This window comes from Duganella aquatilis, assembly GCF_009674565.1.
Classification (GTDB): Bacteria; Pseudomonadota; Gammaproteobacteria; order Burkholderiales; family Burkholderiaceae_D; genus Rugamonas; species Rugamonas aquatilis.
This window is the reverse complement of sequence record NZ_WKJL01000003.1, coordinates 1-115,343: the sequence shown is the minus strand read 5'-3', so window position 1 is coordinate 115,343 and position 115,343 is coordinate 1. Positions and strand designations below refer to the sequence as shown.

Annotated in this window: 94 protein-coding genes and 2 pseudogenes (1 of these 96 running past the window's edge); 42 read left to right on the top strand and 54 right to left on the bottom strand. The window is 58.3% G+C overall.

The features are described 5' to 3' along the window. The 5 genes from GJ698_RS06650 to GJ698_RS06630 form a co-directional block, all read left to right on the top strand. A protein-coding gene (locus tag GJ698_RS06650; RefSeq protein ID WP_166454817.1) for an SdrD B-like domain-containing protein crosses the window boundary here: on the top strand, positions 1–6,847 show its 3' portion. Its footprint begins 1,007 nt before the window's first position; only the last 6,847 of its 7,854 coding nucleotides appear in the window; its start codon lies beyond the left edge, outside the window; its stop codon occupies positions 6,845–6,847. 35 nt (positions 6,848–6,882) lie between these two features. Further along, positions 6,883–7,599, top strand: a complete 717-nt coding sequence (locus GJ698_RS06645; protein WP_154356831.1) for a PEP-CTERM sorting domain-containing protein — start codon at positions 6,883–6,885, stop codon at positions 7,597–7,599. Positions 7,600–7,743: 144 nt separating this feature from the next. Further along, entirely contained in the window at positions 7,744–9,009 is a 1,266-nt protein-coding gene (locus GJ698_RS06640; protein WP_154356830.1) for a lipoprotein-releasing ABC transporter permease subunit, read from the top strand. Beyond that, entirely contained in the window at positions 9,002–9,697 is a 696-nt protein-coding gene (gene lolD, locus GJ698_RS06635) for a lipoprotein-releasing ABC transporter ATP-binding protein LolD (protein WP_154356829.1), read from the top strand. The genes GJ698_RS06640 and lolD overlap by 8 nt, the downstream gene beginning before the upstream one ends. 4 nt (positions 9,698–9,701) lie before the next feature. Then, positions 9,702–10,487 carry a TatD family hydrolase gene (locus GJ698_RS06630; protein WP_154356828.1) on the top strand — a complete coding sequence of 262 codons (786 nt, stop codon included), beginning with the start codon at positions 9,702–9,704 and terminating at the stop codon, positions 10,485–10,487. 26 nt (positions 10,488–10,513) lie between these two features. Here GJ698_RS06630 and GJ698_RS06625 read toward each other — a convergent pair whose 3' ends face one another. Next, entirely contained in the window at positions 10,514–11,740 is a 1,227-nt protein-coding gene (locus GJ698_RS06625) for an MFS transporter (RefSeq protein WP_154356827.1), read from the bottom strand. A 121-nt stretch (positions 11,741–11,861) separates the two neighbouring features. On the opposite strand from GJ698_RS06625, the gene GJ698_RS06620 reads away from it, so the two are divergent. Both GJ698_RS06620 and GJ698_RS06615 read left to right on the top strand, forming a co-directional pair. Further along, positions 11,862–12,758, top strand: coding sequence for a LysR family transcriptional regulator (locus tag GJ698_RS06620; RefSeq protein ID WP_154356826.1), 897 nt, complete (start codon positions 11,862–11,864; stop codon positions 12,756–12,758). 122 nt (positions 12,759–12,880) lie between these two features. Then, entirely contained in the window at positions 12,881–13,702 is an 822-nt protein-coding gene (locus GJ698_RS06615; RefSeq protein WP_154356825.1) for a ComEC/Rec2 family competence protein, read from the top strand. Positions 13,703–14,434: 732 nt separating this feature from the next. On the opposite strand, the gene GJ698_RS06610 is transcribed toward GJ698_RS06615, so the two are convergent. Beyond that, complete coding sequence (locus GJ698_RS06610) at positions 14,435–15,979, bottom strand: recombinase family protein (protein WP_166454816.1); 1,545 nt, start codon at positions 15,977–15,979, stop codon at positions 14,435–14,437. A gap of 253 nt (positions 15,980–16,232) precedes the next feature. Between GJ698_RS06610 and GJ698_RS06605 the strand changes: the two genes are divergently transcribed. The 6 genes from GJ698_RS06605 (at position 16,233) to GJ698_RS06580 (ending at position 23,080) form a co-directional block, all read left to right on the top strand. Further along, the gene (locus GJ698_RS06605) at positions 16,233–17,789 is read left to right on the top strand and encodes a recombinase family protein (RefSeq protein ID WP_154356823.1); all 1,557 of its coding nucleotides are present in this window, start codon (positions 16,233–16,235) and stop codon (positions 17,787–17,789) included. Positions 17,790–17,925: 136 nt separating this feature from the next. Next, positions 17,926–18,918, top strand: coding sequence for a hypothetical protein (locus tag GJ698_RS06600; RefSeq protein WP_154356822.1), 993 nt, complete (start codon positions 17,926–17,928; stop codon positions 18,916–18,918). A 152-nt stretch (positions 18,919–19,070) separates the two neighbouring features. Then, the gene (locus tag GJ698_RS06595) at positions 19,071–19,508 is read left to right on the top strand and encodes a TIGR02594 family protein (RefSeq protein WP_154356821.1); all 438 of its coding nucleotides are present in this window, start codon (positions 19,071–19,073) and stop codon (positions 19,506–19,508) included. 99 nt (positions 19,509–19,607) lie between these two features. Further along, positions 19,608–20,453, top strand: coding sequence for a hypothetical protein (locus GJ698_RS06590; protein ID WP_154356820.1), 846 nt, complete (start codon positions 19,608–19,610; stop codon positions 20,451–20,453). Between the two features lie 14 nt (positions 20,454–20,467). Continuing rightward, positions 20,468–20,866 carry an RlpA-like double-psi beta-barrel domain-containing protein gene (locus GJ698_RS06585; RefSeq protein ID WP_154356819.1) on the top strand — a complete coding sequence of 133 codons (399 nt, stop codon included), beginning with the start codon at positions 20,468–20,470 and terminating at the stop codon, positions 20,864–20,866. Positions 20,867–20,905: 39 nt separating this feature from the next. Further along, a complete protein-coding gene (locus GJ698_RS06580) occupies positions 20,906–23,080 on the top strand; it encodes a nuclease-related domain-containing protein (protein WP_154356818.1) in 2,175 nt (724 codons plus the stop codon). 124 nt (positions 23,081–23,204) lie between these two features. Here the strand turns inward: GJ698_RS06580 and qatD are convergent, their stop codons facing one another. The 4 genes from qatD to GJ698_RS06560 are packed head-to-tail and all read right to left on the bottom strand — an operon-like array spanning position 23,205 to position 27,929. Next, positions 23,205–23,945 (bottom strand): Qat anti-phage system TatD family nuclease QatD, encoded by a 741-nt coding sequence (gene qatD, locus GJ698_RS06575; protein WP_229259862.1) that lies wholly within the window; start codon positions 23,943–23,945, stop codon positions 23,205–23,207. Then, positions 23,942–25,204 carry a Qat anti-phage system QueC-like protein QatC gene (gene qatC, locus GJ698_RS06570; protein ID WP_154356817.1) on the bottom strand — a complete coding sequence of 421 codons (1,263 nt, stop codon included), beginning with the start codon at positions 25,202–25,204 and terminating at the stop codon, positions 23,942–23,944. Before qatC ends, qatD begins: the two co-directional genes overlap by 4 nt. After that, entirely contained in the window at positions 25,201–26,058 is an 858-nt protein-coding gene (gene qatB / locus GJ698_RS06565; RefSeq protein WP_154356816.1) for a Qat anti-phage system associated protein QatB, read from the bottom strand. Before qatB ends, qatC begins: the two co-directional genes overlap by 4 nt. Continuing rightward, complete coding sequence (locus GJ698_RS06560; protein ID WP_208023782.1) at positions 26,058–27,929, bottom strand: KAP family P-loop NTPase fold protein; 1,872 nt, start codon at positions 27,927–27,929, stop codon at positions 26,058–26,060. The genes qatB and GJ698_RS06560 overlap by 1 nt, the downstream gene beginning before the upstream one ends. Before the next feature lie 422 nt (positions 27,930–28,351). On the opposite strand from GJ698_RS06560, the gene GJ698_RS06555 reads away from it, so the two are divergent. Together GJ698_RS06555 and GJ698_RS06550 are read left to right on the top strand one after the other, a co-directional pair. Further along, positions 28,352–30,046 carry a hypothetical protein gene (locus tag GJ698_RS06555; RefSeq protein WP_154356815.1) on the top strand — a complete coding sequence of 565 codons (1,695 nt, stop codon included), beginning with the start codon at positions 28,352–28,354 and terminating at the stop codon, positions 30,044–30,046. After that, the gene (locus GJ698_RS06550) at positions 30,043–30,984 is read left to right on the top strand and encodes a DUF2726 domain-containing protein (protein WP_154356814.1); all 942 of its coding nucleotides are present in this window, start codon (positions 30,043–30,045) and stop codon (positions 30,982–30,984) included. The genes GJ698_RS06555 and GJ698_RS06550 overlap by 4 nt, the downstream gene beginning before the upstream one ends. A gap of 96 nt (positions 30,985–31,080) precedes the next feature. Here GJ698_RS06550 and GJ698_RS06545 read toward each other — a convergent pair whose 3' ends face one another. The 4 genes from GJ698_RS06545 to GJ698_RS06530 form a co-directional block, all read right to left on the bottom strand. Then, positions 31,081–32,193: a DUF4238 domain-containing protein gene (locus tag GJ698_RS06545; RefSeq protein WP_154356813.1), complete on the bottom strand. Its 1,113-nt coding sequence runs from the start codon at positions 32,191–32,193 to the stop codon at positions 31,081–31,083. A 120-nt stretch (positions 32,194–32,313) separates the two neighbouring features. Then, positions 32,314–34,035 carry a nuclease-related domain-containing DEAD/DEAH box helicase gene (locus GJ698_RS06540; RefSeq protein ID WP_154356812.1) on the bottom strand — a complete coding sequence of 574 codons (1,722 nt, stop codon included), beginning with the start codon at positions 34,033–34,035 and terminating at the stop codon, positions 32,314–32,316. Next, on the bottom strand, positions 34,023–38,843 hold the full coding sequence (locus tag GJ698_RS06535; RefSeq protein ID WP_154356811.1) for a sacsin N-terminal ATP-binding-like domain-containing protein: 4,821 nt from the start codon (positions 38,841–38,843) through the stop codon (positions 34,023–34,025). Before GJ698_RS06535 ends, GJ698_RS06540 begins: the two co-directional genes overlap by 13 nt. Positions 38,844–39,281: 438 nt before the next feature. Then, complete coding sequence (locus tag GJ698_RS06530) at positions 39,282–39,665, bottom strand: YozE family protein (RefSeq protein ID WP_154356810.1); 384 nt, start codon at positions 39,663–39,665, stop codon at positions 39,282–39,284. A 282-nt stretch (positions 39,666–39,947) separates the two neighbouring features. On the opposite strand from GJ698_RS06530, the gene GJ698_RS06525 reads away from it, so the two are divergent. Together GJ698_RS06525 and GJ698_RS06520 are read left to right on the top strand one after the other, a co-directional pair. Next, entirely contained in the window at positions 39,948–40,166 is a 219-nt protein-coding gene (locus GJ698_RS06525; RefSeq protein WP_154356809.1) for an AbrB/MazE/SpoVT family DNA-binding domain-containing protein, read from the top strand. Continuing rightward, positions 40,163–40,990: a hypothetical protein gene (locus tag GJ698_RS06520; protein WP_154356808.1), complete on the top strand. Its 828-nt coding sequence runs from the start codon at positions 40,163–40,165 to the stop codon at positions 40,988–40,990. Before GJ698_RS06525 ends, GJ698_RS06520 begins: the two co-directional genes overlap by 4 nt. Here the strand turns inward: GJ698_RS06520 and GJ698_RS06515 are convergent. Then, complete coding sequence (locus GJ698_RS06515) at positions 40,972–41,601, bottom strand: zinc chelation protein SecC (protein WP_154356807.1); 630 nt, start codon at positions 41,599–41,601, stop codon at positions 40,972–40,974. The two genes, GJ698_RS06520 and GJ698_RS06515, sit on opposite strands and share 19 nt — an antisense overlap. A 464-nt stretch (positions 41,602–42,065) precedes the next feature. Further along, positions 42,066–42,857 carry a hypothetical protein gene (locus GJ698_RS06510; RefSeq protein ID WP_154356806.1) on the bottom strand — a complete coding sequence of 264 codons (792 nt, stop codon included), beginning with the start codon at positions 42,855–42,857 and terminating at the stop codon, positions 42,066–42,068. A gap of 153 nt (positions 42,858–43,010) precedes the next feature. Here GJ698_RS06510 and GJ698_RS06505 point away from each other — a divergent pair, with 153 nt between their 5' ends. After that, entirely contained in the window at positions 43,011–43,496 is a 486-nt protein-coding gene (locus GJ698_RS06505) for a hypothetical protein (RefSeq protein WP_154356805.1), read from the top strand. Here the strand turns inward: GJ698_RS06505 and GJ698_RS30445 are convergent. The 3 genes from GJ698_RS30445 to GJ698_RS06495 form a co-directional block, all read right to left on the bottom strand. Beyond that, positions 43,464–44,198, bottom strand: a complete 735-nt coding sequence (locus tag GJ698_RS30445; RefSeq protein ID WP_166454814.1) for a hypothetical protein — start codon at positions 44,196–44,198, stop codon at positions 43,464–43,466. The two genes, GJ698_RS06505 and GJ698_RS30445, sit on opposite strands and share 33 nt — an antisense overlap. 173 nt (positions 44,199–44,371) lie before the next feature. Beyond that, positions 44,372–44,758, bottom strand: coding sequence for a zinc-ribbon domain-containing protein (locus GJ698_RS06500; protein ID WP_154356804.1), 387 nt, complete (start codon positions 44,756–44,758; stop codon positions 44,372–44,374). A 166-nt stretch (positions 44,759–44,924) separates the two neighbouring features. Then, positions 44,925–45,185, bottom strand: a complete 261-nt coding sequence (locus GJ698_RS06495; RefSeq protein ID WP_154356803.1) for a helix-turn-helix domain-containing protein — start codon at positions 45,183–45,185, stop codon at positions 44,925–44,927. A 161-nt stretch (positions 45,186–45,346) separates the two neighbouring features. Here GJ698_RS06495 and GJ698_RS31365 point away from each other — a divergent pair, with 161 nt between their 5' ends. Both GJ698_RS31365 and GJ698_RS06485 read left to right on the top strand, forming a co-directional pair. Then, positions 45,347–45,949 carry a DUF4189 domain-containing protein gene (locus GJ698_RS31365; protein ID WP_154356802.1) on the top strand — a complete coding sequence of 201 codons (603 nt, stop codon included), beginning with the start codon at positions 45,347–45,349 and terminating at the stop codon, positions 45,947–45,949. A 168-nt stretch (positions 45,950–46,117) separates the two neighbouring features. Further along, entirely contained in the window at positions 46,118–47,446 is a 1,329-nt protein-coding gene (locus tag GJ698_RS06485; protein ID WP_443090113.1) for a type II toxin-antitoxin system HipA family toxin, read from the top strand. A 308-nt stretch (positions 47,447–47,754) separates the two neighbouring features. Here the strand turns inward: GJ698_RS06485 and GJ698_RS06480 are convergent, their stop codons facing one another. The 7 genes from GJ698_RS06480 to GJ698_RS06455 form a co-directional block, all read right to left on the bottom strand. Further along, positions 47,755–48,510, bottom strand: coding sequence for a hypothetical protein (locus GJ698_RS06480; RefSeq protein ID WP_154356801.1), 756 nt, complete (start codon positions 48,508–48,510; stop codon positions 47,755–47,757). Between the two features lie 36 nt (positions 48,511–48,546). Next, positions 48,547–48,969 carry an STY0301 family protein gene (locus GJ698_RS31360; RefSeq protein WP_371865161.1) on the bottom strand — a complete coding sequence of 141 codons (423 nt, stop codon included), beginning with the start codon at positions 48,967–48,969 and terminating at the stop codon, positions 48,547–48,549. A 3-nt stretch (positions 48,970–48,972) separates the two neighbouring features. Further along, entirely contained in the window at positions 48,973–49,365 is a 393-nt protein-coding gene (locus GJ698_RS06475) for a BPSL0067 family protein (RefSeq protein ID WP_154356800.1), read from the bottom strand. A gap of 176 nt (positions 49,366–49,541) precedes the next feature. After that, entirely contained in the window at positions 49,542–50,699 is a 1,158-nt protein-coding gene (locus GJ698_RS31355) for a TniQ family protein (protein ID WP_154356799.1), read from the bottom strand. Next, the gene (locus GJ698_RS06465) at positions 50,699–52,333 is read right to left on the bottom strand and encodes an ATP-binding protein (RefSeq protein WP_154356798.1); all 1,635 of its coding nucleotides are present in this window, start codon (positions 52,331–52,333) and stop codon (positions 50,699–50,701) included. Before GJ698_RS06465 ends, GJ698_RS31355 begins: the two co-directional genes overlap by 1 nt. After that, the gene (locus GJ698_RS06460) at positions 52,333–54,453 is read right to left on the bottom strand and encodes a TnsB C-terminal domain-containing protein (RefSeq protein WP_154356797.1); all 2,121 of its coding nucleotides are present in this window, start codon (positions 54,451–54,453) and stop codon (positions 52,333–52,335) included. Before GJ698_RS06460 ends, GJ698_RS06465 begins: the two co-directional genes overlap by 1 nt. Next, positions 54,453–55,292, bottom strand: coding sequence for a TnsA endonuclease N-terminal domain-containing protein (locus tag GJ698_RS06455; RefSeq protein ID WP_154356796.1), 840 nt, complete (start codon positions 55,290–55,292; stop codon positions 54,453–54,455). The genes GJ698_RS06460 and GJ698_RS06455 overlap by 1 nt, the downstream gene beginning before the upstream one ends. A 176-nt stretch (positions 55,293–55,468) precedes the next feature. On the opposite strand from GJ698_RS06455, the gene GJ698_RS30805 reads away from it, so the two are divergent. Continuing rightward, positions 55,469–55,723, top strand: coding sequence for a DUF6471 domain-containing protein (locus GJ698_RS30805; RefSeq protein ID WP_267874779.1), 255 nt, complete (start codon positions 55,469–55,471; stop codon positions 55,721–55,723). Between the two features lie 434 nt (positions 55,724–56,157). Here the strand turns inward: GJ698_RS30805 and GJ698_RS06450 are convergent, their stop codons facing one another. After that, entirely contained in the window at positions 56,158–57,315 is a 1,158-nt protein-coding gene (locus GJ698_RS06450) for a TIR domain-containing protein (RefSeq protein ID WP_154356795.1), read from the bottom strand. 229 nt (positions 57,316–57,544) lie between these two features. On the opposite strand from GJ698_RS06450, the gene GJ698_RS06445 reads away from it, so the two are divergent. Next, positions 57,545–59,350 carry a recombinase family protein gene (locus tag GJ698_RS06445; protein ID WP_154356794.1) on the top strand — a complete coding sequence of 602 codons (1,806 nt, stop codon included), beginning with the start codon at positions 57,545–57,547 and terminating at the stop codon, positions 59,348–59,350. A gap of 65 nt (positions 59,351–59,415) precedes the next feature. Here GJ698_RS06445 and GJ698_RS31350 read toward each other — a convergent pair whose 3' ends face one another. Then, the gene (locus GJ698_RS31350) at positions 59,416–59,640 is read right to left on the bottom strand and encodes a helix-turn-helix domain-containing protein (protein WP_154356793.1); all 225 of its coding nucleotides are present in this window, start codon (positions 59,638–59,640) and stop codon (positions 59,416–59,418) included. Positions 59,641–59,751: 111 nt separating this feature from the next. On the opposite strand from GJ698_RS31350, the gene GJ698_RS06435 reads away from it, so the two are divergent. Genes GJ698_RS06435 through GJ698_RS06425 form a run of 3 tightly spaced genes read left to right on the top strand, consistent with a single transcriptional unit; the run spans position 59,752 to position 62,379 of the window. Continuing rightward, positions 59,752–60,510, top strand: coding sequence for a hypothetical protein (locus tag GJ698_RS06435; RefSeq protein ID WP_154356792.1), 759 nt, complete (start codon positions 59,752–59,754; stop codon positions 60,508–60,510). A gap of 4 nt (positions 60,511–60,514) precedes the next feature. Continuing rightward, positions 60,515–60,913, top strand: coding sequence for a hypothetical protein (locus GJ698_RS06430; protein ID WP_154356791.1), 399 nt, complete (start codon positions 60,515–60,517; stop codon positions 60,911–60,913). An 8-nt stretch (positions 60,914–60,921) separates the two neighbouring features. After that, positions 60,922–62,379 carry a DUF4214 domain-containing protein gene (locus GJ698_RS06425; RefSeq protein WP_166454813.1) on the top strand — a complete coding sequence of 486 codons (1,458 nt, stop codon included), beginning with the start codon at positions 60,922–60,924 and terminating at the stop codon, positions 62,377–62,379. A 181-nt stretch (positions 62,380–62,560) separates the two neighbouring features. On the opposite strand, the gene GJ698_RS06420 is transcribed toward GJ698_RS06425, so the two are convergent. Further along, a complete protein-coding gene (locus GJ698_RS06420) occupies positions 62,561–62,893 on the bottom strand; it encodes a hypothetical protein (RefSeq protein ID WP_154356789.1) in 333 nt (110 codons plus the stop codon). 96 nt (positions 62,894–62,989) lie between these two features. Beyond that, positions 62,990–63,541, bottom strand: coding sequence for a DNA translocase FtsK (locus GJ698_RS06415; protein ID WP_154356788.1), 552 nt, complete (start codon positions 63,539–63,541; stop codon positions 62,990–62,992). Between the two features lie 357 nt (positions 63,542–63,898). On the opposite strand from GJ698_RS06415, the gene GJ698_RS06410 reads away from it, so the two are divergent. Together GJ698_RS06410 and GJ698_RS06405 are read left to right on the top strand one after the other, a co-directional pair. Further along, positions 63,899–64,990: a hypothetical protein gene (locus GJ698_RS06410; protein WP_154356787.1), complete on the top strand. Its 1,092-nt coding sequence runs from the start codon at positions 63,899–63,901 to the stop codon at positions 64,988–64,990. Between the two features lie 124 nt (positions 64,991–65,114). Then, complete coding sequence (locus GJ698_RS06405) at positions 65,115–67,691, top strand: toll/interleukin-1 receptor domain-containing protein (RefSeq protein WP_154356786.1); 2,577 nt, start codon at positions 65,115–65,117, stop codon at positions 67,689–67,691. 28 nt (positions 67,692–67,719) lie between these two features. On the opposite strand, the gene GJ698_RS06400 is transcribed toward GJ698_RS06405, so the two are convergent. The 3 genes from GJ698_RS06400 to GJ698_RS06390 form a co-directional block, all read right to left on the bottom strand. Then, complete coding sequence (locus GJ698_RS06400) at positions 67,720–69,741, bottom strand: hypothetical protein (RefSeq protein WP_154356785.1); 2,022 nt, start codon at positions 69,739–69,741, stop codon at positions 67,720–67,722. Between the two features lie 136 nt (positions 69,742–69,877). Next, positions 69,878–70,501 carry a hypothetical protein gene (locus GJ698_RS06395; protein ID WP_154356784.1) on the bottom strand — a complete coding sequence of 208 codons (624 nt, stop codon included), beginning with the start codon at positions 70,499–70,501 and terminating at the stop codon, positions 69,878–69,880. A gap of 217 nt (positions 70,502–70,718) precedes the next feature. Continuing rightward, positions 70,719–71,324 (bottom strand): tyrosine-type recombinase/integrase, encoded by a 606-nt coding sequence (locus GJ698_RS06390; RefSeq protein ID WP_208023781.1) that lies wholly within the window; start codon positions 71,322–71,324, stop codon positions 70,719–70,721. Positions 71,325–71,546: 222 nt separating this feature from the next. On the opposite strand from GJ698_RS06390, the gene GJ698_RS06385 reads away from it, so the two are divergent. The 4 genes and pseudogenes from GJ698_RS06385 to dcd all read left to right on the top strand — a co-directional run bounded on the left by GJ698_RS06385 (position 71,547) and on the right by dcd (position 77,523). Further along, complete coding sequence (locus GJ698_RS06385) at positions 71,547–74,264, top strand: DEAD/DEAH box helicase (RefSeq protein WP_154356783.1); 2,718 nt, start codon at positions 71,547–71,549, stop codon at positions 74,262–74,264. Between the two features lie 34 nt (positions 74,265–74,298). Next, positions 74,299–75,969, top strand: a pseudogene (locus GJ698_RS06380) (DNA internalization-related competence protein ComEC/Rec2); the annotation flags it as partial. A gap of 96 nt (positions 75,970–76,065) precedes the next feature. Further along, positions 76,066–76,902 (top strand): alpha/beta hydrolase, encoded by an 837-nt coding sequence (locus tag GJ698_RS06375; RefSeq protein WP_371865158.1) that lies wholly within the window; start codon positions 76,066–76,068, stop codon positions 76,900–76,902. A 54-nt stretch (positions 76,903–76,956) separates the two neighbouring features. Beyond that, the gene (gene dcd, locus GJ698_RS06370) at positions 76,957–77,523 is read left to right on the top strand and encodes a dCTP deaminase (protein WP_154356781.1); all 567 of its coding nucleotides are present in this window, start codon (positions 76,957–76,959) and stop codon (positions 77,521–77,523) included. Positions 77,524–77,553: 30 nt separating this feature from the next. Here the strand turns inward: dcd and GJ698_RS06365 are convergent, their stop codons facing one another. Further along, positions 77,554–79,197 carry a sensor histidine kinase gene (locus tag GJ698_RS06365; RefSeq protein WP_154356780.1) on the bottom strand — a complete coding sequence of 548 codons (1,644 nt, stop codon included), beginning with the start codon at positions 79,195–79,197 and terminating at the stop codon, positions 77,554–77,556. 3 nt (positions 79,198–79,200) lie between these two features. After that, complete coding sequence (locus tag GJ698_RS06360) at positions 79,201–79,893, bottom strand: response regulator transcription factor (protein WP_154356779.1); 693 nt, start codon at positions 79,891–79,893, stop codon at positions 79,201–79,203. Positions 79,894–80,098: 205 nt separating this feature from the next. Between GJ698_RS06360 and GJ698_RS06355 the strand changes: the two genes are divergently transcribed. The 3 genes from GJ698_RS06355 (at position 80,099) to GJ698_RS06345 (ending at position 82,481) form a co-directional block, all read left to right on the top strand. Continuing rightward, positions 80,099–80,737 carry a Spy/CpxP family protein refolding chaperone gene (locus GJ698_RS06355; protein ID WP_208023780.1) on the top strand — a complete coding sequence of 213 codons (639 nt, stop codon included), beginning with the start codon at positions 80,099–80,101 and terminating at the stop codon, positions 80,735–80,737. A gap of 57 nt (positions 80,738–80,794) precedes the next feature. Further along, on the top strand, positions 80,795–81,511 hold the full coding sequence (locus GJ698_RS06350) for a hypothetical protein (protein WP_154356778.1): 717 nt from the start codon (positions 80,795–80,797) through the stop codon (positions 81,509–81,511). A 61-nt stretch (positions 81,512–81,572) separates the two neighbouring features. Further along, positions 81,573–82,481, top strand: a complete 909-nt coding sequence (locus GJ698_RS06345) for a dioxygenase family protein (protein ID WP_154356777.1) — start codon at positions 81,573–81,575, stop codon at positions 82,479–82,481. Between the two features lie 66 nt (positions 82,482–82,547). Here GJ698_RS06345 and GJ698_RS06340 read toward each other — a convergent pair whose 3' ends face one another. The 5 genes from GJ698_RS06340 to GJ698_RS06320 all read right to left on the bottom strand — a co-directional run bounded on the left by GJ698_RS06340 (position 82,548) and on the right by GJ698_RS06320 (position 87,467). Continuing rightward, positions 82,548–84,800, bottom strand: coding sequence for an arginine/lysine/ornithine decarboxylase (locus tag GJ698_RS06340; RefSeq protein ID WP_154356776.1), 2,253 nt, complete (start codon positions 84,798–84,800; stop codon positions 82,548–82,550). Between the two features lie 204 nt (positions 84,801–85,004). Continuing rightward, positions 85,005–85,574, bottom strand: a complete 570-nt coding sequence (locus GJ698_RS06335; RefSeq protein ID WP_154356775.1) for a DUF4337 domain-containing protein — start codon at positions 85,572–85,574, stop codon at positions 85,005–85,007. Positions 85,575–85,602: 28 nt separating this feature from the next. Further along, positions 85,603–86,088, bottom strand: coding sequence for a dihydrofolate reductase (locus tag GJ698_RS06330; RefSeq protein ID WP_154356774.1), 486 nt, complete (start codon positions 86,086–86,088; stop codon positions 85,603–85,605). Between the two features lie 67 nt (positions 86,089–86,155). Further along, the gene (locus GJ698_RS06325; RefSeq protein WP_154356773.1) at positions 86,156–86,935 is read right to left on the bottom strand and encodes an anti-sigma factor family protein; all 780 of its coding nucleotides are present in this window, start codon (positions 86,933–86,935) and stop codon (positions 86,156–86,158) included. Then, positions 86,925–87,467 (bottom strand): sigma-70 family RNA polymerase sigma factor, encoded by a 543-nt coding sequence (locus GJ698_RS06320; RefSeq protein ID WP_154356772.1) that lies wholly within the window; start codon positions 87,465–87,467, stop codon positions 86,925–86,927. The genes GJ698_RS06325 and GJ698_RS06320 overlap by 11 nt, the downstream gene beginning before the upstream one ends. 185 nt (positions 87,468–87,652) lie before the next feature. On the opposite strand from GJ698_RS06320, the gene GJ698_RS06315 reads away from it, so the two are divergent. Next, positions 87,653–88,528: a metallophosphoesterase family protein gene (locus GJ698_RS06315; RefSeq protein ID WP_154357037.1), complete on the top strand. Its 876-nt coding sequence runs from the start codon at positions 87,653–87,655 to the stop codon at positions 88,526–88,528. Positions 88,529–88,531: 3 nt separating this feature from the next. Then, positions 88,532–88,885, top strand: a complete 354-nt coding sequence (locus GJ698_RS06310) for a cupredoxin domain-containing protein (protein WP_154356771.1) — start codon at positions 88,532–88,534, stop codon at positions 88,883–88,885. Here GJ698_RS06310 and GJ698_RS06305 read toward each other — a convergent pair. The 12 genes from GJ698_RS06305 to wrbA all read right to left on the bottom strand — a co-directional run bounded on the left by GJ698_RS06305 (position 88,882) and on the right by wrbA (position 102,109). Beyond that, on the bottom strand, positions 88,882–89,577 hold the full coding sequence (locus tag GJ698_RS06305; protein WP_154356770.1) for an alpha/beta fold hydrolase: 696 nt from the start codon (positions 89,575–89,577) through the stop codon (positions 88,882–88,884). The two genes, GJ698_RS06310 and GJ698_RS06305, sit on opposite strands and share 4 nt — an antisense overlap. Next, positions 89,574–90,545 (bottom strand): thymidylate synthase, encoded by a 972-nt coding sequence (locus GJ698_RS06300; protein ID WP_154356769.1) that lies wholly within the window; start codon positions 90,543–90,545, stop codon positions 89,574–89,576. The genes GJ698_RS06305 and GJ698_RS06300 overlap by 4 nt, the downstream gene beginning before the upstream one ends. Before the next feature lie 64 nt (positions 90,546–90,609). Continuing rightward, complete coding sequence (locus GJ698_RS06295) at positions 90,610–92,130, bottom strand: DEAD/DEAH box helicase (protein ID WP_154356768.1); 1,521 nt, start codon at positions 92,128–92,130, stop codon at positions 90,610–90,612. A gap of 58 nt (positions 92,131–92,188) precedes the next feature. Then, positions 92,189–93,274 (bottom strand): threonine aldolase family protein, encoded by a 1,086-nt coding sequence (locus tag GJ698_RS06290; protein ID WP_154356767.1) that lies wholly within the window; start codon positions 93,272–93,274, stop codon positions 92,189–92,191. 100 nt (positions 93,275–93,374) lie between these two features. Then, on the bottom strand, positions 93,375–93,560 hold the full coding sequence (locus tag GJ698_RS06285) for a hypothetical protein (RefSeq protein WP_154356766.1): 186 nt from the start codon (positions 93,558–93,560) through the stop codon (positions 93,375–93,377). Between the two features lie 65 nt (positions 93,561–93,625). After that, the gene (locus GJ698_RS06280) at positions 93,626–95,461 is read right to left on the bottom strand and encodes an ABC transporter transmembrane domain-containing protein (RefSeq protein ID WP_154356765.1); all 1,836 of its coding nucleotides are present in this window, start codon (positions 95,459–95,461) and stop codon (positions 93,626–93,628) included. 62 nt (positions 95,462–95,523) lie between these two features. Beyond that, on the bottom strand, positions 95,524–96,600 hold the full coding sequence (locus GJ698_RS06275; RefSeq protein ID WP_154356764.1) for a lipocalin-like domain-containing protein: 1,077 nt from the start codon (positions 96,598–96,600) through the stop codon (positions 95,524–95,526). Further along, complete coding sequence (locus GJ698_RS06270; RefSeq protein ID WP_154357036.1) at positions 96,600–99,152, bottom strand: FtsX-like permease family protein; 2,553 nt, start codon at positions 99,150–99,152, stop codon at positions 96,600–96,602. Before GJ698_RS06270 ends, GJ698_RS06275 begins: the two co-directional genes overlap by 1 nt. 92 nt (positions 99,153–99,244) lie before the next feature. Then, positions 99,245–99,676, bottom strand: coding sequence for a DUF4124 domain-containing protein (locus tag GJ698_RS06265; RefSeq protein ID WP_154356763.1), 432 nt, complete (start codon positions 99,674–99,676; stop codon positions 99,245–99,247). 11 nt (positions 99,677–99,687) lie between these two features. Next, a complete protein-coding gene (locus tag GJ698_RS06260) occupies positions 99,688–101,094 on the bottom strand; it encodes an FAD-binding oxidoreductase (RefSeq protein WP_154356762.1) in 1,407 nt (468 codons plus the stop codon). Further along, a complete protein-coding gene (locus tag GJ698_RS06255; protein WP_154356761.1) occupies positions 101,091–101,498 on the bottom strand; it encodes a DUF2069 domain-containing protein in 408 nt (135 codons plus the stop codon). The genes GJ698_RS06260 and GJ698_RS06255 overlap by 4 nt, the downstream gene beginning before the upstream one ends. A gap of 5 nt (positions 101,499–101,503) precedes the next feature. Next, positions 101,504–102,109: an NAD(P)H:quinone oxidoreductase gene (wrbA, locus tag GJ698_RS06250; RefSeq protein ID WP_154356760.1), complete on the bottom strand. Its 606-nt coding sequence runs from the start codon at positions 102,107–102,109 to the stop codon at positions 101,504–101,506. Positions 102,110–102,173: 64 nt separating this feature from the next. On the opposite strand from wrbA, the gene GJ698_RS06245 reads away from it, so the two are divergent. Further along, the gene (locus tag GJ698_RS06245; RefSeq protein WP_154356759.1) at positions 102,174–103,550 is read left to right on the top strand and encodes a YihY family inner membrane protein; all 1,377 of its coding nucleotides are present in this window, start codon (positions 102,174–102,176) and stop codon (positions 103,548–103,550) included. Here GJ698_RS06245 and GJ698_RS06240 read toward each other — a convergent pair. Further along, positions 103,534–104,241, bottom strand: coding sequence for an alpha/beta fold hydrolase (locus GJ698_RS06240; RefSeq protein WP_154356758.1), 708 nt, complete (start codon positions 104,239–104,241; stop codon positions 103,534–103,536). The two genes, GJ698_RS06245 and GJ698_RS06240, sit on opposite strands and share 17 nt — an antisense overlap. A 166-nt stretch (positions 104,242–104,407) precedes the next feature. Here GJ698_RS06240 and GJ698_RS06235 point away from each other — a divergent pair, with 166 nt between their 5' ends. Next, positions 104,408–104,860: a CBS domain-containing protein gene (locus GJ698_RS06235; protein WP_154356757.1), complete on the top strand. Its 453-nt coding sequence runs from the start codon at positions 104,408–104,410 to the stop codon at positions 104,858–104,860. Positions 104,861–104,953: 93 nt separating this feature from the next. Here GJ698_RS06235 and GJ698_RS06230 read toward each other — a convergent pair whose 3' ends face one another. Then, the gene (locus GJ698_RS06230) at positions 104,954–107,215 is read right to left on the bottom strand and encodes a putative bifunctional diguanylate cyclase/phosphodiesterase (protein ID WP_154356756.1); all 2,262 of its coding nucleotides are present in this window, start codon (positions 107,213–107,215) and stop codon (positions 104,954–104,956) included. 251 nt (positions 107,216–107,466) lie between these two features. Here GJ698_RS06230 and aroC point away from each other — a divergent pair, with 251 nt between their 5' ends. From aroC to GJ698_RS06210, 4 genes are all read left to right on the top strand, one after another. Then, positions 107,467–108,564, top strand: a complete 1,098-nt coding sequence (gene aroC / locus GJ698_RS06225; protein ID WP_154356755.1) for a chorismate synthase — start codon at positions 107,467–107,469, stop codon at positions 108,562–108,564. Further along, positions 108,565–109,716 carry an MFS transporter gene (locus tag GJ698_RS06220; protein ID WP_371865156.1) on the top strand — a complete coding sequence of 384 codons (1,152 nt, stop codon included), beginning with the start codon at positions 108,565–108,567 and terminating at the stop codon, positions 109,714–109,716. Between the two features lie 131 nt (positions 109,717–109,847). Then, a complete protein-coding gene (locus GJ698_RS06215; protein ID WP_154356754.1) occupies positions 109,848–110,282 on the top strand; it encodes a hypothetical protein in 435 nt (144 codons plus the stop codon). Further along, positions 110,258–110,731: a DUF4351 domain-containing protein gene (locus GJ698_RS06210; protein WP_154356753.1), complete on the top strand. Its 474-nt coding sequence runs from the start codon at positions 110,258–110,260 to the stop codon at positions 110,729–110,731. The genes GJ698_RS06215 and GJ698_RS06210 overlap by 25 nt, the downstream gene beginning before the upstream one ends. Here the strand turns inward: GJ698_RS06210 and GJ698_RS06205 are convergent. The 4 genes and pseudogenes from GJ698_RS06205 to GJ698_RS06190 all read right to left on the bottom strand — a co-directional run. Continuing rightward, entirely contained in the window at positions 110,728–112,224 is a 1,497-nt protein-coding gene (locus tag GJ698_RS06205; RefSeq protein ID WP_154356752.1) for an HDOD domain-containing protein, read from the bottom strand. The genes GJ698_RS06210 and GJ698_RS06205 overlap by 4 nt on opposite strands. Beyond that, complete coding sequence (locus tag GJ698_RS06200) at positions 112,221–113,891, bottom strand: putative bifunctional diguanylate cyclase/phosphodiesterase (RefSeq protein WP_154356751.1); 1,671 nt, start codon at positions 113,889–113,891, stop codon at positions 112,221–112,223. Before GJ698_RS06200 ends, GJ698_RS06205 begins: the two co-directional genes overlap by 4 nt. 212 nt (positions 113,892–114,103) lie before the next feature. Next, positions 114,104–114,961, bottom strand: a complete 858-nt coding sequence (locus GJ698_RS06195; RefSeq protein ID WP_154356750.1) for an enoyl-CoA hydratase/isomerase family protein — start codon at positions 114,959–114,961, stop codon at positions 114,104–114,106. 2 nt (positions 114,962–114,963) lie between these two features. After that, positions 114,964–115,343 (bottom strand): annotated as a pseudogene (locus tag GJ698_RS06190) (acetyl-CoA C-acyltransferase); the annotation flags it as partial.

Genomic DNA, 115,343 nt, shown 5'->3' with positions numbered 1-115,343 from the left:
GCTGCTGGACGCCAGCGGCAATCCGGTGGCCGGCGCCACCGCCACCACCGACGCCAACGGTCATTACCAGTTCACCAACCTGAAGCCGGGCGCCTACAGCGTCCAGTTCGACCAGACCACGCTGCCGACCAACTACCTGTTCACCGCGCAGGGCCAGGGCGGCGACGCCACCAAGGATTCCGACGCCGACGTCGGCACCGGCAAGACCGCGCAGGTGACGCTGAACTCGGGCGACAGCAACCAGCACCTGGACGCCGGCATCGTCATCAAGCAGGCCACCATTGGCGACCGCGTGTGGGAAGACAGCAACGGCAACGGCGTGCAGGACGCGGGCGAGCAGGGCATCGACGGCGTGCAGGTCGCGCTGAAGGACGGCAGCGGCAAAGTAGTCAGCACCGTCACCACCCATGACGGCGGCCAGTACAGCTTCACCGTCGATCCGGGCACCTACTCGGTGTCGGTGAGCGCGCCGAACGGCTACGTCGCCACTGCCGCCGGAAAGGGCGGCGACGCCACTGCCGACAGCGACATCGACGCCAGCGGCAACACCACCGCCATCACGCTGACGCCGGGCCAGATCAAGACCGACGTTGACGCCGGCTTCTACCGTCCGGCGTCGCTGGGCGACAAGGTCTGGCTGGACGCCAACCGCAACGGCGTGCAGGATGCCGGCGAAGCCGGCGTGGCCGGCGTCAAGGTCATGCTGCTGGATGCCGCCGGCAATCCGACCGGCATCACCGCCACCACCGACGCCAACGGCAACTACAGCTTCAACGGCCTCAAGCCGGGCACTTACAGCGTGCAGTTCGACAAGGCCTCGCTGCCGGCCAACTACGTGTTCACCAACCCGGGCCAGGGCAGCGCCGACAGCGATTCCGACGCCAACGTCAGCACCGGCAAGACCGCTCAGGTCACGCTGAATTCGGGCGACAACAACCATGACCTGGACGCCGGCATCGTCGTCGTGCAGGCCACCGTGGGCAACCGCGTGTGGGAAGACAGCAACGGCAACGGCGTGCAGGATGCGGGCGAGCAGGGCGTCGATGGCGCCACCGTGTCGCTGAAGGACGCCGGCGGCAACGTGGTCAGCACGGTCGTCACCCATGACGGCGGCCAGTACAGCTTTACCGTCGATCCGGGCACCTACACCGTGTCCGTGGCGCCGCCATCGGGCTATGTGTTCACCGGCGCCGGCCAGGGCGGCAACGGCGCGCTGGACAGCGACGTCAATGCCAGCGGCGACGCCAAAGTCACCGTGGCCTCGGGCGATGTCAACAACGATGTCGACGCCGGCGTGTACCGCCCGGCCTCGCTGAGCCAGGTAGTCTGGTTCGATGCCGACCGCGACGGCCGTCTGGACAACGGTGAAGTGGGCGCCGCCGGCGTCAAGGTCATCCTGCTGGACGCCAATGGCGTTGCGGTGCCCGGTGCCGTCGCCACCACCGATGCGGACGGCCACTACCAGTTCACCAACCTCAAGCCAGGCACGTATAGCGTGCAGTTCGACAAGAGCAGCCTGCCTGCCGGCTACGACTTCACCTCGGCCGCTCAGGGCGGTCCAGGCGGCGTCGGTTCGGACGCCGACACCGGCACCGGCAAGACCGCGCAGGTAACGCTGGCCTCGGGCCAGGACCTGACGCTGCGCGCCGGCCTGGTGGTGCAGCAAGCCACGCTGGGCGACCGCGTGTGGGAAGACACCAACGGCAACGGCGTGCAGGACAGCGGCGAAGCCGGCATCGTCGGCGTCAAGGTCGACCTGAAGGACGAGAACGGCAACATCGTCAAGACCACCACCACCGGCGCTGACGGCAAGTACAGCTTCACCGTCGATCCGGGCAAGTACACGGTGTCCGTCACGGCCCCGACCGGCATGAGCGCCACCGACCAGCACAAGGCTGCGGACGGCGTCGACAGCGACATCAACGCCAGCGGCCAGAGCGACGTCATCACGCTGACCGCCGGTCAGACCAACAACAACGTCGACGCCGGCTTCTACAAGGGCGCGACGCTGGGCGACAAAGTCTGGCTGGATGCCAACCAGAACGGCGTGCAGGATGCCGGCGAAGCCGGCGTGGCCGGCGTCAATGTGATCCTGCTGGATGCCGCCGGCAACCCGACCGGCGTCACCGCCACCACCGACGCCAACGGCAACTACAGCTTCACCAACCTGAAGCCAGGCACCTACAGCGTGCAGTTCGACAAGGCCAGCCTGCCGGCCAACTACGTGTTCACCGGCGCCGACCTGGGCGGCAACGACGCCAAGGATTCGGACGCCAATGTCAGCACCGGCAAGACTGCGCAGGTGACGCTGACCTCGGGCCAGGTGTATAACGACCTGGACGCCGGCATTGCCGCCGCGCCAGCCTCGCTGGGCGACAAGGTCTGGCTGGACGCCAACCGCAATGGCGTGCAGGACGCTGGCGAAACCGGCGTGGCCGGCATCAAGGTCATCCTGCTGGACGCCTCGGGCAACCCGACCGGCGCCACCGCCACCACGGACGCCAACGGCAACTACAACTTCAGCAACCTGAAGCCTGGCACTTACAGCGTGCAGTTCGACAAGGGCAGCCTGCCGGCCGGCTACGTCTTCACCACCGCCGGCCAGGGCGCCGCCGATACCGGTTCGGACGCCGATGTCAGCACCGGCAAGACCGGCCAGGTAACGCTGGGCGCTGGCGAAAACAACCATGACGTCGACGCCGGCATCGTCATCAAGCAAGCCACCGTGGGCAACCGCGTGTGGGAAGACACCAATGGCAACGGCGTGCAGGATGCGGGCGAACTGGGCGTCGATGGCGCCACCGTGTCGCTGAAGGACGCCGGCGGCAACGTGGTCGGCACCGTGGTCACCCATGACGGCGGCCAGTACAGCTTCACCGTCGATCCGGGTACCTACACCGTGTCGGTGGCGCCGCCATCGGGCTATGTGTTCACCGGCGCCGGCAAGGGCGGCAACGGCGCGCTGGACAGCGACGTCAACACCACCGGCGACGCCAAGGTGACACTGGCTCCAGGCGACGTCAACAACGATATCGACGCCGGCGTCTACCGTCCGGCCTCGCTGAGCCAGGTGGTCTGGTTCGATGCCGACCGCGACGGCCGTCTGGACAACGGTGAAGTGGGCGCCGCCGGCGTCAAGGTCATCCTGCTGGACGCCAACGGCGTTGCGGTGCCGGGCGCCGTCGCCACCACCGATGCCAGCGGCCACTACCAGTTCACCAACCTGGCTCCGGGCAAGTACAGCGTGCAGTTCGACAAGAGCAGCCTGCCGGCCGGCTACGACTTCACCTCGGCCGCCCAGGGCGGTCCGGGCGGCGCCGGTTCGGACGCCGACACCGGCACCGGCAAGACCGCGCAGGTAACGCTGGCTTCCGGCCAGGACCTGACGCTGCGCGCCGGCCTGGTGATCCAGCAAGCCACGCTGGGCGACCGCGTCTGGCTCGACGCCAACGGCAACGGCATCCAGGACAGCGGCGAAGCCGGCATTGTCGGCGTCAAGGTCGACCTCAAGGACGAAAGCGGCAACATCGTCAAGACCACCACCACCGGCGCCGACGGCAAGTACAGCTTCACCGTCGATCCGGGCAAGTACACGGTGTCCGTGACCGCGCCGACCGGCATGACCGCCACCGACCAGCACAAGGGGGCGGACGGCGTCGACAGCGACATCAATGCCAGCGGCCAGAGCGACCTCATCACCCTGACCGCCGGTCAGACCAACAACAACGTCGACGCCGGTTTCTACAAGGGTGCGACGCTGGGCGACCGCGTCTGGCTGGACGCCAACAAGAACGGCGTGCAGGATGCCGGCGAAACCGGCGTGGCCGGCGTCAAGGTGATCCTGCTGGATGCCGCCGGTAATCCGACCGGCGTCACCGCCACCACCGACGCCACCGGCAACTACAGCTTCACCAATCTGAAGCCGGGCACTTATAGCGTGCAGTTCGACAAGGCCAGCCTGCCGGCCAACTACGTGTTCACCGGCGCCGACCTGGGCGGCAACGACGCCAAGGATTCGGACGCCAATGTCAGCACCGGCAAGACCGCGCAGGTGACGCTGACCTCGGGCCAGGTGTATAGCGACCTGGACGCCGGCATCGTCGCCGTCCCGGCCAAGCTGGGCGACCTGGTGTTCGAAGACAAGAACGGCAACGGCGTGCAGGACGCGGGCGAAGCCGGCATCGGCGGCGTCAGCGTGCAGCTGAAGGACAGCACCGGCAAAGTGGTGCAGACCACCACCACCGGCGCTGACGGCAAGTACAGCTTCACCGCCGATCCGGGCACCTACACCGTCTCCGTGACCGCGCCCAAGGATTACTACTTCAACGGCAAGGACGTGGGGACTGACGACACCGTCGACAGCGACTTCAGCAGCACCGGCCAGAGCGGCAGCATCGTGCTCAAGGCGGGCGACGTCAACACCACCGTGGATGCCGGCCTGTACAAGCTGGGCAGCATCGGCGACCGCGTCTGGCTGGACAGCAACAAGAACGGCCTGCAGGACAAGGATGAATGCGGCGTCTGCGGCGTCAAGGTCACGCTGTTCGATGCGGACGGCAAGCAGGTTGGCGCCAGCGTCACCACCGACGCCGACGGCAACTACAGCTTCGGCAACCTGAAGCCGGGCAACTACACCGTCGTCTTCGACAAGGCGTCGCTGCCGGAAGGCATGAGCTTCACCACCGCCAATGTCGGCAACAACGACGCCATCGATTCCGACGTCAGCGCCGCCGGCGTGTCGCACGTGGTCAAGCTGACCTCGGGCCAGGTCGACAAGACCGTCGACGCCGGCGTGCTGGCTGCCGCCACCATCGGCGACCGCGTGTGGATCGACAAGAACGCCAACGGCATCCAGGATGACGGCGAAGCCGGCAAGTCCGGCGTCACCGTCGAGCTGCGCGACACCAGCGGCAAGGTGATCAAGACCACCACCACCGACAGCAACGGCAACTACAAGTTCTCGGTGGAAGCGGGCACCTATTCGGTCGGCATCAAGGCGCCGTCCGGCTTCCTGATCACCGCCCAGGACCAGGGCAGCAACGGCAATCTCGACAGCGACGCCGACGCCAGCGGCAACCTCGGTTCGGTCACCGTGAGCGCCGGCCAGAACGTCACCAACCTGGACGCCGGCCTGTATCAGAAAGGCGCCATCGGCGACAAGGTCTGGTACGACACCAACGGCGACGGCCTGCAGCAGAGCGGCGAAAGCGGCGCCAAGGGCGTCAAGGTTACGCTGCTGAATGACAAGGGCGCGGCCATCGCCACCGCCACCACCGACGCCAACGGCCTGTATTCGTTCACCGATCTGACGCCGGGCAAGTATTCGGTCAAGTTCACCGCGCCGGACGGCTATGTGTTCACCAAGCAGGGCCAGGGCAGCAACGACGCCGTCGATTCCGACGCCGACAGCAGCGGCCTGATCTCGCAGATCACGGTCAGCTCCGGCCAGACCGACAAGAGCTTCGATGCCGGCCTGGTCAAGTCCGCCAGCATCGGCGACCGCGTGTGGGAAGACAGCAATTACAACGGCGTGCAGGACAGCGGCGAGAAGGGCGTCGACGGCGTCACCGTCAAGCTGTACGACGCCACCACCGGCGCACTGAAGGCCACCACCGTCACCCACGACGGCGGCCAGTACCTGTTCGACGATCTGCAGGCTGGCGGCTACAAGGTGGAAGTGGTCAACGGCAGCGGCTGGTACTTCACCAAGTCCGGCGTCGGCGGCGACACCAAGGATTCCGACATCACCACGGTATCGGGCAGCAGCGGCAAGACCGACACCATCACGCTGGCGACCGGCCAGAACCTCACCACCGAGGACGCCGGCATCTATCGCAAGGCCAGCATCGGCGACAAGGTGTGGCGCGACGCCAACCACAACGGCATCCAGGACACCGGTGAAGAGGGTATCGGCGGCATCAGCGTTTCGCTGTTCGACGCCGTGACCGGCAAGCAGATCGGCAGCACCATCAAGACCGATGCCAGCGGCAACTACAAGTTCAGCGACCTGAATCCGGGCGACTACTACCTGGCCTTCGACAAGACCAATGTGAAGGTGTACTTCTCCTCGGACAAGGCCACCTACAACATGAGCGACTGGAAGTGGGGCGTGAAGAACGTCGGCAGCAACGACGGCCTCGATTCGGACGTGGCGGGCGACGGCAAGAGCCTGGTCAACACCACCAAGACCGACACCATCACGCTGACCTCGGGCAAGAACGACATGAGCTGGGATGCCAGCATCACGCCGATCGCGATCGACCTGAACGGTGACGGCATCCACACCATCTCGCGTGAAGCCAACACCGGCAGCTTCGACCTGCTGGGCAGCGGCAAGGCGATCACCACCGGCTGGCTGTCCAAGGACGACGGCTTCCTGGCGATCGACAAGAACGGCAACGGTCAGATCGACGACATCAGCGAACTGTTCGGCGGCGCCAGCAAGGGTTCGGGCTTCGCCAAGCTGGCGACCTACGACAGCAACGGTGACGGCGTGGTCGATGCCAAGGATGCGCAGTTCTCCAGCCTGATGATCTGGCAGGACGCCAACAGCAACGGCAAGACCGACGCGGGCGAACTGATCACCCTGGCGCAGGCCGGCGTGGTCAGCCTGAAGGTCGGCTACACCGAGCTGCCATTCCTGGACGCCAACAACAACCTGCACCTGGAGCGCAGCAGCGTCACGCTGAGCAACGGCAAGACCGCCGACATGACCGACGTCTATTTCAACGTCGCGGCCGCCGATGCGGCAGCGGCCGGCGTCAAGGCACCGAGCATCGCCGACCTGCTGCAAAGCACGGCGCCGGTGGCCGAACTGGTGGGCCAGGCTCCGGTAGTTCACGCATAACTTTTAAACCAATTATTGACAGAGAGAAGAAGACCATGAAAATCAAGCATGCACTGAACACCGCAGGACTGGCAATCACCCTGGCGTTCGCCGGCGCCGCCCACGCCGGGACCGAACCTGTCCTCTACAGCAGCGACTCCAACTTCGTCGGTTTTCTGACGGACGCGGGCGGCAAGTCGATCAACGACAAGCCGTCGGCATCCGCCAATATCCAGGTGAACGTCTATGACATGGTCAATGAGACGGACCTGCACCAGAGCTTTCTGGCCTTCTGCTTCCAGCCGAGCGTGGCCAAGGATGCCTATGACTACACGGCACACTACAACGTGACCAATACGGTGGTCAGCGACAAGGTGCGCGCGCTGTATGAAAGCTCGTACAAGGACACCATCGGCAACGCCAACCAGCAGTTCTCGTTCCAGCTGGCGTTGTGGGAACTGGTGGCCGACGACGGCAATCTGGCACAAACCACCACCGGCAAACAATACTTCAGCGTGACGCCGGACGGTTTGTTTGTCGACGCCCGCGTCCGCGATGCCGACCACATGCTGAGCGAAGCGGCCAAAATCAGCGCGCCGAGCGGCATGTACCAGTACACGGTGTTCACCGCCGATAATTCGCAGACGCTGATCGCCGCCACCCTCGCCGCCGTACCGGAAGCCGATACCTGGGCGATGCTGGGCGCCGGCCTGGGCCTGGTTGGCTTCATGACCCGCCGCAAATCGAAAAAGAACGAACAATTCGCCGCTTAAGACGTTCTTAAGATCCTCCGCCGCGCCCGCAGCCATGCTGCCCGGCGCGGTTTTTTTATGGCTGGAAAGTTCGGTGTTTCACCCATGAAAGTGCGTTTGTATGGCAAACTTCGGGCTAATTCAGTTTGATCCCTCCCGGAGCCCATGAGTATTATGAAGAATCTGCCGTTCGAGTGGCTGGTCGGTCTGCGCTACACGCGGGCGGGCAAGCGCAGCGGACGCAATAGTTTTATCTCGTTTATCTCGCTCATCTCCATGGCCGGCATCGGCCTCGGCGTCGCCGCGCTGATCGTGGTGCTGTCGGTGATGAACGGTTTCCAGAAAGAGGTGACGGACCGCATGCTGTCGGTGCTGGCGCACGTGGAAATCTTCGACGGCCGCGGATCGATGCCGAACTGGCAGGAAGAAGCCGCCGCCGCGCGCAAGAATCCGGAAGTGGTCGGCACCGCGCCGTTCGCCGAAACCCAGGGCATGCTGGTGCGCGACGACGTGCTGCGTCCGGCCATCATCCGCGGCGTGCTGCCGGAAGAAGAACCGAAAGTCTCGGACGTCGCCAAACAGACCAAACGCGGCAGCTTCAATGCGCTGCAACCGGGCGCCTACAACATCGTGCTGGGCATCGAGCTGGCGCGCGCGCTGCGCGTCAACCTGGGCGAGAAGGTGACGCTGGCGCTGGCCCAGGGCCAGCCGACGCCGGCCGGCGTGCTGCCGCGTCTGCGCTCGTTCACCGTGGTCGGCATCTTCGAGGCGGGCCACAACGAATTCGATTCGGCGCTGGCCTTCGTCCACCTGACCGACGCTGAAAAACTGCTGCGCATCGACGCGCCGGCCGGCCTGCGCCTGCGCCTGCAGGACATGCACCGCGCGCCGCAGGTGGCGCAGGACCTGAAGGCCTCGATGCCGGGCGACCTGTTCGTGCGCGACTGGTCCAAGCTGAACGCCAACTGGTTCGCCGCCGTGCAGACCGAGAAGCGCATGATGTTCATCATTCTGACCCTGATCATCGCGGTGGCCGCCTTCAACCTGGTGTCGACGCTGGTGATGACGGTGACCGACAAGCAGGCCGATATTGCCATCCTGCGCACGCTGGGCGCCTCGCCGCCGTCGATCATGAAGATCTTCATGATCCAGGGCGCGCTGGTCGGCATCCTCGGCACCGCCATCGGCGTCGGCCTGGGCGTGCTGGTGGCGCTGAACATCGACGTGATCGTACCGTTTATCGAACATTTATTGGGAGTGCAGTTCTTGTCCAAGGATATTTACTACATCAGCACCGTGCCGTCGGACCTGCGCTGGCCGGATGTATTCAAGATTGGCGGCGTCGCCGTGGTGCTGGCGTTTGTCGCGACGCTGTACCCGAGCTGGTGGGCCGCCCGCGTCAAACCTGCGGAGGCACTGCGCTATGAGTAACCAAGAACCTGTCGTCCTGTCCTGCCGCAACCTGGGCAAGACCTTCACCCAGGGTTCGTATTCGGTGCAGGTGCTGGCCGGGATCGACATCGACATCCGCCGCGGCGAGCGCGTGGCCATCGTCGGCGCCTCCGGCTCCGGCAAGTCCACCTTGCTGCACCTGCTGGGCGGCCTCGATACGCCGACCAAGGGCAGCGTGACCTTGCAGGGCAAGGACTTCGCCAGCCTGAGCGAAACCGCGCGCGGCGATCTGCGCAACAAATCGCTGGGCTTCGTCTACCAGTTCCACCACCTGCTGCCGGAATTCAGCGCGCTGGACAACGTCGCCATGCCGCTGATGATACGCCGCGTCAAGCGCGACGAAGCGACTTCGGCCGCACAGCAGATCCTGCAGCGCGTCAACCTGGGCAAGCGCGTGTCGCACGTGCCGGGCGAGCTGTCGGGCGGCGAACGCCAGCGCGTGGCGCTGGCGCGCGCCCTGGTCACGCAGCCGGCCTGCGTGCTGGCCGACGAACCGACCGGCAACCTGGATCACGCCACCGCGCAGCAGATCTTCGATTTGATGCTGGAACTGTCGCGCACCCTGGGCACCGCCTTTGTCATCGTCACCCACGATATCGAACTGGCGCGCCGCTGCGACCGCGTGCTGCGCATGACCGAACAGGGATTGCAGGCGGACGAAGGCTGACATCATGTGGATCGACACCCACTGCCACCTGGACGCCCACGAATTCGGCAACGAATCCGTGGCGCAGGCCGCGCTGGCCGGGGCGCAGGGTGTCGGCATGATTGTGATTCCGGCGGTGGAGAGGGCCAACTTCTCCATCGTCAGCCAGCTGGCGGCCAGCATCGACAACGGCTGCTACGCGCTGGGCATCCATCCGATCTACGTGCCGAACGCCAGCGAAGACGACCTGCGCGTGCTGCGCGAGCAGGTTGCCGCCGCCATGGCCGACCCGCGCTTCGTGGCGCTGGGCGAGATCGGCCTGGATTTTTTCATTCCCATGCTGACCGAGCCGGCCATGCGCGAGAAGCAGGTGTTCTTTTTCCGCGAACAGCTGAAGATCGCCCGCGAATTCGGCCTGCCGGTGCTGATGCACGTGCGCCGCTCGCAGGACGTGATCCTCAAGCACGTGCGGCAGATTCCGCCGGCCGGCGGCATCGCCCACGCCTTCAACGGCAGCGACCAGCAGGCCAAAACCTATATCGACCTCGGCTTCAAGCTGGGCTTCGGCGGCGCCATGACCTTCACGCGGGCGCTGCAAATACGCCGCATGGCGGCCGAGCTGCCGCTCGATGCCATCGTGCTGGAAACCGACGCGCCGGACATTTCGCCGGCCTGGATCCATCCCGGCCGCAACAGCCCGGACCAGATTCCCCGCATCGGCGCCGTGTTGGCCGAACTGCGCGGCATCACGCTGGAGCAGGTGGCGGCCGCCACCACGGCCAACGCCAGGGCAGCCTTGCCCCGGCTGTAGCGCCGGCCTTGCCGGGCCGGACGCTGTCAGGCCTTGCGGCGCGTGCCGAGCACGGTCAGACCGAAAATCACCAGGCCGGTCAGGGTCAGCGCGAAGCCGGCCCAGGCCGGCGACAGCAGGCCGAAGCCGGCGTCGATGGTGACGCCGCCGGCCCAGGCGCCGATGGCGTTACCCAGGTTACACGCGGCCAGGGTCATCGCGCCCATCAGCGACGGTGCTTCCGGCGCCAGCGTGGTGAGCCGCACTTGCATGGTCGGGATCGAGGCCATCAGGCCGCCGCCCAGGATAAACAGGGCAGGGAACAGTACCCACGGCTGTTGCCCGGCCACGCCCAGCGCCGCCAGCACGGCCAGCGACACGCCAAAACCCAGCACGATGCCGCGCATCGGGTACAGGTCGGCCAGGCGACCACCCACCATATTGCCCACCGTCATACCGGCGCCGAAGATCGCCAGCGCCACCGGAATGACGGCCGGCGCCAACTGTGCGGCGTCGGTCACGATCGGGCCGACGAAGGTGTAGATCGCGAACAGGCTGGCGATGCCGGTGGTGGCGACCGCCATCACCGCCCACAGTTGCCCCTTGCGCAGCGCCGATAATTCCTGGGCGATGGGCGCGCCGTTCAGCGCTTCGGTGCGCGGCAGCCATTGGCGGATCGCCAGCAGCGCCAGTCCGGACAGCGCGGCCACAGCCAGGTAGGTTTCACGCCATCCCAGGTGCTGGCCGAGGAAGGTCGCCAGCGGCGAGCCGACGATGGTCGCGATCGTCAGGCCGGCCAGCACGATGGCGAACGCCCGGCCCGACTGTCCCGGCCCCATGATGTAGGAGGCGACCATCGCGCCGGCGCCGAAGTAGGCGCCTTGCGGCAGGCCGCTGATGAAGCGGGCGGCCATCAGCAGCGGCAGGCTGGTCGCAACCGCCGACAGCAGGTTGCCGGCGACGAACAGCGCCATCAGCGCCAGCAGCAGCGTGCGACGGTTCAGCCGCGCGGCGGCCAGCGTGACGGCCGGCGCGCCGATCACCACGCCCAGGGCATAGGCGGTCACGGCATTGGTCGCCTGGGGAATCTCGATGCCGAAGCTGGCGGAAAACAGCTGGATAATCCCCATGCTGGCGAATTCGGAGGTGCCGATGCAGAAACTGCCGAGCGCCAGCGCGAACAGTGCCAGCGAGCCGGCGCGGCTGGATGTGACAGGGACGGGCTTGGGTATATTGACGGCGGCGTCGCCGCTCAGCAGGGTTTGGGTAGTCATGGCGTGCTTTCGAAATAGTGGGGAACGCGGGTGCGAACGGATGAGATCACTATGCGCCAGCGCCACATATTCGAGAAATTTATTTGTTTGATGCTAGATATTCATATGGCATTATGACTGCATGCGATACGACCTCAATCTCCTGCCGATTTTCATTGCGCTGATGGAAGAGCGCAGCGTGACGCGCGCCGCGACCCGGCTCGGCATCACCCAGCCGGCGCTGTCGAACGCGCTGAACCGGCTGCGCGACACCCTGCGCGATCCGCTCTTCATACGCGAACGCTACGGCATCAAACCGACCCAGTTCGCCGAGGAGATCGCGCCGCTGATCGCCGAGACGCTGTCCCGGCTGGACGAGGTGCTGCTGGGGCGGCAGCACTTCGATCCGGCCACCACCACCCGCCAGTTCAACGTGGCGCCGAACAGCTATGTCGAGATCGTTCTGATGCCGCGCGTGTTCGCCAAGCTGCGCGCGCGGGCGCCTGGGGTCAAGGTGTCGCTGATGCCGTTTGGCACCGACCTGGCGGAAACCGGCGTGATCTCGGGCACCACCGACATGGTGATCGGGCGCATGGTCGATCCGCCGGACAACCTGATCGTCCAGCATCTGATGGACGACGGCCTGGCCTGCGTGGTGCGGGCCGACCATCCCGATATCGCTGACAGCATCTCCAAAGAGCAGTACGAGCGGATGCGGCATGTGAATGTGCTGCCGCCGGGCCGCATGCGCGTCGGGCTGTTCCAGACGCTGAAGCAGCGCGGATTGGAGCGCGAGCTTGCCATTTCAGTCACGCACTTTCTGGCGGTGCCGGAGATTATCGCGACCACCGACTACTGTGCGACCTTGCCGCGACTGGTTTGCGACCAGATCGCCAAGGATACGCGCTTGAAGATCCTGCCGGCGCCGGTCGATCTGGGCACTTTTCCGGTGGACATGGCCTGGCACGTCCGCTATCGCCACGACCCGGCGCACCAGTGGTTCCGGCAATTGTTGGTCGAAACCGCCGCCGAGTTGTAGATTGCAGGCATCGCAGCCGGCGTTCCGCCACTAGCGCTGAACTGATCTGCATCAAACAACGGCGGCGCGCTGGCGTGCCGCCGTGGTGGTTTGCGTAGTATCGCCGGAAGGGAGGCGATGCTATGCGGATGGCGATAATCGGCTTTGCCGCAGGCGCGGCCTGCTTGCAGATGCAGGCGGCGCTGCCCATGGCCTCGGCGATCGCCATCGGCGCCGCCGTGCTGCCGGCCTGGCTGGTGTTGATCAGGCGGATGCCGATGGCCTGGCGTGCGTGGGCGGCGCTGCTGACCGGCCTGGCCGCCGGCTTTCTGTGGGCCGCATGGCTGGCGCATCGCGCGCTGGCGCCGCAGTTGGCGGTGGCCGATGAGGGCCGCGACTTCACCGTGATCGGCACCATCGACAATCTGCCTTACCGTTTCTCCCAGGGCGTGCGCTTCAACTTCGCGGTCGAACGGGTGCTTGGCGCGCCGGGCGCGGTGCCGCCGCGCATCGCGGTGTCGTGGTATTCCGCTTCGCGCGGCGAGCCGGCCCGCTTGGCCGAAGTCGGCGACGTGCAGCCCGGCGAGCGCTGGCGGCTCACCGTGCGCTTGCAACGGCCGCACGGCAACGCCAATCCCTACGGTTTCGATTATGAAGCGTGGCTGCTGGAGCAGGGCCTGCGCGCAACCGGCTATGTGCGCGTCGCACGCGACAATCAGCGGCTGGACAGTTTTGTCTTCAGCGCCGGCAACCTGGTTGAACATGGCCGCGCGGTGCTGCGCGCGCGCATATTGGCGGCGCTGCCCGGCAAGCCGTATGCGGGCGTGATCGTGGCACTGGTGGTGGGCGACCAGCGCGGCATCGACCATGGTGGCTTACAAATAAGTTCTTCCCTGGCTCCGCTATATAACCCATTGATTCCAAAAGAGTTCACATTTCCTCGCTCAAATGTGAACGACAAATAGTTCTTCCCTGGCTCAACCACGTCGTTTTGGTTTACGACATTAAAGTTCTTCCCTGGGATTTGGCCGTGGAAGAGCGACTGAATGGCATGGTCAGAATACAGCTTATAGTTTGTAAATACAGAATACAGCTTAAAAGCTGTATTGGCGACAGTGACGCGGGCACTATCTTGTGTGCATTCGCCTTCACCGAATTCTTAGCCGGCAGAATTGGTGCCGGACAAGCGATTGCGAACTAGGTAATGACTTATGCGCCGCTGGCCTACAATCCTGGGGCGGGCACTTGCAGTGAAGGCCTTCTTAGGCCTCTCCAATCGACGGCAGACGCCCCGGGGCTGTCTATCTTGGGCATGCGGTGCTGTGTATCAAACGGCCGAATCGCCGCACTGCCTATCCTAAACACGGTAGACTGTATTCAGCCAAGAGGGGCAGTCCTCCAGTAAAGGAACGACGTGAAAAAAAGAGACTTGCTGAAAGCCTTAGCGAAGTACGATGACGACCAAATCATTCTCGTAGAGGCGGCTGATGGCGGCTTTGATGTGCCAGTGATATACGTCTCAGGTGTTCGTGGGCGTAAGGGACAGGAGTTCGTGCACGGAAAAAGTTCCGAATATTTGTCCGACCTTCATGAAGTTAGCTTGGGGGCGGTTGTGTTGGGAACGGCAGCGGGCCTCGTTAAGCTAAGCTGAGACAGCATTCGGTCGAAGCGGACGTTGCCTAGAACGAGCATCCCAATCAGGAGTCATGTTCGCTAGGGTTAGCGAAAATGGGGGCTAAACTGTCATAACAGGCGTGGGCAACGCGCTCCATACTTTGCTCTGATAAGAACATTGCGTCATGTCTAAATTGCTCTTGCGCTAGCAATACATAATGTTCTATCCGGATGTTACTGCGATCCATTAGGCCGCACAGTACGAAGTCAGCCGGCATAGCCAAGCGTAAAGGTACCCTCCAGCGTGACCTGCCGGCACCGTCCGAGCGACAGGCCGCAACCGCTATTTTCACGTGCACAGCACCGTTAAGTAAGAGAACGTTATTCCACTCGGTTGCGCTTGCATTACCGCCTGCAATTGTCGCGTAGCGTCGAACAGCTGCAAACAGGTCGGCAACTAATAATCTGCTATTACGATAATTCAAGGTGCCAGTCACCGTGCGCAGAGCCGGCAGGCCGGCCGCAGCGTAGGCGCGCAAATATCCGCCGAATAACGCTTTGATGACGCTTCCGCCAGGTAAGGTGGGATCGCGACGGCAAAGTGCTATGCTGATCGTACCGTGGCGCTCATAAATTGCACGCAATTGCTTCAGGATGGCCTCGCGCTGAAAACCTCCAGCGCGTTGTTCTCTAATACTTTGTGCTATCTCGAATATGGGGCGTTCAACAATTGGAGGCAATGCATCGTTACAGCATATCCATAGGGCGGCTTGGTTCCTTGTGACAGAACTGCCCATGCGACGTGTGGTCTGGTTGTAGACTAGATCACCGCAATAACGCCTGTTCACCAGAATGCGGCGCACTGCAGTAGCGCTCCAAGGTTTTCCTGAATCTCTCGATGAATCGTTTTTGCGCAGCAGGGTAGCAATTCTGCGGTCACTTAGGCCTTGTTCAACATACAGGTGAAATATTTGGCGAATAATTGCCACCTCGTTTGCAGGTCCATGAACTAACGCCACGCGGTCAGTCGCCGTGGATTTACGCTCTCCCGGCATCAGAGGCGTGCGTCTTGACCCATCTGCGGCCACCGACACTCGGCGCAAGCCGTAACCAGGCTTACCTCCCTGTTTATAGCCCATGCTAGAAAATCGAGACTGGGCCGCTAGCACCTTAACTCCTAGCTCGCGACTATATTCCGCTGCCATAATCCGTTTGATACCCTTTAGAAGCGCGCTCATTGGCGATCCGTCCGCGATAAACGACTCCGCGCAATACTGCACAGCCACTCCACTTCGACGACATAAGTGTTCATAAAATGCGCTTTCGTCGACGTCTTGAAAGCGCCCCCAGCGGCTCACGTCGAAAACCACGACCACTGAAAATCCACAGCTTGTGCTGGTAACCTCCGACAGCAGCGACAGCAACCCAGGGCGATTTTCGACCTTCAGTCCACTATGTCCAGCGTCAACAAAAGTCCGAATGATTGACAAGCCCTTCACTTCCGCGTAGCGCATGATCGCATCCAACTGGTGCTGGACTGAATGGTCCTGTGTCGCTCTCGACATGCGAACGTAGGCCGCAGCTTTCAACTTGAGCAGAACATCAGGTGCCGATTCGGCTGTATCCATCACACCTCCTATTTGCATCTTTGATATATCGCAATTCGCCTCTCCTGCTAAGGAGTATTGTGTGGTGATGGAATTACGAACCTATCGATTTTGTCTTGCTGCTCGAGAGCTTTCGGCCACTCATGGACGTTTCTTTGCCGCAGTCTTTCTCTTTGAAAACGGCATTGGAATTGAGGTCGCGTTGTCTGTGCTCGCGTACAAACGGGGTGCGGCGAGATGGAGCCCATGATATGTTGTAGATATCTCCACCAGCATGTCATCGTGCCATATGGCGACGCAGAGCGGAAAACGGTTGAGTGCGGCCCCTCAAAGCAGGCGAGTAGCGCTTTACATGCGAATGTCCACCGACGGTCAGGCCGAGTCCATAGCGAACCAGCGGTTGGCTTTATTGGCCTATGCTCGGCGCCACAGGATGTCCATCATCAAGGAGTACATCGACCCAGGAAAAAGTGGCGTGTCAGCGAAGCGGCGCAAGGGCTTGCTTGGATTGATTCATGACGTGACATCCGGCGAGGGCGTTGATTTTGAAGCTGTCTTGGTTTATGACGTCACACGGTGGGGGCGGTTTCAAGACCCTGACGAGAGCGCTCACTATGAGTTCATTTGTAGGCACGCTGGTGTCAAGATCATCTACGTAGCGGAGCAGTTCGGCAACGATGATTCTCTGGCTGACCTGATCTTGAAGACCTTAAGCAGGGCACGTGCGGCCGAAGATAGTCGCGTGCTATCGGAGAAGGTATTCGCCGGACAATCTCGCTTGGTTCGGCGAGGCTTCAAGCAAGGCGGCCCAGCGGGATATGGTTTGCGTCGAGCGTCCATCGAGCCGAGCGGAAAGTTGCGACGTGAATTGAAGGCCGGAGAGAGGAAATGCGCTCTCACCGACCATGTCGTTTTTGTACCTGGTCCGAACCATGAAGTCGCCGTCATCCGGCGTATCTTTGACTGGTACGTGTACGGTGATAAGGGCGATACTGAAATCGCTCGTGCGCTCAATGAGGCGGGCATTCCATCCGAATGGGGACGGCCCTGGACAGCTCCCATCATTGCGAACATCCTGACCCATGAGAAGTACATTGGCACGGTCGTGTACAACCGAACGACGCAAAAAATGCAGGCGGCGCCGACTCGCAATCCGCGAGGGAAGTGGATAGTCAAGCGGGGGGCTTTCGCTCCGCTGGTTGATGCGGAGACCTTCCGTCGTGCGCAGGAGCTGCGAGCCCAACGAGCTATCCGATTCTCTAGGGACGAGCTGCTAGACTTTTTGCGCATGTTATATCGAGAGCACGGCAAGGTATCTACCAAGCTCATCCAGGAGGACGGTAGAGTTCCGGCCATTAATCTCTTCATAAATCGATTTGGGACGCTAACTCAGGCCCTTGAGCTTGCTGGCGTTCCGGCCACTCCCCGTGCGACCAAACTCCTTCAGACCTTCCGTAAGATCGAGAAAGTGCGGCGTGAGAAGTTCCTCGAGGTCTGCGAATGTGTTGCCTGTGCAGGGGGCTCCTTCGCACCAGCTGCACACAAAAATACCTTCATATTGAACGGGCACATTCTTGTGCGACTTCAGGTCAGTCGCGCGCGCCGGCTGCATGAGAGCAAACCGTTTCGATGGTACTTCCCGCTCCGATGGCCGGAAGAGACTCAGTTCGTTATAGCTATCCAACTACAGCCTGACCATTCGGACGTACGTTCCCTGCATCTGATCCCGACTGCTGATTTTTCGTATCCCATGCTAATCATGCGCGAGGAGCGCCCGGATGAATACAGCCGCTATCGCTGGGCTACTCTGCCAGAGATGTTTGGGCTTTGAAGTAATCCACTATCAGATGTCTCCCTTTTGCAAAACTATCAATTCGCAATGAATTGATATTGTTGAAAGTTATTTGATTTGCAATCAAAATTGCATGTGATGTAGTCCTATTCCTACAACTATTGGAGGATTCACCATGCGCCTAGTAAGTGGCTGTTCGGTCCTTTTATTGTTCTTACTGACGGGGTGCGCTGCTCAGATTTACTACCCAGATGTTCGGACGTTTGCAAGTGGTGACCTTGATAGTCAGCTGAACACTGCCAAAGCTATGCTCGACGAATACAGCAAGACAAAGAAAAGTTTGGCAGGCTCGGGTAATGCTAATGCTCAGACAAACATTGGGCTAGGAGTGATATCTGTATCGGCTGCGGCCTTCGGAGCCCCAGTTGATGTACTGAAAACCCTAACCATCGGCACGGGTGCCCACACCGTTGGAAACTCCACTTTCAACGCAGACGGGCAAATGGGTGTCTACCGCGCAGGTGAGATAGCGCTAATGTGTGTCGTGGATAAGGCGACCAAGCTTAAAAGCGCACAGAGCGCAACTTTTAACGTCTCATTATCGGAAAATTTCAGCGTTCAATCGACTCCGAACGCTCTGGTAACTTCTCTGCAGTCCGGTGCAAAAACTCAATGTCAGTTGCTGAAAGATGGGACCGATAAGGCAGAGAAAGAAGGAACAGCATCTAGCGAAAACATCGCGAAGGCGCGGGCCCGCATCGGTAGATGTGAGGTACACATGGAGCAATTCAGGGCGTCAATGAACTCGCTTGCTGTGAAGGCGGCCGAGGCCGCGAACGTCAGACCCGAACAAGTCTTGAGTGACACGCTTCGTTCTATCGATCACTCCGTTTTTGAGAAGTTGCGCAGTACGTTAGCTGTTAAGGATGCAGCGACAGTAGCCTCGGAACTGAAAACCCAGATCGATGCACTTAAGGCCAAAGAAGAAACGGGCAAAGCTGGAGCAGCAGCTCAAGACGCAAACAATCTCGAATTCATGGGGGTTAGTTCGATGAAGCGGCTTACTGCGCTTGACAGTGCTGATATCCAAAAGCTCACCCAGGCAATCGAAGACAAACTGACCTTTGAAGCTGAGCTCCAGAAGTGTGCGTCATCCGCTGGGCTGTGATTTGGGTTATCTATGGGGATAACGCGATTGGTGGGCGGCGCTACCCCACATGTTGCTAACGTCAAGAACGGCGCCTGCATCTAACTGGCGGCTAGGGTTCGCCAAGGCATTTGGCTTTAAGCAGTTCGCAGTTTTTAAAACATGGAGGCAATATGGGAACCAATGTACATCCTTGGATAGCTGTAGCCGAAAAAGAAATCGGGGTAAGGGAGTTCCCAGGGGATGCCGATAATCCCAGGATCGTCGCTTACCACAGCGCTACGAGTTATGGATCAACTGATGACGAGACGCCGTGGTGCTCTGCTTTCATAAACTGGTGTCTTAAAGAAGTCGGTATCGAAGGCACGCGTAATGCCGCAGCAAGATCGTGGCTGCACTGGGGGAAATCCATTTCTACCCCCGAGTTGGGAGCGATAACGGTACTTTGGCGCGGGAGCCCAGGCGGATGGCAAGGCCACGTTGGGTTGTACATGGGCGAGCATGATAGCAACCCCAATTACATAATGCTTCTCGGAGGGAATCAAGGCGATTCCGTTTGTTTAGCTGCCTATGAAAAAAAACGGGTGCTTGGGTTCCGCGTTCCAACTTGAATGGTGAATCCCCTCGGGCGAGCACTGGAACTTAGGGGGGCTTCGCTCACCGGAGCATGTAATAAAAGCTGTTAGGGAATCTTATACGAGGTGACATTTATGTTTAAACAACTTCGGACTTCTGAGCAGGAAGTCGATACTGGCACCGTTAAATGGATGATCGGCGCGATTGCCTTCGCTCTTCCGACTATTCTGATAGTGGCTTGGGGCATAGGTGCCTTGCACAAATTTCCAACGTCCATCTCGGAGTGCTACGTGCTGAGCGAGCAGGAGTGGACGCGAGACATTTTCGTGGGATTAATGTTCGCTCTTGCTGCATTACTCTTGGCCTACAACGGCGGGGACGACACCGACTTGTTATTGTCCAAGCTTGCTTGCCTCGGAGCCGTAGTGTTGGCTACAAACCGATGTGAATGTGATGGACAGTACCTCGATAACATTCCACGGTCCGCAATTCCTCATGCACACGCAATCGGTACCGCGCTTGTGGTGGGGGTACTGCTGTACTTTTGCGTGGTTTTTTACCGACGCGCAAAGGAAAAGCTTCAAGTGGCCAAAGACGCCGGTCAGGCAGCGCAAGCCACATACATCAAACGTCGGATGGGCATGTACGTGGCGGCCGGAGCCTTGCAAGCCCTGGCGGCCATCCCCTATCTCATGCACTCGTTTGCTGATGAGGCTGATAAGCCAACGGACATCGGTGTTTTCGTGGCAGAAGCGATGACGCTATATGCGTTCGCGATTTGCTGGTACACGTCTGCTAGGACAAATCGTTGGTTGGAGCACGCGTCGAAACGTAAAGCGGTCTTTAGGCCTAAGCCAGCTCAGGCAGTGGCTGTTGGGACTGAGAATGCACAGAACCAACCGACGTCTGATGCCGGTCAACCAGTGCTTGCGGCACCTGTAATAACCGGTGCTGCCCCAGCCGTTGATCTATCCAGTTAGGACGAAAGGTTCCCATGCCCACCGTGAAAGCATCATCGTTCGCTGACCCTGGCGATATCGCAGCCTACAAAAAGGCTATAGCGGAAGGGAAGTCCGAAGCGGAGGCGCTCAAGCTCGGAGATAACGGCATTGGCTATTGGGGCGATGACACCACGAGTGAAACGACTCCGATGTGCGCCTTGCCGCGGGAGGTCTGGGGAGAGAAGTGGGGCACCAAAGGTGCCGCCCGCGGCAAGAAGGTCTCCGTTACCTATGCAGGAAAGACCGTCGTTGGTGAGCTGCGGGACACCATGCCGCATCTCGCCAACATCAAGAACGGCGCCGGCATCGACTTAAACCCCGGCTTTGCCAAGGCGTTTGGTCTGAAGCAGCCCTTCATGATTGATGGTGTTCAGTGGGTGTGGAGTGAATAGCCTGTGGACCTAGGCTTATGAATTTGAAAGGTGGGGGGCATGAAGAAACCGCGGGAGGAATCCCAAATTCTTGAAGAGCTTACCTCGCTAGCTACATCGCCTGGATATGCTCATGCTGTCGCACACATCTGTAATCGCGACAACGTCATTCTCATTAAGGGGAAGCTAAAACCATCGGACATGAACTGGTTGTTCAATGGCGAGAGGCTAATTCGAACGGAGATAATGACGATATTAGGCGTGATGGCGAAGAAGCCATTGGACCTGTCGCCGCAGGAGCCGAAAGTAGTGGAGCGCTACGTCAAGCAGACTGATTCTCTTATGCGAGAGCTGCACGATGCGATGTCTTATCCAATGTTCGCCTCCCTGTTCAACGCAATGAAGGCCGGTATAGAGCCACAAACCCCTTGGCACGGACCAGGGATGCGGGAGCCTATTTTCTATGGCACCGAGTCAGCCTATGCCTTCCAGTACAGGGACTTTGTGCCTGAGAAGTTCGGACAGGATGACGCGTGGCTGCTCAAGTCAAAAGGTTTCACCTCAAGCCAAGCGCGAATCATCGCAAAGACGATGTGCTCCTTGATCGACGAAAAGGGGACGCGCCTTCTATCCGATGCGCGCGAGACCAATACCCCTCCCGAAACTTGGCTGCCAGCATTTGAATTTTCGGTGGATGAGGTGGCGTTTCGTAGTCGTGTATCGAAAGACGTAGTCGAAGCCTTCTTCCGCGCTTTTGCTTTTGTAGGGGACAATCCCGGATTTAGGGAGGTGGGGGACTTCAACGAGGTCGCTGCTCGGCCGCTACTGCCCACCGACCGCGGAACTGTACTCCTGTTTTCGCACTACGCCATATGTGAGGCTCTGTACGAGTCTCCCTTCTTTTGGATGTGGGACGACAAGTCCTATCGCCAAACGGCTTCTACACACCGCGGCATTTTCACGGAGCAGTTCGCTGCGCGCCGGCTGGCCAGGGTATTCGGCGCTGGGCACGTTCATGTGAATGTGAACCTACATCGTGGCAAAGACATTGTGGGTGAGGCCGATGTTTTGGTTATCTATGGAGACCGGCTCATCATCGTGCAGGCGAAGGCGAAAAAGCTAACTATCGCCGCGCGCAAAGGGAACGATAACCAACTGAAGGCTGACTTTGCAGCGGCTATCCAAGACTCGTATGACCAAGGTTGGACTTGTGCGAACGAGATGCTTGCCGGTGGCTGTCGGCTCGTGGATGACAAAGATAAAGAGGTCCAGCTTCCAGCCAGCATCAAGGAAGTATTTTTGTTCAGCCTTGTATCGGAGCACTATCCGGCGCTGGCTTTTCAGGCAAGCCAGTCGCTGAAGTCCCAGACCACCGATGTTATTCGAGCTCCATTCGTGATGGATGTGTTCCTTCTCGACACCCTGACGGAGATGCTTGCGACGCCACTGAGACTTCTCGGTTATGTGAAGTTGCGCGTGGCAGTCTCGGATAAGTTGATGAGCGGGCACGAGTTGACGGTTCTCGGTTATCACCTGAAAAAGAACCTCTGGCTGGATGATAAGTACGACACGGTCATACTCGAAGATTCTGTCGCTCAGGACTTGGACGCAGCGATGCTAGTCCGCAGAGAGAACCTGCCTGGCGATGCTACGCCAGAAGGAATCCTCACACGGATGCGCGGAACTCGCTATGAGTCTCTCATCGAAGAGATTGAAGCTAGGGCTGATCCTGCAACTCTCGAACTCGGTTTTCATTTACTGTCAATGAGTGAGGATTCATGCAAGAACGTCCATCGCATACTTGAGACCATTACGCGACAAACGAAGCTCGATGGCAAGCGACACGATGTTACGCTTGCGTCGAGCGCACCTCCCGGAGGAGTTAGCTTCCACTGCAATCCAACGCCATCGTCCGAAGCGATTGCCGTGCTGGAGGCCCATTGTACTAAACGCAAATACAAAGAACGGGCGGCACAATGGTTTGGAGTTTCTGTGAGCCCAAGCGGACAGGTTCAGTTCGGCGTGACGCTGGACTTCCCTTGGGAGGCTTCTAAAGAAATGGAAATGCTCACAGCTGACATGAAGCCTGGAGCGAAAGTACGCGATGTTCTTCCCGTGCATGCGCAAGCAGTCAAGCACATGAAGCTTGGTCGGAATGATCCTTGTAGCTGCGGTAGTGGGCTAAAGTATAAGCGATGCTGTCTAAGCGAGCCCCGTGCATTTGGTCGCTCATGATCCTAAAGGATAAGATGCGGTAGCGCTGCGTGCCTACTGAGCACGTCGTCATGGAGATTAACGTTGAGCTTCACAGCCCCTAGTCTTGCGGGGCGTTCCAAGCGCCTTCCGTCATTAGCTTTCGCTAGGGATGTCCTATTAGCGTTAGTAGAGCCTCGCTGTTATTCGTGAGCTGCGTCTTTGCTTCGTCGACCGAGATGCCCCATAGCGCGCTTAGGTGCCTGGCCGTGTCGTCCGCGCTCCACGGCATCACCATCTTGCCCTCGACGGTTGCAAACGGACCATCGCTCTCCGGCACCACGCGGTTTCGAGGCATCTTGGCTGCGAGAGACCTTCCGTTAGCGGTCTCGAACATCGCCGGCCCAACACTAAACCAACATCCCTGTGCTTCGGCAGCTTTAAGCTCGGTCGGGGTTCCTGAGAACCAGTGCATGACGGCCGTGCCGAAGCCAGGGTATTTCTGCAGCAGTGCCAGCACATCCTTCACGGCGCGGCGCGAATGAATGCTGAGAACACGGCCGCCTGACTCGGCGCACCGTCGAACGACGGCTTCAAATATTTTGCACTGAACCTCGTAGTGCTTCTTGAATCGAGGTGACCCATCCAATCCCACTTCACCGACAGCTAGTGCAGTTGGGATTTGACTGAGCAGCAGTTCCAGCTCTGTGGCCCGTTCGTGGGCAATTTCAGGATGTAGACCTGGTGTAATGAGTACCTTTGGCGAACTGCCCAACACTCGCGAGGTGGCGTCAAACGCTTTGGGACTGGTCGTGACCAGCCAAGTGAATTCGTTGCGATGGAGGGCCTCTGCATAGACTTCTCTGGCCTTGGGATAGAGGTCGAGATGACAGTGGAAGTCCATCATAAAATGCCGTCCGCTTGCAGCAGTGCCTCGAGCTCAGTCATGCCGGATTGAAGTACGCGTCTGTAGCTGGCCCTTTCAGTGGCCGGCGCAAACGCTAAGGTCGCGCCCAAGAATCGGTCGATACCTTGTTCACGCACGGTCAGGACGGCCAATGCGGCCGCCATCGGGTCATCTGGACCGCTGGCCTTATTTGAGCCTGCGAGTGATGAATGCACATAGTTGGTGGTATCACGACCGGGGCCCCATGCGAGGAATGCGCTCTTCCGGATCATGCAAGGTACGCAACGTCCGCAATGCACTCGGTTGTAGGTGCGGAATCGACCGCAGCTGGTGGAATCCGCTGCCAAGGTGCTGAGCAATGCCTGGTCTTGACACTCGCGTAGCATTTCGCCTTTCGTCTTAAAGCGATAGGGTAGTTCGAGCCGTACGGAGACGCCCAATCGGTCCAGCAGTTCTTGTAGCATTGCGATGAACTGTGGATGCGTAGTTCGGGTACTCAAGCTCGCAACACGGCCTGGTACAAGTGGTGGATTTATGCAGATGAGGCCGTTCTCGGGGATGACGACTTCAACGGGGTTGCCAGCAATTCTGGAGGCTGCAAGGATCGCAAAGCCATAAAAGGCCAGGGACCGGCCGCGAGTTGATGGTTCACGAGGTCCGGTGAAGCTTATGCCGTGGCTCCACTGCATGTGAGTTGACCCGCCACCAAGTGTTGAGGCGTAACGCCGCTGCCGCTCGGAGTCTTCGTGGGCTAGTTGCGAAACCAGAAGCGGCCGACGTCCTTGGCTAACCAAGTCAATGCCACCTATGAGGCTATCCAAGCCACCAGAAAGCAGTGAGATGCAATCCCGATCAAGAGGTTGCCCACGCCCGTTTGGCGGGGCCACTCCGCCCTCGACGAAATGGAGCGTCCAATAGTCACCGGTCAGGACTTTGAGCATCGCTTCAGCGTGGGCCTTCAGCGGACTCCAGAGCAAGGGTTCTTGGAGTCCAACGGTCAGCTCTATCGTGCGGGTCCAGCCGTCTGAACTTGTGCGACGTAGACCTGCGAGGTCTGCAGCGCAGACTGACAAGCAAAATTGAACAAAGTCCCAAGCCGGGGTGGATGGTGCGAAGCCCTTACGCTTGAGAGAGCCTCGCCATCCCTTTGCAATGGTTCCCACTCCTTGGCGCTTGGCACTCTTGAACAGAGTGAACGCGCGCTCGCCTGGTGCCAAGTCAGCTGGCAATTTTTCAACGGATGTACATATAAATTTCATGAGGCGAATACCTCCAGCGTTGACTGTAAAACTTCATAAGCGAGCTGCTTGGGGTCACGGCTCGCAGGACCGCGGCGCTCCATGACAACTCGAACCTCCGATTGCACGTATTCCCGAATATCTTTTCGATAGAGCTGAATCTGCTCCGGACTGTACTTCAGGCGTTCATATGTCTGCCCCAGCTGGAGGTCCATCCGGTTGCAGACATCACTGGCAATCGTAATGGCCATCACGTCATGAATTTGAGTGTCGGTCAACGAGAAGATGTCGATCCCCGGGTTGAGTTCGTAAAGTTGACCAAGCGCTTCTGCGGCTGCGTTCCGCAAAGACTCGTCATCTGTGCTTCCTGCGTCAGGGAGAACCTCTTTGACCAATTCAAGGATGAGGTCATCGGCTGAAAGGTTAGCTTGGCGTGCGCGATCAACCCAATCTGCGACCCTTGCGTCAGATCGATCCCTTGCTGACGCGAGGAACTCGCCCAGAGCGCCGGCGCCTTTTGCTGTGCCACGCATAGTGGACGCGGCGCGTTTGGCCCCCCCCATGCCTTTGTTGACCATGCTCTTCGTTGCAGAGCGCAGCGATTCGCGGCCACCTCCAGCCAGATAGGCTGACATCTGGCTGCGCGCGTTAGCAAAGCGGCGGTTTGGCGCATACGCGGCATCGTCTTGGCCGGCGCCGCCTTGGGAGGCATCACTACCACTGTCGTTACCATCGCCATCGCCATCGCCGTCTGTATCTCCCGGTGGCGCGTCGTCACCCGGATCGCCGTTACCGGGCGATGTGTCGGGTGCCAACCACTCGGGATCGAATGGGGAACCGCCTTTACCACCGGAACTTGAAGTCGAGGTACCCATCACTTGTTTCCTTTCTGGGCGCGCTCAATCGCAGCCTTTGCGGTCCCACCGATGGACGCCGACTGCCCCCACTTCTCAACGATAGGCTTGGCCCATGTCTGCGCATAGAGCTGAGGAATAATTCCGGGGCCCACTTCGTTTACACGGGCTTCGCTTAATAGCGATGCCGCTTTCGGCCCGAGCTGATGGAATACTTTGCAGGTCTCGACAAGCAAAACTACGTCTGCTCCAGCTCGCCAAGTGCGTTTTGCAGCTTTGAGCTGCCAAGCACGAACCATTGCCATCTCGGCCTGAATTGGACCTGCGGCTTGAATGGCTTGGGTTAGCTGGACGTTGGAACTGGTAGCGGCAACGAGTGCATCACGCAGAGCACGCCCCTCAGGACTCATGTTGTCTGCGCCGAAGTCCCTCGTCGCGGTATCTCTGCTGAGGTGGAGCAGAGGGCGCAAGTCGGTCTCGCCGAGGGCTGGCTGCAGTTGAAGCCACTCTCGTGCGAATGCATCCTCGCCGAATGGTTTGGGCAGCGGGGCCACTGGATCGGCTGCGGTCGCTTCCGCTTCACGCAATGCGTCAATGCGGCCATCGGATGCGGACGTGACCATAGCACTAAGGGCATTTGCGAGGTCTTCATTGCAGCGCTCTACCAAGTGCCATTTGGCCAACGATGGTATGTCGAGCTCGATTCCTTGCGGTGTCGCGAGCGCCGCCCGAAGATAGACCGTGTTTAGGAATCGCTTCATTAGCCGCGGGTTGCCATTGACAGCGCTGGATTGAGTTAGTAATGGTGCTAGCCCTTCGGCCAACTTCATCAACTCGACCATCCGGGTGTTGTCGCCACCAACCAAGCCCTGTAAGAATTCGGTTGTTACGGCATCTCCCCGCCAACTTGACTGCAATCGCTCCGGAATCGCCTTGCGTGCGGCATCGAATGCCTCTTGACTGAAGTGGCCTTCTGCATGCGCTCGCTCCATAAGGAGAAGTGCAAGATAGGCTTTGGTTTCATTGGTCCCCAGACGGGGCACGTGCAAGGGAACTTGGATAAGCTTGTCAAAGTAGTTGGTCGCTACCTCGCTCGTTATGTTCGTACCTTCGAAATGTACGCGCACGGCGCCGCGGATAAACTCGTTGTCTGCCGCAATGACGAAGGCGCTTCGCTTGAGAAACAGAAGAAGACGAATTGATTCGAGGGTCGATATTGCGGTCTTGGGTAGGCAGCGATCCAGATCGTCAACGAAAACCACCAGCGTGACTTTTAGCTCTTCCAAGAGCTCCTCTAACGCACTGCGAAACGCCTGTATTTCATTTGGGAGCGATAAGGGTTCGGCAGGCTTGATGAGATCATTATCCTTACCTTTATCTCCCTTGTCACTATCCTTCTCGTCTGCTTCATCTTCGGTATCATCACCACCCAGCCCCAGGAAGCCGCCGACCTTGGAGATGGCCTTCCCGATGGCTCCTACGGGTACACCGGTGTATAGGGTAATCGCGGCCTCTCCGCCAAGTTGCGCGAGGCGAAGGAGGTTGATCCGCTTGAGAAGGCGCTTGGCCTTCGCTGCCAGTTTTTCATTGGAGGCTGCTAGCTTAAGCACCTCGTCGCCCACGATCTGGAGCAGCGCGCTTCGAGCCCCCTCGAAGTCTTGGTAAAGCCAAGGATTGAAGGTGACAACAACGTATGTATTTTGACCAGGGATCGCTGACTGAATAAGGCGACTTTCGATCATGCGAACCAGGGAGGTTTTGCCTGCGCCCCATCCCCCAGAGATGCCCACTGAAATTGGAGCGCCGCTGGCCTGCTTCAGAAGTTGTGTGCAAGCGTCGGCTACTACCCCGAAATTTAAATAATCAGTTGTTGTTTCATTATCTGACCACACTTGCTGCTCTCCCTGGATTGGACCTGCACACTTAGGTTATTTTGTGTTTTCTGCTTCGTTATCGAGGGAATCTTGCTGTGTCTCTGCCGGACACCGAGCCGGAATAGTCGCTAACAGTTTCAAGAAAACAATTTCTGCATGATACCATTAGTTGTTGTAAATGTTGCATTTATGGGCGATTGGTAGTCGACGCCAGAATCAAGTCACTAACTCCTTGACAAGCGTCCTCACACTTCAGTAGTATAAAAAAACGGTTCAGCCGAACCGTGGGTGAGTTGCTCCCGTCAGTGCACGCACCGGATATCTTGTCCGGCCTGGCAAAACCAGTATGTAGTCTTCCTTGTCTTCACCGGCTTTGGTTGAACTCTGGAAAGCCGAACAACGCGTGCCGTTCATGACTTTCCTTAATCGGAGCTCATCCAATGAAAGCCTCTACCTCGGCCTACGGGCCAACACGTATCCTGCCTACCCTTGAAGCGCAAGCAGCGTCATTGTGGACGTTCGTTAAAGCTAAGGCGCCGAACTTCACTATGAACGGCGCACGTGACGTCATCCGGCAGTTAAACCTGCAGCCTGGCGAGGCCCTTAACTCGGTGGCCAAGCGCTTGATGGTGGTCTTGAAGACACACCGCATCAAGCTGAAGCACATCCCTGCGCTGCATGCTGCTGCGGGCCTGTACGGATTTGACAGCTTGCATACCTATCAGAACGATGACGTTCGTCGACTCGTGTTCTCAGCGTTTGATACCGGTCAGGTAAAGGATTCGCAGTTCGATTCATGGGATCAGCTGGCCGACGACTTGCGCAAATGGGTCGACCGGCTGCGTGCCCGAGGACAATTGCCGCTCGGGGTCCTGAAACTGGGTTTCACGGTTGGAGTAATCAGCTTCACTACCCCTGTGCCGTCTGCAAAGGGCGAAGTCCAGCAGCGCCCTCAGGATTGGCCGCTAGCGGTCATCACATCAGGTGTAGACGATCCGCAGTGGCTTGATGGTGCGCCGGCAGCGCTCGCAAAGCTACGACGCCACCTTGAAGAAAACGGCCACGCAGTCCTTGATGGCTATGAAGCGCTACGCTTGTGTGCCAATTCTCAGGATATTCCAGGCCACCCTACGGCCGTCACGGTGAAGGACGTTGTTAACTCGGAACTTGTTCTGATGCGGGAAGACGATGAGGATGACCCCCACAGTGGCTACGAGATAGCGCGAGGTGACGAGCTGTCTTGCTGGTATCAGCTGGAACTATCTATGCGCGATGACGAATCAAATGAGATGCCCACCTTGCACATTACTGTACCCAAGGATGGCGTCGGGGCGTGGTACGTCAACGGCATCCGCTACGTGTGGTCGGTCGAAACCTTGAAGCCAGATGCTTATGTGCCAGGGCGTGTAACACGCCAAATCAGTGTCGCGGACTGTGACCGATTGCAAGGCCGCTACCACCTTGCGAAGCGCATCCACGGGAAGAGTTTCAAGCATCGCGAACATTCCAAGCGGCTTGATTACCTTAACGGGCTTCCCGACGCCTATCGCATTGACTTGCACTTCGTTTTGCATGAACTGAACAAGGCGGGGCTGACATGGGATAGCTATATCGAGAAGTTTGAGCTCGAACCGGTGCCAATGGCGAACGTTTTGCCGGTCGGGTTTGTGTTCCAGTTTCTCGAGAATCTTCAGGTCGACAAACCCAATATGGTCTTCGCGAAGCCTAATGTTTCTGAAATGGTTCGCGTTGGCGATGACGGGTTGCTGCGGGCACTGATGCAGCGCGTGGATAAGGTCGTCTATGTGGTGCCCGCAGGCCTGGATGAGCAGCATGCTACTGCGCTGAGGGAGGTCGTGGATGAGTTTGCGAGTGGCCTTCATGCACAGAAGCTGTTCACTGATGCTGGCGGCCTACGAAGTGAACGCGAATTGCCCCATTTAGTCTGGGCTACGGAAGCTGAAGAATTCCGGCTAGGCGTCGGTGCTTTAGGCTTGGCAATTCGTGCCGCGACCATCCCGTATTTGCACTCGACCAAAGGAATTATCCCGGAGATTCCGGGCGTGAAAGCTTGGCCGTGGGCATCCGGTAATGCATTGTTTCTGCGCTTTGAACGTGTAGGAGGTGCGCAATGAACCCGGATATTGAGAACCTGCGCTTCCTTCTGGAGAAGGGGGACGTCGGCAAGTTTCTGCTCGACTATCAGGTCTACCGTCAGCACAACGGCGTTGACCCAATCGTCACGGGCTTAACCCAGCGAGTGTTTCCGTCGGTGCTACGGGCGGCGTTCAACGCGAATAAGCTGGCCGCCGCCGACGTTGTTCTATTGTGGCGCCTGGTTCGCGATAACTGGCTTCTGCTGGTGGACAATGACCTTTTGGAGGCCATCAACCTTCGCATTAATGATGCGGTCCGATTGGTCGAGCCAAGTGCTAGCGTGCCAGTTCCAGCGCTTGCTACGTTTTCTGACTTGAAGTCGCATGACTACAAGCAGCGGCACAGGCCCCCTTCAAATATGCTGGACGGTGCAGGCGAGAACCAACCCACCGAACTGAAGCGGGTTGCTATCGCTAGTTCGTTTACTGTCGGAACATGGTCGGCAGTGGACGCTTTTGATTTTCGTAAAAACGTCTGCGCGAGCCAACAGGAATATGAATTCCTGCGTGCGGTGCGGCAGTATTTTCCATCGCTGCAGGCATATCCCAATGTCCCACTGAAGAACTTCATCGACATCGAAAAACTGGAAGCTACGCTGCCGCTCCGCGCCCGCAATTTTGCCTTGTTGGCCCAAGTAGATTTACTGTTGTGCACGACGGATGAAGACCCTGTCATGGGTTTTGAACTCGACTCGGCGCACCACGACAGCGACGAAGCGCGCGAGCGGGATGAACTGAAAAACTTATTGTTCAAGCTAGCAGGGTTACCATTAATTCGCATCAGGCCAGCCGACACTCAGGCAGTTCGTGCTGAAGATTTTTATGCCCTACTGATGGCCGAGGCCGGGACTTTGGATGCAATTCGTGTTCGTCGCCTGCGACCGCGCCGAACACACGATTTTTTAGTACCGGCCTAGGCAGTTTAGCCATAAGCCCTGGGTGGCCATCCGTGAGTCATCCAGGCATCCTTGCCTCATTAGCGACGATGTAGGCGAGGAAAGCAAGTGGGTGGTTTATTTTGGAACAAGTCCTTCTTTCTCCGCCTCTTCCTGCCATTTTTTTTCAAAATTTTCCATGATTATTTTTTGCCGAGCTACTGCCTCGGGAAGTCTGTGAGAGTATATGTCTTGATTTTCTTTGGCCTTCTTTCTTACCGTTACGATAGAAATCCACTTCGGAATATTAGTTTGTACTCTCCAAATAAAATGATCCGCCGCATTCTTACCATTGCGTAAAAGCACAATTGGTGCTTTTCTCGACTGGATTGTATGAAGTGAATTGGGCTTGAATTTATGACACAGACATCTTACGTAGGACTCGTCCGATTCGTGTGAAAATATAATGGAATCTTCCCTATTCATCGCCTGAAGGCTATTTAAAATATCAACGTCCTCCTTGGTCGAAATTTCTGTGGTGGGCTGAGTCCGATTTTTAAATCGGTAGACTTCCTGGTCGAATAGACATAAAGTTACCTTAGGTGAAATTGGTAAAAATATAATCAGTCCACGGGCTGGTAACGACGTTTTTGCCGGATTTTTGCAGTTTTGAAGATATTTATTGTACTGAACAACAGGGTGGTCAGAAATAATAAATGGAATTTGCGTGTTGTTAATCAACAGCCGTTGACCAAGGTCTTCTATAAGTGGCCATTGAATAATGCTAGTAGCCGTAATATACGCCAATATTGCCTTAGGGTCTTTGGGTTCAAGTTTTATATTCTTGGTGATTTCCTCTGGGAATCCATGCAGTTCTCCTATTTGCTTGATTACTGAACTAGAATAGGCTTCTATAGCACCCAATGCTTGTCGAAGGGCTGATGGTGTCCTCATTAATTGATTTGTTATAAATCGCAATATTTCAACTGGAGGATTCACTCCGTTTGTTTTTAGTTGTTCCACGTATCGACTAATAAAGGGTGCTGCAGGTGTTTCTATCCCAGTATTAAGCAGCGGGTCTATTTTTCCACTTTTGTCATAAAAATAATTTCGAGCAAATTCGTTTTTAACATCGATGTTTTGGCGAAATAAATTTCGAGTAGAGTCAAAGACGCAGACTCGCTCGTTATTTTCGAAATGCTGTAAAAGTAACTGGGGAACATAGTGCTGTTTTTTAGTTTTTGTTGACATATACTATCTGACTTGATTTGAGATATTTAAGTAGACTTGGACGTTGATTTCTAAACAGTTCACAGTTTTAGGTAACGGCCTCTGATTTTTCGAGTAGCTCTACATAGTGCACCTCGACATTTAACCGCACACATATTCTTTGACAGTTTGAAGAGACCTCTGAGTGCCAACTACTGTGAGCAGAGTCTTTCCCCTAGTGATGCCTACATATACGGTCTCCCATAACTCCTCGTCTAGCACTTCGTCGCCGAGCCACAGCACGACAGCTTGACTCTCGAGACCTTTGAATCTTGCGACCGTATCTAGCAGGACAGAGGAGCGCTGGTTGTGCATCTCGATAGCCAAACGTACCTTTCCGGCATCAGCGCGCTGCTGCAGTAGTGAGTAGTAGAACGCTTTAGGACGCTTCGTCACTAAGACAGCGACATCCTGCGCCTCAATGCCCTCAACGTTGATCCACTGATGCACCCGTCGAGCGACGGCGTCTGCCTGGTCCGCATCTTTATCGTGGCTAATCCACGTGATCGGCGGGCCTTGCAGCTCCGGTGAATCAATCGCGTCGCCCCTGTAGAACCGGTAGGCGGCTTCGTGAATCGGCGCAGTGTTGCGACAGTTCATCGTCAGGCGAAATGGCTCGTCTTCGATGGGCAGCGCCGCGATTCGGGAGTACAGAGCCTGATTCTGATCAATGAAGATGTAGAAGTGACCGCGCTCCTGATCGCTTAGCAGCATCTCGACGCCGAGCCAGTATTCGTCGCTGAAATCCTGCGCCTCATCTACCACTACAGCGTCGAAGCCTTCCTGCAGAACTTCGGCAGAGAGTGCAAGCGCGAAAGGTAATTGGAGGTCGAACAGCAGCTTTTCACCCGTACCAGGGTACGCTTGCGTGGCCTCTGCTAAGACGTCACGACCCGCCTGAGCAGCCAGGCGGGCTCTCTGATCACATAGTTGGTGGTAGCTTTGCGCCTGAATCCGCGGGGTATCACGCAGTCCTTGAGCCAGGAAATTTGCCAGCGGTCGGTTGTAGCAAAGCAAGAGCACGTTGAGACCTTGGTCAGCGAGTTGCTTTGCCTTTTCAACAGCGAGCAGCGTCTTCCCGGTGCCGGCTCCACCGGACACGACAGCCCGGCGACGGCCACCAATCACGCGCAGCACTTTCGCTTGGTTGGCGGTCAGGCGAACCCGGTGCGCTTCGGCCTGGTCCACCGTAGCACGCAACACGGGCCGCACGTCGATAGGATTGCACAAAATACCTTCTATGACTCGGACCCCACGGACGCCTAGCGGAGCATCGATAGGCTGATGCCAGAACCGCATTACACGGCGTACCCAGTCGGACACGTCGCCAAGGTCAGCGTTCACGCCGACGATGTCACGCTGTCGGTCAGGCCCGAGCAGTGGAACTGCGTCGTGGATATCAGGAAAGACCACAGCATGCCCTAAAGTGAATCTTTCGCCGCCGAACTGCCGCCAGTTTGCATGGCCAGCAATCTGATCCAAGAGCGCGTGGCGTTCACTGGAAGCCTGTCGGAAGGGGTCCTTTATAGGGTTCGATCTGCCGTTTCGATCTATCGAATGCCATGCGCCGACGGCAGGGTCGAAATGGACTCCACCGCCTTTAACCTCAACGGCAAGAATGCCTAGAGTCGGCGAGACTAACGTGAAGTCCGCTTCCCCTTCGTTAACTCGACCCCGGCCGTCGCGATAGAGCCAGTTGGCGCTGTATATGACGAGGAAGTCGTTCGGTAGCTGGTCGCGGCATACCGCATAGAAGCGAGCTTCCGCGCGCGACACCATAGCTCGAAGCCGTTCTTCATCCAGTAGAGGAATCATTCGTGCCATAGCGGCTCCTTCGATAGGCTCATCTTGACGGGGTGGAACAGCGAATTCACTTGCTTCCCATCCTTTAGTAGCACGTGCACGTTATAGAAAGCCCCTTTGCCACGGACGCTGAGAATCCGACCTTGGCCTACCCCATCGATGTCGATATAGAGGCCTTTCTCCGGAACCATCGGGGAGGTGGCCACGTTCTCAGCTATAGCCTTCCATCCCACGTCGAATCTAAACTGGCTTACCTGACCAAATGGGTCCTTCAATAAATGAAGTTGGCGCCTCTTTTCGTCCTGAGCAAACTCGACCACACAAAGCCAGTATCGGTCCCTCATCTTTTGCGCGGTCAGCAATTCGGTAGGAGTCAATGCAATACCCTCTTGGGTCCAGGCGCCACTCTGACCTTTGACTTCGATAAACTCATCCTTCCCAGAGTCGTCTCTCGCGAGGATGTCGAAACCAGGGTTGTTATGGGGCATCTCAGTCAAGGAGGCCCAACGTTTGGATTGCGTCTTCAGGACATAGGCCACAGCAGCGCGCCCGACGGCATCCCTTGCTGCGGCCTTGGCTGGGTCTTCTCGTGAATCCTGTCGGTCAGGGGCTGCCGGTCCCTCTACGTAGCTCAGGAGCCGACCGCTCCTGGTTTGCGCCGGTTGCCGGCGCATTGTGCTCCCTGATAGCACAGGGGCACCCCGCGAAGGTACGCTTAACCCCTGGCTGTTAGGCGGGTTTGCGAAAGATGGGGCGACAGGAGATGTTGCCCCGCCGTTTAGACTAGCACCGGGAGTTGGAGAAATGTGCGGTTGCGAATCGACTGAGCCTGTATCGTGCAACGGAGGGGGCATGCCGCCAGTCGAGGGAAGCTTGATCTGCGCCTTGCTTTCATTCGCTGACATGTGCTGGTTTGGCGAACCGGCGAGCCGATTGGTCAGCGGTGGTACTAATGGTCCTGGCAGTATAGGTGTTGAGGGAATCGGTGAAGTCGAGCTAGACGACTTCGTGAGCGAGGGCAGTTGGGCAGAACTTGCCGAGCGTAGTGAGTGTTCCTCCTCGGCCGTGGTAGTGCCTGTACCGCCGTCTTTTGCCAACTCGACGGTAGCGCCATTGTGTGCGGTGACCGAGGCGGAGCCTGACAAAGCTTCATGGGGAGCGCCTGGGGTGCTGTCATCTGCTGCAGCATCTTCGCCAGCAGCCTCAATATCGGCTTTGGTTGGAAGCTCGCGCTGCCGAACGGCGCGTTCAAGGTCGACCGGTAGGTGCCTGATGGCCACAACACCCAAAAATTCTTCAATGCCCTCCGTATCGTTTTCGAGCAGAATCCGCGCGAAGGTATCGGTGAAATCGACTGTCTCGACAAGGTATCTACTTAGTTCAGCGGCGACCCTGTCCTTTAGCGACTTCGCGTTCGTACGATAGAGCACCTGCACATCTGTCATAGCTGCGTCGGCCGTTGTAGCGCGACTGAATTCACCCAATCTCACCCGTAGATTTATCGTTTCGACTTCTGCGACAGTTACGTTCCACAACGCAGTCAGCCTTCCTGTTTCCAGCGCTCTTTCAAACGCTTCCGGCTGCCGGGAGTAAAGAACTCGAGCTATATAAGGCACAGCCCTTCGCACTCGAGACGTCAGGTCAGTGTCGATCTTACCGCATCCACTCCCTTCAACCTCAACGGATACAGACTCGGAGAGCTTAGCAACAGCTGCGGCTTTGAGCAGTCGGTTAAGCCGGGGTACTTCGACTGACGGCACCGCAAGGAACGACAAACCCTCCTCATTCGCGAAGAGCTCTGCTAACGAAGGTGAGTCGTTGGCGAATAGATGGTCGCCGTTGCCAACTACCTCTCCCCAGTGATCGACGAATACGGCCTCCTCGGAAAACGTTTCTATCCAGTCGGGTACTTCGATTTCTTTCCCAAACTGTGGCTTCAACGCTTGCTCCGCACGTTTGTAGATGGCCAGCGCTTCTGCTTCACGAGTAGCCTTGTCGGCGATTTCCACAAGTCGCATCAGAGCTTTCACTCGTTTTGAAATCGGCAGCAATCTAGGCACGCCAAGTTTTTCAATAAAGAAGCCCTGGAAGTCTTTGTAAAGACTCTGGATCGGAGGATACAGGGAGTCGAGGAATTGACCATTAGTTAGCCATGAAACCTCGCTGGGACTGAACCAGCCCTTGTGGGACCCTTTTAATTGAATTAGCCCATCGTTCCCGAACGACTGGCGGATAAAGGACGCATCTGACTCCCAGAGTCGCCCCTCTAGGACTCGGTAAATTGCTTGAACCTGTTTTGTCGTGCCAGAATCGTTCTGCTTCAATTGCTTGAGGCGCTTGATTAAGGATTCCGCGTTCACATGGTGCGTTACTCGGCAGTCGTCGAGCATCTGTGGAATCATTACGGCATCGATGTAAGGCAGCCCATCACCAAGGGTGGCTCGTAATTCGTCAGTCATGTAGTAGGATTCGGACAGCGGAATCGTCGCCTTTTTCCCGCGCAGTGGTGCCGCCATCTCCCGAATCTGCCGAGCGAATGAGGTCTCCGCTGAGACGAACCTGTTCCGGCCGGCGCTGAGGTTGTGGGCGAGCTTGCCGGAATAGATTGACCAGTGCCGGCTGAGGCACTCAAGCGTCTCTCTTCGAATCGTTGGACTTGAAGCGTTTAGCAGCAGGTCCAGTTCTTTGCTGCTCTTCCAGTTACCCCCAAAAGAGTCAACTGCGGGAGATGTCCTCACCCCCAAGGCTACAAAGAAATCATGCCAAGACTTCGCTTCGGAATCGATGTCCTTACTGCTCGGCGAAAGGTAGGCCGCGGAGACGTAGCTTGCCATGCCAGGCTCTCCAGCAATAAGCGTCTCAATACAAAAATCCGGCTTGTATTCCGTGCCGAGGTATAAACTGTTTATACGGTTGAATGTCCATGTGCCGTTCGGGTTGACGAGTTTTGTGCCGATCCACATTCCTTCACGAAGCATCTGATAGGCTTGCGAGTGTGTCTTCCCTCGGGAGATGGCTCCCTCCAGAAAGGCGCTCAACTTATCTTTTACGTACCGTAGGTGTCCAACCAGCGCTTGGAACTTGGATTTCTTCCAGGCGTCGCCGGCATGTTTCGGAAGAATGTGCGAAACCACCAACTCGTATGGAGCGTCAGTGCGGACCTTCAGTGTGCCGAATAGCTCCCTTACTTCGGGTGAGCGCTCAAGTGCCGCATCGTAGAGCTCGCCGTCCAGCACGACGAGTTCGTGCTCAAATCCATAATTCTTCCTACGCCCCAACGGGAAGAAAACAGTCGTTTGCGCCGGGGTTACGTAAGTACCGCTAGATGTTGGCAAGCAGGGTACTTTAAGCAGTCCTGCTTTAACAAATGTTGCTAGGTCCTCCGCGATTAGGGCGTACAGGTTGGCACGCCACTCCAGCGGTTGTTCCATCAACCAGCCTTGGTGTGATCTGAATACCTCCAGTATCTCCGAAGGACCCACGTCGCGGACGCCAAGTTCTCGAAGCAGGACATGTCCACCTTGAACTTGTGGATCAACGTAGTCGAAGCCAAAGAGTGACAATGCCTGTGCTGACGGGAATAGGTTGCGAAACCCTTTCTCAGCGAGTCTTAGGGCGCTTGGGCGATGCCATGTGCCAGAGGCGGACTTCATGCTTTCCTCGTTGGCTAGGCGGTCGACAATCTCTTGACGTACTTTTCCGAAAAAGTCATCTGCGATGTCTGTATTTTCCGGCACATAACGAAGATAGGTAAGAGCAAGCTCAGAGGACCTTTTGAACTCAGTTAACGCTGAAACGAAAGTTTCTGCGATGCCGTCGCGGAGCCGCTGATTCCAAGGCCTGTCCTTCAGGACTTCCTCCCGCCCGGAGTTGAGAATGAAGTCCGCGTGCAGGGGAAAACGGAATCCAACTTGGTGGATCGGTAGATACGCGAACACATAGGATGCTGGCTCAAGTAGGGCTGCACCGTTGTCGTCCAGCGGGAACGCCAGGGTAACGGTGGATTCATGCACATCAGGTCGCTTCGCGTCGGCGAACTCATCGGCCATCGGAAAGGTCTTGGTTACACGCATGTACCGAAAACCTACTTCGATAGATTTCTCATCAGCGGTCGTCGTCGATGTAGTGAGCTGAGAGATGCCGTTGAGGTCTGCCCGCTGATACAGCCGGTGGACTTCACCTTGAACGAGGGTCAGTTGGCGTAGCTTATTTAGGAAGAGCAGGACGCGGGCATCCAAATCAGAGACGGTCGCATCATTGAAGATGTAGCCTGCCATGGCAGGCAGGACAATGGTGGTGTAGTCTGGGCGTGCATCGTCTGGTGCTTCGCACCAGGTTGGAATTACATAGCCGAGAAGGTTAGTCGAGGCGGTTCGATCAAACCGAAAGTGGAACCCGTTCGAATGAATTTCAGGTGCGTTGGACACTGAAAACACCGACTTGAAACCGATACCTTTCTCACCGATATGATGCTGCTTGTCCTTTGCCTTCGAGCTCGCTCCCACTTTACAAATCGCGTTGATGTTTTCCTCACTGAATCCAACCTCGTTGTTAGACAAGGTCAGCCGATTTGGCGTGATGCTAAAGGTCAGTTCAGGCGTACTACCTGGCTGGTAGCTGTTATCATCGGCGTTCTGAATGAGCTCTAGCACAAAGTGCGTCTTCTTTGAGTAGAGGTCTTCCGAAAGAAGTCTCAGTGCTTCGTTCAGCTGCGTCTGCAGATTTAGCGCTCCCTCCTGAAGGTGCTCCGGTAAGTCGTCCGATATGAGAAACGAGCGACGCACTCGCTCTATAAACTGTTGGGGAGGCAAGGGCGGTTTTATGCTCATGTACTGTACTCGAGTGTATTTCAAGCATTAGGGGACTAACTGCTTACGATTGTGAAAACAGTGACCATATCCAGGTACCTATTCGGTAGAGGTCGTACCCTAGGTAAAGAACGAATAATATGACTCCGACCAAGACGGCATAAGTCATGATTGCGGAGATTATTGGGGATGCCGTCGATGCTAGTGGCATGTCGTCATCTGGACCTGGGCAGGGGCCACCAACGCTATATCGCACTCCGCCATATTTTTCTATATCGTCTCGATCAGCGAGAACGATTCTGCTGTCGGCCTTATCTAGTTCCTTTTTGAGTCGAACTATCTCCAGCTCAAGCTTGGCGTTTTCCAACTTAACCTTGCGAACTGTACGAAGCTGTATGGCGAATCCAACCACTCCGGCAATGGGAGTCGCGACCGTCAAGAAAACTATCCATAAGTCACTCATGCGGGTTCTATAAGGAAGTCATTCCAAGAATTGTTTAAGGCCTCCACTAGATGCTGAGCTCCACCCAGATAGTCACGCCACTCCCCCTTCGTGGCCCGGCCGCCCGGCGCGCGAGGGTCCTTCGCTGCATCTCTCGCAAAATCGCCCACGATATCTTCTCGCTTCGTTTGAGTCTTCAGCCAAGTCAGGAATGACCGCGGCGGCTTCTTGCTCCAGGCACTCTCCACGACTCGCGCGCGCGCATCGGTCAAGTCGATATCGACGCCGGCGTATTCATGCCAGTGAGTAGTACGGATGGCCTCGTCGATTATTCGCTCCATGTCCTCGTCGGAGATTCCATCAAGCTCATCGGTGTCGGGGATTTCTATTTCGATTTTCATTGGTTATTAGGTCCCATTCGGCTATGCTGATCCAGCAAGTTGCAGAATACCATTCTTGCGAATTAGAAAAATCACCGATTGTCACGCGCTGGTCGCAGCGCCGGGGTGGATTTCTCCGTCAGTAGCAGTCAATCCCCGAGGGGATTGTGTACCTCTGTTATTAAGAGCTGCACAGTCAGCTGCGATTTGCTATCTGACTACTGATCGCTCGTGCTAGGCTTACTCGGAATTGGCGATGGACTGCGCAAGGTGCGACCGTCTCGCTTTCTGAAGGGGGCAACCATGACAACAATAATGACCGTGAATTCCCGCGGGGGCATCACGCTCCCCAAAAAGCTCCGGGCCGCACTCGGCTTGACCGCAGGCGCGAGGGTAGCGTTCTCTCAGCTTAGCGATGGGACCGTTGTCATGCGGATCAAGCACCGCAAGCTGTCGAGCTTGGCCGGCATCTTGACGCGGGAGGGGCAGCCTAAGGTCTCGATTGAGGAGATGAGCCGGTGAGTGTCAGCGAGGTCCTCGGCCACGGCCAGGCGGCCGACGGCCGTGTTCAATTCCAATGGCGGAATTGCTTTGGTGACGTCACTGCGACAAGGTTCGGCCTAGTCATCAAAGAATACTGGAGCAAGGTGGCCAGGCCTGCGCTAATTAGCGCAGAAGCGGAGGTCGAGCACTGGGCAAGTAGCGATGAGGGGGGGGCGTGCTTTGTTCATTCTGATCGACTTGACCAGCGTGCCATCACTGCTGCCGCGATGTGCCTTTCCATACAGTCCATCTGGGAGAGGCAGTTGCGTCAGTATTTGGTCACTTGCGTATGTCGGGATGATCGTCAGGCTGAGATGCAAGGTCAAATCCATCATGCCCATTGGAAGAATAAGAAGGCAGAGAAAAAACGTCCGGACCTGCAGGAGCTGTTTCGTGACCTTCGTGGCGTCCCCATGAGCGCGTTCTTGTCTTTCCCGCAGATCGATCTGCTCGCCGAGCTGGGGAATGCCTGCCGGCACGGAGACGGCAAAGCTGTGACCGGTTTGTGGCAGCGCCATCCGGAACTGTGGCCAGCATATTGCAGGGAGTCCCTGCTCGCGCTAGATGGCACGCGAACCGAACGAACAGTGGCGCCACCCTTCGCTGATATGAACATTGAGCCGGCAATGCTTGAAGGGTTTGTCGATTCCATAGCCGACTTCTGGGAGATGGTGCAGTACCTCTACCATGAAAGTCTAACCAGCAAGCATTGGACCTTGGAGAAACGACTTCTTGAGGATCGGCGAAAGCTTGCGAGGGCTATTTCACATTTCAACAATGTTGCCTATATTCGGAGCGTCTGAGCGAGCTTACGGTGGCAGTTCCGATAGAGTTTTCCACTCTCGCAACCACACCGATCCTCCCCACTCAGCCCACACTGCAGCATATTTTTCAGCAGTTCTTTGCACTCCAACATCAGCATCAACTTTTGCGGATCAGCGGAGATTGGCCCAGCCTTGTCCGCGAATACCATGGCGTAGAATTTCTTCGCCAAGTTGATGTAGTCGTCGATGAGCTTGTTCTGATGTAACGGCCTTCTAACGTTATCCCTTGGCGCTCCTTGATAAACACGTCGAGGATCGGGCAGAAAGAGAATTCGGGCCTCGCCATCTGGCTTGGGGCTGATGTCAATCAGCTTGCCATCCGCATTCCGCCACACTGCGTGGAACTCGGCCTCTACCATCCAGCTTCCGAATTGCCAAATGCTCCAGCCGTGTTGAATTGAACCGCCATCCGTATCAATTTTGCGAGCTACATTCGCAAAGCATTCGTTCACTTCGGCAGCAGGCTCTACTCGTACCTCTACATATTCAGGCGTGGTCGTCGGAGAAATTCCCTGGCACAAGGCCACTATTTCTGTCGTTATGGCTGCGGGCGTGGTTGTTAAAAGTTGGCTGTTTTCTGGGAATGACATTGGCGAGGTTAGGGGGATCATCGTTGGCTTGTTAAAAATGAGTCTAACTTACGAAATTGGGCCGAAATTCCAATAAGCAAGTGTATTTTATGAAGCTTTTATCGAGCTTTTGGGTACCCGTCAGGCATTTTCGTTAGCGGTATCCTGCGGGCCCAACTGCCCAATTTGCAGACGGCGTTGGGCGGGGGACGGCCCGGCCGTGCCTGCTCCCGCAAAAGCCCAATACAGAACTTGGCAAGCCCCCAATCAATGGAAGCTGGGGCGTGGAAGGCACTACCGGACCCGCGTTCGCAGCCGCTTGTGTTGCCTCTACCAGTGGCCAAGCCATGTACAGCTGCACCTGCTGCTACCACGGCTTGGTCCACTGCAGCGGCGTCGAGCATTGTCAGCACCCCGTAGCGACGCGAGCACAAGTGCTATCCTTTAGCGCGGAGTCACCGTACTGCTGCTGTCCGTTGAATGAGTTATTTTTCCTCGGCAGACTGGCACTCTTTTGAGCTCAAGGCTATGAGAGATTGATAAGCCTCACGGGCGGCACCCAATCCGGAATTCCATCCTGCAGTGTCTGTCAATTGCTCTGGGGCGAAAGCAGGCCCCATAGTCAAATCCACCTCATTTTCTCCCGACTCGCTTAGCGTTCTATGCCGCGTTAACAACTGTATTCTTGGCGTTCCACAGCTGCGCTTGAACGAGACCGCGTTCGCTCCTTGATGCTCATATTTGTATTCTGGAGCTGTATCGAGGTAGCGGAGCCCGACAGCGAGCACCTCTAATTTTTTAAGGAGGGCTAAACGTTCCTCTCCTTTCAGATCGAAACTGACTACAATTTCTTGGTCTTTTGGGATGTTTCCGAGTTTAACTATTGCAGACCACGTTCCACTCACTCCATCACTGAGAGAGACCCAAGCAGGGGCCGCATCGCGCGCCCCGGAGTTTCGGATTCGTAACTCAGCACGATACCAAACCTCTTTGAAATATCCATCACCTTCAGTCTTCCCTTGAGTAATCTTTCCAGCCATAACGCTTAATGAGGGCTGCTGTAGCGTGCTCGCGTCGTTAGCCGCACGGACAGTAAAGAGGTACGCGTCCGATGCCGTCGCATTGGCTTTTTCGGCGGCTTTGTAGCTGTACCACGATGCGTAAGCGGCAAGGGCTGTCGCCATCAGCATGATGCAGGAATTCAGGAACCTACTCAGCTTCAAAAAGGTCTCTTTTCTTGGCCAAGAAGGTCGCGGGAGCTGGTCAAATAATTTCATCTATTCGGACGTTCCTTATGCGCTTGCTCGCTAACAGAAAATGGGCTCAAATCAATGGGTGATTTTCAAATATATCGATTTCGAGCACGTTATGACGGCTAGGCCTTCCTATACTTCTGGTAAACCATTTGACGAAGAAAGGATGTGGTACCCATGACCCACAAACATCGCCCGGCTGATTGCCCCCAGCATGAAATCGGGACTTCGGCGGATACTGGCTTGGCACAAGCACATCACGCGCCGAAGTCTCAGCTACATGAGTTTGGTTTCAAGTCATCCTCACTTCAAGCTGAGCAGATTTCCAATCTTGCCGTACTCCTTGCTACGTGGGCTGATGCTATCGGAGGGGGCGATCCAGTTGTTTCCATAATCGACAATGAAGTTGGGCCCTTTGTTCTGTGGCAGTACGCGAAGCAGGACGTTATTGTCAAATGTTTTGGTACTGACGTGGTCCGGGGCCCGACTGGATGGGGGAGTGAAACTCCATTATTACTGGCATTGCCTTCACTACAGTTGGTCTTTGAATTGTTACGCCAAACTGAGCTCATACGCCAACCAATCACAGATTGTCCGTACATTCGTCTTGGCCCAATTCCAGGCACCGTTTTAGACGCCGTAGATCGATTTCATTTTCCGTAACTGATGCGAATTTGGTGGGCGAAATGGCTTTGTCAGGAAAAGCGGATCAGGGGTTATGAGATCGCAGTCTATGTAATGAGTCGGCCCTGGGACCCCTGTCCGTGGATTTCGATAACGCATTTTCAGGAACTTCCAAGTGCCCGTGGTTCGAATCCATAAATCGGCATAGTCCCTAATTTTCGAATCAAACATAAACCTAAACCATTCAGTTCGGGCTGCTCTTGGTGGATGCTCGCAAAAGCTAAGCGCAATATATGGCAGGTGCCATTCCTGCAGCCCGATATGGTCCCAAAAGTTCGTTCGATCAGCATGTTGAATAAAACCGATAAATGTGTCGATGTCTGCGAAGGCTGCCATATGCTGAATATGGCCCCAATGTATTTGCCAATGCGTCAAAAAAGATGCACGCAGCGCTTTACCTGTCATCGCGTTGAGTGAGGTAGGTGCTAAGAGTGCATATTTGATTCCTCCTGAGTCCTTTATCGGGCACCAAGGGCCGAGTGGATTTGGATCATGCCCCCAAGTGTTTGCCCTTCCAAATAGATTTTCCGAGATTGTATGAACCGGCTCGCTGCACCCCGGACAAGTTACGGCCGCCCTGACTCTACGCTGGCCTTTTCCATCTAGCTTTGCCCCCTCGTGGCGCACATATTGAGCCACCGATATCGGCAGTCCTGTTTTTGAATAAATTGCGCGCTCCATGCGTTCCTTTGAAATTCCAGATAATTGTTAAGCATTAGTCCTTGGACAGCAGGGCTTGGTACGGATCGAATAGGTTCGATTTTGCTAAGTCCCACAATGTCCTTGGCAGAACGCTTCGGCCGATGCCATCTTCATGGTTGAGGGCAATGCCATTGTGGCTAACGGGGGTATGCTTACCGAGGAACCCCAGCCGCGGAACAATCAGCGGCCTCAATGTCTTTCCATTTGGCGTAGTTCGTGTCGTCTTTCGCTTGTAGGTAGGACGCCGAGACCAGGCCCGCCTGAACGCAAATATCAATCGGTGCGCCCGCGGCTTTGGCGATGTTGTACTGCTTGACGGCGTCCCTTGCCACTTGAGCTTCTATATTGCTCATCTCCTTCGCAGCTTGCTTCTCCAGCCCTCCGCCGAAATAGAACCAGGCGAAACCAATGATGCACACAACCCCCACGACCTGAGAGACGGTGTTTGATTTGTTTTTTGGGATTACCCCGCAGCTGGGGCAAGTCTTTGCTTCGCTGCTGATCTGTGTGCCACATTCATGGCATGCCTGTAAGGCCATTCCACTTCCTCTTTCTCATGGCATCTTTGCGTGCCGTTTCGCGTGGAGAGAATTATATGAAATGTTGACCATTGGAAATCTAACCAATTGTCACAATCGTGGTGCCTAGTAGGTCAGCGAGGGCTGGGGGTGGGGCAATCAGAGGGGGAAATGGCGAAGCTTTGTTCTACTCAGTAGATATGCGTAGGGTGCTAAACAGGTCGGGGTCAACAAGGTCCTGCAATGGGACTCCCAGTGCCTCAGACAGAAGCTGCATGTTGTCGATAGATACGTTTCTGATGCCGCGTTCTACCTCACTAACGTAGATGCGGCTCAAGCCCGCCTGCAACGCTAATTCCTCCTGCGTTGCGTCTTTTAGGCGCCGGGCTCGACGCAAATTTCTTCCGAAAATTTCCCTTGCAGATAGCGGTTCGCGTGATTTTTTCATGAATACAAGCTTCACAGCAGGAGCTTGCGCAGTCCACTAACTATAAGGGACTATATGACAACTATAAGTGACATATTTAGGAATTTGAGATATATTTCGATGAGGAAATATTTGCGCCGGCTGCAATTGCTTTCGGCATCGATGCCTAAGGACCTATAAAAATGAAAATACTTCAACTGCTCATCTTCGCTCTACTAACCGCAGTGGCTTCCCACGTCGGGGCATACACATCCATAGCGACCATTGACAAGCAAACAAAAAAATCATGGTTCCGGTCGTCCAACTACGCTTCACAAAAAGAGGCGGATAACGACGCGCTAGAAGGATGTCGCGTGACCGCTCGTCAGAATGGGATCGGCGATCTGGCTAAAACCTGCAAGGTGGTCACGCGGGCCGCCGGTCCTGGGTACGGTGCAGTCACCTGTGGTGAGGATGGCTGCACCTGGGCGACCGGGTACGACACAGTCCAAGAGGCTGTAGATGCTGCGTACCAGAGCTGTATAAAAAGTTTCACGAAGTGTCAGGACAGTGACATAACCAACTGGGATGACTTCAAAGGGTTCCCCCAGAAAGCGCTGCCTCAAAAGACTCCTGTGGCGGCGGCCGACTGCCGCCCTCGCACACCTCATTTGCAGTGCACCTCCGCATGCACGAACGGAAACTGCACAGTGAAGTATGAGAACGGCTGCAAGATGCAAGTTCAAGTCCAGCCGCAGTTCAGCCCAATCAGTAACGCATGGGAATATCCGACTCCGTCCTGTTAGGGGAGATTGGGACGGGCTCATTTTCGGGGGATGGCGATGCTGCGGACACTACTCGGAATCAATACCGCAGAACAGCCGCTGGCGGTGGCGCATGGCGCGTACTTCGATCCTGCGGTCGGAACGTGGTTCGTTGATGGAGTAGTTCCTGAGGGCTTGCAGGATTTTGTAATGGAGCGCGATGCGGACCATGCTCTGGGCTTGTGGATGAATGGAGCGTTCGTCGGCACTTGGCGCATGACCACACAGGGCGATGTCCTCGAGTATGCTGAGAGTTGGCTCAACAATGAGCAGGCCGTCCCACTTTCGCTCTCTTTGCCGCTAGTTCCTCCCAACCTTGGTCACCGCGGTCACACGGTACGTAATTATTTCGAGAACCTCTTGCCCGACAGCGTAGAGATACGCGAGCGCCTGGCACAGCGGTATGGCGCCAGGTCGACCGGCGCCTTCGATATGTTGGCCCAACTGGGGCGCGATTGCGTAGGGGCGCTCCAGTTGCTTCCAGTTGGAGCGGCTCCGGCTACGGCTGCTATTGAGCCCCCAGAGCTGACTAACGCTGAGGTGGCCGACGTGCTGCGCGCAGCGACATCAGCGGATCGCCGCAGCCCAAGTCACGATCTTCGTGTGGCCATCGCCGGCGCACAGGAGAAGACAGCGTTACTGTACTTTGATGGTCAGTGGCGGTTGCCCAGCGGCTCGATGCCGAGCACACACATCCTCAAGCTGCCGATGGGCCTGGTCGGGAACCAGAAGATTGACCTGCGCGACTCCATCGAGAATGAGTGGTTGTGCTCCTTGATATTGCGCGCCTATGGCCTACCAGTGGCCCGCTGCGAGCCCTTACAGTTTGAAGACCAGTGGGCCCTCGTCGTGGAGAGGTTTGATAGAGCTTGGTCCTACGGCGCAAGCGGTAGCTGGCTAAGTCGACTGCCTCAAGATGATGTGTGCCAGGCGATGGGTTTTCCTCCAGCCCTCAAGTATGAGTCGGATGGCGGCCCAGGTATTGACCGCATCCTGAGCTTCTTAGATGGGGCTCTCGATCCCGAGCGCGACAAGAGGACCTTTTTCCAAGCCCAAGTCCTATTCTGGATGCTTTGCGCTCCTGACGGTCACGCCAAGAACTTCAGTTTCCATTTACTCCCTGGAGGCCGTTTTCATCTCGCTCCGATCTATGACGTGCTTTCTGCTTACCCGCTCTTGGGACACGGCCCCAATAAATGGTCCCCGAGCCGCGTGAAGATGGCTATGGCTTTACGCTCAAAGAACACGCACTATCACATGAGAGAAATCCAACGCAGGCACTGGATAGCTGTCGCCCAACGTCACAGCATTCTCGCACCAGACGGTGGCTCGGTTGACAACCTGATCGATGACCTGGTGGCCCGCACGCCAGAAGTAGTTGCGGCAGTGCGCGCCCAACTGCCACCGACATTCCCGGCTCAACTGAGTGATCAAATCTTTTTCGGTCTTACGAACGCGGCAGCTAGACTGTCGGCCTAGTTTTCGTCACCACAAGAGGTGGTTTTCTTGACGAGGAGCGTTGAAATTTGACCGAGCTCAATACCTCCCTGACCACAACTTGATAAGTTCAATCGATATGTCAGGGAGGACAAGATGGTGCATTCGGGCGCAGCTCAGCGTGGTGTCGATGCAAGACAAGACAACGTAACAGCCGAAATCGTCGCGCGAGGGATTGCGATGGCGGCCGAACTTGGAAACAGAAAAGCCGCTGCCTTCCTGGACTCCAACGGAGTTTCTTTTCGAGTGATTGTCCGTGTACTACATTCGCCGGCGATAAAGCGGCCTAATCATGCGCCATGAGTTGACACCAGTTCCAAGGCTCGACTTTTAGCAAGCTGGACTGTCGCTTGGTTGCTACGTCGATACGTTATGATAGAGCCCCTTTGTAGGCAATAGTCTAATGGGAACTCTGCGGTCGTCACACGACAGATATTGAGGTTAGTTACAAAGTGAGTTTTGCGCTTCCGTTGGTCGGACCGAAAGCAGGCGGTCGCTTCGATAATTCCTAGGGGCAGTGATATTCCGAGACGCCCCTCAAGGGCATGTCTAAACACACTGTGGAACATGCGTCGTGCTGAGGGATAGGCGTACAGCCAGTGAAGAAACTCGGTGTTTAATCCTGAGCGCCCCGATTCTTCTTGAATCCAGAAGTCTGACAGCAGGTCATCCTCAAAAATTGGCGTGATCGCGAGTTCCAAGCCTTGCGGTTGGAATGCTGCGGCTATCAGTGATTTTTTGTTCTTGAGGGCTGCCCGAACGAGCACAAGTGCTGGAACGAGATAACGATGCTCACCGACGAAGAACTCGAACACCTGATGATTGGACATGTCGGCCGAGAAGCCAAAAGCGCTTGGGTAGGCATTTGCTTCCTCAGTGGGGAGTAGGCGCCAGCCTTGCAAGTCCGTGGCGAAACGCGCGCGCGGCAATACTTGTGTAGGCAGTCCGCGCTTTAGCAGCTGGTGCGCCGCCACCTCTTCGATTTTTTCATGTTCCGTTACGAGCTGAGCTACTTTGTTCCTGCAAAGTCCGATAGCGAGTTCCATACCTTCTCCCAAAAGAAGGTATAGCGTTTTTGGAGCCTATTTCGAAGGTGCCAAGTTAGTGCAGGCCACCGCTACGGTAACGTCGTTATATTGGCTGCGGGTGACTCGAACGACACATTGGTCGGCCTCCGGTGGAAGTGGGCGCGCTTGTTCTAACTCTCCCCCGCGGCCGTAAGTGCAGATAAGCCACTTTTCTTGCTCACTCAACCCGGAATACGTGGTTTCAGTCACGCGCTTGCTGAGTTGCCGCGCGCCGCCTCTCAGTTCAGCTCGCGGCTCAACGTCTGGCCGACCAATCACGACGCCGGCACCAGACAAGAGCAGACGGGTTGAGGGCACTCCCGTCCATCCGGGTGATGGCTGTACTTTTATCGAGCCGGCACTCAGATCGGCCGGACATTGCGGTACTTGCGCTGTAAGTGCGGTTGCGCCGACCAGCAGTAGAACTGTAGCGACCATGAGTTATCGGATAACGTAAAAGGCAGCTGCATTGTCGGAGTCCAGAATACGCTTGGCCTTCGCGGCCTCTGGACTGTAATAGTTTATACGACGCGCCTTTATCCCGCCCTCTCGTCCTTTCCACTGGTCCATCACGACGATGTACTTGGGCTGTTTTGTGTCAGGGGCCTTAGGACCTGCGTACATGAACAGCGCCGCGTGGTTGCCGTGCGTTGAGCGGAAAGGGGCAATCGGGCTGGAAAACGTGGCTATGGCAGTTCCTGGGGCGATGTATTCCGCATCGAGCACATGTAAGCCAGGACGCCAGCGAGTGGTCTGCGGTGCCTTCGCGAACTGCTGAACCAGTGCCACACACTCGCCACTTCCAACTGGGTCGTGGCCTTGGAGCTTGTTCACGTCACCTCGGTATCTGTAGTCCACATTGCCTCCTGAAGTCTCGTTTCAGATCGCTTGTGGAGATTGTTACCTTTGGTGGAGCAGCCCGCTTTGATGACTCGCAAACTCATTGGGCATATCCGCCTGCCGGGCGCTTCTTTCCAGTAGGGACACTCTGGGGCGAGATAGGCGGGGGATTACTTCCGCCACCGACTACGTTTGCCAAGTTGTCGCTCCGACTGATCTGAGGCTCGGAACTGCAGCACGAGCTCCGCGAGCATTGGGAACTCATCGCGGTTGTGGCGAAACCGCTCCCATATCCCAGCTGCACGCAGCAGGGCCTGAACGGTGGTTCTCTGTTGCGCTTTGATGAGAGCCTTCAAGTGAGCCTGTACGGCCCGCATGGCTTGGCGCTCGAGTTCTTGATACTCCGCTCGTTCAGTTCGTGGGCCAGGCCTTTGATGGCCAAGTGCCTCGCGCGTTGGGGCGGAGTCTAGGCTCCGGCACGAACGCAGGTAGACCCCCATCAGCAGGTACTTTAGAGGCGCGAGGTCCACAGAGCTTGCGCGCAAGACTAGCGTGGGCCACGGCGATTTCTTGTGGACCTCGTAGCTGCAGCGAACCTCATCGAGGAAGGGGGAGCCATAGAACTTCATCACGTCGGCGGCCAGCTTCAGTGCCGGGATTTCGTACACCCCGATGATGTAGTTTTTTTCTAGAGCGAGCTTCCGCAAGTCTGCTGTCCTTGGCCATGTGTGTTGGGGATCGAGTATCTCCAGACTAGCCTGAGCGATTTGCATCGTGGTTGCCGGTCGTAGTGACGATCTGTACTTGCGGCTCTTAGCTTCCTGCGGCAAGATCATTTTGAAGAAGCCCTTCGCTGGTACGTTGGTCTCCAACAGCGAGGCCCTATGCTTCAAACACAAGTGCACACCAGGTAGTAGATGAGACCTGTGCCAGTAGCTTTCCCCATGCCGCTCTACGTCCTCGCGAACGCATTGCCGGCATAGCCTCAGAAACGGCACGACCGCCTTTGTTTGTAAGGCTCCGAAGCATGACTCCTCCATTGGATCGATACCTAAGAGCTTCCGCTCAAGTGCCATGACCTTCCTCTTGTCCATGAACGCGGTAACATAGGGGAAGACGGTGTGCCCGTAAAGAATTTCGCGCGATGATAGTCCAGCCGCTTCCGCGATGTGCCCAACGCAGGACGGTAGAATCGGCGAGGGTGGGGCTGTACTTCCTCCGCGGAGGAGCGGCGCAAGCCGTTTAGGAGGGATGCCCAGCCAACGCGCGCCGCGAAGCAGCGTACTCCCGATAATTTCGTCAGCATAGGGCCTTGGTAGCGGGATCATCAGCTTAGGTCATACAAATCTTCCAACCGCGGCGCCATCCCAAGCTTGACCATCTGGTCATAGACGTTGGTCCCGTGAAGACGAGCCTCCTGCTCCGCGCGTCGGTAATCGTTGGGGCGGTCAGAGAAGTCAATGATCTGGGCAGTCTGAGCTTTCTCGGTCTTCTTTCTGGCCACGGGCAAAGGCCGCTTGGTGTCGGCCATCGCTTGCGACATCCCTTCGGCGAGAGTCTTGACCTTGTCGCCAGCTGCAATGGCTTGTGCGCTGGACAACGCCTCGTCTAGCTCCATGCCCATCGCGGTCATGCCGGCCGCCAGTGACGGCACGAATTCGGCATGAGTGGACTTAGTCCTCACAAGGGGACTCGTCCTAGCGCGCGCACGCCGAACTGCGCTGTCAACGATGGACTCCATAGTGATAGGGGCGATATCCTCGCAGCGCGCCAAGGCCGTCAAGTCGTTCGCGCGCAACGCCTCAATCATCGGCGCGAGGAGACTCATTTGCTTGGAGAAAGCTTGGTCAATGTGGGCCAGCGATATTTGTTCGCTTCCATCGTTCATCGCCATCCCTTGTGCTGCCGCGAAGAGCTTAATGGCGATGTCGATGACACCTTGAGAGTAGAAGTACATGGCTCGCGAAAAGGCTGCGTCAAAAGGTACCGGCCGCTCGGTCCATTGATACATCCAAAGTATCTCGATAAACGCTTCCCACTCGTTGACGGATTCGCTTTCAACAAACTGCAGAAGCCGGTCCCAAGTAGCGATATTGCTCGCTACCGAACGGCGGGCCTGTCGGAAGTCTCGTGTGAGGACTTTAGCTGCTTTGTTCGTTCCGATGAAAAGGATTGGCAGACCAAGATCGTTGCACGCGGAGGTGAGCTCCGTCATCACCGTATCGGCACCCTTGTGGCTGTTGGCGAGGTTCTGGACCTCGTCGCAAACAAGCAAGCCTACACAGTGGAGGTGCATCAGTCGGGCTACGCTGCGCATCAGCGTCTCGGCGCCAATTCTGCCGCGGTCGGTATACATTTCGTAATACGATGCGTCTGGAATCAAGCGATCAAGTTCTGCCAAAATGCCATGAGCCAGGCCCTTTACAGAACTACCGTCGCTGGGCATTTCGACACGGAGATACGTCACTTGCTCGATATTGGTCTCTGCGTGATAGATGACCTGCGGGTAGGTCGCCAAGAAGCGCTGGACCATCGTCGTCTTGCCCATTCCCGATAACCCGATCAGCGACGCCGAGATTTGCGGCGTACGTGTCGTGGCTGACTGCCGGAACGGAACGCCGGCCTTCTGTTTGTCATACATATCCTGAAAGCGGCGTGCTCGCTGCGCTGTTTCAGGTTCTCTACCCACGTAGCCATTGCGAAGCATGGAGTCGATGGCTATCGCAAGCTCTGCGTGGCGCTCGAGTGGGATCATGAGATTTACCAAGTTGCCAAGCAACTGGTGTCGCTCTATCAAAGAGAGCTTGCGGTCCTCGGGATTAAACGGTGGCAGATACTCAATGGCGTCGATGCAAGCGGAGACGCTATCGAGCGTAGGCAACGCTTCGATAAGAGGGTTGCCTTTGTACTTCTCCAAGTGCTGAGGCGTGTAACGGGCTTGCACTGCGAGGTGGTTTTTCATTATCTTGATCCTTTAGCAATTCTGTTGCGTTGTTTGGCTAGCGCGGCAGCCAGTCGCCCCTGAGGGGTATTCACTTCCTGAGGTGGAACCTCATGAAGTCCTGGTTGGCAAAGCACTGCTTTCTCTGGTGGTGGTCCGTCCCTCAAGTACGGCAATGGCGCAGCCGTGACCTCACGCTCCGTTTGTAGTGCTTGCACGCGGTCGTCCTTGATATCGGCTTTCCTGGCAGTGCGGCTCGTCTTGGGTAGCCGTTTGAGGCTGGCCTTGGCGTTCTCAATGGTCGGTGTTATCCGCTGCACGAATTCAAGGTCCACCTGCTGGTTGACCTGCTCCGCATCGAACTGCGTTTGCTTCTCGAGCTTCTTGTAGAGCTGAACTTCACTAAAGGTGAGGCCACCATACAGGCGCTTACTCGGCTCGGTTAGGTCAGCACGGTGGTATTTCTTGTCCGTGCTGCCTCGGATGTAAATCGCATCGGTAAGCCGAGGGTCGTAAGAGATATCAACGGTAAAACGACGCTTGCGTGCTTGGACAAACCATCCTTTTTTGACCGCTTCCGAACAGGTGTAGTGGCAATGCTGAAAAAGGACTCCTTTTTCCGTGACAACGGCTTCGGCCGTTGGTAGTAAGGCGTAGCGGACATCCAGCTCCGCTACCCGAGAGAGATATCCCGAGCGAGTCTGGATGCTGAAGTTCCAAAGATCGATTGGTGCTGGGATGACCTCAGCCATCAGCTCATCTCTGCTTAGCTCGAGCGCTTGCTTTGGTCGACGGTTGTGGGCAATGACGTGCTCCAGCATGAGCCGCGAGAACTCCTCCAAGGTCAGGCTGGCATCCTTCTCGTAGTGCTTGCCTCGACGCTTTGTGAAGTTGCTGGCCGGGTCGAAGCCCGGAGCATGTTCAGCAATCGCCTGGTGCATCAATTTGAACCCGCACTCCACGAACGGCTTCCAATCTGGACGCAGACCTGGGAGATTTGCTACTGTCACATTCAGCCCGGATACGACTCGGCTGCTGGCGTTACTTATCATTTCGCCGCGGTCTGCGTAGAACTGGCTAGGCATGATGCCGTGTGCTGGCCAATCACTGGCATCGTAGGCCACGCCGTATTGCCGGCAGAGTTCAGCCTTGTCTGTAGCTATGCTAAGGATCGCAAGCCGGGCTGCGGTCCACGACGCATTCTCGAGACCGGCGTAAAAGCCAACGATGAGTCCTGAGCGGCGGTCGATGATGATGTAGACCGTGGGCTTCCCTACGAGCCGGCGGCGGTCGTCTTTAGAAACAAGAAAGATGTCCGCTATGGTGGCGTCAATTTCATAGACGTCACCGACGCCCAGGCAATCGAATCGAGCGCTGCCCAGCTTGGCGCGATGCTCTCGTTCGAATTCCTTGTCGCCTTTGCGAGCACGCTGACGTACTTCCAGTGGGTAGTTCTTCCTCAGGTAGTAGTCGAACTGTCTCAATGTTGGCCTGTCGCCTTTTGCGTTGGTGAACAAGTTACCATTGCCGTCCGGCCGGGCAAAATGGCTACGCAGAAGGAAGCGGTAGCTTTTGGTGATAGTCCGCCGATCATCAGCCAAATACCATTTGCATGCTTCCTCAAACTTCGAGGTACAGGATGCGTTTACCTCAAAAATTGAATAGTCTCCATGACGCGGTTTAGCACCGCGGCAAGCAGACACTGACTCCGAAATGCGACCACTCTTATGCCAGTTTCCGTAGAGGGCGGTCTCTTTTTGGCCGCCTTGCCAATACTCCCGCAAGTATTCACGTAAGGTCCGCTCAGTGATCCCTGTAAGGGCCGCGTGTTCGCGGACAAGGCGAGCTCGTTGTGTTGGCAGGTAGATGCTTGGCGCTGCGGCGAGCAGCGGTTTAATTGCTTCAAGTGCTCGCGCCGCGCGGGCAGCTTGCGCCGTGGATTTGTTTTCCATCAGTTGCGCTTGATCGTCATTTCTTGGTACCAAAGGCCTAGTGAAGATGAGTGACCAACGACGCGACTCCGGCCAGGCATGCGGAGCGTCGACAGCGATGACCCAAGCTTGGTCCAAGCCGTCGTCACCCGCCAATACGCGATAGTGCTGTTGATCCGTGTCGATGTAGATGTCGTCCTTGAACAGCATCAGCGCGCTCCTATGACGAGAAGCTTCGAGTGACTGCCCGTCACGACAAATGTGCTCAGGCGAGCCTTGGGAAGGTCAGCGCAGTGCATGTCCGCCTTCAGAACGCGCTTGTAGAGAAGAATGCGTGCCGCGCGCAGGCCCATTCCTTGAGGAAGGCCGAACCGCTTATCGAAGTTCACGCAATAGGCTTGAAGTGTTTGATCGCCCGAGGCCGAGAGAAGGTCGCCGTGCATGCGCGTGCACAGTTCTTCGAGCTGTCCTGGTCGCAGGTCTGGCTCGTCCAGCTTGGGAAGGGCATCTCGAATCCAGTTGATATTCAGGGCGACTTGCTTAGGTATCGCTTTGTCGAAGATGATGTCGTGTTTAATGTCGAGCAATCCGCACGCTTCACGTTGAATCTCAAGCTTTTGACGTGACGTGTGGTCCTCGGCCTCATCTGCTACCTTTGCGTTGAGGGCTTCGACAACTTCTTGCCCATCACGAAGGCGAGTCACCAGGAAATCGATGGTCATCACGGTAGGCACGTGTGTGCCAGGGTAGTGCGGATGGCGGATGCCAAGACTCTCTGCCACGGCGAGGGTCAACTCCCGGTCAAGCGGGTACTGTTCGCGGATGTCGACGACATCCTGTGCCCACTCCAAGCAGAGGAAGAGGTTGAATTCTACGTCCGAGAAGAAATGATGTTCTCGCTGGATTTTCTCCCCGTAGACGCGACGTGAGCGGCCCTGACTTGAGATGTCTTTGACCTCCAACCAAGGTCGATAGCTCGCTCGCTCCCCGGCACCTCGCCCTTCAGCCTCCCATTCGGCTATCAGCTTTTCAGTCCATTTCCGGCGCATCGTTGGTTCCTACCTTTCTTCGCACTCACTGTGTTAAGTTATTCGCTCCCGTGGTATACAAGTTTCAGACGATTCATCGTTTACGATGAATTCATCATAAACGACGTGAAAATCACATATTTCGATGAAAAAGCATCGTTTACGATGCTTTTTCTTGTTTTTGTGCGGAGAGCTGATTGAGGAATTACTGGGAAGACGAAGCAAAGGCTATGCTGCGCGCAGAGATGGCACGCTGTAAGGTTTCCTATAGAGTTTTGTCCATGCGACTAAAGGAAATAGGTGTTGATGAGAGCGAGCATCAGCTGAGGAATAAGATAGCTCGAGGGAAGTTCGCGTTCTCGTTCTTTCTTCAGTGCATGTGTGCCATGGGCGTCGTCCACATATTGGATATGCCCAGGTTTGACGACGCGTTAGCTGAGATGAAGAAGTAAGTAGGGAAGAACTTAATTGTCTGTTTCTCGATCCAGGGAAGAACTATTTGTGCGTACTTCTCCTAACTCATTGATTTTTTTGGGCCGGTCTAAGGTGGCCGTTTTTGGGTAAAGCTTTGCCGCTCGGGCAGCCTTGGTTCAGCTGTCAAAACGGCCAGCAGCGCCGCGCTTGGTGGCGAGCAGATGGCACTTAGACGAATCAATGACTTAGCGAATTCAGGGAAGAACTATTTGTTCGTGATGATTGCAAACATTTAACTCTAGGGAAGAACTATTTGTCGTAAACCGGTCAGGGAAGAACTAATTGTCCTAGGGAAGAACTTAATTGTCGTTCACCAACCAATCCGACTGGCAGGTGTTCAACCGCACGGGCATCGGCCACCTGATTTCGATAACTGGTCTATCAATACATAATCGCCGTCAAGTGTGTAGAGCTAGGCTGCCGCTTTTTTCATATCATTGATGGCCTGAAGGAGTCGAATTGTTGCATTTCCATCAAGCGATGTGCCTGAGTATCGCACTTCAAACAAGCCTTGGAGGTTCGATGGAAGTTTTACTCCTTCCTTCACTAAAAGAATAAATCGCTTGTTGTAGAGTGCCATTGCAGCACCAATTTCTATGAGAACGTTCGGATTCAATACAATCTGTTCCGTTGCATTTCCATCGAGCAATCTAAGCTCATCTTCAACGTGAATAATTGCGGCACCGCAGCTGCGCATGTCGTTCATTACTTTTTCTGGCACGGGTTGCGAGACAGACTGACGTTCGACAGACACAATTGCTTCCATCTCACCGAATGCAAGAAGCTGGCGAATCGGATCAACAAATTCCTTGTTTTTGCCATGGGTAATGAATACTCGTCGTTGCTTAGCGCTATCTATTGTTACGTCAGCAGACCGCATCGGAGGCGGTGCTGAAGTGGTGATGTCGAGATTCTTTTGCGGCTCTACTAGAGGCTTGTCATCTTCTGCTCCGTCTTGCTCACTTTCAATTTGGGCGTCGATGTTGCTGATTGGAACAGCATTCAGATCGACGTATCTTTTGCCTTTAATTTCTGTGATCAGCCCTAACGCTTCGGCACTTTCGACGATTAAAGCCAAGACCTCTGAAGCTCGATCAAGCGGTACACCCATGTCATTTAACACATTCTGAGCAATGGTGTCTTTCGGCAAGGGACTCCCATCGTACCGAGTGAGAAATTCCCGTACCACGCGGGGTTTCAGTATAGCTTCACGCTTGGCTGCGAGATCGTCACCTTCTGTGGTGGGGCGGGTTATACGCTTGCCTAAGGTGGTGAGTTTAATTTCTGGAGCGTTGCACCCCCCGTCAGTCAGATCATAGGCAATTGCAGCCCCACATAGCATCCGGAAAGCACTTGAGCTAGGTTGAACATTCATGGCCGACGCCACTCTCAGTGGCGGCGTTGGCTTACCGGCATAGTTCTCGTGTAGTGTATGAGCAATACGAAGAGCCTGTTCGAGCGAGTAAGATGGTACGTCGGTCTGACTAACTCGTGAGCTGCGAACTTTTTTTTCATCAGCTTTTGGCGCCTTGCCCGCAGCGATTCCTTCTTCTTGCTGTTTCCTAGCCATTGTGAACTCCAGTTAAAAAATGCACGACCACTTAGTGTACACAATGTCCAAACAAATGTCTTGTTTGCAATTATTATTCTGGCCAACAGAGTAGAGGCTCCAACTGCTTTGATAGGGCGGATATTCTGTATTATGAAAAATTGATCTATTTAATGAAGGGTGTTGTTTTCAATAACGTGTCTATGAATACATAATATAATTGAGGTAGGGAAACTTTAGGGATCATACTGTGCCGGTTGCTTATAGCTATATTCGCTTTTCTACAACTGAGCAGAGGAAAGGGGACTCCCTTCGTCGTCAGTCCGAACTATCGGAGCAGTACGCCGAAGAACATGGCCTTACTCTAGATAGCTCACTCCACCTACAAGATCTTGGGCTTTCGGCGTTCGATAGGTCTAACATCGAACGTGGTGCGCTCGGCGGGTTCTTGGAAGCCATCAAAAGAGGGCGCATTGCGTCAGGTTCCTATCTTCTCGTTGAGTCGCTGGACAGGTTATCCCGGGACAAGGTATTGGCTGCGCTTGAGCTCTTCATCTCAATTCTACGGCAAGGCATCACCATTGTGACTTTGGCGGATCGGATGGTGTACAACACAGAGTCGGTCGGCAACAACTTTGGCAACCTGATTATCTCGATCACGATCATGGCTCGTGCACATGAAGAGTCAGCGATGAAGAGCCGCCGCATCTTGGCCGCTTGGGAGGGAAAACGAGCACGGATTAGTGAGAAGAAGCTAACGGCGCAGTGTCCTCGCTGGCTACGATTGAACGACGACAGGACAGAATTCGAGTTCGTGCCGGAGCGGGCGGCGTTGGTAATCGAGATTCTTGCTTGGCATAAGGCCGGGATGGGGCAAGCGTTGATCGCAAAGCGCCTGAATGAGCGCAACGAGCAGCCGTTCTCCAACCACGGAAACGGCTGGCATTCCTCATACATCCAGAAAATCATCAATAGTCCTGCCCTATACGGCGAGTTTCAGCCCGCCCTGTGGAACAAGGGCGCAAGTGCGCCTCACGGCGATCCAATCGCTGATTACTACCCAGCGCTGATTTCCAAGGAAGAGTTTAATCTCTTGAAATACCTTCGGTCGGAGAGAAGTTGGCCTGGGGCCAGAGCCAGGAAGGGGACAGAGGTTCCTAATCTTCTGAGCGGCGTTGCGAAATGCGGCTACTGTGGAAGTACGATGATTCTTGCCGGAAGTTCTGCCAAGCGTGTTCGGTCTGAGGACGGTGCTGAAGTTAGACGTCCGGCAAAGAAGGTGCTGGTTTGCGACGGAGCACGGCGGGGACTAGGGTGTTATGCGGTTCAGTGGGACTATGCAGCGTTTGAGACTAGTTTCTTGTCGTTTTGCAAGTCATTAGACCTGATTAATCTGCTGGAAAGCTCGGATAGGTTAGCGCTTGAGCAGAAGCGTGAGCTAACGGTTGGAGAACTTCTGGGCTCGACAAACACTGCAATCGCTAGCTGCAATCAGCGGCTTGAGAGATTGTTGGCTGCATTGGAGACTGGTGAGGTATCTGCCGCAGTAGTGAACAGGATAAAGAAGGTTGAGCAAGAACGAGATCTGTTGTTGGAGCGTAGGGAGCTGCTGGAATCTGAACTCAAAGCTCTAGCTGTAACAGGGCGTCATTTGGCTTATCAAGCCGAGGCCGTTCAGCATGCGATACAGCGTTTAAATTCCATGAGTGACGACGAGCGATTTTCAACCCGTTCAATGTTGGCCGAACACATTCGCCATCTCATCCAGTCGGTAGATATCCATCCCGCAGGGACCTTGGTGACACCCGATTTTATCGAGCGGCGGCGTATCAGTTTACTTGCAGAGGGCTTTGACGAGCATCGAGTAGAGTCATATCTCGCAACAGCATTTCGGACCGAGCCATTACGCACAGGACGAGGTGTTCGTGGCAGATACGCATCAAGGGAAGATGTTGGGAGGTTTTTTGTTATCAAAGCAAGAAAAGGCGGACTACGAATTGTCTATCCAGACTTCAACGTACCCTCGGAAGTTCGTATAAATTTGGGTAACGAATAGCAGTTGTCGAGACAGGGATGGCATGGGTATTTGACTCGTCTGTCAAGATGCCGCCGATGCAGTGATCACGTGCCTACAACCAAATCAGACACATTGGCGTCTAGGCAAGACGCTATTTTCTTCAATACTAGTATCGATGGATTTGCGATGCCACGTTCGATCTGTGACACGTATGTTCGGTCAATTGCAGCATCAAGCGCAAGACCCTCTTGAGATCTTCCAGACGCCACGCGTATCCGTCGGAGATTTTTTCCGATAGTTTGCAGCGTGGGGTCTAAGGAGGAGGTCATGCCGTAAGCATGGCCGTATGTGGACTGACAATCCACGGAATATAATCTACAAATCTATGATAAGATTGCCAACAGGAAATTCATTTAATTGATTTGCTGGAGGTATTTCATATGACCATAGAGAACAATGAGCGTCCTAAGCTGCCGCCGCGGGCGGCTCAAGTCGCTGCTTCTGCGGTAGAGGCTAAGGATGAATTTGATCCGATGGCAACGCTGAGATTTCCGTATTTGAAGCACGAGGAATCGATGCTCTCGGCCGACATGCGAGTGCCGTCATCCTGGCAAGCTCATATCCGGGTGGCGTACACAGACACAATCCGTATTCCACAACTCTATATCCAAGTATCGAATCGGCCTGAACAGCGCCTCGTCAGGTACAACACGGCTACTCGTCCTGGCGGGCAAGAGGAAAAGCTGGAGTACATCACTTATCGTCAGGTGGAAAATCTGTTTAGTAGTTCCAGTTTTTGGTACGAGGAACATATGGCGGTCACGGTCCCGCCAAAGATGCTTGCCGACTACCTCGACAAACCGTTGCGCATCCAAATATCTCGCCCTGATTCGAGCGTTGCCTTCGTCGTTGAGGTTCCATCGGAATACATTGCTGGTGTGCTGTATCGCTTAGATCCCGAGGAATACGAAATCGATGCGGCGCAAGTTCCACCTGCACATCAATCAGTTACAGCAAGTCCGACCGAGCCGGTGGATATTCGTTGGCTCAAAAAGGCTGGCTGGATCGGTCTTGCAGTGGGACTTGTCGGCGCGTTCGTCTTGGGCTTTGGTGCTGGTGTGACGGTTGGTGGATTCGTGGCTATGATCGCAGCAATCGTTCTGCACAAGTCGCCTAAAAATACACCACCGGAATCCTGAGCGGATGTTCACGCTCATCTTAACGGGCATGCTGATGTACACCTTCGGCCTTGCCCGGACATTAGTGGTCTACATCGGCATCATACTGACCATCTTCACGCTCATCTTGGAGATGGTTTGCGGCGGTGGCTTTACGTATCTGTTCTGGCCGGAGTGGATTCGCACATTTGAGATCGGCGAATTTTGGTCCAGCGTATTCACCGAGCGGCCAAGCTTTCAGCTGTGGGAGGCTGGAGCCGTGCCTGTGATTTTTGTTGCAGACCTGTTCCGTGTATCGCTGCGGCTGGTGGCAACTCGTTGCAGCATCTTCACCCTTGGATTCTTCGCTTTCTGGTTGTATTGCATGTACCTGATGTGGTCGATAATTTTTGCGCTTGCAATGCGCATGGGGAAAAACAAATGACACGGATAATGACTGCGAATCTGACCTGTACCATGATCGTACTAGCGGCGCTTGCTGCATGCGGTGGTACGACGCAAGACGCACCACAGAAAAAAACGATGGCAATGGGCAGCGTAGCAAGGGATACCAACGCCTCTACCTCTGTCGTTTCGGTCGCTGGATATAGGACTGATTATGCAGTGAGACGCTCTGACGATGGTGTGGTAACTGTGACGAACAAGCAGACTGGCGCAGTAGCTACCTACGCGGGCACCCAGCTAATCAAGTTCTTCGATACATATGTGTCGTTCGACGTTGATGGCCCATCAGGGCAAATCTACAGGCTGTATCAAGCGGCGTTCAACCGGCAGCCCGATCTGCCAGGCTTAGGGTTCTGGATATGGCACAACCAGAACGGATTGGGGATGTTGGATATCTCTGCTGACTTCATCGGATCGGACGAGTTCCAGAAGATGTACGGACCCGCCGTAACGAACTCAGCCTTCGTGAATCTACTGTACAACAACATCCTTCATCGTGATGGAGAAAAAGCAGGGGTAGATTGGTGGGTTGCAAATCTAAAGAACGGGTCGTCACAAGCTGGCGTACTGTATGGCTTCAGTGACAGCGCCGAAAACAAAAATAATTTGGCGGCAAGCGTAGCAAATGGATTCGACTACGTGCCGTTCGATCCATCGCCGTCACAAAGCATCTGCAAACATACCCCAGCAGACAAGCCGCTGGTCTTCGCTGGCTATAATGTATCAACCAACGAGTGGAACATCGTTGACGGTGCTGGTAACTTGAAGCCTCTTCCGTTCGCATACACAGAGTGCGCCACTGGCAAAAGCCTTCCCGACAATGCGATCAGCGCTTCGTGGAATTGGTCCTTGCCTCAAGCTGACTGGCAATATCCCGAGAGCGCAACTAACACCCAGGGGTATGTAAAAGCTTTCCCAGAAATTATCTATGGCCGCCAACTATGGGGAGCTACGTCATCTGGCTCAACGTTGCCCATGTTGGTATCTGATGTTAACCTGACGGCGAATTACGATGTGAATGTCGACACTGATGGGTTGCCATTGACGTTCCAGCAGACTTTCTTGCAGGGCACTTACATCTCAACCAAGGACTCCAATGATTGGTTGACATCCGTAACGGTGATGCTTATGCCGACCAAGGTTTGCATGGACGAGTGCGGCAACCCTCACAAGTTCATTGAGACCATCGTTATAGATGGGATCACCTACTACGTTTACATGCAGGTTGAAATGGATGAGCAAAAGGGCATACCACGTTACAACGTGGAACTGCTGGTAAAAGAAGACCACCTGAGAGGCAGCATGAAGATGAAGTCCATAAACGACTACCTGATCAGTAAGGGCTGGCTTAAGCCGAACAATTACATGAACTCGATTGAGATGGGGACCGAGATCATTTCGGGGGCGGGCAAGACGACAGTTAAGCACTTCAGCGTAACTCAATAATTATGAGATGCCAGGTGAGGCCCAGAGGTGATTGTTGAAATGAGATATATGGTTTATATAGTTTAGTCAATTAATGTCTCTGGGCCTCACCGGTTCGGCCAGAGCTAGAAAATGAAAAAGGGCTGCGAACCAAAGTTCGCAGCCCTTTTTTTCTCGGTTGAGATGCCGAGTAGGAGGTAGTCTATTTAGCGATTTTCAGCTTCACCAGCTTGTCGATCATGTCGAGCGCCGCCTGATCGCCGCTTTCCATCAGCAGCCCAATGCGGCGCATCACGAGTTTGGCCTTTTGTGCGTTGGCACGGGACAGCTCACGCAGGACGTTGCCAGGAATTGCGGCGTTGACGGCCAACTTGCTCTTGACGGTGTCGGAGTGAGTCTTGATCGTCTTCTCGCATTCGCTCAAGGCCTTGTCCACCTCGGCGAAGGCCAGACGGCCAATTGGCGTCGGCTTCGCTTTTTCAGGCTGCTGCGTTTGAGGGGCGTTGTCTACGATTTGTTGAATGGCGTCGGTCATGTATTTCTCCTTGTCTGTTTCGCTGCTGAAGTAGCGATATGGCAAATTTATACAGACCGGCGGGGATGTACACAGTCAAATTGTAACGATCAGCGGTTACGGTTTTCGGTCTAACCAACTCTGATTGGGGCCAGCAGGTGCCGCCCGATCGGCAGCGGCAAGCTTGATCAAATGTTGGAGCATAGTGGTTCTTCTGCCTTCGTGATCTGGCGGTGTCACGAAACCAGTGCGCTCAAGTTCATCCATCAAGAGTAGGGCCATGTGGTAGTCAAGTTTCAAGTGGCGTTGAAGCAGGCTTACCGACACATGCTGCTCCTGATTGATCAACTGCTTTGCATGCTCGTAAAGATGTTCGGCCACAGCGCCATACTCCGCAATGGTTTCTGGATCGCTGCGGATAGCATCAACCACAAATGACGTGATGCGACGCATGCACTGACTGCGGCTGATGTCTTCTTGGCGAGCCAAGTTGTCTACCCTGTTCAGCAAATCTTTTGGCATACGTAGGGTGATCGTTTGCGTCGTTGCTGTGTCGGCGCAGGATGCAGGTTGTGGCAGATCGAAATTCGCGGGGCTTAGTTCTGGCGCAGGAGATGGCTGGTCGTAAAACGGGTCATATGGCGGAAGGTCGAAGGTGTAAGCAGTCATGGGTGGCTCCTTGTAAATAGATGATGTATTTATACGTATTCACGGGAAATACGAGGAGGTGTGTCGCTGATCTCGTGGCCTTGTCCTGTGGCCTCTGTAAGAATGGTGATTACAGGTTGATGATGGGATATGGTGAGTGATGAGATAGCGAACGAGCAGGGAGCATAATGATGTTCACTTCTTGCCGAGCGAGCCCGACACTGTGGCTCCTGCTTCACCCTCACATCGAGTTTTATTTTCCGAAATTTTGTGGCATGCTACGGCTACGCTAACCGTTGTGAGGTCATTGGTTACCTCACGCCTTCCTTGTTGGCATAAACCCCTCCGTTTCTTTTATTCCTTATCTTGGAAGGTTTTATGACGACCACGCTTTGCCTCACACCTTACACGCCCAACATCAATGACCCACGTATAAAAAAGCGCATCAAGACCGTATTGGACTGGTGCGGCCCGCTGCTGCTGTCGAAGAAGCGGCCACGCTCGATCCACAACGGTGAGATCCGCAAAGTGTTTGGAAACGTCAGCAAGCCGCTGGGGCGCTGGCTTTCCTCAAACCTGTTGGTGCAGACCGGCAGCTATACGCCGGCTCAGCACTCGTATTCCTATATCTTGAACGATGTAGGATACGATAAGCTGTGTTCACTGGTAAACGTGAAGACCGCCACCTCAGCGGAAGTGGCGGTAGAACTGTACGCACCCATCATCAAGGGTGATGAGGTGCCGGTGTACACGGACAAAGGTGGTCGTCGCTATCACCCTATTCAAAATGTTCGCCGGGATGATAAGCGAATTCTCTTCAACGGTTGGTGGGACTACGACATTGACTCATGTGCCGCCACGCTCGTCCACCAGTATGCGAAGGCGCACTACGGGAAGAGCTATCCAGAAGTTGTTGAACCGTTTCCCGCAGTCGCTCGGTACATCAATGAAAAAAACACCGTGCGCCAGCACCTCGCCACCACGGCGGGAGTACCGCAGGAGCAAGCGAAGGAACTAAGTCAAATGTTACTGTTCTTAGCGCCGCTGACACCTCACCAACGTTGCTCAATCTATCGGCTGCTTGGCGAGGATGTTGTGCGGCTGGAGCGTCTGAAAAAAGATGCGTTCGTCCGACAACTGGTGGCAGAACTGAAAATGATGTGGCGATATGCGATCCTGGCCGATCTACACGAACGAAGAACGCAGCAGATATTTGTGGGGGCGATGGGGGCGAACATAAAAGAGCCGCCTGCCAAGAAGGCCAAGTACCGGCAGGCGATTTTCATTGGGTTAGAGCGTAAAGTGATGGACGCAATTCATACATGGTTCGGCACAGAACAGTTTCCCGGCATCCTCATGCATGACGGATTTATAAGCCGCCGTAATGAGAGCCCTGATGTAATTGAGCACTACGTACTGACGTCCACTGGATATAAAATCAGTATCAGCAAAGAGCATCTGGCTTTCTAGGGCTAAGTGGTAGCTTTAAACGCAACTGGCATAATGATGTAAATGAAAGGAGGCGGGCGACAATGCCCGCCGTAAAATCTATGCGCTGTGATAATTGGATAGAATTCCCTTGTTGAAATATCCTATGATGTTCCTATCTCAATCATTGCCACACCTAAAACCACTTACGCCAATGAAAAATCCTGTTCGTGCATTTTTATCACATAGTAGTAAGGATAAGTTTCTCATAAACGGAATTTATAAACAACTATCCGCTGCCCATGTTCATTATGATGAAGCCACATTTGAGAAAGGTGAGACGAGCGCTTCTGAAATTTTCGAGGCTTTAAAGAATAGTGATGTTTTTGTTTTGTTTCTTTCTGAGAATTCAGTAGAGTCAAGGTGGGTGCAGACAGAAATGACGCTGAGTCAGCACTATTTTTTCAATGGAAGAATAAAAAAAATTCTCGTCTTTATATTGGATGACGTGGATGTTGATTTAATTCCGGAATGGCTTAAGACCTTTATTTATCATAAAACTTCGATGCCGGGGGTTATAGTTACATCTATACGCTCTGCATTGTTTGATATATCGCTCTCCAACAATTCGTCCCTTTCTCTTTTCATGGGGCGAGATAAAGAAATAGGTGTAGTGAAAGATAAATTATCGGATTTAACTCAAAATGCGCCATCAGCATTATTCTTTGGAGGTAGTGAAGGTATTGGTCGAAGAACATTGGCGAAGCGTGCTTTAAAAGATGTACATCCGCAAATTATAAATTTCCCGGTGGAAATCACGTTGGGAGATAAAGAAGGAGATATTGAATTTTATAGATATTTGCTTGCTCAGGGAGAAAATCTTCCTATATTGCAAACTATTGAAAAAATTGAAAAATATCAAGTTTTGGATTTCGATGATAGAATAATAGAGATAGTCAATCTCATTGAAAAAATTTCTGACCAACGACAGATTATTTTTCTACGAGGCAAGGATGCGATTGTTTTAGATGATGGTTTTTTATCAGATTGGCTAGGCGCAGTCGTTGCAAAACTCAAAGACTCGCCATGGCCAAAATTGGTTCTTATAGCTAGGCGGGTGGTTTCTCCTGCTAAACGTTTTAAGTACCCAGGAATGGCATTCTTCCCGGTAAATAGCTTAGATATATCAGATTCTAGAAAATTGCTAGCTATATGGTTGAAACATTTGCAAGCTGATGTTGATCAGTCATTAAGTGATGAAATTGTTGAATTTGTAAGTGGGCATCCTAAAAATATTCAGCTTGCAGCTACTCTTGCAGCCGAGTTTGGGAGTGCCAGATTAAAAACTGAGCGCATAGTTTTTCTAGATGCCATTCGGCAACAAGCAAAGGCGTTACTCGACGGTTTGTCAATCAATTCTGAGCGAGAGCAAATACTTGCGTTATTCAGAGAATACGAATATCTATCATCTGAGGACTTATTGGTTGCTTTAGGAGATGTTGACGAGACTGCGCTGGCGACTACTATGAGTTATTTAAATGAACATGGGATAGTAGAGGCAGACGGTCCTTACCTTAGATTGGCGCCATATTTGCTCGATGCATTATCGAGGTTTAATTGGAGTGAAAATGCAAAGACTTTTGTTCTGAAATGCCGCGATAGAATATTAAATAGGGTCGAAAAGTTTTCAACTCAAGACTATGTTGATATTTCAACTATAGATAATGTTATATTATCCATATTGCGGCAAAATAAAGAAGTTGAAAATGTTTTATTGTCTAGATGTCTGCTACCGTCTCATATATTACGAGTGGCTAGGGAGTTTTATGATAGAAAAGATTTTTCTAAGTCGCTAGAGTTGGCAAATAAGGCTTTTGATGGTAGAGGTAAATTATCTACTGAAGCCCAAATTGAGGCACTTCGACTTGTCTGCCTATCATGCGTTCGTCTTGGCGAGGATGATAATTTATTCGAGGCTATTGGTCACCTGGAGAGATTTGGCGAAAGGTTGGCGAAGCGTACAGCAGCGTTTGTTCGAGGATTTAAAGCTCGATATGAAGGGAAATTGGATGTTGCTGAAACGCATTTTCGTCTTGCATATTCACTGGGTGGTGATAGGAATTTTCATATACTTAGAGAATTAGCTCAAATTTCAAAGCTAAAAGAGGAGTATGCAGAGGCGGAAAATTTTGCTCGCACTGCATTTGATATTGCGGATCGCAATCCATACATAATTGATACTTTATTGGAAATAATTATAGAGAGGCATCGGGATGACTATGCTTTTCTCCGAGATAATTCTGAGCTTGTTCAACTTTTTAATTCATTACAAGAAACTGCCCGTAAAGAGAAAAAAAGTTTTTACGAGAGTCGCCGAGCACATTTGTTCTCGAGTTTAAAGGAAACAGAGAATGCATTAGAGTGGGCTAAGAGAGCTACTGAAACTACTCCTCATCATCTCCCTGTTCAGTTAACACTTGCAAAGATTCAAATAAATGTTGGTGAGGTGTCGGATGCCAAAAAGACATTGGATAAAGTTTCTAAGCAAATTCGGAGTGCAGGAAGTAATGCTGACCGTCGAAGCATTGGAGAATTGGACAAGTTAACTATTTTGGCAAATATCCAAGGTCAAAATTTCATTAAGGCCAGAGAAACTTTAAGGCAGGCGCACTCCCTTCCTAAAGATCTTAGGGAAATTCTGGCAAAAAAAATAGATATCGCTGAGGCGCACTCATCAAAATAAACAAGGTGCTTTGATGAGAGATGATTATTCAAATGGTGAGTGACTCGAAATCACATTGAAGTAATTTTTTTGCACGATGTCGGCGCACGCTCGCAGCCACCTTGGCCTTGCGTGCGGCTTGCCTTGCAACCACGATGCCCCGTGCCTCTACGCTACCGTGTTCGGCAAGCCATTCATCAAAGATCTCCTTTTGCCGTTCCGGCAGACGCCCGGCGAGTCGCCGGGCGTTCTCTGATAACCCGAAACTTTCAAAGTTGCTGATGAGTTCCAGCAGACGGCGCTCCAGCGCCGTCTGCTCTGCCGAGAAGCTGAGGGCAGCCAAGGCCGATTTCTTCGTTGTCTTCTTGTTGTACTTGGGCAGTTTGGAACTCCAAGGCGTCAACTGGTAGCGCAGCAGGTTGTTGCTGACAATCTTGCCGTAGTATTTCGGATCAACGAGCATGATGGCCTGACGCCCTTTGAAGCGGAACCCTTGATTGCGGCCCAGGGCTTGATTGCCGAGGTCTGCCAACTCGGTAGCGACCATCAAATCGTAGTCGGGATTTTCCACATCTGCGAAGTGTGCGCCGACAGTTGCGTTGACGCTCGGGTGCGGCCACGACAACTTGATGATAGATGTCTTGCCTGCCAGGTCATTGCGCCCCTTATTGTTAGACAGGTTGAGTTCGCAACCGAGGGCGTTAGCAATCAGCGTCACGTCTTCACTGGGAAATTCCTCCTTGAGCACTTCGATGATTGGCAGCAGTACAGCTTGGTTCTTGCTGCGTGTTATGGTGGTGGATATGGCCGTGACTTTGCACTCGACTGAATGGAACAGGTCGAGGTGATCAAGCGGAGTCATGCCACTTAGCTTTAATGTCTGCAAAGCGTAGTACCCCGTGAGCCATTCAGTCGTCGTGACGATGGCCACAGGAGATACAAATTTGTCCTTCAGGCCCATGCCAATGCGCAGATCTTCGGGTCGTTTGAGATATATGGCGTCCTTGTACTCGACGATTTCGTGACGAGGTTTGCTACGGCGTACATCATTGCGCTCTTTGTGAAGGTCCGCTAGACGCTGTGCGTGCTTGGGATACTTGTTAGCCCAGTATCCTGGCAATTCTTTTTTGTCCTTACGGATAGCATAGCGAGCATTGAGCTTTTCCAATTTTTCGACAGTCTCTTTCGAGATGCTTCTTAACCAGTCCACATCAGATCTGTCTGGATCGTCATACACAATGGCGATCTTCTTGAATGGGATTTTTAGGTTGCGTTCCTGCTCATCATCTTCGGCATCGACCTCGTCTTCTACGTCCTCGTCTTCTTCGTCATTGTCTAGTCCGCCGAAATCATAGCCGTCAAAAGGTATCGTCTTCGCGACCAGACCTAATCTCACCCACCAGCGAACACGGTTAGCTGTAGTCAACGCCTGCATGGCGGCAAAGGTGACTAGGACGATATCGAACGGTTCACCGTCCTGTTTGTCGGCTTCGAAATTAGTATAGTGTTCTGTGAAAAAGTCGTCGGCGTCTACTTGGATCATGTAGGCGTCAAACAGTTTAGCTATCGCCTGAATGGTTTCAGTTGCATTGATCTCAGGCATAGCGTAGGGGTTCGTCGCCGGGCAATCCACGAATTTAAATTCCTTGAGCGGGATGCCCAAATCCTCAAGCTGCATGCGCACGTTCTGGCGCTTTGAAATGAAGCGGCGGACCTCCAGCCCATGCAGATGCCGGAAGCCGAATTCCTTTTCGTCCAACTGGCTGTGCGACTTGGCGCAGAACACTACCTTGAAGCCCTTCTTGACCAGATCAATCACGAGGTGGCTTTTGCCATAGCCTTCAGGCTGGACAAGCACCAGCGACTTAGGCGCAGGACCGCCCATATGCCTACGGGTTTCATGCCAGCGGTTGATCTGGTTTGCAAGCTGCGTCAAATTGCTGGCTCTCTCGCCGCTGCTGACCATCTTGTGGTCAAGGTCAAAGAGGTCCGTGGCGTCCTCGCAGTAATCATCAGGCGGGAGGCGTGCTGGTGCTTCGTCGTCGTCGTGGTCGGCCGGTAAGGTGTGCATGTGTCTCTGTAAGAATGGTGATTACAGGTTGATGATGGATATGATGAGTGATGAGTAGACACGGCAAGCAAAGAGCATAATGATGTTCACTTCTTGCGCTGGAAAAGGCGGCACATGTGCCGCCCTTGAACTATCGCTATCTCAGCCGCTGCAGTTTCAATCCTGGTTCTTCTACATGCATCCATCGGCCACGAACCGGCATAGCCTGAGGTTGGAGCGCCCGGTGCTGTGAAGGTGGATTAGGCGATATCTCATCGGGCAAAATTGCGGTGAGTACAACCGGATTAGGTTCCGCTGGACGAGGTGCCATCTGCTTTTCAGACGTTTGTGATTGAACCGGTTTTTTTACGGAGTCCCTCAACATAGCCCATTCACTTGGGGCAGCAGTGAAAGATATTCTATTACCGTGAATTGTAAATTGGACAATTTTCGACGCATAGTCGAGAAAAGCACGAACACCGTTTTCATTTACTTTTACACCAGCCAACAAGCATGCCCTGCTATAAATTTCGGCATATGTGTAGGTGGTGAGTAAGCGAATCCAATTGTTCGTGACGTCGTTGAATAGCGTGTGCAAACTTGCATCGCTCACTGTGGACGTTGCGTTTAAACCAAGATCATTACTAAAAAAGACAGCAAAGGCGGTTCCGTCTAGCGGAGTTCGTTGTTCAAAGGTAAGTTGAAATTTGAAGAACGCCGCTCCCTGAGGATTACCATTGGGAAGCGGTGCATATTTTTTGTTAGGGCGAGCAGGGGCCATCAGGAATTCTTCCTTTTCTCATCAATCAAACGGGATGGATGCATCGTGCCAGAAAGATCGCTCAACAAAAACTCGATCTTTTGATCATAATGATAATCTTTAGTAATGAAATTACTATTATTGGCACTAAATGCTTGGGATAGTGATTTTTTCAAAATTAAATCCTGCAAAATTAGATAAAACAAATCAAAATCTTTTAGATCTGTATCTTCTCAGATTAAATGCCAAGTTGGACGCCTTCGCATATGCGGCGTAACCTGACTGGATTGTCTTCTACGTAACGGGCGGTCATTGCCACTGATGCATGCCCCATCAGCGTTGACACGGCCTTTATGTCAGCACCATGCTCAATCAACGAGGTTGCAAAGGTACGCCTGCCAGTGTGGCTCGATGGTTGATCCAGACCAGCCCAGATATACATGCGCTTGAACAGCATCTGCATAGTGTTGGGGCTGAAGCCGCTGCCCTTTCTAGACTTGAAGAGCGGGGCGGTAGGCGACAATAAAACGGTATCACCGTTGCGGCGTTCTTGGATATAAGCAGTTAGAGCCTTGCGAACGTCTTTGTTTGTCAGATAGATGAGGCGCTGCTTCCGCCCCTTGGTCGTGCTGCGGGTCAGCAGCACTTCGTCCTTAATGGTGCCGTTCGGGGCTAGCACGTCTTGCAGCTTTAGCTGACTCATCTCCTTGGCACGTAGCCCGAGGGCGACGGAGAAGTAGAGCAAGGTCACGTTTCTGTTGGCGTTGTCGTGGGTACGGACGACGGCGATGACCTGGCGAAACTCCTGCATCGACAGGACCGGGGCTTTCTTTTCGGAAGTCATTGAATCTCCAATGTGTTAAAAGTATTGCTAATTTAAATTGCAACATATTGGGTGTACACTGGTTCGTTGATCGTTCCTAAGTGATTGAATCCATTAGCAATGTTTTAGAAATGCAATTTGTAAACATTATCAAATTCACTGTTGAAAAAATGACCATCCAATTGCATTGACGAAGGGAGGAGATGTGATCATTATGTCTACGAGGAAATTTGGAGATGGGAAATGGAAATTGCCAACCAAACTGGACCGGGATTTGACGATTGGTTCCTAGCGCAACTTGCAAACGGAGATGTAAAGCAGTTCACGAAAGTTCAACAGTTAGCGGTTGAGGCTGGTGTCTGCGACCGTGCCAGCTTGATCGTATGCGCACCAACTTCTTCAGGGAAAACTCTCGTCGGTGAATTGGCTCTGTTGGCAGCAATCCGACATGGCGGCACTGTGCTATACCTCGTGTCACATAAAGCACTAGCGGATCAAAAATTCGTCGATCTCGAACGTCGGTACGGAATTAGCGCCAAAACCCCAATTGCAAAGGTCGCCTTGGCGACAGGCGATAGAGACGACGGGGAAACCGATGCAAACGTTATTGTTGCGACTTATGAGAAGGCTATCTCTCTTGTAATGACCGGGGCGCTGCCAGTGGTTGAGCTAACAATCATAGCGGACGAACTGCAAATTATCGGCGAAGACAAGCGAGGCCCGGAGATTGAGGTGCTTTGTGCCGCATTGCGACAACGCAGTCCGAAACAATTCGTCGCTTTAACAGCGACCGTCGAGAATGGGGAGGACTTGGCCGGTTGGCTGAACTGTCGGCTTGTACATACTTCTCATCGTGATGTAGAGCTGCATCAGGAAATCTGGTGGCAGAATCAGACTTTTAGCGTTAAGTTCGGACAGGAAGAGGGAGTAACGACGCCCAAGCCAGGACTGCCAACGAACACGCTTGATGCGGTTGACTACCTTCGAGAGAGCGGGCGAGGTCCAATTTTGGTTTTTGTTGAAACACGCAACGATGCGATGAGACTTGCTGCGGATTACTCTGCTCGTCGTGGACGAACTCCTGAAGGGTATAGATTTTCTGAGCAATTAGATTTGTTTTCCGAGGCTACCGAGTTCTCTGCGAGGCTACGAGCTTCCACAGAGACCAATGTCGCTTTTCATACCGCAGACCTGACACCCAGCGAACGTTCAGTAATCGAGCAGGGCCTAATGGATAATCATTTCGACGTCTGTTTTGCAACACCTACGCTCGCTGCTGGGGTTAACTTCCCGTTCCGCTCGGTGCTCTTTGATCGGGTGCGCCGCCAATATATTCCGCCAGCGGATATGCCGCTAGGTTCGTATCGAAATATGTCTGGGCGAGCAGGGCGACTCGGTATGCATGAGCAGGGATATTCAATCATCATACCGAGAGATGCTTTAGAACTGCGTCTTGCGAATCGACTGGTAAGTCCACAAAACGAAATGTTGCATTCGAAGTTGGCATCGCTGAGTGTACGAAAGATAGTGCTTCAACTCATCGCCTGTGAGAGCGCCAAGGATGCAGCTTCGACCAAGGAGTTTTTGGAAAATACTTTATTCTGGTATCAGGTTCAGGACCGCAATCCAGTGAAGCTGCAAGAGTTAACTGCGAAAATTGACGAGGCTATTGAGTGGCTTATCAATGCGGATATGATTCAGAGCGTGGCCGATAAATTATCAGTGACGAAATTCGGCAAAGTCGTTGCTCAAACGGGGCTACTACCTACGTCTGCGGTATTGTTTAGTGAACTCTTGCGTCAGAACGCTGATGCACTAGATGGGCGATTCGAAGATTTTGAGGTGGCGTTGTTAGCAGCCGTTTGTTGTTCAGACGAGTTCGACACGGAGATTGGGCAGAGGTATTTGCCGAACGTCGCCCGTGACGCAAGTAGCGACGCAGCATATCAGTTGCTCGACGGTACGGAATGCCTGAATACGCTTAATCACAAGAGACTAGAGCGGAATCGTGCTCATTGTGTGTATGCGTTATTTTTGTACATTTCTGGAGAAATTGAGCGAAAGATTGGCGCATCCAGCGGTGTGCCATCCGGGCAAGTTCATCGATTCGCCGTTGAGGTTGCGTGGATGTTGAATGGACTTCGACATATCGCTGCTGTCCCCTCACTCGGCGTATCGCAAAAGGTGATGAACCAACTGAAGATTTTGACTCGGCGGGTGGAGTTAGGTGTTCCGATGGAGCTTACTGATTTACTTGCGATTGCCCAGAAGGCAAGAGTACCAGGCTTCGGTAGGCAACGTGCCTTGGCACTGCGGAGAGCGGGCCTTTGTGAGCCAAGCAAAATACTAGACGCAGCATTCGATGACATCGAGAGAATATTAGCGAACTCTGATCGTGCTAGATTGCTATTGCAGGCAATTGAGCGGAGCGAAAGCGATCCTTACAAGCGGGCAGAGCGCAAGCATCGTAAGTTCGCTCAGCCATTGGGCCTTGTGCAATTAGTTGACGATTTGTATGCCAAGCTTGGCAATGATTACGAGGACCCAGTCGAGCAAATTTTGCGCCTTGAGACGGGGTGGCACGTTCAAAAAATAGACGATGGCGTACGACAAGGAGTTCCCGATTTTATGCTTACCTTTGGAGAGCGTTCACTCGTATTGGAATGTAAGACAACAACTAAACGCCCACCGCTGATTAATAAAGAAGAGGCATTTGCGGTGCTGCACAAGGCCGCCGACATTGCGAACGTGCATAAAGTTTCATTGGGCAAACCTTCGTTTGATACTTTCTCAGAAAGTAAGGCATGCGCCTCGGTTGAAATTACGTTGCTCAAGCACTCTGACTTTGTAGAGGCGATGCTACTGCTGCGCTCTGGAGCGTTGACTGCCGCTGATGTGTTTGATTGGCTGATGGAGCCAGGGGTGTCTGAGTTAGAGAGGTTGGGGCAGATCCCCCTTTAACGAGCATATTTGCAGGATTTAATGTATTCATAGATACATTATCTCCATCTCAGGGCTGCATATCACGATGGTGGCGGGACTGTTTGCGCTGGCGGCGCTCACCTTGTGGCGCAAATCGTTCTTCACGCGCGCGCAGCTGCCGTTGCTGCTGCCGGCGCAGAAGGTGGCGGCGCTGGTTGGCGCGGCGGCGGCCTTGTCGTATGTGCTGCTGGCGGGATTCGGCGTGCCGGCGCAACGGACCTTGTACATGCTGATGGTGGTTGCGGCGGCGCTCTGGCTCAATCGGCTGACCAGCATTTCGCAGGTGCTGTGCACCGCGCTGGGCGTGGTGGTGGTGATCGATCCGTGGGCGGTGTTGTGGCCGGGCTTCTGGCTGTCGTTCAGCGCAGTCGCCATGATTTTGTATGCGACGCTGGGACGCACGGCGCCGTTGCCGGCGCGGGAGGCCGCTCCGGCGCCGCATGCGCCGCTGCCGCCATCGTATCGCCAGCGGCTTTGGCTGACGCTGCGCGTCGGCGCGCATACGCAATACGCGGTCACCCTGGGATTGGTGCCGATCACGATGCTGCTGTTCGGCCAGGTGTCGATTGTCAGCCCGCTGGCGAATGCGGTCGCGATTCCCTTGATCAGCCTTGTCGTCACGCCGCTGGCCCTGATCGGTAGCATGCTGCCGGCCGTGCTGTCCGCGCCGGTGCTGGGACTCGCGCACTGGATGGTCGAGTGCCTGGCGCAGTGCCTGCAATGGTTCAGCGCCATGCGCTACGCCGTGTGGAGCGCGCCGCAGCCGTCGTTCTGGCTGTTCTGCTGGACGATGGGCGGCACCCTCTGGCTGCTGGCGCCGCGCGGCTGGCCGGTGCGCTGGCTGGGCTTGGCGACGTGGATACCGCTGCTGGCGGCCGAAGCAGCGCACCCGCCGCCCGGCCGCCTGGCCGTGACCGCGTTCGACGTCGGGCAGGGCATGTCGCTGCTGATCGAGACCAGCGGCCACCGCCTGCTGTACGACACCGGGCCGGCCTACAGCCCGGAATCCAACGCCGGCAACCGCGTCCTGCTGCCGTACCTGCGCGCGCGCGGCATCCATGCCCTGGATGGCATGATCGTCTCGCACAGCGATACCGACCATTCCGGCGGCGCGCTGGCGGTGCTGGACGGCGTGCCCACCGGCTGGGTACTGTCGTCGCTGCCGCCGCAGCACCTGATCGTGCAGGCCGCGCGCCGGCATGTGTCATGTGCGGCAAGCCAGCGCTGGACCTGGGACGGCGTGCAGTTCGAAATCCTGCATCCGCTGGCGGCCAGCTACGCGGACGCCGCGCTCAAGCCCAACGCGCGCGGCTGCACGCTGAAGATCACGGCCGGCGGCAGGTCCATGCTGCTGGCGGGCGACATCGAGGCGGCGCAGGAGGCGCAACTGGTGGAACGGGCCGCCGGCAAGCTGCGCGCCGATGTGCTGGTCGCGCCGCATCACGGCAGCGGCACCTCGTCCACGCTGCCGTTCCTGCAGGCGGTGAAGCCGCAGCTGGCGCTGTTTTTGGTGGGCTATCGCAACCGCTACCGCCATCCCAAGGCGGAGGTGTATGCGCGCTATCGCCAGCTTGGAATCGACTGCCTGCGCACCGACGAGCAGGGGGCGGTCACGCTGCAATTCGCGGATACGATACAGGTCTCGGCCTACCGGCGCGACGCCGGCCGCTACTGGTACAGATGATGCGGCGGCGATTCCGGCGGAATTAGAGCGTTTCCACCAGTCTCCCGCCGCTGTGCACATTACAATGGGGAAAAAACAACCATACGGAGACCGCTTGTGAGCAAGCCCAAGCTGCATTTCGCCCACGCCAACAGCTATCCGGCGGGCGTGTACCGCCAATTCTTCGCGCTGCTGGGCGAGCATTTCGACATCCAGTCGCTCGACATGCACGCCCACAATCCCGACTACCCGGTCACCGACGGCTGGCCGCACCTGGTCGACGAATACATCCGCGAGCTGACCACCCGCTACAACGAGCCGGTGATCCTGGTCGGCCATTCGCTGGGCGGCATGCTGAGCCTGATGGTGGCGCATCAGCGTCCGGACCTGGTGCGCTGCGTGGTGATGCTGGATGCGCCGGTGGTCGGCGGCTGGCGCGCCTTCGCCTGGCGCATGATCAAGCTGCTGGGCCGCGCCTACGTGGTGCCGCCGGCCAAGTTCTCCATCCGCCGCCGCAACGTCTGGCCCAGCGTCGACGCCGCCTACCAGCACTTTGCCGCCAAGGACTTGTTTGCCGCCTGGGCGCCCGGCGTGCTGGGCGATTACATGGACAGCGGCCTGAAGCCGCATCCGGAAGGCGTGCAGCTGCGCTTCACGCGCGAAAACGAAACCGCCGTCTACGCCACCTTGCCGCACCATCTGCCGCGGCTGCTGCGCGGCGGCTACCCGGTGCCGATCGGCTTCATCGGCGGCGACAATTCCTGGGAGACCAGCCAGTCCGGCCACCAGCACACCCAGGCGCTGGTCGGCCGCCATTTCCGCATCGTGCCCGGCGGCCACCTGTTCCCGATGGAATCCCCGGCCGTGGCGGCCGAGGCCACGAAGCAAATGATCGACGAACTGCTGGCCGTGCAAGCTGGTAAAAAAGTTCTTAAAAATGAGGCTTTAGCGTAAAATCTCGTGCATTTGGCGCAGCCGCGCCTCCCTCGTGTTTAGGAATGCATTGCGATGACGATTAAAAGCGATAAATGGATACGCCGCATGGCGGAAGAGCATGGGATGATCGAGCCGTTCTTCCCGGACCAGGTACGCCAGGAAGAGGGCCGCAAGGTCATCTCCTACGGTACGTCCTCGTATGGCTATGACATCCGCTGCGCCGATGAGTTCAAGGTGTTCACCAACATCAACAGCACCATCGTCGATCCGAAGAACTTCGACTCGAATTCGTTCGTGGACGTGAAAAGCGACGTCTGCATCATCCCGCCGAACTCGTTCGCGCTGGCCCGCACCATGGAATACTTCCGCATTCCGCGCAGCGTGCTGACCGTGTGCCTGGGCAAATCGACCTACGCCCGTTGCGGCATCATCGTCAACGTGACGCCGTTCGAGCCGGAGTGGGAAGGCTATGTGACGCTGGAGTTTTCCAACACCACGCCGCTGCCGGCCAAGATCTACGCCGGCGAAGGCTGCGCGCAGGTGCTGTTCTTCGAGAGCGACGAGCTGTGCGACGTCTCGTACAAGGACCGCAACGGCAAGTACCAGGGCCAGCATGGCGTGACCCTGCCAAAAGCATAAAACGACGACGCGGGCCACGGCCCGCGTTTTTTATTTCTTCACCGGCAAAATCATCTCGACGCACAGGCCGCCGCCGGCACGGTTGCTGGCCTGGATGCTGCCGCCGTGCGCTTCGATCACGTGCTGGGCGATCGCCAGGCCGAGGCCGTGGCCCTCGGCGCCCGCATTGCTGGAGCGGAAGAAGGGCTGGAAGATGGTGTCCAGGTCCGCCGGCGATACGCCGGGACCGCGATCCAGCACCCGTATCACCAGCTGGCGGCTTTCCGGCAGCACGCGCACCTGCAGCTGCACTTCGCCGCTGTCCGGGCTGTGCTTGATGGCGTTGCGCACCACGTTTTCGATGGCGCGGCCCAGCAGGTCCGGCTGGCCGAGCACGGTCACGTCCGCTTCGCCTTCCTGCCGCACGGTGCGCTGCTGGCTGGCCGCTTCGAAGCGGGCGTCGTCGGCGATCTGGTCGAGCAGGTCGGCCATGCTGATCTCTTCCTGGCTGGCCTTGATGGCGCCGGCTTCCAGGCGCGCCAGCGTCAGCAGCTCGCCCACCAGTTTGTCCATGCGCACGCTTTCGCGTTCGATGCGCTCCATCGAGGCGCTCCATTTTTCCGGCTGCTGGTGCGCCAGGCCGATGGCGGCCTGCAGGCGCGCCAGCGGCGAGCGCAGTTCGTGCGAGACGTCGTGCAGCAAGCGGGTCTGGCCGTCGATCAGGCTGCGCAGGCGCGCGGTCATGCGGTCGAAGTCGCGGCCCAGGTCGTTGAGTTCGGTGCCGCTCTTGCCGCTGGCGGTGGCGAAGCGCGGCGCCAGGTCGCCGTTGGCGGCGGCGTCAAATGCCTGCCGCAGCGCACGGATCGGCCGCGAGAAATACCATGCCAGCAGCACCGAGAACAGCAGGCTGGCCAGCGTGGCGGCGGCGATCGGCACCCATGGGCCGAGCGGCTGGAAGCGCGGCCCCCACTGGCGGTCGCCGCCCATGTCGCCCTGCATGCCGGGGCCGGGACCGCCGGGACCGCCGGGACCGCCAAAGCCGTTCGGGCCGTTGCCGGGCATCGGACGCGGACCCTGGCCGCGGCCATCGCCGGCCTGGGCGCCGTCGAGCGGCAGCATGGCGCCGCTGGCGGCGGATGGATCGAAGCCCGGCGGTGGGCGGTTGCCGCGCTGGTCGTTGCGGTTGCGGCGGTCGTCGCCTTCCAGCACCGAGGCCGCCTTCATCGCCATTTGCGCGCCGCCGCCGAGGTTGGCCAGCAGCGGGCGGCTGTCGCCATCGATGCCGCGCTGGGATTCGCCCGACGGCAGGAACAGCAGATAGCGCTTGCCGTCGTCGCCGGTGACCTGGCGCACCACGCGGCGCTTGCCGTCCTCCTTCAGGCGCACGCGCGATTCCTGCAAGGTCTTGGGATTGACGATGCGGCCCAGCAGCTCGTGTTCCTGCTCGTCCACCGCATAGACGCGATGGCGCTCCATATTTTCCAGCATCCGCTGCAGCGCCTTGACGCCGCCGAACTCCAGCGTGGCGGCGGCCGAGTTGATGGCCATCTCGGCTGGCGGGCTGGTGTCCAGGTTGACCAGCGGGCTGGTCTGCTGATTGCGGTTCTTCAGCCAGATGGCGCCGCCGATGCCGACCGTGGCGGCGAACTGCGCCAGCAAGATGCACAGGAAAAACTTCCAGAACAAACGGCCCAAGGCTTACTCCTTGATCAGCTGGTAGCCGAGGCGGTAGACGGTTTGCAGGCAGGAGCGGCCGTCGGCGATGGTGCCGAGTTTGTGGCGCAGCGAACTCAGGTGAACGTCGATATTGCGGTCGAAGCGCGCCAGCGGGCGGCCCAGGCCCTGTTCGGACAGCGTGTTCTTGCTGACCGGGCGGCCGGCGTTACGCGCCAGCACTTCCAGCAGGTTGAATTCGGTGCTGGTCAGTTCCAGCTTGTTGCCGGCCCAGGTGGCGCGCCGCTGTTCCGGCCACATCACCAGCTGGCCGACGGTGATGGCGGCCTGCTGGCTGTTGTCGGCCGGGGCGCTTTGCGCGCGGCGCAGGATGGCGCGGATGCGGGCGGTCAGCTCGCGCGGCGTGCAGGGCTTGGCCACATAGTCGTCGGCGCCCAGTTCCAGGCCGACAATGCGGTCGGTATCGTCGCCGCGGCCGGTCAGCATCAGGATCGGCAGCTGGCTGTTGGTGCGGATGCGGCGCAGGGTTTCCAGGCCGTTCATGCGCGGCATCATCACATCGAGGATGGCGATGGAATACAGGCCGGTAAAGGCTTCGGCGGTGCCGGCTTCGCCGTCGTGCACGGTTTTGACATCGAAACCTTCCTGCTCCAGGTATTCCTGGAACATGCCCACCAGTTCGATGTCGTCGTCTATCAGCAGTACTTTGCTCTTCATTTGCCGCGGTTTCTTTATATACAGATCGCCCATCATAACAGTGCCCATGGGACGGCCGGCGTTGTTTTACTCCGATTTACAACGCGTTTCCAAATGGTAACTAAATATCAGATCGGCATCTTTACGTAGATTTACGTTGCCCTAACGCCACTTAACGGCCGCCGCCAAGAGAATGGTGGCTCACTACCAATCAAGGATTATGGGCATGAAAACATCACAACAAAATGGTCGCAACTTCCTGCTGGCCGCCATCCTGGCGATGCCGCTGTTTGCGATGGGAGGCGCTGCCCGCGCCGATGAGACGAATGCCGATCAGCCGCCGCCGATGGCGCAAGGCGAACTGGGCCCGCGCGGTCCGCAAGGCGATGACCGTGGCCCTGGCGGTCCGGACGACCATGGTGGCCCGCGCGGCGAACCAGGCCGTGGCGGCCCGGACGGCGGCCCGGAACATGGCGGTCCCGATCGGGGTCCGGGCTTTGGCCCCGGCTTCGGCCCCGGCTTCGGTCCCGGCCCAGGCTTTGGTGACCATCCGCCATTCTTCCGTGGCATCGATCTGAACGAAGCGCAGCAGGACAAGGTCTTCGCCATCCTGCACGCCGAGGCGCCCTATCTGCGCGAGCAGGGAAAGGCCGCCGCCAAGGCGCGCGAAGCGCTGCACGCGCTGGCCAGCGCCGACAAGTACGACGACGCCAAGGCCGCCGCACTGGCCAAGGAAGCCGCCACCGCCGAAGCCAATATCGCCCTGCAACACGTGCGCACGCAACAGAAATTGCTGGCCGTGCTGACGCCGGAACAGCGCAAGAAGCAGGCGGAAGAAAAGCCGCACCATCCGCCGCGCGATTGACCTTTTTGCAGTGCAGTCCCCCGTAACTTTCTTCCAACTAATCAAGCGGAGAACCGTATGTCCATCAGCGCCTTGAGCTCCTCCAGCGCTGCCAGCGCGCTCAGTTTCCTGAGCCGCCTGAGCAGCACCAATAGTGCCAGCAGCAGTAACATCAGCACCGAGAGCGTGCGTCCGCCACCGCCGCCGCCGGACGACAACGGCTTTGCCGACGCCATCGCCGAGGCGCTGAAATCGATCGGCATCACCGACACCACGTCGAGCACCAGCAGCACCGACTCCTCGACCTCGTCGACGGCGTCGAGCAGCACCGACAGCACCACCACCGATGCAAGCGACGTGGCGGCTGCGCTGGGCAGCTTCCTGCAAAGCCTGATGGGTGCGCTGCACGCGCAAAACAGCGGCAACGAAGCGCCGCCGCCGTACAGCGATGCGCAGAGCGGCGGCCAGGGCGGTCCCGGCAAGCTGGAATCGGATCTGCAAAGCCTGATTTCCAAGCTGAGTTCGGACACCACGGCCAGCGCCTCCAGCACCGACAGCACGGACAGCAGCGATGCGGTCGACCAGCTGGAAAGCGCCTTCGCCAACCTGCTGGACAAACTGGGCGTCAGCAGCACGGACAGCACGGCAAGCACCACCGTCAGCGACAGCACGGACAGCAGCACGTCCGCCACCGCCAGCGACGCCGCCACCAAGCTGGCGGCCTTCCTGGAAGCGCTGTCGAGCAAAGTCGGCCATAACGGCACGAGCGGCAACCTGGTCAACACCACGGTTTAAGTTGTATCCGCCGCGGCGCAATCGGCGTTGCGGCGGCTTTCTCACCCAAGCAGGAGCAGGTATGGAAATCCATGACGATATGCACGAACACAGCCTGGCGGATGATCTGTCCGCCATGCTCAATCTGAACAGCGACCGGCGCCAGACGCTGCGCTGGCTGCTGGCGGGCGCCTCGGCGTTGCCGGTGATGGGTTGCGGCGGCGGTTCCGGCAGCGCCAGCGATACCGCAAGCACCACCTCGGCGGCAACCACGCCGACCACGACCACGACCGGCACCACGACCACCACGACAACAACCACGACCACCACGCCAACGGCCGGCTCGTGCTCGGTGATCCCCGAAGAAACCGGCGGCCCGTATCCCGCCGACGGCACCAACAGCACCAGCGCCGGCGTGGTCAACGTGCTGACGCAATCGGGCGTGGTGCGCAGCGACATCCGCAGCAGCTTCGGCAGCGCCAGCGGCACGGCGGCCGGCGTGCCGCTGACCATCAAGCTGCAGTTCGTCAACGCCAACAACAACTGCGCGGCGCTGTCCGGCGCCGCCGTCTACCTGTGGCATTGCGACCGCGACGGCAATTACTCGCTGTATTCCAGCGGCGTGACCAACCAGAATTATCTGCGCGGCGTGCAGGAAACCGACAGCAGCGGCAACATCACCTTCACCACGATCTATCCCGGCTGCTATTCGGGACGCGTGCCGCACGTGCACTTTGAGGTGTATCCGTCGCTGGCCAAGGCAACCACGGCGTCGAGCCGCATCAAGACCTCGCAGTTCACCTTCCCGGTGGCGACCAGCAACGAAGTGTATGCAAGCACCGGCTACAGCGCCAGCGTGAAGAACCTGGCCGCGATCAGCTTTGCCACCGACAACGTCTTCAGCGACGGCTACTCGCTGCAGATGGCCACCATCACCGGCAACGTCACCGATGGCTATGTGGCGACGCTGGTGGTGGCTGTCGCCGCCTAGACCTTCAGCGAATGGCTGGGGCCGACAACCGGCATGAAAAAAAGGCAGCCTAGGCTGCCTTTTTTCTTACTGCTTCACGCAATCGACGAAGTAACCGCGCTTGCCGTCGACCTCGCGCTTGACCAGGCCGTGGACGTCGGTCTCGAAGCCAGGGAAGCGTTCGTTGAAGTCGCGCGCAAAGCGCAGGTAGTCAACGATGGTCTTGTTGAAGCGCTCGCCAGGAATCAGCAGCGGGATGCCTGGTGGGTAAGGCGTCAGCAGGATCGAGGTGATGCGGCCTTCCAGCTCGTCGATCGCCACGCGCTCGATTTCGCGGTGCGCCATCTTGGCGAAGGCTTCCGACGGCTTCATCGCCGGCACCATGTCCGACAAGTACATCTCGGTGGTCAGGCGCGCCACGTCGTAGGCCTTGTAGAAATCGTGGATCTGCTGGCACAGGTCGCGCAGGCCCATTTTTTCGTAGGTCGGGTTGGCGGCCGCGAATTCCGGCAGGATGCGCCACATCGGCTGGTTCTTGTCGTAGTCGTCCTTGAACTGTTGCAGCGCGGTCAGCAGCGTGTTCCAGCGGCCCTTGGTGATGCCGATGGTGAACATGATGAAGAACGAGTACAGGCCGCACTTTTCAATAATGACGCCGTGCTCGGCCAGGTACTTGGTGACGATCGAGGCCGGAATGCCGGTCTCGTCGAACTTGCCGTCCAGCGACAGGCCAGGGTTGACGATGGTGGCCTTGATCGGGTCCAGCATGTTGAAGCCCGGCGCCAGCTTGCCGAAGCCGTGCCAGTCGTCTTCCGCCTTGATGATCCAGTCTTCGCGCGAGCCGATGCCTTCTTCGGCGAACTCGTTCGGGCCCCACACCTTGAACCACCAGTCCTTGCCCCATTCGGCGTCGATCTTCTTCATGGCACGGCGGAAGTCCAGCGCTTCCAGGATGGATTCTTCCACCAGGGCGGTGCCGCCCGGCGCTTCCATCATGGCTGCGGCCACGTCGCACGAGGCGATGATCGAGTATTGCGGCGAGGTCGAGGTGTGCATCAGGTAGGCCTCGTTGAAGGCGTCCTGGTCCAGCTTGACGGTTTCCGATTCGCGCACCAGCACCTGCGAGGCCTGCGACAGGCCGGCCAGCAGCTTGTGGGTCGACTGGGTCGAGAAGATCATCGACTCCTTGGCGCGCGGACGGTCCTTGCCGATCGCGTGCATGTTCTTGTAGAAGTCGTGGAAGGTGGCGTGCGGCAGCCAGGCTTCGTCGAAGTGCAGGGTGTCGATCTGGCCGTCCAGCAGCTCGCGCAGGGTCTCGACGTTGTACACCACGCCGTCGTAGGTCGACTGGGTGATGGTCAGGATGCGCGGCTTCTTGTTCACGGCTTCGCGCGCGAACGGATTGGCTTCGATCTTGCGCATGATGCTCTCCATCGAGAACTCTTCCAGCGGGATCGGGCCGATGATGCCGAGGTTGTTACGGGTCGGCATCAGGAACACCGGAATCGCGCCGCACATGATGATCGAGTGCAGGATCGATTTGTGGCAGTTGCGGTCCACCACCACGATGTCGCCCGGCGCCACGGTCGAGTGCCAGACCATCTTGTTCGAGGTCGAGGTGCCGTTGGTGACGAAGTAGCAATGGTCGGCGTTGAAGATGCGCGCGGCGTTGCGCTCGGACTTGGCGACCGGGCCGGTGTGGTCCAGCAGCTGGCCCAGCTCTTCGACGGCGTTGCAGACGTCGGCGCGCAGCATGTTTTCACCGAAGAACTGGTGGAACATCTGGCCGATCGGCGATTTCAGGAACGCCACGCCGCCCGAGTGGCCAGGGCAGTGCCACGAGTAGGAGCCGTCGTTGGCGTATTCCACCAGCGCGCGGAAGAACGGCGGCGCCAGGCCGTCCAGGTAGGACTTGGCTTCGCGGATGATGTGGCGCGCGACGAATTCCGGCGTGTCCTCGAACATGTGGATGAAGCCGTGCAGTTCGCGCAGGATGTCGTTCGGGATGTGGCGCGAGGTGCGGGTTTCGCCGTACAGGTAGATCGGGATGTCGGCGTTCTTGTAGCGGATTTCCTCGACGAAGGCGCGCAGCGACTTCAGCGCGGTGTCGGTGTCTTCCACCGAGCCGGTGCCGAATTCTTCGTCGTCGATCGACAGCACGAAGGCCGACGCGCGCGATTGCTGCTGGGCGAACTGGGCCAGGTCGCCGTAGGAGGTCACGCCCACCACTTCCATGCCTTCTTTTTCCATGGCGTCCGCCAGGGCGCGAATGCCCAGGCCGGACGTGTTCTCGGAACGGAAATCCTCGTCAATGATGACGATGGGGAAACGAAATTTCATGCATGTCTCCAAAAAAGCAAGCCGCCCCTGACAGGATGTGAAGGGGCGGACAGGGCGCGACCAGTCGGGTGAACTGGCCGCAAAAAAATAAGAACGGGATTCTCGCAGAAATACCGCCTCTACGGGAAAAAAATTATCGTAACAGAATGCATGAGCAGCATGACGCCGCGATGACAGGCGGAAATTCTATTCAGGCAATATTGTTCAATGTACCAGCCAGGCCAGGCCGCCCAGCACCAGGCCGACGCCGGCCACGCCGTAGGCCAGGCCCATCATCCACTTCTTGCGGGTCAGCAGGGTGATGGCGGCCAGCGAGATGGCGATCTGCTCGGCGGTGGTAGCCAGCGCCCACTGGTGGTGCTTGTGCATGGCTTCGTCCGACTTCTCGTTCCATTCCTTGGACGATTCCTCGAAATTCTCGGCTTCCTTCTTGATCTCTTCCTTGTCGTGCTTGTAACGGGCGGCGTCGGCCTCGTAGCGCTTGGGATCGACGCCGGGCAGGGTCATGGCCAGTTCGGCCAGGTTCTGGCGGGCGGACTTGGCCTGATAGTAGTTCCAGCGGTTGGCCGCCTCGGTCTTGTCGATGGCGGCGTTGTTCTTGAACAGGGCCGCGTCGTTCTGCGTGGCGCCGCCCAGGTAGCCGAAGGCTGCGCCGACGGTGGCCAGAATGGCGGTCATCACCGCAATGTTGTTGGAAAAGCCATCGCTGCCGTGCGCAGCATGTTCAACTGCGTGATCGTGCGGGCCGTGGACGTGGAAGCCTTCGCTAGACATGGGTATCCTCTTTCAAACTTGGTAAAACTCAGGCCTTGCGGCGCAGGGTGACAAAAGCGTAGCGCAAACCGGATGCTTCCGATGCGTGTTCTTCACGGGCGGTTTCCTGCCACGCGTTGGCGTCGATCTCGGGGAAGAAGGCATCGCAATCGAAAGTATGGGCGATTTGCGTAATAATCAACTGGTCGGCCAGTTGCAGCGACTGCTTGTAGATCTCGGCGCCGCCGATGACGAAGCCTTCGGCGCCGTCCAGCAGGGCGATGGCCGCTTCGATGGAGCCGACCACTTCCACGCCGTCATGGCGCCAGTCCGCATTGCGGGTGATGACGATGTTGCGGCGGTTCGGCAGCGGCCGGCCGATCGAATCGAAGGTCTTGCGGCCCATGATGATCGGGTGGCCGGTGGTCAGGCGCTTGAAGTGCGCCAGGTCTTCCGGCAGCTTCCACGGCAGGGTGTTGTTGATGCCGATGCCGCGCTGGGCATCGGTGGCGACGATAATGGTCAATAAGCTCATGGTTCGGCAATTCGGTAATGAGCCGGTATTATCGTTCAAAACCGCCGCCGAGGGCAGGGCGAACTTGCTACGGCGCCGATTGCGCCTGCGCCGCCTGAATCCGGCGCGAAAAGTCCTGCAGATCCGGCGCCGCGATGTCGGATACCGTGGCGTACTGCATGCCGTCCTGCGTCCAGCGCAGCAGGTGGAAGCCCTGGCGGCTGCCCGCGTGGGGCGCGGAGTCGCGCTGCGCGCCGTCCGGCCATACGTACAGGTTGATGATGTGCAGGCGGTGGCGGTAGGCCAGCGCCGCCACCGGCCGTTGCTGAAGATAGTCCAGCCGGCCGCCGATCAGCGGATAGCCCTGCGTGGCCAGGTCGTGCACCGGCGGCGAATAATCCAGTTTGCCGGCAAACCAGGGCTTGACGGTGTGCCGGTCGGTGGAGGCGACGTCCGCCAGATGCTCCGGCATCAGGGCGCGGAAGTGGCTGGCCACCAGTTCGCGCTCGGCCAGGTCGTCCGGCGACGGCTGCGCCAGGTACAGCGACAGCGTGACGGCGAAGGCGGTGGTGGCGCCTGCCGCCAGGCCGAGATTGATCCAGGCCCATGACCAGCGGCGGCGGGCGGCCACAGGCTGCGGCGGCGCGTTTTCATGCAGCACCGCGCGGATGCGGTGGCGCAGGTAGGCCGGCGCCGCGTATTGGGTGGCGTCGACCTGCACCTGGTCCTGCAGCGCTTCCAGCTCCGCCAGCGCGGCGCGGCAGGCGGCGCATTGGTCCAGATGGTCTTGCGCCTGCAGCAGTTCGGCGCCGTTGAGTTCCGCGTCCAGATAGGCCGACAATTCCTCGCGGCTGAGTTTACAGTCCATCCTGACCTCCCTGTTTCAAATAAGCGAGCAACAGCTTGCGCGCCCGCGCCAGGCGCGACATCACCGTGCCGATCGGGATGTCCACCACCTGCGCGATTTCCTTGTACGACAAATCATCCATCTCCTTCAGCACCAGTACCTCGCGGAACGCGTAGGGCAGGCGGCTCAGGGCCGCATCCACGCTGCGGCCGGCGTCGCGCGCCGCGGCGATGGCGGCCGGATCGCTGACGCCTTCCTGCGCCGGTTCCTCCGGCATCTGGTCCAGATCCAGGTCGGCGCGCTGGTGCCGGCTGTCGCGCTGCGTGGTGTAGTAGGTGTGGCGGACGATGGTCAGCAGCCAGGTGCGGGCGTCGCCGCCGCGAAAGCCGTCGGCGAAACGGAACGCGCGCAGATAGGCGTTCTGCACCAGATCGTCTGCATCGTGTGCATTGCGGGTCAGCCAGCGCGCCAGGTTGTAGGCCGCGTCCAGGTGCGGCATGGCCAGGGCTTCGAACTGCGCGGTTTTATCGGGATCGCCCAAAAGCTTGTCCATCGTAGTGGTCCAGACTATGAAGACTCGATGCCGGGCATTTTTATTCCCGCTTTAGAAATAAAAAAATCAGCGGGAATAAGCACGTGGCGATGCGGGTTTGAGGGAGTGCGGCTAGCGTATTCGATGTCGATTATGCCACGGATGCGCAGCCTTCTTTTTCAATCGGCGACGGGAGACACATCATGATGGATCGCAGGGAGTTTTTAAGGCTGGGCGCGGTGGGCGGCGGCGCTGTATTTATCTCCGGCCTGTACGGGCCGGCGCTGGCTGCGGACGGCGGCGAGGATTTCTATTTCGTGCAGCTGTCCGATTCGCACTGGGGCTACAAGGGGCCGGCCAATCCGGATGCGCAGAATACCCTGAAGCAGGCGGTGGAGCGCGTGAATGCGCTGCCGGTGCCGCCGGAGTTCATCGTGTTCACCGGCGACCTGACGCACACCACGGACGATCCGGCCGAGCGCCGCCGGCGCATGGCGGAGTTCAAGGAAATCGTCGGCGGACTGAAGGTGAAGGAAATCCACTTCCTGCCGGGCGAGCACGATGCATCGCTGGACAAGGGCGCGGCCTATCAGGAGTTTTTCGGTCCCACGCATTACAGCTTCGATCACAAGGGCGTGCATTTCATCGCCATCGACAACGTCTCGGACCCCGGCGCCCGCATCGGCGAGGTGCAGCTGGCATGGCTGAAGGCCGATCTGGCGACGCAGGCCCAGGACGCGCGCATCGTGGTGATCACGCACCGGCCCTTGTTCGACCTGGCGCCGCAATGGGACTGGGCCACGCGCGACGGCGCGCAGGCCATTGCGCTGCTGATGCCGTATGCGAACGTCACCGTGTTTTACGGCCATATCCACCAGGAGAACCACCACATGAGCGGGCATATCGCGCACCATGCGGCCAAGTCGCTGATCTTTCCGCTGCCGGCGCCGGGATCGCAGGAAAAGCGCACGCCGCTGCCCTGGGACGATGCCGCGCCAGCCAGGGGATTGGGCTTTCGCGAAGTCGAGGCGCAGGCCAGGACCGGTTTCCAGATCACCGAACTGCCGGTCGTGAAGGGATAAGCCATGCAGGCGAAACGTAGATTGTTGCTGGCGGCGCCGCTGTCGCTGGTGGCGTTCGGCGCATTGCGCGCGGCCACCAGGGAGCGCGTGATTCAGATCGAAGCGCGCAAATTCCGCTTCGCGCCGAATGTCATCGAGATGAAATTGGGCGAGACCGTGGTGCTGGAATTGACGGCGCTGGATTTCCCGCATGGCTTCAGCGTGCCCGATTTTAAAATCCGCGAGGATCTCATCATGGGCAAGCCGGTGCGGGTCACGCTCAAGGCGGACAAGATCGGGAAGTTCGGCTTCTTGTGCGATAACTTCTGCGGCAGCGGTCATGAGGAGATGGCTGGGACCATCATCGTCAAGGCCTAGCGGTAGAACGCCCGCAGGTGGTTGGCCAGCGCCTGCGGCGCTTCCAGCGGCATCATGTGGCCGGTGCCTTCGGCCAGCATGTGCAGCCGGGCGCCTGGCCAGCTGGCGGCCAGGGCGCGGACGTCTTCGGCCGGCGCCAGATTGTCATGCTCGGCACCGATGATCATGGCCGGGCAGCGCAGGGTGTGAACGCGGTCCATCAGCTCCGGGCGTTCGATGGTGCTGCGGAACTGCGCCAGCAGCACGTCCTTGCCCAGGTCCACGGCCATTTGCTGGATCACGCCGACGATGGCGGGATCGTCCAGATGCTCCGGTGCGACGATTTCGCGCAGGCGCATCTGGGTCATGCCGGTGTAATGGTTCTTTTCCAGTTGCGGGATGATGCGCAGGCGCGTGGCCTTTTCCTTGTCCAGCAGCTTTTTGCCGGCGCTGCCGATGATGGTCAGCGACGCCACGCGCTCGGGATGGGCCAGCGCATATTCCATCGCCAGATAGGCGCCCAGCGAAAAGCCGACCAGGTGGGCCTGCGGCGCACTGTGCGCACCGATCAGTTCCAGCATCTGCTCGCGCGTGGCGGCCTTGTACAGCGGGACGTGGTTGAACGTGTAGCCGTCTCCCAGCAGCGGCAGCAGGCGGCCCCACATCCGTTCATCGCACAGCGTGCCGGGGACGAAGTCCAGCCGTGTCGTCATACCGCCATCGGCGCGGTGATCGGCGCGTGGTGCTGGTAGCCTTCCAGCGCGAAGTCGGACGGTTCGATTTTTTCCAGCCATTCCGGCTCGTACTTGCCGGTCTGCGCGAACGCCGGCACGCGGTCGGCGATGATCAGCTGCGGCAGCGGGAACGGTTTGCGGGTCAGCTGTTCCTGCACCATGTCCATGTGGTTCTCGTAGATGTGGGCATCGCCGATGAAGTAGGTGAACCAGCGCGGCGTGTAGCCGGTCAGGCGGCCGACGAGGTGCATCAGCGCCGCGCCTTCGGCCAGGTTGAACGGCGTGCCCAGACCCAGGTCGTTCGAGCGCACGTAGAGGCACATCGACAGTTCCCTGGTGGTCGGATTCGGGATGAACTGGTACAGCAGGTGGCAGGCCGGCAGGGCGACTGCGTCCAGCACGGCCGGATTCCAGCCGTGGAACAGGATGCGACGGCTGCCTGGATTGTTCATGATCGTGTCCAGGCATTCGCGCAGCTGGTCGATGGCTTTGTACAGCAGTACCTTCTTGACGCCGTTTTCTTCAATCGGCGCGACGACGGTGAAGCCGTTCTTCTGCGCGTCGGCCAGCTGGGCTTCCTGATCGGCGTCGATCACCTTGTAGCCAGGCCACTGGCGCCACTGCACGCCGTAGACCGGGCCCAGGTCGTCGGTACCCTGGCGGTACGGATTGTCCAGCCATTGCTGGTTTTCGTTGGCGTTCTGGTCCCACACCTTGCAGCCCAGCGCGCGGAAATCGGCGGCGCTGCGCGAAGCCCGCAGGAAAGCGCACAACTCGCCCACCACCGATTTGAATGCCAGCTTCTTGGTTGTCACAGCAGGAAAACCTTTTGTCAGGTCGAAGCGCATCATCGCACCCGGCACGCTCAGCGTGCGGATGCCGGTGCGGTTGTCCTGCCAGCTGCCGCTGTCGATGACGGTCTGGATCAATTCCTGGTATTGCTGCATTCAGTTCTCCAACGGGGGATGTCGCTCAAAGACGGTTATTTTAGCAGGGCGCTCGGACCTGGGTTCAGCGCGGGCCCGGCTTGGACCTGCGACCGGCCGGCTTGGCGGCGGCGCGGCCTTCGGTGCGGGCTTGCGACTTGGCGCCGCGTCCTGCGGTGACGACCACGGCGCCTTTCGGTGCCGCATTCGCGGGATTCCGGCCCTGGTTGCCGCGCGGGGAGACCGGGCCCTTATTCTGCACGCGTTCGCGGGCTGGCGGCTTGCCGCCTTTTTCCGGCGGCGTCCAGACGCCGAGCGATTCGCTGCCACCGGCCGGACGCGCTTCCATCCTGGATGGCGGCGGCGCCTTGGCCAGCGGCGGCGCGCCGGCAGGGCGCTTGGCCGCATTCGGCGCCGGGCCTTTGCGGGCAGGCGCCGGGGCGGCGCCCTTTGGCGCGGTCTCCGGCACGCGGTGGTCTGCCTCGAAGCCTGGTTCCTCGTAGCGAGGGATGACCTGGCGCGTCAGCGTTTCGATCTCCTTCAGCATATCCACTTCATCGGCGCAGACCAGCGACACCGCTTCACCGGCCATGCCCGCGCGGCCGGTACGGCCGATACGATGGATGTAATCCTCCGCCACCGATGGCAAATCAAAGTTCACCACCTGCGGCAGGGCTTCGATATCCAGGCCGCGCGCCGCCACGTCGGTGGCGATCAGCAGGCGCACTTCCTTGCGTTTGAAACGGTCCAGCGCGCGCAGACGGGCAGGCTGCGTCTTGTCGCCGTGGATGGCGTCTGCGGTCACGCCATGCTCGTGCAAGGTCTTGACCAGCGCTTCCGCGCCTTTACGCGTTTTGACGAACACCAGCGCCTGCACCCAACCGAGCTTGTTCAGCAGATGCAGGAACAGCTCCGGCTTGCGGCGCTTGTCGGTCGGGATCAGCCACTGCTTGACCGATTTGGTCGCCGTGTTGGCCGCCGCCACCTGGATCGATACCGGATCTTTCAGCATGCCCTTGGCCAGCTTGCGCACCTCGTCCGAGAACGTGGCCGAGAACATCAGGGTCTGGCGCTGCTTGGGCAAGGCTTCCAGCAGGATATCCAGATCGCGCTCGAAGCCCAGGTCCAGCATGCGGTCCGCCTCGTCCAGCACCAGCGTTCGCAGCAGCTCGAAGCTGATCACGCCCTGGTCGTGTAGGTCAATCAAGCGGCCCGGCGTCGCCACCAGCACGTCCAGGCCCTTGCGCAGCTTGGCGATTTGCGGCTCGATCGCCACGCCGCCGTAGGCCACGGCGCTGCGCAGCGGCAGGTTGCTGCCGTAGCTGCGGAAGCTTTCGTAGACCTGCTCGGCCAGTTCGCGCGTCGGCACCATCACCAGCGCGCGCACGCACTGCGGCGCGGTCGCGCCTTCCATCGTCAGGCGATGCAGGATCGGCAACGCAAAGCCGGCGGTCTTGCCGGTGCCGGTCTGCGCCGCGGCCATCACGTCGCGGCCCGCCAGCACGGCGGGAATGGCTTGCTTCTGGACCGGCGTGGGCTGCTTGTAGCCCAGCGCATCCAGCGTGCGCAGAAGAGGATCGATCAAGCCGAGTGATTGGAAGGTCATGGTGTGTTCAGTCAGACAAAGGGGCGCAGTGTAGCCGGTTTGCCCGGCGCATGCGGAATTAGTTGGCCAGCGCTTCCGACCACAAGGTCAGGATGTCGCGCACGCGCTGGTCCGGCAGGTTGAGCAGGTTGTCGCCAATGTACAGTTCCACCGAACTGCGGTCCGGCAGCGCCGCGTGGCTGGCGCCGTTGAACAGCCATACGCCGTGTTCCTCGGCGATGCTGCTGCGGATCTCCAGCGCGCGTTCGCGGCCCACCGGCAGGTGGATGTGCAGCATATTGGCGTGCGGCGCGGCGGGATTGGGCGTCAGCAGCGGATAGTCGCGCAGCACTTCATACAGCCACTGCGTGCGCTTGAAGTAGGCCGGCATTGCCGCCAGCCGGGTGTCGAACTGCATGGCCGCAGCCACCACATACGGCGTGCGCTGGTAGACGTTGCCGCCCTGACGACGATACCACTCCTGCGCCTTGGCGACGAAGGCCGCGCTACCGGCCAGCATGGCGCCGGCCATGCCGCCGATGCCTTTGTACAGCGAGACGTAGACGCTGTCGAAACCCGCCGCGATGTCGTTCACCGGCCGCGCGTAGGCCGCCGCCGTTTCCCACAGGCGCGCGCCGTCCATGTGCAGGTGGATGCCTTGCTCGCGGCAGTAGGCCTTGATGGCCGCCAGTTCGTCCCAGTTCGGGCACTGGCCGCCGATCTCGCGCGCCGGCAGTTCCAGCGTGGCCGCGCCAAGCCGGTCGGGAAGGGCTTTCAGTTCCTCCAGCGTCCATGGGCGCTGCGGATCGCCGATCTGCAGCGCCTGGAAATGGTCGAACAGCTGATGGTTGCCGCGTTCATGCTTCAGGATGTGCGACGTCGGATGCAGCGCCACCAGCTTGCTGCCGCGTTCCGCGCAGGCGATGCGCAGCGCCGTCGCTTGCGTCATGGTGCCGGTGATGCAGAAGACCGCCGCCTCGAAGCCCAGCAGGCGCGCGACTTTCTGCTCGAAATCCTGTATCAGCGCGCCATTGCCGTAGACGTCGTGCGTCACGCTGTGGGCTTCGCACCAATCGCCCATGGCCGTAAACAGCTCGGCGGGCGAGGCGGCGCGATGGCCCGGCAAGTGCGTGCGGCAACTGAGTTTTAATTCTGCGTCGGTCAAAACCTTCTCCTGAAAGGCAGAATGTTACCACTTCACTCTTGGCCGGCGCGGAAACCGGCCTTGCGGTAGTGCGCCTCGTAGTCCGCCGACAGGGTATCCATCATGCGATCCCAGAACAGGAAATACCAGCTGAAGTTATGATGACCGAGAAGACAGGGATCGTCCAACTGGTGATGGGCAGGATCAACAGGATCAACAGGATCAACAGGATCAACAGGATCAACAGGATCAACAAGCCGGCGCGCTGCAGATTGAACAGGATTCTGGGCAGCAGGTGGTCCAGCATGGCGTCTCCTTGGATCGGAGACGCCATCATAGAGTCGGTGGATACTGCCTGTGCTTGTAAAATGATCAATGTGCCACGTGGACGTTGTGGAACTGCAGCGCCGCCAGGTTGGCGTAGATGCCGCCCAGCGCCACCAGCGACGCGTGCGTGCCGGTTTCGACGATCTTGCCGTCTTCCATGACGATGATGCGGTCGGCGCGCTGCACGGTCGCCAGGCGGTGGGCGATGATGACGGTGGTGCGGCCGACCATTGCCGCTTCCAGCGCTTTTTGCACCAGGCGTTCCGATTCCGCGTCCAGCGCGCTGGTGGCTTCGTCGAGCAGCAGCAGCGGCGGATTTTTCAGCAGCGCGCGCGCGATGGCGATGCGCTGACGCTGTCCGCCGGACAGGCGCACGCCGCGCTCGCCCAGGAAGGACTGGTAGCCTTGCGGCAGACGTTCGATGAATTCGTGGGCGGCGGCCAGCTTGGCGGCGGCGATCACTTCCTCGTCGCTGGCGCCGGCGCGGCCGTAGCGGATATTTTCCATCGCGTTGGCCGAGAAGATCACCGTATCCTGCGGCACGATACCGATGGCGTCGCGCAGCGTGTGCAGATCGAGTTGCGTGATGTCGACGCCATCGAGCTTGATGCTGCCGCGCTGCGGGTCGTAGAAACGCAGGAACAGCTGGAACAGTGTGGTCTTGCCAGCGCCCGAAGGACCGACTACGGCGACGGTTTCACCAGGCTTGATGTCCAGCGAGACGTGATCCAGCGAGTTGGTTTCCGGACGCGATGGATAGGAGAAGATCACATCGTTCAGCGACAGGGCGGCGCCGTTGGCGGCACGCGGCGGCAGCGCCAGCGGCGTGGCCGGCGACTGGATCTTCGATTTCACCGACATCAGCTCCAGCAGGCGCTCGGTGGCGCCGGCGGCGCGTTGGGCTTCGCCCATCACTTCGGACAGCGCACCAATCGCGCCGGCCACGATGGAGGCATACAGAATGAACTGACCGAGATCGCCGCCGGTCATGTCGCCCGACAGCACGGCATGCGCGCCGAGCCACAGCACGAAGACGATGGCGCCGAACACCAGCACAATCGCCAGCATGGTCAACAGGGCGCGCGCGCGGATGCGGCGCATCGCGGTCTGGAACGCGCCTTCGACCGAGCCGCCGAAACGCTGCGACTCGATCTTTTCATGCGTGAAGGCCTGTACGGTCGGCATGGCGTTGAGGATTTCGCCGGCCATGGCGGAAGCGTCGGCCACGCGGTCCTGCGAATCGCGCGACAGCGTGCGCACACGGCGGCCGAACATCACGATCGGCAGCACGGTCAGGATCAGCAGGCCGATGATGATGGCCGATAGTTTGGGACTGGTCACGAACAGCATCACCAGGCCGCCGATAAACAGCAGCACGTTACGCAGCGCCATCGAGATGCTGGTGCCGACCACCGACTGGATCAGCGTGGTGTCGGTGGTGATGCGCGACAGGACTTCGCCGGTCTGCGTGGTCTCGAAGAATTCCGGGCTTTGCGTGACGACGTGTTGGTAAACCGCGCTGCGGATGTCGGCGGTAACGCGCTCGCCCAGCCACGACACGGTGTAGAAGCGCGCCGCCGTCGCCAGCGCCAGGATGGTGGCGAGTCCGAACAGCGCCAGGAACACCAGGTCCACGTGCTGGATGCTGCGCGTGCCCGATCCGCCGAAGCCCAGGTCGATCATCTGCTTGAAGGCGGCGGGAATCGCCAGCGTGGACGCGGCGGCCACCACCAGCGCCACGCCGGCCATGGCGAACTGGCGCTTGTACGGCGCCAGGAAAGGCACCAGCCCTCGCAAGGTGGCGAGGCTGCCTTTTTTGAGTTCACGGGATGCGTTCGGTGCAGCGGCGGAGGGCGTGCTGGCGGTGGTGCTATTGGTCATCGTGTGGCTGCGGTTACGTAAATGTACTTGTGGTGACGTTTGGTGCTGCTTAAATATTGTGCCTACAGTTTCATGGCGCTGACATAACCGGTCATTTCCAGATAGGCGCGGCCAACCGGCTTGCCGTCACGGTTCAGCGTGACCGCACCTTCCCAGTACACCGCGCCCGTGGACCGGCGCGAGTCCAGTTCCTGGTCGTCCTGCAGCGGCACCACGTCCCACACCATGCTGCCGGTGATGAGGCGGGTCGCAATGGGATACTCGGCATCGGTGCGCGGCGAACGCCACCGCCGTTGGGGAGCAAAGCTGACCTGGTCCGGCGTGAACTGCGTGATCTTACCGGATGCATCGCGCCATGTCGCGTGCGCCCATAGTTTAGCACCTGTCTTGCTTCTGACCTCGAAAGCCATCAATGTACCGCCGTCGGCCAGGTTGGCGCCGATCCAGTCCCAGCCCGTGGCCTCGGCGTCGAGGGCTTCGCTGGACCACTCGTGGTCCAGCCAGGCGACGCCGGCGACGCTTGTCTGCTTGCCAACGCGGGTAATGCTGCCGCTGACCTGCAGGTGCGGCTGGCTGTAGTAATAGCTGCTTTGCGCCGGGCGCGGCCCCTTGCGGGAGTAGCCATGGTCGCCTTGCAGCAGGTCCGGCTGCGAGGGCGCCAGTTTCAGATCGTATTTGAATTCCGGGCTGTCGACGTGGACGCTGTAGCTGCCGTCGGCGCCGCGCACCATGTGCCAGTCTTCCAGCTTGACGTTGGTGTCGCCGGTTCTGGCGTAGGACAGGCCGAAGCCTTCGCGCGCGCTGCGCTGGTCGTGCAGCAGCTTGCCGTTGGCCGGATCGGAGAGGGCGGCGTGGCCGATGATCAGCTGCTTGGGGGCGAACTGGCTGGGGTTGGCGCGGTCATGCGTGCTGGCGCTGCGGAAGAAGGTGACCTGGAAGCCAAGCGGCTTGCCGTCCGGCGTATTGAGCCAGCCGGTGACGTACCACCATTCGGTCTTGTAGTCGGGATGGGCACCGTAGTCCTTGGGGAAGGACAGGGTGGCGCCAGGCACCACGGCCGGGAACTGCGGTGCGGCGGCGCGGACTGGCACGGACAGCAGCAGCGCCAATACGACGGATGTGAACAACCGAACAAGCATTACCAGTCCTCCCGGACAGCGCGTATCGGTCCGCCGGACAGCGACTGGCGACCGGCCAGCAGCGCGGTGAGCGCGGCGGCGGTCAACAGCAGGCCGGCGACGCTGGCGAGCAGCGGCCATGGCATGTGCAGCTGCATGGTCCAGTGGAAGGACTGCGGGTTGACGACAAATACCAATATCAAACTGATCACCCATCCCAGCACAAAACCGGTGACGATGCCGAGCGCCGTCAGCGAGCCGCCTTCGATCGCCAGTATCGACAGCACCTGGCGGCGGGTCACGCCGACATGGCGCAGCATGCCGAATTCCTTGGCCCGCGCCAGCGTCTGCGCGGAGAAGGTGGCGGCCACGCCGAACAGGCCGATGACGATGGCGATCGCTTCCAGCAGGTAGGTGATGGCAAAGCTGCGATCGAACACTTTCATGCTCATGGCGCGAATTTGCGAGGGTTCGCTGGCGTCCAGCGCCGCCGCGAACGGCAGTTTTTTCAACGCGGCCAGCGTGTTTTCCGGTTTGGCGTCCGGCTTGAGCGTAAGGGCCACGGCGCTGGCCTGCTGTTCGCCGGTGATGGCGCGGTAGTCGCTCAGCCGCATCTGGATGGTGCCGGTAGGGCGTGCATAGTCGCGCCACACGCCGGCCACCTGGAAGGCGTGCAGGGCGCCGGCCAGCGGCAGTTCGATGCGCTGGCCGACCTGCATGCCGTATAAGTCGACCATCGCTTCGGATACCCATACCGGTGGCGATGAACCGGCGGCTGGCGCTTGCGTCTCGCCGACGATGGCCAGCGTGCGCGCCGGATTGGCCGCGTCCACGTTGCGCGCCATCAGCGTGACGGCCGGCCGCCCGGATGCGAGCGAGATCGAACGCGTGCGCAGGAAATCGGCGGTGGCGACGTCGGGCAATGCGGCCAGCGTCGCCTGTTCTGAAGGCTGCAGGCCGGCCGTGGCGCCGCCGCTGGCGGTGCTGACGTAGATATCGGCCGGCAGTATGTGCAGCAGCCAGTCGTCCAGCGACACGCGGAAGCTGGTGACCATGATGGCCATGGCGACCATCAGGCTGAAGCTCGACAGCACGCCGCCGAGCGCGATGCCGGCCTGGCTCGATGCGTTGGCGAGACGGGACAACGTCAGCGTGACGACCGCGGAGGCGCCCGGTTTGTCGGCAGTGGCGGCGCTCCAGTGCCGGAACGCGAAGCGGAACACGATGGCGGCCAGGCGCGGCATCAGACCGATGGCGCCGATCAGCAGCAGGGCGATGGACAGGTAGCCGAACAGCGGCAGTTCGAATATCGGCGGGGCTTGCGACAGCAGCGCGGCTAGCACCATGCACACCAGCGAAGGCCAGGCGCGCGACAGGCGCGACATGGCCGCTTCCTCGGTGCCGGATTTGAGTGCGACCGCCGGCTTGGCGCGGGCGGCGTCCAGCGCCGGAGCGGCGCAGCCCAGCAGTGCGACCGCCACGCCCAATGCGAAGTAGATGGCGGCGGCCACCGGCGTGAAGTGCACTTGTGGACGCACGCCGGAGAAGAATCCGGCGCCGAGGTCCGCGCCCATGAAGTGCAGCGCGGCGGCGGCCAGTCCGTAGCCGGCGGCGATGCCGATGGCGGAACCGGCGATGCCGAGGCACAGGCCCTCAACCAGGATTTGGCGCAGCAGGCGGTGGCGGTCCAGGCCCAGCACGCGCAGCAGCGCGAACTGGCTGCGGCGGCGGATCACCGACAGCGCCTGCGTGGAGAACACCAGGAAGGCGCCGGTGAACAGCGCCACCAGCGCCAGCACGGTGAGGTTGACGCGGTAGGCGCGGCTCATGCCTTCGTTGCTGCTGTTCTGTTCTTCGTCGTTGGGCTGGTTGATGCGGAAACGGCCCGGATACCGGCTTTGCAGGTCTTTTTCCAGCCGGGCTTTGAAGACTTCGCGGTTCACGCCGTCGCGCAGTTTGAGGTCGATGCGTGACAGTTGGCCGAGTTTTTCAAAGCGCCATTGCGCGGCGCCGATGTCCATCACGGCGATGCGCTGGCCGGCACGGGCGCTGGGCAACGCGCCGGCCACGCGCAGCTTCAACTGGCCGGTGCCGACTTGCAGCGTGACCAGGCCGGCGGCCGGTTGCAGCCATTGCTGGGCGGCGGGCGAGAGGAACAGCGTGTCGTCGGCCAGGGTGGCGTTGATGTCGTCGTTGGCCGGAACGCCGATCAGGTCCGGCGTGATGTAGCCAGCGCGGAAGGCGTCGGTGCCGATGATCTTGAGGGCGGTGCGCTGGCCGGGGACGGAGGCCTCGAATTCCAGCACGGGCGAGGCGACCACCACGCCGTCGCGTTGGGCCAGTTGCGGGTAGATGGCTTCGTCGAAGAACGGTTCGGTGCCGCGTACCTGGATGTCGGCGACGCCGGACAGGCCTTTGACGGCGGCCGAGAATTCGTTGAAGGCGGCGGCGTTGATCAGGTGGATGGCGAAGCCGAGCGAGATGCCGACCGCGATGGCGGCAATCGCCACCAATGCCCGCACCGGATGCGCGCGCCATTCGCCGAGCAGCAGCCAGCGTGACAGCCGGCGCATCGACGCGGCCGGCGCAGCTGCCGGATGGGCGCCAGCCGCGCGGGTTGCGGCGTTGGCGGGCGAGTTTTCGGCAGGCTGGTTGTGATCGGACATCAGTGCGGACACTCCAGCGCCATGGTCTCGCCGGCGCGGCGCGCGCGCAGGCGTGCGGCTTCGGTGGCCTGGCCGGTGGCGCGGCGGGCGTCTTCGTCGGCCCAGCGCTTGTTCAGTTTGAGCTTGTCGCACTTCTTGCGCTGGACGGCGGCGGCTTGCGAAGCGCGCGCGGCATCGCGTTCTTCACGGTCCTCGCGTTTGAGCCGCGCTTTCTCAAGGTTGTCCGCCTGTTTTTGCTGGCGTCGCAGCGTACCGGCAGCGGCAGGGTCGCGCGACGGCGCGGACGGCGCCTGCAGCGTCGCCGCGCTGGCGCCCGCGGGACATGGCGTATCGCTGTAACTGACCTTGCCGTCCACGGTACATTTGTAGACGGTTTGCGCGTAGGCAGCCAGCGTGGCCGCCCACATCACGACAACAATCAGCAGTTTCATTTCAGCCTCGGTCAAAGGATTTTCCCGGGATTCATGATACCGAGTGGATCCAATGCCGCTTTGATGGCTCGCATCATATTCAGCTCTACCGCCGATTTGTAGTGCGCCAGCTCGCCGCGCTTCAACGCGCCAATGCCGTGTTCAGCGGAAATCGAGCCGCCGAACGACACCACGCTGTCATGCACCACGCGATTGACCTTGTCCTGATTGGCCAGGAAGTCCTCGTTCGAGATGCCCGCCGGCGGCGCCACGTTGTAATGCAGGTTGCCGTCGCCCAGGTGGCCGAAACACACCAGCTGACAGCCCGGGAAAGCCGCATCCAGCTGCGGCCCGGTGACGGCGATGAAATCCGCAATCCGCGACACCGGCAGCGAAATATCGTGCTTGATGTTCTTGCCGGCCTTGGCCTGCGCCAGCGGGATATGCTCGCGCAACTGCCACAGCCCGGCCGATTGCGCCACCGACGTCGCCACCACCGCATCGTTGATCACGCCGCGCTCCAGCGCCGCGCCGATCGCATGTTCCAGCAGCCCGACCGCATGCTGCTCCGATTCGCTGCTGCTCAATTCCAGAAGCACGTACTGCGGATGCGGCGCGGCGAAAGGCTTGGGCAGTTGCGGGAACTGTTCCGCCACCAGTTCCAGACAATAGCGCGACATCAGCTCGAAGCCGGTCAGGCTGGAACCGCAATGATCCTGCATCAGCACCAGCAATTGCAGCGCGTCGGCGGGCGAGGGCAGCGCCGCCAGCGCGGTGATGCTGGCCTTCGGCAGCGGATACAGCTTGAGCACCGCGCCGGTGATGACGCCCAGCGTGCCCTCCGCGCCGATGAACAGATCGCGCAGATCGTAGCCGGTGTTGTCCTTGCGCAGACCGCGCAAGCCGCTCCAGATCTCGCCCTGCGGCGTGACCACTTCCAGCCCGAGGCACAGTTCGCGGGTATTCCCGTAGCGCAGAACCGCCGTGCCGCCGGCGTTGGTGGACAGGTTGCCGCCGATGGTGCAACTGCCTTCCGCAGCCAGCGACAGCGGGAACAAACAGCCCTCGGCCGCAGCCGCTTCCTGGATCTGCTGAAGAATGCAGCCCGCATCCACCGTCATGGTGCGGTTGACCGGATCGACCTGGCGGATGCTGTTCAGCCGCGCCAGCGACAGCACCACCTGCGCGCCGCTGGCATCCGGCACGCTGCCGAGCACCAGCCCCGTATTGCCGCCTTGCGGCACCAGCGCCACGCGGTGTTCGGCGCAGGCGCGCACCAGCGCCGCCACTTGCTGCACCGAGCCGGGACGCAGCACGGCCAGCGCCTTGCCGGTAAACCGTCCGCGCCAGTCGGTGAGGAAGGGTGCCATGTCGGCCGGCGCATCGAGCACATAGGCATCGCCGAGGATGCCGCGGCATTGCGTGAGGAATTCCATCATTTGACCGTGTTGACCTTTACCTTGTCCAGCAGCTCCTTGGCCAGCTTGCGCGCCGCGCGCTTGTACGGACGCAGATACAGCAATGCGCAGACAAAGTAGATGCAGACCACCAGCGCCTCGCCCCAGGCCAGCGCCGACGACAGGCCGCCGGTGTCGCTCCAGCCGCGCACCACGCCTTCGGTGAAGTACAGCAGGATCATCATCGAGGTCCACTGCAGCGTGTAGATATCGCGCTTCCAGACGCCGTATAGCGGCAGCAGCAGCGGCGCGGCCTTCAGCACCAGCCAGGAACCGCCCGGTTTCAGCGGCGCCAGCACCATCTCCCACAACACACACAAGATTATCAACGCCACCAGGCTGCCGATCGCGCCCCAGTGAAAATACTTTTGCATTGTGGTTTCCATGGCGTCTATCCGTTAAGTTTGACTGCTGTTTCGGCCAAGCGCTTGCCTAATGCGATGGCCAGGCGTTTCTCATCCTCGGTGATGACCTTTTTGCCATCGAGGCCGGACCAGTGGCTGGCGCCGTAGGGCGTGCCGCCGCTGGAAGTGGTCATCAGTTCCGGATTGGTGTAGGGCAGGCCGAGCACCATCAGGCCGTGATGGAACAGCGGGATCATCATCGACAGCAGCGTCGACTCCTGGCCGCCGTGCAGGCTGCCGGTCGAGGTGAACACGCAGGCCGGCTTGCCCGCCAGCGCGCCGGACAGCCACTGGCTGGCCGTGCCGTCCCAGAAATACTTCATGGCCGAGGCCATATTGCCGAAGCGGGTCGGCGAGCCGACCGCGATGCCGCCGCACTCCGTCAGGTCGTCCAGTTCCACGTAGGGCGCGCCGTCGGCCGGCACGTCCGGCTCGGTGGCTTCGGCCACGGTGGACACCGCCGGCACCGTACGCAGGCGCGCGTCGCAGCCCGGCACGCTCTCGATACCCTGGGCGATCAGCTCCGCCAATTTGCGGGTTGCGCCATGGCGGGAGTAAAACAGTACAAGAATAGTCAGATTAGGATGGTTCATCAGCGGTATTATAGGGCGCTTTAGCGGATGGCATCATTGTCACCGTTGTAATACGATAGCGTCCATGTACCAAAAATATCTCCGTCCTTTTTATCTGTACCTGTTCCGCACCTGCCGTGGCGGCATCAAGACCGTGCGTTCGCTGTCCTGGCCCGAGGTGCGCGACCTGATTCTGTTCGCGCGCCGCCGGCTGCGCGAGGAGAGTTTGCCGCAGGTGGCCGGCAGCCTGACCTTCACCACCGTGTTTGCGCTGGTGCCGCTGCTGACGATCGCCCTGGCGATCTTCACCACCTTCCCGATGTTCAACACCTTCCGCAGTTCGCTGGAGGCGTACTTCGTGCAAAGCGTGATGCCGAAGACGATTTCCAGCACCATCCTCAATTACCTGACGATGTTCGCCTCCAAGGCCACGCGGCTGTCGGCGGTGGGCGCGGTGGCGCTGATCTTCACCTCGATCGCGATGATGAACCTGATCGAGCGGGTGTTCAACCGCATCTGGCAGGTGCGCGGCCAGCGCGCGTGGACGCGGCGTATCCTGGTCTACTGGGCGCTGATCACGCTTGGGCCGCTGCTGATCGGCGTGTCGCTGACGTTGTCGTCGCAGGTGTTCATGGCGACCACTGACCTGATGAGCCAAGTGCCTATCCTCGGCGCGCTGATTTATACGGCGGTGTCGCTGGCGCTGAGCATGGCCACCTTCACGCTGCTGTACGTGGTGGTGCCGAACCGCGACGTCGACTGGCACGACGCGGCCTGGGGCGGCCTGGTGGCCGGCCTGGCGTTCGAGGTGGCCAAGCGTGGTTTCGCGGTGTTCATTACACAGTTTCCGACGTATTCCAAGATTTATGGCGCACTGGCGGCCTTGCCGCTGTTCCTGTTATGGATTTATGTATCGTGGATGATCACCCTGTTCGGCGCCTTGCTGACGGCCGCGCTGCCGGTGGTGAAGTACGAGCGCTGGTGGCACGAGGCGCAGCCGGGCGGCGAGTTTGTCGACGCCATGGCGATCCTGCGGGTGCTGCACGTGGCGTCCAAGTGCGGCGACACGGCGCTGGTCAGCGCGGTGCAGATCCGCGAGCGCACGCGCCTGGGCTTCGATGAAATGGACACGCTGCTGGAACGCATGGTGGCGGAAGGCTGGGTCGGACGGGTGCCGGTGGCCGCGCCGCCGCGCGTCCAGTGGGGCAAGCGGGTGAGCGATGGCGCCGACAACTGGGTCATTCTCGCCAATCCGAAAAAATTGACGCTGGCCGATGTCTACCGCCTGTTCGTGTTTGCCGGCATGCCGGTCAACGCCGGCGTGGTGGCCGACGGCGACGATGAACTCGACCTGCAGGCTGCCCGCGAAGCCGCCTCGCTGGCGCGCGAAGTGGAAACCGCCGTCGAAGCAGGCCTGGGCAAGACCCTGGCCGACCACTTCGGCCCTATCGACTGCCGATAAACGCGGCCAGCGCCTCGCTGACCGCGTCCGGCTGCTCGGCCATCATCGCGTGGCCGGCTTCCAGCATCACGCTTTGTGCTTGCGGCATGGCGGCGGTGAGCAGGCGCGCGGCCTTCGGCGGCGTCATGACGTCGGCCGCGCCGAAGATGAACAGGGCGGGGCAGCGCACCGTTTGCGCTGCCGCGTCGCCGTGGTCATAGGCGTTGCAGGCGGCGAGGTCGGTGTACAGCAGATTCGCGCCCGCCATGCGCCGCATCAGCTGGCGCAGCGTCTCGGTGTCCGCATAGCCAGGCGTGTGCGACCACTTGGTGACCATGTCGATGGCGCGCATTTCGTCGTTGCGCGCGGTGTCCAGCAGCGCATCGGCCACCTTCATCGGGAACGCGCAGCCCAGCAGCGCCAGGTGCGAGACGCGCTGCGGCGCCTTGGCGGCCGCCTCCAGCGCGATCAGTGACCCCATGCTGTGGCCGACCAGCGCCGCCTGCGGTATCCCGGCCGCGTCCAGCGCCGCCAGCAGCCAGTCGGCCATGGCGGCGACGCTGGCGAGGGCCGGCCCCGGCGTGGCGCCGTGTCCCGGCAGGTCGAGCGTGAGCACCGGGTAGTCGCGCTGCGCAAGGTGGTGGCGCTGCGCCGACCATACCGAATGGTCGTTCAGCGCGCCGTGGATGAAAACCACTGTGGGCCTGGGCATGTCTGTCTCCTGTTTTTTGCAGCTATCCTACAGTAAGACAATAATGTTATGTTTTGCTTATCCGAAGCGCTGGCTTTTTTACCGGGCATAGGCTACATTCGGACAAGGCTAAGAAAAACTAGAACTCCCATTCACAGAGCGCATATCAGCGAACAGGACGGCCACCATGAAAGTCTCCGAAATTCTGCAAGTTAAAGGTTCCATCCTTTACACCATCTCCCCCGATCAACCCCTGGCGGATGCCGCCAACACCATGGCCGAGAAAGACATCGGTTCGCTGGTCGTCATGGAATTTGGCGACTTGGTGGGCATGCTGACTTTCCGCGAGGTGCTGCGCGCGCTGCACGACAACCAGGGCACGGTGGGCGCCGGCACGGTGCGCAAGCACATGGACGACGCCCCGATCACCGTGACGCCGGACACGGAAGTCAATGAGGTGCGCCGCATCATGCTGGAAAAGCACGCGCGCTACCTGCCGGTGATGAACGCCAAGACCATCCTCGGCGTGATTTCCTTCTATGACGTGGCGCGCGCGGTGCTGGAAGCGCAAAGCTTCGAGAACCGCATGCTGAAGGCCTATATCCGCGACTGGCCTGCGGAAGCCGAAGCCGCTGACTAAACCCAAACCGGGGTCAGTGCCGACATTCGGACACGGGCTCAACCGTTAGCGGTTGAGCCCGTGTCCGAATGTCGGCACTGACCCCGGTTTTTATTAAGCGGCGCCCTCCAGGGCGTCGTTGCTGAGCCAGCCGCTGAGGGCGGTGGCCGTCATCGGCCGGGCGAACAGGAAGCCCTGCGCCAGCGGGCAGCCCAGCGATTGCAGGATCTGCGCCTGGCGTTCGTCTTCCACACCTTCCGCAATCACCGCCAGGCCCAGGTTGCGACCCAGCTGGATCACCATTTCCGCAATGCTGCTGCCGCGCGCCGAGCCGGTAATTTCGGTGACGAAGGCGCGGTCGATCTTCAGGCGGTCGATCTGCAGGCGCTGCAAATACGACAGCGACGAGAAACCGGTGCCGAAATCGTCGATGGCGATGCTGACGCCGGTCTGCTTGATCTGGCCCAGCATCTTGATCAGCAGGTCCGGCTCTTCCATCGCCATCGATTCGGTGATTTCCAGCTCGATGTTCTGCGGCGGCGCGCCGGTGTCTTCCAGCGCGCGCTTCAACATTTCCAGGAACAGCGGATGGCGGAACTGCACCTGCGAGACATTAATCGACATCATGAAGTCATGGTGGCCGGCCTTACGCAGGTCCACCAGCTCGCGGCAGGCGGTGCGCATCACCCATTCGCCCAGGTCGATAATCAGGCCGGAATACTCGGCGATCGGGATGAAACGGTCCGGCGAGATGAACTTGCCGTCCGGCGTCTGCCAGCGCAGCAGCGCCTCGGCGCCGACCGGCCGCCGCGTGGCCAGGTCGATCTGTGGCTGGTACACCACGAACAGCTGGTTCTGGCCGAAGGCCGTGCGCAGCGCGTGCATCATGCGCACCCGTTCGCGGATTTCCACGCCCATCGAGCGCGAGAAGTAGAAGTGGCCGGCGCGCTGCTGCGACTTGGCGCGTTTCAGCGCGATGTCGGCGTCTTTCAGCGCATCGGCGCCGCTGCCTTCGTGTTCGTTCAGGCGCACCAGGCCCAGCGTGGCGGACAGCTGCACGTCCTGGCCGTCGATGCTGAAGGCGCGCTGGAACAACGCCAGGATGTTGCCGGGATTGACCTGCATCGAATCGCCCAGCACGCAGAAGATGTCGCCGCCGATGCGGGCCACCGTGACACTGTCGCCCAGCTCGGTTTGCAGGCGGCCGGCGACGGCGATCAGCAGCATGTCGCCGAACTGGTGGCCGAGGGCGTCATTGGTTTCGGCAAAGTGGTCGAGGTCGACCAGCGACAGGGTGGCGTCGTCGCGCGCCGGACCGGCGATGGTGGCGTCGAGGATTTCCACCAGCCGCGTGCGGTTCGGCAGCTTGGACAGCTGGTCGTAGAAGGCGGCGTTATGCAGGTGCGTGACCAGCTCGACGTTGTCCAGGCCGACAGCAACATTGCTGCAGAACACTTCCAGCAGGCGCTCGTCGATCTCGGTCGGCGCTTTTTTGACTTCCAGGAAAGCGACGAAGTCGCGGCTGGCCTTGCCGGCAAAGTACAGCGTGATGAAATCCGGGCCGTAGACATTGCGACGCTGCGCCAGCGCCAGTTCCAGCGCCTCGTGGATGCGCTGGTCCTCGCGCACCGTCAGCGTGATGTTGCTCAAGTGGCGGAAAGTGCCGGCGGTGGCCATCACCATCAGCTCGTGGCAGCCGTCGTCCGGGCATTCCTGCACGCACAGCACGCCGTTGGCTTCGCAGCCCAGCAGGTCGCCGATCTGCGACAGCACGCCGGCGGCGAAGTTCTGCACGCCGTGCAAGGTCATCAGCTGGGTGCTGGCGTGGACGATCTGGTTCAGGCCGCGCCGGCTGTCGTTGATCTTGCGGATCTGCTCGTAGGAGCGGATCGCCGCCGTCACCGTGGTGAACAGCTTGATGCGGGTCAGCTCCGACTTGGTTTTGTAATCGTTGATGTCGAAATCGCGGATGGCGTCGATTTCCGGCGCATAGCCGGGCTGGCCGGTGCGCAGGATGATGCGCACGTCGTGCAGCTTCAGCGTTTCGCGGATGTAGCGCACCAGATGCAGGCCGGCATCGTCCTGTTCCATCACCACATCCAGCAGGATGACGGCGATTTCCGGCTCGTGCTTGAGCAATTCGCGCGCCTGCCCGGCCGAATAGGCGTGCACAAACTCCAGCGGGCGATGCTGCATGTCGAGGTTACCGAGCGCAAAGGTGGTGGTCGAGTGGACGTCTTCGTCGTCGTCGATAATCATGACCCGCCAGACATTGCGTGCGCCCGTCGAAACAGGCGCGGCCGGATGCTCTTCTAAGAATACCAAATCGTCTTGATCATCCTTGGATTGCTCAAGGGGTGTGACCGGTGGGGGCATGTGTAGCTTCTCCAAGTACTCGGTGTTCTTGCGTTCAAGTATATAGCGAATTGTCAAAAAGAATGCGGTTTTCCGGCGCTTTCAGGCGTGGCTTGCGCGCTGATGTGCAAGTTGCACCATACTTGTATCAAAAGAATGATATTTTACCAAGCGAAACTTGCCTTGTGGAAATTATTATTGAGGCGGCCCGTCACGGGGCGTCGGCTGGTAGAATGAGGGACTTTCCCCATTTTTCCGAAGATTCTTTTCCTATGTCCGGTAATACTTTTGGCAAATTGTTCTCAGTAACTACTTTTGGTGAGTCGCACGGTCCCGCGATTGGTTGTGTGATCGATGGTTGCCCACCAGGTTTGCCGTTGTCCGAAGCCGACATTCAGCCGGAACTGGATCGCCGCAAGCCGGGCACCTCGCGTCACGTGACGCAGCGCCAGGAGTCGGATACGGTGGAGATCTTGTCGGGCGTGTACCAGGGTGTCACCACCGGCACGCCGATCGCGTTGCTGATTCGCAATGAGGACCAGCGCAGCAAGGATTACGGCAACATCGCCGAAAGCTTCCGTCCTGGTCATGCAGATTACACCTATTGGCATAAATATGGCGTCCGCGATCCGCGCGGCGGCGGCCGTTCGTCGGCCCGTTTGACGGCGCCGGTGGTCGGCGCGGCAGCCATCGCCAAGAAGTGGCTGCATCAGCAGTACGGCACGGTATTCAAGGGCTGCATGAGCCAGTTGGGCGAGATCGCGGTGCCGTTCCAGGACTGGGCGCACGTGCCGGACAATCCGTTCTTCGCCGCCACCGGCGATGCCGCCGTCATCGAACGCATGGAAGCGTATATGGACGAGCTGCGCAAGGCCGGCGATTCGATCGGCGCGCGCATCGACGTCGTGGCGCAGAATATCCCGGTGGGCCTGGGCCAGCCGATTTACGACAAGCTGGATGCCGATATCGCTTACGCCATGATGGGCATTAACGCCGTTAAGGGCGTCGAGATCGGCGCCGGGTTCAAATCGGTGGCGCAGAAGGGCACCGAACATGGCGATCCGCTGACGCCGCAGGGCTTCGTCGGCAACAACGCCGGCGGCGTGTTGGGCGGCATTTCGACCGGCCAGGACATCACGGTATCGATCGCCATCAAGCCGACGTCGTCGATCCGCACGCCGCGTCCTTCGATCGACAAGGACGGCAATCCGGTGATGGTGGAGACGTTCGGCCGCCACGATCCGTGCGTGGGCATCCGCGCCACGCCGATCGCCGAGGCGATGCTGGCGCTGGTGCTGATCGACCACGCGCTGATGCACCGCGCGCAGTGCGGCGACGTCAAGGTATCCACTCCCAACATCGAACTGTAAGTGCCGGCGCAGGCTTTCAGCTTCGCCTTATTCCTGTTCTGCTACTACGCACACGCCGGCACCTGGAGCACTTACGCGACGCTGTTCTTTGCCGATAAGGGCATGACGGTCGCGCAGATCGGCGTGCTGATGTCGATGATCCAGGTGTTGCGCATCGTCGGTCCGAATGTCTGGGGCTACGTGGCGGATCATTACGACCGCCGCGTGCTGGTGCTGCGCGCGGCAGGTTTTGCGGCGCTGGCGGGCTTCTCCGGTTTTTTCTTTGGTGCGACCTTTGGCCACTTCATGCTGGCCATGGTGATTCTCAATCTGTTCACCAGCGGCCAAGCGCCGATCTGCGAAGCGCTGATGCTGTCCGAGATGAAGGGCGATCTGACCTATTATGGCCGGATTCGCATGTGGGGTTCGATCGGCTTCATTGTGTCGGTGTCGGTGGCGTCGATCGCGCTGGAGCGCTACGGCATCGTGACGCTGCCCTGGGTGGCGGTCGGGCTGCTGGTGGCGACCATCCTGGCCGCGTTCCGGCTGCACGATGTGCCTCGCCGCACGCACCGCGATCCGCCGCCGCCTTTGCTGTCGCTGCTGCGCCGGCGCGAGGTGATCGCCTTCTTTGCTTCGACCGCGCTGATGGTGTCGGCGCATGCTTCGCTGTATACCTTCTATTCGCTGTACCTGGAACGCAGCGGCTATAGCAAGACCGTGATCGGCGCCATGTGGTCGTTGGGTGTGCTGGCCGAAGTGATGCTGTTCTACTTTCAGGCGCCGCTGTTCAGGCGCTGGGGTGCGATGCGCATGATGTATCTGGCGCTGGGCGTGGCCGTGGTGCGCTTCCTGATGATAGGCGCCGGCTCGCATCAGCTTTGGCTGCTGATCGTGGCGCAGCTGATGCATGCGGCGACCTTTGCGCTGCACCATTCGTCGTCGGTGATGTCGTTGCAGCGCTGGTTCTCCGGGCCGTTGCAGGCGCGCGGGCAGGCGCTGTACATGAGCATTTCGTATGGCATCGGCGGCTCGCTGGGCGGCCTGTTCCTGGCGCAATGGTGGGAGCGGGCGGGCGCGGAATCGGTGTACTTTGTGGCGGCGGCGCTGGTATCCCTGTCCGCCGTGGCGGCGACCTTGTCGTTCCGCTGGCAGCGCAACGACGGCCATTGATCAGAAATTTGCAGTACCTCATATGACGGGGCAGGGCGTCGCCGTAGACTGGGCGAATGCCGCCGCCCACACCGCCCGCCCGTTATGATTCGCCCTGGAAAAGCGCAGTGACGCATGCATTTCGCGACTTCATGACCTTCTTCTTCGGCGAGATTGCGACGCAGATCGATTGGTCCAAACGCCCGCGCTTTCGGGATAAGGAGCTGGCAGGAATCGGCTTTGGCGATTCTCCTGGCGGTTTGGTGGCGGACAAGCTGGTTGAAGTGTCGCTGCGCGACGGCGGCGTGCAATGGGTGCTGATCCACATCGAAGTCCAGGCGCAGCGCGATGGTTCGCTGGCGCGGCGTGTGCTCGACTATAACTACCGTATTTTTGCTGAGTATAAACAGCCGGTTGCCAGTCTGGTGTTGTTGGCCGATGATGATCCTGTTTGGCGCCCGCAAGCTTTTCACAACAGCTTGCTGGGCACGGTGATGGGGATTTCGTTTGCTGCCGCCAAGCTGCTGGATTATGCCAGCCAGATCGACGCGATGCGGATGAGTTGTATGCCGCCAAGTGGCAACTGACCAAGCTACTGTACCAACATGGTTGGCGCAAGCAGCGCATAATTGTTTTGTTCAAAGTGATTAACTGGATGATGGTTTTGCCTGCATCACACCAGCAACGCTATTGGCAGGCGGTTCTCCAGTTGGAAAAGGAGCGCAAAATGGAATGGATTAGCCCGTTGGAGCAGTCGTTCATCGACAAGGGATGGGAACGAGGATTGAAGAAAGGTCTGACGCAAGGACTGGAAAAAGGCATTGAAAAAGGTTTGGAAAGAGGTCTGGAGCAAGGCCGCCGGGAAGGGGCGGCGCTGTTGCTGGAGCGCCTGTTGTTACAGCGTTTCGGGCCGCTGCCGCAAACGACGCGGAGGAGGTTGGCGAAAGCCAGCGTGGAGCAACTCGGCGCCTGGAGCGATGCGCTGGCGGAGGCGCAATCGCTCAGGCAGGTTTTTGCGCCGCAGGCGCGCGCTTAGCGCGCTACCGCTTCCGGCGTTACCCCATGCCGGCGCTCGACGGCGCGCACCACCATCGCCCGCATGTCGTTCAGCAGCGAAAACTCGGTCTGGCTCAGCTGGATCGGCGGGAAAGACTCATCCCAGTCGCCATACAGGAAACCAGCCGGCTGGCCGTTGGCCGACAGCGGCAGGATGACAAAGCTGCGCGCTTCGGCCAGCGAACTGCGCCACCACAGCGGCAGCTTGGCCGAGAACTTGGCGTCGTGCGCGTTCTCGATGAAGATCACGCGGTCGCTGTTCAAGGCGGCGTGGAACACATTCGGTTCGTAGGCGTCGTCGAAAGCCATCGATGGCAGCAGCTCCCTGGTGCCTTCGCCGAAGCTGATCTTGGCCGCGTACTTGTTGTCCTTGCGGTTGCGGACAAACGCCACCGCGCGCGAAAAGTCCAGGCCCTTGTACACCGTCTCCAGCGCGATCTGCACCATCTGGCCGGGACTGGCCGTATCCAGCACGTCGCGCATGTCGGACAGGCCGCTGAGCAGGATCTTGTTGCCGGCGGCGCGCTGGCGCGTCTTGGCCAGCGCCTTGGCGCGGCGCTCGGCGGGGCGCGACAACGGCGCGATCGACAGGTCGTTGGCGGCGATCACCTTGGCCTGCTCGATGGCGTGCGCCAGATTCGACGGCTCCACGCCCAGCATGGCGGAATAGCTCTCGGTCAGCTGCTTGACCTTTTCGGCGCCCTCGGCGTCGTCATGCCACAGCGATTCCGCGCAGCGCGCCGCCATGGTCGACAGTGCGGCGATCCAGTCGGACTCCGAAATCTCGGCGCCCGGTTCGGCCGGCGCCAGCGTGCGCATGCCGTTCAGCAGCGCCTTCGGCAAGCCCCAGTGCATGGCGGCGGCATGGCCGACTTCTTCCAGGCTGAGACCCAGCAGCTCCGGCGCCGCTTCCTCCACCGTGCGCGAGGTCTGGTCGGCCAGGCGCTGCAGCTCGTGCCAGCGCTCCGGCATGTAATAGGTCAGCATCATGCGGCCCAGCGTGTGCAGCATCGAGCACACCACGGCTTCCTCGCCGTGGCGGCTTTCAGCGGTGTAGGCGATCTGCTGCGCCACCAGTCCGGCCAGCACCGCCTTTTCCATTTCCACGTGGGCGATGGTGGTGTCGTTCGATGTGGCGGCCAGTTCCTCGATCAGCTTCAGGCCCAGCGCCAGATGGCCGATCGCCTCGGTGCCCAGCACCAGCACCGCTTTCGACACCGTGTTCACATGCTGGCCGAAGGCCGAGTACATGCCGCTGTTGGCCAGCCGCAGCACCTTCTGCGTCAGCACCGGATCGGACAGCACGGTGCGCGTCATGTTGAATTCCTGCTCGTCTTCGCCGCGCATGGCGCCGAGGATGGCGGTGATGGCCTTGGCGAAGCCCGGCATGTCGCCGCGCCGGCGCGTGCAGTCGCCCAGTTCCGTCAGCGTCTTGTTGCCCAGCGCGGTGGCGGCCTTGTAGCTGTTGATCATTGGCTCACCTGTCGCAGGTCCGCCGGCACCATCTTGGCGTGGATGCTTTCTTTCAGCGCCGCCAGCGCCACGTTGGCCGCCATCGGCTTGCCGGTCAGGTAGCCCTGGATGTACTGGCAGCCGCGTTCTTCGAGATACTGCATCTGTTCCTCGGTTTCCACGCCTTCCGCCACCACGGACAGGTCCAGGTGCTTGGCCAGGTCCAGCACGGCGTTGCAGATGGCGCCATCCTTCTGCGAACCGGGCAGGTCGCGGATAAAGGTGCGGTCGATCTTCAGGACCGAAATCGGGAAGCGCTTCAGGTAAGCGAGGGAGGAATAGCCGGTGCCGAAATCGTCAATCGCGATGCGCGCCTTGCGTTCGGCCATTTTGGACAGGATGGACTCGGCGTGGACCGGGTCGATCATCAGTGTGCCTTCTGTGATTTCTAGTACCAATTGCTCACCAAGCAGGCCGGAAAAGGCGATCGCATCATCCAGCACATCCAAGAATTTATCGTTGCGGAACTGTCGGGGGCTGATATTAACAGAGATGTACAGGCTGCGCTTGGCCACCTCTTCGAACTGCTTGAGCTGCACGCAGGCCGCCTTCAGCGCCCAGGCGCCCAACAGGTTGATCAGGCCATTGGTCTCGGCGATCGGGATAAAGCGCGCCGGCGGCACCATGCCCAGCGTCGGATGCTTCCAGCGCATCAGCGTTTCGAAGCCCTGGATCTCGCGCGTGTGGGCGTCGACGATCGGCTGGTAGTACAGCAGGAATTCGCCTTCGCGCACGGCCTGGAACATCGCCGCCTCCAGCGAGATGTCGTGCTGCGGCGGGCCGGCCAGCGCGCTGCTGTAGACCAGCGCGCGCGCCTTGCCGGTTTCCTTGGCGCGCGACATGGCGGCGTCGGCCAGCGCCAGCAGGCGGATGTCGTCCTCGCCGTGCTGCGGGTAGACCGAGACGCCGACCGAGGCGCCGACATAAATGGTGTGCGAGTCGATTTCAAACGGCGATTGCAGCGTGGCGATCAGGCGCCCGGTCACCAGCTTGATCTGCGCTTCGGTCGCGGTGCCGGGCAGGATGGCGACGAACTCGTCGCCGCCGACGCGGGCCAGGGTGTCGCTGTCGCGCAGGGTCTTGCGCAGGCGCTGGGCGGCGGTGCGCAGCAGGGCGTCGCCGATCGGATGGCCGAGGCCGTCATTGACTTTCTTGAAACCGTCCAGGCCGATGGTGGCCACCGAGAAGCCCTGGCCGGAACGGCGCGCGTTGGCGATCACCATGCGCATGCGGTCCGACAGCAGCAGGCGGTTTGGCAGTTCCGTCAAAGCGTCGTGCGTGGCCATGTGGCGCAGGCGTTCTTCCGTGGCGTGCTGCACCGTCATGTCGCGGCCGACCACCAGCAGCTCGGGCGTGTCGTCGGCATTGGCGTAGCAGGAGATGCGCAGTTCGTGCCAGATTTCGATGTCGGGCGTTTTCAGGCGCGCTTCGAGCAGGCGCGGTGCGCGCGTCTCCAGCACGGCGGCCAGTACCGGCGCCAGCTGGGCATGGTCGGCATCCGCCAGCAGGTTGGCCAATGCAGTGCCGGCCAGCGCGGCGCCGCCCACACGGGCGTTGGCGCGTTGGCTGGCAAACAGCAGTTGGCCGAGCGGATTCAAACGGAAAACAACATCGCCAGCCTCTTCCATGAGGTTATCCAATTCATGACGCGGCTGGGGCAGAACACTGGTTGGCATCGCGAAAATCTATTCTTTCAATTTATGCACGTAACAATCTGGTGGCTCGGATCTTGCAAAACCAGAACGCAATGTATCACTGATGCCAGTGAAATTACATGAAAAAAGACAACATCTCAGCGACTTTTACAGAAAACGCTTGAGTTCGGTCGAAAAACCGCGCGTTAGAGAAGAAAGCCGCTCTTGCGCAGAACCGGATTGATAGCGGTTTGACAAAAATATCGGCTCTCAATGAGCAGCGCATTATCGAAATCCACCTGCAGGCCCTCGACCATGGCGCAGAGGATGGCCTCGGCGGCCGGATGGGGGCCGCCGGCGCGTTCGCGGACACGGGCCGGTGCCTGTTGCAGCAGGGCGCGCAGCGGTGCGCTGTCCAGTTCACCGCCCGGCAGGCGGTAGTTTTTTGCCTGCCAGGGCTGCATGACGGCGCCGTTGTCCTGGGCAGTCGCGACCAGCCGCGCCAGCTCGGACTCGCTGGCGGCAACGGCGTGCAGCAGGCCCGCCTGCCGCACCTGCTCGGCGCTCAGGACCGCGCCTTCCAGCAGCAGCGGCATGGCGGCCCGCAAACCCGCCAGCCGCGCGGTGCGGGCGATTTCGCCGGCGGCCGGCGCCAGTCCCAGCTGTACCTGCGGCAGGCTGAAGCGCGCGTCGTTCAGGCCGATGCGGTGATGGCAGGCCAGCGCCAGGCCGAAGGCATGGCCGCTGACCTCGCCGGCCAGCGCGGCGATCACCGGCATGCCCAGGCCTTCCAGCCGGCGCAGCAGCGCATTGTAGGCGTCCAGCATGTGCATGCAGTCGGCGGCCTGGGCAGACGTCAGCGCCATCAGGTGTTCCAGTTCGTGGCTGGTAGCGCCCGGCTCGGCGTCGAAGCTGATGATGACGGCGCTGAGCTTGCTGCGGCGGACTTCCAGCTTTTCCAGCAGCGTCGCCAGTTCGCGCTGGAATAAACGACTCAGCGGATTGATGGCGCGCGCCGCCAGCAGCGCGGTGAGGGCGCCGCCGTTCTGGTGGGTGCTGATCATGTTCACATCCGTTCCACCACGGTGGCGATGCCCATGCCACCACCGACGCTCATCGCCACCACGCCGCGGCGCAGGCGACGTTCCTCCAGCTCGTCCAGCAGCGCGCCGAGCAGCATGCAGCCGGTGGCGCCCAGCGGATGGCCCAGCGCGATGGCGCCGCCGTTGACGTTGGCCTTGTCCTCCGGAATATGCAGCGCGCGCAGGCAGTGCAGCACGACGGCGGCAAAGGCTTCGTTGACTTCAAACAGGTCGATCTCGTTGATGGACAGCGCGGCTTTCTTCAGCGCCTTGCGGATGGCGGCGGCCGGCGCGGCCAGCATCAGCGTCGGATCGCTGCCGGTGACGGCGGCCGCCACGATGCGCGCGCGCGGCTCGATGCCCA

What these genes read in the sequence shown, in the direction of transcription:
- GJ698_RS31360 (WP_371865161.1), bottom strand. Translation starts at nt 48,969, where the DNA reads ATGGTCGCTACAGTTCTACTGCTGGTCGGCGCAACCGCACTTACAGCG.
- GJ698_RS06595 (WP_154356821.1), top strand. Translation starts at nt 19,071, where the DNA reads ATGGGAACCAATGTACATCCTTGGATAGCTGTAGCCGAAAAAGAAATC.
- aroC (WP_154356755.1), top strand. Translation starts at nt 107,467, where the DNA reads ATGTCCGGTAATACTTTTGGCAAATTGTTCTCAGTAACTACTTTTGGT.
- GJ698_RS06320 (WP_154356772.1), bottom strand. Translation starts at nt 87,467, where the DNA reads ATGGACAAGCTTTTGGGCGATCCCGATAAAACCGCGCAGTTCGAAGCC.
- GJ698_RS06510 (WP_154356806.1), bottom strand. Translation starts at nt 42,857, where the DNA reads ATGAAATTATTTGACCAGCTCCCGCGACCTTCTTGGCCAAGAAAAGAG.
- GJ698_RS06425 (WP_166454813.1), top strand. Translation starts at nt 60,922, where the DNA reads ATGACTGCGAATCTGACCTGTACCATGATCGTACTAGCGGCGCTTGCT.
- GJ698_RS06285 (WP_154356766.1), bottom strand. Translation starts at nt 93,560, where the DNA reads ATGCTGGACCACCTGCTGCCCAGAATCCTGTTCAATCTGCAGCGCGCC.
- GJ698_RS06420 (WP_154356789.1), bottom strand. Translation starts at nt 62,893, where the DNA reads ATGACCGACGCCATTCAACAAATCGTAGACAACGCCCCTCAAACGCAG.
- GJ698_RS31350 (WP_154356793.1), bottom strand. Translation starts at nt 59,640, where the DNA reads ATGACCTCCTCCTTAGACCCCACGCTGCAAACTATCGGAAAAAATCTC.
- GJ698_RS06215 (WP_154356754.1), top strand. Translation starts at nt 109,848, where the DNA reads ATGACCTTCTTCTTCGGCGAGATTGCGACGCAGATCGATTGGTCCAAA.
- GJ698_RS06640 (WP_154356830.1), top strand. Translation starts at nt 7,744, where the DNA reads ATGAGTATTATGAAGAATCTGCCGTTCGAGTGGCTGGTCGGTCTGCGC.
- GJ698_RS06340 (WP_154356776.1), bottom strand. Translation starts at nt 84,800, where the DNA reads ATGAAATTTCGTTTCCCCATCGTCATCATTGACGAGGATTTCCGTTCC.
- dcd (WP_154356781.1), top strand. Translation starts at nt 76,957, where the DNA reads ATGACGATTAAAAGCGATAAATGGATACGCCGCATGGCGGAAGAGCAT.
- GJ698_RS06460 (WP_154356797.1), bottom strand. Translation starts at nt 54,453, where the DNA reads ATGCTGTTCAAGGACGACATCTACATCGACACGGATCAACAGCACTAT.
- GJ698_RS06630 (WP_154356828.1), top strand. Translation starts at nt 9,702, where the DNA reads ATGTGGATCGACACCCACTGCCACCTGGACGCCCACGAATTCGGCAAC.
- GJ698_RS06540 (WP_154356812.1), bottom strand. Translation starts at nt 34,035, where the DNA reads ATGGCACGAATGATTCCTCTACTGGATGAAGAACGGCTTCGAGCTATG.
- GJ698_RS06580 (WP_154356818.1), top strand. Translation starts at nt 20,906, where the DNA reads ATGAAGAAACCGCGGGAGGAATCCCAAATTCTTGAAGAGCTTACCTCG.
- GJ698_RS06235 (WP_154356757.1), top strand. Translation starts at nt 104,408, where the DNA reads ATGAAAGTCTCCGAAATTCTGCAAGTTAAAGGTTCCATCCTTTACACC.
- GJ698_RS06590 (WP_154356820.1), top strand. Translation starts at nt 19,608, where the DNA reads ATGTTTAAACAACTTCGGACTTCTGAGCAGGAAGTCGATACTGGCACC.
- GJ698_RS06555 (WP_154356815.1), top strand. Translation starts at nt 28,352, where the DNA reads ATGAAAGCCTCTACCTCGGCCTACGGGCCAACACGTATCCTGCCTACC.
- GJ698_RS06600 (WP_154356822.1), top strand. Translation starts at nt 17,926, where the DNA reads ATGCGCCTAGTAAGTGGCTGTTCGGTCCTTTTATTGTTCTTACTGACG.
- GJ698_RS06265 (WP_154356763.1), bottom strand. Translation starts at nt 99,676, where the DNA reads ATGAAACTGCTGATTGTTGTCGTGATGTGGGCGGCCACGCTGGCTGCC.
- qatD (WP_229259862.1), bottom strand. Translation starts at nt 23,945, where the DNA reads ATGATGGACTTCCACTGTCATCTCGACCTCTATCCCAAGGCCAGAGAA.
- GJ698_RS06205 (WP_154356752.1), bottom strand. Translation starts at nt 112,224, where the DNA reads ATGATCAACAGCTACAAGGCCGCCACCGCGCTGGGCAACAAGACGCTG.
- GJ698_RS06195 (WP_154356750.1), bottom strand. Translation starts at nt 114,961, where the DNA reads ATGATCAGCACCCACCAGAACGGCGGCGCCCTCACCGCGCTGCTGGCG.
- GJ698_RS06415 (WP_154356788.1), bottom strand. Translation starts at nt 63,541, where the DNA reads ATGACTGCTTACACCTTCGACCTTCCGCCATATGACCCGTTTTACGAC.
- GJ698_RS06435 (WP_154356792.1), top strand. Translation starts at nt 59,752, where the DNA reads ATGACCATAGAGAACAATGAGCGTCCTAAGCTGCCGCCGCGGGCGGCT.
- GJ698_RS06430 (WP_154356791.1), top strand. Translation starts at nt 60,515, where the DNA reads ATGTTCACGCTCATCTTAACGGGCATGCTGATGTACACCTTCGGCCTT.
- GJ698_RS06390 (WP_208023781.1), bottom strand. Translation starts at nt 71,324, where the DNA reads ATGACTTCCGAAAAGAAAGCCCCGGTCCTGTCGATGCAGGAGTTTCGC.
- GJ698_RS06525 (WP_154356809.1), top strand. Translation starts at nt 39,948, where the DNA reads ATGACAACAATAATGACCGTGAATTCCCGCGGGGGCATCACGCTCCCC.
- GJ698_RS06305 (WP_154356770.1), bottom strand. Translation starts at nt 89,577, where the DNA reads ATGACGACACGGCTGGACTTCGTCCCCGGCACGCTGTGCGATGAACGG.
- GJ698_RS06615 (WP_154356825.1), top strand. Translation starts at nt 12,881, where the DNA reads ATGCGGATGGCGATAATCGGCTTTGCCGCAGGCGCGGCCTGCTTGCAG.
- GJ698_RS06500 (WP_154356804.1), bottom strand. Translation starts at nt 44,758, where the DNA reads ATGGCCTTACAGGCATGCCATGAATGTGGCACACAGATCAGCAGCGAA.
- GJ698_RS06495 (WP_154356803.1), bottom strand. Translation starts at nt 45,185, where the DNA reads ATGAAAAAATCACGCGAACCGCTATCTGCAAGGGAAATTTTCGGAAGA.
- GJ698_RS06465 (WP_154356798.1), bottom strand. Translation starts at nt 52,333, where the DNA reads ATGAAAAACCACCTCGCAGTGCAAGCCCGTTACACGCCTCAGCACTTG.
- GJ698_RS06385 (WP_154356783.1), top strand. Translation starts at nt 71,547, where the DNA reads ATGGAAATTGCCAACCAAACTGGACCGGGATTTGACGATTGGTTCCTA.
- GJ698_RS06330 (WP_154356774.1), bottom strand. Translation starts at nt 86,088, where the DNA reads ATGAGCTTATTGACCATTATCGTCGCCACCGATGCCCAGCGCGGCATC.
- GJ698_RS06350 (WP_154356778.1), top strand. Translation starts at nt 80,795, where the DNA reads ATGTCCATCAGCGCCTTGAGCTCCTCCAGCGCTGCCAGCGCGCTCAGT.
- GJ698_RS06400 (WP_154356785.1), bottom strand. Translation starts at nt 69,741, where the DNA reads ATGCACACCTTACCGGCCGACCACGACGACGACGAAGCACCAGCACGC.
- GJ698_RS06240 (WP_154356758.1), bottom strand. Translation starts at nt 104,241, where the DNA reads ATGCCCAGGCCCACAGTGGTTTTCATCCACGGCGCGCTGAACGACCAT.
- GJ698_RS06280 (WP_154356765.1), bottom strand. Translation starts at nt 95,461, where the DNA reads ATGACCAATAGCACCACCGCCAGCACGCCCTCCGCCGCTGCACCGAAC.
- GJ698_RS06585 (WP_154356819.1), top strand. Translation starts at nt 20,468, where the DNA reads ATGCCCACCGTGAAAGCATCATCGTTCGCTGACCCTGGCGATATCGCA.
- GJ698_RS06515 (WP_154356807.1), bottom strand. Translation starts at nt 41,601, where the DNA reads ATGTCATTCCCAGAAAACAGCCAACTTTTAACAACCACGCCCGCAGCC.
- GJ698_RS06645 (WP_154356831.1), top strand. Translation starts at nt 6,883, where the DNA reads ATGAAAATCAAGCATGCACTGAACACCGCAGGACTGGCAATCACCCTG.
- GJ698_RS06200 (WP_154356751.1), bottom strand. Translation starts at nt 113,891, where the DNA reads ATGGAAGAGGCTGGCGATGTTGTTTTCCGTTTGAATCCGCTCGGCCAA.
- GJ698_RS06620 (WP_154356826.1), top strand. Translation starts at nt 11,862, where the DNA reads ATGCGATACGACCTCAATCTCCTGCCGATTTTCATTGCGCTGATGGAA.
- GJ698_RS06255 (WP_154356761.1), bottom strand. Translation starts at nt 101,498, where the DNA reads ATGGAAACCACAATGCAAAAGTATTTTCACTGGGGCGCGATCGGCAGC.
- GJ698_RS06270 (WP_154357036.1), bottom strand. Translation starts at nt 99,152, where the DNA reads ATGCGCCGGCTGTCACGCTGGCTGCTGCTCGGCGAATGGCGCGCGCAT.
- GJ698_RS06485 (WP_443090113.1), top strand. Translation starts at nt 46,118, where the DNA reads ATGGAGCGCGATGCGGACCATGCTCTGGGCTTGTGGATGAATGGAGCG.
- GJ698_RS06455 (WP_154356796.1), bottom strand. Translation starts at nt 55,292, where the DNA reads ATGCGCCGGAAATGGACTGAAAAGCTGATAGCCGAATGGGAGGCTGAA.
- lolD (WP_154356829.1), top strand. Translation starts at nt 9,002, where the DNA reads ATGAGTAACCAAGAACCTGTCGTCCTGTCCTGCCGCAACCTGGGCAAG.
- GJ698_RS06230 (WP_154356756.1), bottom strand. Translation starts at nt 107,215, where the DNA reads ATGCCCCCACCGGTCACACCCCTTGAGCAATCCAAGGATGATCAAGAC.
- GJ698_RS06610 (WP_166454816.1), bottom strand. Translation starts at nt 15,979, where the DNA reads ATGGATACAGCCGAATCGGCACCTGATGTTCTGCTCAAGTTGAAAGCT.
- GJ698_RS06545 (WP_154356813.1), bottom strand. Translation starts at nt 32,193, where the DNA reads ATGTCAACAAAAACTAAAAAACAGCACTATGTTCCCCAGTTACTTTTA.
- GJ698_RS06480 (WP_154356801.1), bottom strand. Translation starts at nt 48,510, where the DNA reads ATGGAACTCGCTATCGGACTTTGCAGGAACAAAGTAGCTCAGCTCGTA.
- GJ698_RS06410 (WP_154356787.1), top strand. Translation starts at nt 63,899, where the DNA reads ATGACGACCACGCTTTGCCTCACACCTTACACGCCCAACATCAATGAC.
- GJ698_RS06530 (WP_154356810.1), bottom strand. Translation starts at nt 39,665, where the DNA reads ATGAAAATCGAAATAGAAATCCCCGACACCGATGAGCTTGATGGAATC.
- GJ698_RS06355 (WP_208023780.1), top strand. Translation starts at nt 80,099, where the DNA reads ATGAAAACATCACAACAAAATGGTCGCAACTTCCTGCTGGCCGCCATC.
- GJ698_RS06295 (WP_154356768.1), bottom strand. Translation starts at nt 92,130, where the DNA reads ATGACCTTCCAATCACTCGGCTTGATCGATCCTCTTCTGCGCACGCTG.
- GJ698_RS31365 (WP_154356802.1), top strand. Translation starts at nt 45,347, where the DNA reads ATGAAAATACTTCAACTGCTCATCTTCGCTCTACTAACCGCAGTGGCT.
- GJ698_RS06360 (WP_154356779.1), bottom strand. Translation starts at nt 79,893, where the DNA reads ATGAAGAGCAAAGTACTGCTGATAGACGACGACATCGAACTGGTGGGC.
- GJ698_RS06395 (WP_154356784.1), bottom strand. Translation starts at nt 70,501, where the DNA reads ATGGCCCCTGCTCGCCCTAACAAAAAATATGCACCGCTTCCCAATGGT.
- GJ698_RS06325 (WP_154356773.1), bottom strand. Translation starts at nt 86,935, where the DNA reads ATGGACTGTAAACTCAGCCGCGAGGAATTGTCGGCCTATCTGGACGCG.
- GJ698_RS06300 (WP_154356769.1), bottom strand. Translation starts at nt 90,545, where the DNA reads ATGCAGCAATACCAGGAATTGATCCAGACCGTCATCGACAGCGGCAGC.
- GJ698_RS06260 (WP_154356762.1), bottom strand. Translation starts at nt 101,094, where the DNA reads ATGATGGAATTCCTCACGCAATGCCGCGGCATCCTCGGCGATGCCTAT.
- GJ698_RS06245 (WP_154356759.1), top strand. Translation starts at nt 102,174, where the DNA reads ATGTACCAAAAATATCTCCGTCCTTTTTATCTGTACCTGTTCCGCACC.
- GJ698_RS06505 (WP_154356805.1), top strand. Translation starts at nt 43,011, where the DNA reads ATGACCCACAAACATCGCCCGGCTGATTGCCCCCAGCATGAAATCGGG.
- GJ698_RS06450 (WP_154356795.1), bottom strand. Translation starts at nt 57,315, where the DNA reads ATGGCTAGGAAACAGCAAGAAGAAGGAATCGCTGCGGGCAAGGCGCCA.
- GJ698_RS06310 (WP_154356771.1), top strand. Translation starts at nt 88,532, where the DNA reads ATGCAGGCGAAACGTAGATTGTTGCTGGCGGCGCCGCTGTCGCTGGTG.
- GJ698_RS06605 (WP_154356823.1), top strand. Translation starts at nt 16,233, where the DNA reads ATGTCATCGTGCCATATGGCGACGCAGAGCGGAAAACGGTTGAGTGCG.
- qatC (WP_154356817.1), bottom strand. Translation starts at nt 25,204, where the DNA reads ATGAAATTTATATGTACATCCGTTGAAAAATTGCCAGCTGACTTGGCA.
- GJ698_RS06345 (WP_154356777.1), top strand. Translation starts at nt 81,573, where the DNA reads ATGGAAATCCATGACGATATGCACGAACACAGCCTGGCGGATGATCTG.
- qatB (WP_154356816.1), bottom strand. Translation starts at nt 26,058, where the DNA reads ATGGGTACCTCGACTTCAAGTTCCGGTGGTAAAGGCGGTTCCCCATTC.
- GJ698_RS06315 (WP_154357037.1), top strand. Translation starts at nt 87,653, where the DNA reads ATGGATCGCAGGGAGTTTTTAAGGCTGGGCGCGGTGGGCGGCGGCGCT.
- GJ698_RS06625 (WP_154356827.1), bottom strand. Translation starts at nt 11,740, where the DNA reads ATGACTACCCAAACCCTGCTGAGCGGCGACGCCGCCGTCAATATACCC.
- GJ698_RS06550 (WP_154356814.1), top strand. Translation starts at nt 30,043, where the DNA reads ATGAACCCGGATATTGAGAACCTGCGCTTCCTTCTGGAGAAGGGGGAC.
- GJ698_RS06405 (WP_154356786.1), top strand. Translation starts at nt 65,115, where the DNA reads ATGATGTTCCTATCTCAATCATTGCCACACCTAAAACCACTTACGCCA.
- GJ698_RS06535 (WP_154356811.1), bottom strand. Translation starts at nt 38,843, where the DNA reads ATGAGCATAAAACCGCCCTTGCCTCCCCAACAGTTTATAGAGCGAGTG.
- GJ698_RS31355 (WP_154356799.1), bottom strand. Translation starts at nt 50,699, where the DNA reads ATGATCCCGCTACCAAGGCCCTATGCTGACGAAATTATCGGGAGTACG.
- wrbA (WP_154356760.1), bottom strand. Translation starts at nt 102,109, where the DNA reads ATGAACCATCCTAATCTGACTATTCTTGTACTGTTTTACTCCCGCCAT.
- GJ698_RS06335 (WP_154356775.1), bottom strand. Translation starts at nt 85,574, where the DNA reads ATGTCTAGCGAAGGCTTCCACGTCCACGGCCCGCACGATCACGCAGTT.
- GJ698_RS30445 (WP_166454814.1), bottom strand. Translation starts at nt 44,198, where the DNA reads ATGGAGCGCGCAATTTATTCAAAAACAGGACTGCCGATATCGGTGGCT.
- GJ698_RS06275 (WP_154356764.1), bottom strand. Translation starts at nt 96,600, where the DNA reads ATGCTTGTTCGGTTGTTCACATCCGTCGTATTGGCGCTGCTGCTGTCC.